We start from the raw sequence: 111,635 nt of genomic DNA on the forward strand, positions 1-111,635 counted from the left end.
GTCCGGATTTTCCAGATCGCGGACGGCGCTCCCTTCCGCCAGAAATTCCGGGTTGGAGAGCACCGTAAACCGGTTTTGGTGGTTTCCGGCATCAAAAATCCGTTTCATGGCCTGGGCTGTCTTTACGGGCAGCGTGCTTTTTTCGACGATGATCTTGGGCGCGTCGGCGCACTCCCGGATCTGGCGGGCGGTTTTTTCCCAGTATTGCAGGTCCGCGGCCATTCCGGCCCCCGTCCCGAACATTTTGGTCGGGGTGTTCACGCTCACGAAAATGATGTCGGCATCGTGAATCCCCGCTTCAATATCCGTGCTGAAAAAGAGGTTGCGGCCCCTGGCCGCGCGGACGACCTCGTCCAGGCCGGGCTCGTAGATGGGCAGATGATCCGAATTCCAGCGGGAGATTCGATCCGGATTGATATCGACCACCGTGACCTGGATGTCCGGGCATTTGGCTGCGATGACCGCCATTGTCGGCCCGCCGACATATCCGGCGCCGATACAGAGAATGTTCATATTCCGGCGCACGCTATTCATCCTCCGCCTCCTTATCCATCGCCTCGCCATCCTCCGCTCCGCTATCCATCGCCTCGTCATCTTCTTCCCCGGTGCTCACCGTCTCCCCCGGTCGCGGATCTTTTTCCAGTTTCACGATCACTTCGTTTTCCTTGATGAGGCCCAGATCCTTTCGGGCAACGTTCTCGATGAAAGCAAGGTCGTCCTTCAGCCTGACGACGGTTTGATGAAGGGACAGATTGCTTTGAACCAGGGCTTCGTTCTTTTCCACGAGCTGCCTTTTCTTCGTTTCCATGGTTTTCAGGTCCAGCAGCCCCTTGTCGCCGAAAAAGATCAGCAAAAAGATGACGATGACAACCGACAGCGGCAGATAGATCGTTAAGGTCTTTTTCAGCACCCGATGGGTCTCCTTTCCCTAAAAACGGCGTATTGCAGGTCGTTCAGAATTACCCCCAAAATTCACGATGGGCAAGGAAAAAATGTTCAACGGGCATGCCTGCAGGCTTTTGAAGCGCATCTGAATGACCGCAGCGCCTGGTGATCCCCGGGTTATCGAAAGTCTATGGCGGCGGATTAAATTTTAGCTTGACAGCATCCCACAAACTTGTGTAGTTAGAAGAGTTTATTACCAATACGTTAGGAAGAAAGGAGTTTTTCCCTTGGCAAACCACAAATCAGCTTTGAAACGGGTGCGTCAGAGCGCCATGAGACGGGAACGGAACCGGATAGTGAAAACGCAGGTCAAGAATGCGGTCAAGCAGGTTCGCAGTGCCGTGAGCGAAAAGGCCGCGGACGGGCTTTCGGGCCAGTTGAGCCGGGCCAAGTCGGTGATCGCGAAGGCAGCCAAAAAAGGCGTCATTCACAAGAAAACCGCCGCACGAAAGATTTCCCGCCTGGCCAGACTGGTCAATACCCTGTCCGCGTGATCGGGTCATCTCCTCGGTTTTTTCATCCAGTCTCGAAAAGCACGAAAGGAACGGTGATATCCATCGATATGCGCCGTCTTTCGTGCTTTTTCAAAAACTCTCGGTAATACGACTGTAGGCATCCTCGGCCAGCCGCTTCGACAGAATCCGGATGGCCTCGCGCTTGTTGTAATCCGTGGCGACCTTCTCCTGAAGGATGCCATAGGCTTCGCTTTGGGACAGGGCGGCTGCGGACCAGATCACCTGCCCTTTCCGGTCTATCAGCTTCAGGGTGACGAAGGCCGTGATCCGTCTTTCAATGGAAGTGATCTGGCCTTGATAGGCAACGGTTTCGATCGGCATGGCATCGATGCTTCCGCTCAGGACGGCGTCGGCCGCCTCGCGCTCCACGATGGTGTTTCCGTTTTTTGTGAATTCAAAGATCAGATCGTTGGTGAAGATATTTTCAACGCCGGTTTCTGCAGTTCGGTTTTCGAGCATGGCCACCGAGACCGTTGTGATGTTGTTCCCAATCTGGCCGCTTGTCGAAAACCGATAACCGCATCCGGCTGCCGTCGAGAGAACGGCGAGGCACACGGCGATGGCAAGGCGGGACGGGTGATGCCGGACTGTGTCTTTGAACATGGCTTTCCTCACGGATTGCGATGCGCGGCGGACAGGGCGCGGGGCGGATCGCTCTCCGGCGTCCCTCGCACACCGTCTTGACAATCGCCATCATTCACGCGACGATATTGATCAGCTTGTTGCGAACCACGATGACCTTGCGGACCGGGCGATCGCCGATGAATTTCCGGATCTTTTCATCGTCCAGGGCCATTTTCCGGATTGTATCCTCGTCGGCGTCCGGATCCACGCTGAATTTTCCTCTCAGCTTCCCGTTGACCTGAACAACGATCAGGATCTCGTCCTTCACCAGGGCGCTTTCATGGTAGGTCGGCCACGGCGCCAGGAGAACGCTCGGATGATTGCCCAGGCTTTCCCATATCTCCTCGGCAACATGAGGCACCAGAGGCGACAGGAGCAAAACGACGGATTCGATGCCGAATTTCATGACTGAAGCCTTCTGGTCGGATGCACCGTCCCGTTCGACACCGTACATGAAATTCACCAGTTCCATGACCGCGCTGACGGCGGTGTTGAAATGGAAGCGGTCGTCGATGTCGCCGGTCACCTTCTTGATGGTCTCATGGATTTTTCGGTGGAGTTCCCGGATATCTTTTTCAAGGTTCTCCGCCGCGCCGGCAAAGGCCTGCCGCCCCTGGATGAGATCCATCCAGTCAAAGGCCAGGCGCCACACGCGATTCAGGAAGCGAAGGCCGCCCTCGACGCCCTGATCGCTCCATTCCAGATCCCTTTCGGGCGGCGCGGCAAACAGGCAGAACAGCCGGGTGGTGTCGGCGCCATACTGATCCAGAAGAGTTCCCGGGTCGATGACGTTTTTTTTGGATTTGGACATCTTCTCCACGCGGCCGACGGTGACAGGGCCGCTGCAGATGGCGCACGTGGGTCCTTCCGCGGCCCAGACGACCTGGTCGGGGAACAGGTATCCATGCCGGCTGCATGAGGTGCCTTCCTTGCAGACCATGCCCTGGGTCAGGAGCCGGGTAAAGGGCTCCTTGCAGTCGATCAGCCCCAGGTCCTTGAGGACCCGGGTGAAATATCGCGAATATAATAGGTGAAGGATGGCGTGCTCCACGCCGCCGATATACTGGTCGACCGGCATCCAGTAGTCGACGGCCTTTCGATCGAACATGCCGTCTTCATGGCGCGGGCTGCAGTAGCGGTCGAAATACCAGGAGGACTCCACGAAGGTGTCCATGGTATCGGTCTCCCTCCGGGCCTTCGGGCTGCCGCATTTGGGGCAGGATGTCCCGGCAAAATAGGGCAGGGTCGGCAGGGGCGATCTCCCGCCTTCCAGAAGATCCGCATCTTCGGGCAGAATGATCGGGAGGTCCGCTTCGGGCACGGGCAGGATGCCGCAGGCTTCGCAATGGATCATTGGAATGGGCGCACCCCAGAATCGCTGCCGGGATATTCCCCAGTCCCGGAGCCGGAAGCTCACGGTTTTTTTGCCAAGGCCCTGCTCCTCAAGGCAGGCGGCGATGTCGTCCAGTGCCCGGCGGTTGGGGATGCCGTTGAATCGGCCCGAGTTGACCATTCTCCCCTCCCCTGCGTAGGCTTCGGTCATGGCGGCTGGGTCCAGCTCACGATCTTCGGGGCTGACGACGATGATGATATCAAGACCGTATTTCCGGGCAAACTCGAAATCCCGCTGGTCATGCGCCGGAACGGACATAACGGCGCCGGTGCCGTATTCCATCAGGGCAAAATTGGCGGCGAAGACGGGCATCTTCCGCCCGCTCATGGGGTTTGCGCAGTACGCCCCCGTGAAAACCCCTTCCTTTTCGTACGTCTCCACCGCCTTGGCCGAACGGTCCTGAAGGGACATCCTGTCGATGAATGCATCGATGGCCCCCTCCTGCTGCGTCCCCCGCGACAATTCAACGACGAGGGGGTGTTCGGGCGCAAGGCACATGAAGGTCGCGCCGAAAACCGTGTCCTGACGGGTGGTGAACACCGAGATGGTTTTTCTTGAATTTTCAACGGGAAAACGGATTTCGGCCCCGACGCTTTTCCCGATCCAGTTTTTCTGCATGGTGGTGACCTTGTCGGGCCACCCGGGAAGCCGGTCGCAGTGAACCAGCAGGTCTTCGGCATAATCGGTGATTTTGAAAAACCACTGCCACAGCTTTTTCTGACGGACCGGTTTTCCGCAGCGCCAGCACATTCCGGCCTCGACCTGTTCGTTGGCCAAAACGGTCTGGCACGGTTCGCACCAGTTGACAAAGGACTCCTTGCGGTAGGCCATCCCCTTCTCATACATTTTGAGGAAGAGCCACTGCTCCCATCGATAATATTCCGGCCGGCACGTGGCAACCTCGCGCTCCCAATCGTAGGAAAAGCCCAGTTGCTTCAGTTGGCTCCGCATGGCGTCGATGTTGTCATAGGTCCACTTGGCCGGATGGGTGTTGTTGGCGATAGCGGCATTCTCCGCGGGCATGCCGAAGGCGTCCCACCCCATGGGGTGAAGGACGTTAAACCCCCGCATGCGCTTGTAGCGCGCCACGACATCCCCGATGGTATAGTTGCGCACATGCCCCATGTGGATCTTTCCCGAGGGATAGGGAAACATCTCCAGCAGGTAGTATTTTTTCTTTTCGGGTGCCTCGCTGACCTTGAAGAGTCCTGAGGTCTCCCAAAATTTCTGCCATTTTGCTTCAATGGCCTTGGGGCTGTATCTCTCTTCCATGATGACTTTTTTTCCCTCCTGTGGCATCAGGGCCGGGCCGATCGGGCACGGCACCCGGCGGTCCTGTTTCAGGCAAAAACGGCTTTCATCCTTCCTGTCGATCGGGCTTTATGGCGGACGGTCCAGGCCCCCAAAAAGTTGCCGACAGGCCATCCTTCATGGCATAATATGATTCAAATATCAATATGATTCAATTATCGAGGCCGACGGATCCCGGTCCGCGCAACGGCATGCAAAGCGACGGCGGGGTCAGCGGGCTGCGGGGGAACCGCGTCAGGTCGGAGGATCGTCTTCGGTCGCACCGGAAGAACCGGGCGTGCGTTCTGCCGGTCTGCTGCCGTCAAACCCTTTGTGCAACGCGGAAGGTCTTGAAAAAAATTGCGATCAATTGAAAATCAAACAGCAGGAAACCAATCGGGATGACCGCCTGGAGAATGAACAGGCATGCGCCGGTCGTGAAATCCGCGCCGATGCTCATGCGATAGGTTCTGTGAAGCATGATTACGGACTGGTAGAAAGCCGAGGAGCACACCGCGATGGCGGCCGCGGTGATCGCCATGCAGAAGAGCCTGCCGGATTTTGAGTTCAGCGGTGAAAAAAGGGAGGTCCGCCGGATCCGGCTGCCGTCTTTGAGAATTTGGGCCGCCCCCATCATGATCACCGCCGTAAGAAAATAGATGAGGGGTTTTTCGCTGATGAAGGTTGAGAACTGAAAAACGGTTCGAATGAATATTTCCACTGAAATCAAGGTGACGATCATCACCAGGAACAACATGGACACGCAGTGGCCTGCCGAGGTGCAGGCGTATAGCCACCGTGAATCCTTTGTATTTCTTTTGCTTACAGCCATTTTTTAACTCCTGTGGGAAATCAGACCGGATGCTCTGGCAACGGCCGCCGGGGTCGCATGGCCATGAATGCGCCATGAATGCATCGATCGGATCGACGGAGAGTATAGTGTCGGTTTTTAAAAAATCAAGGTTTTTTTATGTCCACCCGGGCGGAGGAATGGAGGGGCATCTGATGTTCAGGAAAAAATCCGGCGGCCTCGGACGCGACTCGCAAAACGTGGCTGTGCGGCTTCGGGATGGTCGGATGAAAGATGACGGATGAGGGAAGGGGCGCTGTCACGGCGGGGGATTTGTCCGGACGCACAATCATTCAAAACATATTGCGGATGAAAGCATTATATGATAACCGTCACAACTTACGCGCGGGTCAGGAGATCCGGCTGGGCTGGGGATATTCTTTAACGATGTTGGTTTTCTCTGGAGGGAATTATGTATGATTTTCTGATAGGACCCATGTTGGCTGTTACGCTCGTCATCTTCATCGGAGGGGTCGCGTACCGTGTTCGTCAGTTCTTCTCCCTGACCCGGGAAGTGCGGATCGACCCGTCGACCCTGCCGAAGGTGATTTCCGATGCCGTTGAAACGCGGGAGAAGGACGAATTCCTTCGCATCAATTCGGCAACGGATATGCTGATGAAATGGCGCATCCGCCTCAATCGGACGATGCTGGGGAAAGCCCCCCTGTTTTCAGCCGCGACAATCGTCTTCCACACCCTTCTGATCGTTCTGCCCTTCGTCATCATGGGCCACAATATCCTCCTGGACGACTATTTCGGTTTCAATTTTCCGAGTCTGTCCGAATCCACCGCCGACAACCTGACCCTGCTTTTCATCCTGCTGGGCGGGTTTTTCTTCCTGCGACGGATCCTGGTCGCCAAGGTGAGGTCCGTGACCACCTATCGGGACTGGATTGCCTGGCTGGCGACGGTCTCCCCCTTCATCACCGGTTATCTGGCCTATCATCAGACCTTCGATTACGATACCCTCCTGCTGATTCATATCATCTGCGGAGAACTGATGCTCATCGCGATCCCTTTTACCAAATTGGTTCATATGCCATTCTTCCTTTTTGCCCGGTTTCTGATCAGAAACGAGCTGACGTTGGGAAGCGGAACCAGAAAATGGGTGGAAACCACATAAAATACAGGATGGAGGAAAATTATGGATCCAGTGAAACCGGTAAATCAGGACGGCATCCGGGAAATGTTGAAGCAGAAGAAGAATATGGAGATCTTGCTGTCGGTCTGCGCCAGTTGCGGCATGTGCGCGGAGAGCTGTTTCCTTTATGTCAACAATGACAAGGATCCGAGCTACATGCCTTCCTACAAGGCCATTCATTCCCTGGGGAAGCTGTACCGGAAGAAGGGCAAGGTCAGCCCCGCGGAATTGGAAGAAATGAAGGATCTGATCTGGAACAAATGCGTTCTCTGCATGCGCTGCTATTGTCCGGTCGGCATCAGCATCCCCAGCATGATCTCCTGGGCAAGAAGCATCTGCCGGTCCCAGGGAGTCTACAGAGAATATGATCAACCCAAGGTAGCCTAATCAGGTTTGAAGGAAGGGTATTATGGACAGAATGTTGCTCAGCGCTCTTGCACTTTGGTTGATAGCGATATCCCTGCTGGGGATCGGGAAAGTCATCGGGACGTCCGAAGCGTCTCCGGACGACAGCCGGGCGGCTGCGTTCTTCCCCCATGACCGGCACATGGAGGTCGTCGATGACTGCAAGAGCTGTCATCACAGGTATGCGGACGGCGTCAACGTGCTGGAGGAGGACGAACTGGACGGCGGCGACGCCATGCGCTGCCGGGCGTGCCACAACGACGCCGCATCCATCGACGGGAGGGAGGCCTTTCACCGTCAATGTATCCAGTGCCACAGATCGCTCGAAAAGAACGGCAACCCCAGCGGACCGAGAACCTGCGGCACATGTCACCCCAAGACTGTTTCAGGGGACCTGGCGGCTTTGATCATCCAACGATAAAAAAAACACATCATATATTGGAGGCGAATCATGGTTAAAGGAAAGAGAAAACCTTTTGATGAAATCAAGGGAATGATCATAGGCCACAAAAAGGTACTGAATGTCGGATGCGCCGGCTGCGTGTCGGTCTGCTATGCCGGCGGGATGAAAGAGGTCGGCATTCTCAACGATCAGCTCAATGCCTCGTTCAAACAGGCCGGGGTCGAGATCCAGATCGACGGATACACGGTCGAGCGCCAGTGCAATCAAGACCTCCTGGCCGAATTGGACAAGATCGCACCCCAATACGACGCGATGATGTCCATGGCCTGCGGCGCCGGCTGCCAATATCTGGCGGAGCGCTTTCCCAAAATGCCGGTATATCCCGCCATCAACACCCTGTTCATCGGCGTGGACAAGGAGATCGGCATCTTCGAAGAACGCTGCCGGGCCTGCGGAAGCTGCGTTCTGGGATATACGGGCGGCATCTGCCCCGTCACCCGCTGCGCCAAAAGCCTCTTCAACGGACCCTGCGGCGGCACCAACATCACGAGCTGCGAGGTCAGCAAGGACATTCCCTGCGCCTGGTACGACATCTATATGCGCCTAAAGGAGATCGGCCAGCTCGAAAACATCATGAAGATCCGGGAGCCGATGGAATGGCAGAACACCACCCGGGGCACCTTTGTTCAAATCGGCTGTGAAGACCGCTTCGCGGAAAAAGAGAAGAAGACCGGTTTTTTCAGCCGTATCCACTGATGCGCCCGGGGTGTGATGAAATTTCTTGACACCTTCCGAGGAAGTGTATTACCGTACTGACCACTATGAAAACAATAATGATGATCGACAGCAGAAACTGGTGGTGGTGGCACATCATGAACGGTGTGCCCGGGATACCCCTGTGAACTGACGAATCAGAAGAAACCATCCCGACCGTGGGCACGCTGAACGCCTGCGGTCTTTTTATCTTTAGGGCCGTGGGAAAACGCCACGGCCCTTTTTTTGTCTTGTGCGCCAGAAAGGACGGATCCCATGCTGATCAACCGATTCCCCGACAAGGCCGCGTTTCTTGAACTTGCGGGTCGCCACAATGTCATCCCCGTTTGCGCCGAGATCCTTGCCGATACGGAAACCCCCGTTTCCCTTCTGAAAAAGATATACCCCGGAAAAGGCCCCGCCTTTCTGTTCGAAAGCGTTGAGGGCGGGGAGCGGTGGGGTCGGTACAGTTTTCTCAGCGCCTCTGCCCGGGCCCAGATTCGGGTCTACGCCGACAGGGTTACGGTAGAGACGGACGGCGGTACTGAAGCGATTGTCCATGGGGGCGACCCGCTGGCGGTTCTGCGGGCGTTCATGAAAAAATATCGGCCCGCATATATCCCGGAGCTTCCCCGGTTCTGGGGCGGCATGGTCGGGTACCTGGGATACGAGATGGTCTCGTTTTTCGAAAAGATACCCAACCTCCTTGCCGACCGTCAACCTCTCGCCCACTTCATCATCCCGGAGAGGCTCATCATCTTCGACAATATCCGCCACACCCTCCTCGGGGTCGTGGTTGCGTTCACTGAAGACGCCGAGATGCCGGAAGACGTTTACCTCGCGGCGGCCGGGCGCCTGGCACTGCTGCTGTCCGAAACCGCGGCGTGCCTTACGGAAGCGCCGGCGGGCCGCGGCGGCGATTTCAACCTGACCCCCCGCCTGGACCACGACGCCTTCCGCGACATGGTGGGGAAGACCAAGGCCTATATCCGCGAGGGCGACATTATTCAGGCCGTCATCAGCCAGTCGTTTACATGCGACGCCTCCCCGGACCTGTGGACCCTCTATCGGGCCCAGCGGTTCATCAACCCCTCCCCCTACCTTTATTTCCTCCATCTGGATGACACGGCCCTGGTCGGATCCTCTCCGGAGACCATGGTCCGTCTGGAGAACGGCGTGGCCTCCTTAAGGCCCATTGCCGGAACGCGCCCCAGGGGCGAAACCGAGCAGGAGGACCGATTCCTGGCGGACGACCTTCTCCGGGATGAAAAGGAGCGGGCCGAGCACCTCATGCTCGTGGATCTGGGGCGGAACGATCTGGGCCGCGTGGCGGAGGTCGGCTCGGTCCAGGTGACCGACCTGATGGTGGTGGAGCGCTATTCCCATGTCATGCATCTCGTTTCCAATATCTGCTGCGATCTCAAACCGGAATTCGACGCATGGGACCTCCTGCGCGCGACCTTTCCGGCCGGCACCCTCTCGGGCGCCCCCAAGGTCCGCGCCATGGAGATCATTTCCGAACTGGAAAAAGAGGCCAGAGGCCCTTACGGCGGCGCCGTCGGTTACGTCTCCTTCAGCGGAAACATGGACATGGCCATCACGATCCGGACGGCCTGCGTCCAGAACGGCCGGCTGACGGTGAGGGCCGGCGCGGGGATCGTGGCGGATTCCGATCCTGAAAAAGAGCGGATGGAAACCGTGAACAAGGCCAAGGCGATTCAGCGGGCGCTGGAACTGGTGCACGGCGCGGGCCTGCAGGCCGTTAACGATTAGGAGGGACGATTCATGCTCATTATGATCGACAATTACGATTCGTTTACCTACAACCTGGTTCAGTATCTGGAAGGGCTGGGGACGACGGTCAGGGTGTTCCGGAACGATCAGGTGACGCTGGATGAAATCCGGCGGCTTGCTCCCGACGGCATCGTCATCTCCCCGGGGCCGGGCCGCCCCAGCGCCGCGGGCGTATCCATGGCCGTCATCCGCGCCCTGTCGGGGATCGTCCCGATCCTCGGGGTATGCCTGGGGCATCAGGCCATCGCCGAAGCGATGGGCGGCGATGTCGTATCGGCCAAACGGCTGATGCACGGGAAAACCTCGACCGTCACGGCCGACGGCAAAATGCTCTACCAGGGGATCACCCAGCCGTTTCAGGCCATGCGCTATCACTCCCTGGCCGTGCGCCGGGAGACGCTTCCCGATTGCCTGATCGTCACCTCCGAATCCGAAGACGGGGAAATCATGGGGATCCGGCATCGCGAGCATCCCACCGAAGGCATCCAGTTTCATCCGGAATCGATCATGACGCCCGTCGGCAAACGGCTGCTCAGGAATTTCCTTCAATTTGCGGTCAGCAGCATGACAGACACAGCGAAGAGAGAACCCAAAAACAAGAAATGACTTCCATCAGGAGGAGACCATGTTTCGAGAACGCCTCAAGAAAATCATCCATAGAGAGAACCTGAGCGAGTCGGAGATGTCCTCCATGATCACCGAGATCCTCTCGGGAAACGCAACCAATGCCCAGATCGGGGCCTTCATGGCGGCCCTGGCCACCAAGGGGGAAACCTTCGAGGAGGTGGCCGGCGCGGCCGGCGCCATGCGGCGGAAAGCCCACCGGATTCAGACCGCGGGAGGCATGGTGGTGGATACGGTCGGCACCGGCGGCGACGGCATGAACACCTTCAACATCTCGACGACCGCGGCCTTTGTGGTGGCGGGATGCGGCGTGACCGTCGCCAAGCACGGGAACCGCGCCGTGTCCAGCAAGTGCGGGAGTGCCGATGTCCTGGAGTCGCTCGGGGTCAAGCTGGACACCGATCCCGAGATCGTCGAGGAGGCGGTGCGGGAGATCGGCATCGGCTTTCTGTTCGCGCCGCTCTATCACAGCGCCATGCGACACGCCGCCCCCGCGCGCAAGGAGGTGGGCATCCGGAGCATCTTCAACATGCTGGGGCCGCTCACCAACCCGGCCGGGGCCAACTGCCAGCTCATCGGTGTTTATGCCCCCGAGCTGACGGAGATGTTCGCCCATGTCCTGAAACTGCTCGGGGCGAAACAGGCGATGGTGGTCCACGGCCATGACGGGCTCGACGAGATTTCCGTGTGCGCGCCCACCCGCGTTTCGGAGCTCCGGGACGGCCTCATCCGGACCTATGACATCACCCCAGAGCAGGTCTTTGGACGTGCCTACGCCCCGGAAGAGCTGATAGGGGGAGGTCCGGAGGAGAACGCCGCGATCCTCCGGAGGGTCCTCGCGGGGGAGCGGGGGGCGAAACGGGACGTGGTGGTGCTCAACGCCGGCGCAGCCCTCACCATCGCCCGGAAGGCCGCGGATCTCCGGGAAGGCGCCGCCAGGGCCGAGGCCGCCATCGACAGCGGGCGGGCCGCCCAGAAGCTGGATGCCCTTGTCCGCTACACGCAGGAGAACGGCTGATGGCTCCCGACATCCTCGAGGCCATCGTCCGGCAAAAGAAGACGGAGGTCGCCATGGCCCGGGAAAGCGTATCCGAAGCCCTGCTTCGCCGGCGGGCCGAAGCGCCCCGGGACCGGCGCCCTTTTGCCGCGGCCCTCGCCTCGCCGGGGCCTTCCGGCGTCAACATCATCGCGGAAATCAAGCGGGCCTCCCCTTCAAAGGGCTCCATCCGTCCCGATCTGGACCCGGCCGTTTATGCGCGCCTTTACGAGGAAGGCGGCGCAGACGCCCTCTCCGTCCTGACCGACACCGCCTTTTTTCAGGGGAGCGCAGACGATCTGAGCGCCGCACGGTCGGCCGTCCGGTTGCCGGTGTTGAGAAAGGATTTCATCATCAGTCCATACCAGATCCTCGAATCGGCGGCCATGGGCGCCGATGCCATCCTGCTCATCGTCCGCATCCTCGCCCCCTCCCAGCTTCGTGACTACCTCGTCCTGGCCGGGGACGTCGGGCTGGATGTCCTGGTGGAGGTCCATTCGGAGGCCGAGCTGGACGCCGCGGTCCAGGCGGAGGCAGCACTCATCGGCATCAACAACCGGAACCTTCGGACCTTCGACACCGATGTCGGAAGGGCATCGCGGATGGCGGGCCTGTTTCAGCCGCCAAGGGTGGCCGTCGCCGAAAGCGGCATCCAGAGCCGCAGCGACATCGAGGCGCTCGCCGCCGCGGGCATTTTCAATTTCCTGATCGGCGAGAGCATCGTCCGGTCGGAGGATCCGTCGCGGTTCATCCGGTCCCTGAAAGGATATTGATCCCCGTGGCCCACCCGCCCTTCCCCACCCCGCAGGTCAAGGTCTGCGGCCTGACGGACGTGGACCAGGCCGTCGCCGTGGCGCGATTGGGCGTCCATGCCATCGGCTGCGTATTCTTTCCCAAAAGCCCCCGGCACCTGACCCGGGCAAAGGCCCGGGCCATCTGCGCGGCCCTCCCCGCCTCCGTCAGGCGGGTGGGCGTATTTGTCGATGAGGCCTTTGAGAGCATCATGGGCACTGTGCATGCCTGTGGCCTCGATGCGGTTCAGCTCCACGGCCACGAGCCGCCGGAGCTGGTCCTGCGGCTCCGGGGGGAAGGCCTGATCGTGATCAAGGCCCTGTTTCTCCGAAGAGCCCCCGGTCTTGCCGATGCCGATGCCTACCGGCCGTCCGCGTTTCTCGTGGAATGCGGCGCCGGAAAACTGCCCGGCGGAAACGCGGAGGCGTGGGCGTGGGCCGAGGCCAGGTCTCTGGGCGATCGTCGCCCGCTGGTTCTGGCGGGGGGGCTCGGGCCGGAAAACGTGCTTCAAGCCGTCGAGCAGGCCCAGCCGGATGCCGTCGACCTGAGCTCCGGGGTGGAGGCATCCCCGGGCACCAAGGACCTCAAGAAGGTCGCAGCGCTGATGGCGGCGGTGAGGCGATGCCGGATGGAGAGGGCGCCGCGGACGATTTTTTAGGGGTATCCCCGTCCACCACAACAGATTCCAGGTAAAGGAGCCATGCGATGAAAATCAAATCCCCCAGCCACGAAATCCTCTACATGCCGGACGGCGAGGCCATTTTGAAGAATATCGAACTGGCCGGCCGGACCTGCTACAAAAGTGAAGACAAAATCACGCCCGACTCCGCGGCCGCGTTCATCCGGCGCATTACCCGATCCGGCCACCATTCCGTGATCGAGCACATGAACATCACCGTGAGATTCATCTGCGATCGTGGCGTCAGCCATGAGCTGGTGCGTCATCGACTGGCCGCCTACAGCCAGGAATCGACCCGGTATGCCAACTATGCCCATGACAAATTCGGCAATGAGATTACCGTGATCCGGCCGTTTTTCTGGGCCGAGGATTCCCCGGCGTATCAAGACTGGCTGTCGGCCATGGCCCACGCCGAACAGATCTACCTCAAACTCATCCGGGAGGGAGCGAGCCCTCAGGAGGCGCGAAGCGTTCTGCCCAACAGCCTCAAGACCGAAGTGGTCATGACGGCCAATTTAAGGGAATGGAAACATGTGCTCAATCTGAGGTGCTCCAGGGCCGCCCACCCCCAGATTCGAGAAATTATGTTGCCTCTTCTTGCGGATTTGCATAAAAGGGTGCCGGTCGTATTCGAACAGGAATACGAAAAATATGGCAACAACGAAACACCGGCAGGTTGATCCGCCCCCGGGCTGCGACGGAGAATCCCCGCAGGCCCGGCGCAGGCGGCCATCAGCGATCCCTGGAAAGCGAGCTGCTAAATGAAGATTCCCATTGTACTTGCCGCCTTCGGCACCACGACCCGGGCCATGAAAACCTACTCCTTCATCAACGATATCTGTCGAGAACGGTTTGCCGAGCACCCGGTCTTCTGGGCCTTTTCATCCCGGCAGGTCAAGGAATTTTCCAACAAAAACTACAACACGAACATGCAGCATCCCCACCAGGTGCTGTCAAAGCTCAAGGAGATGGGGCACCCCTGGGCCGTGGTGCAGTCCCTCCATTTCACCTGCGGTCACGAGTTCTATCGGTTGATCGAGGAGGTCACCGGGTGCGACATTCGGACCTCCATGGGGCTCCCCCTGTTGAGCCAGCCCGAGGATTACGAAGCCGTCGTGGCTGCACTGATGACCCATTTTCCCGGTAAACCGGATGAAGCCATCGTGATGATCGGCCACGGCACAGACCATCCCAGCTGGAGCAGCTATGTCGCGCTGGACTATATTTTCCGGAAAAAAAAGGCTTCGGGCATCTATGTCGGGCTGGTGGAACACGGGTATCCCACCATGGCATCCGTAATCCAGGAGGTGAAGAAGGACGGCTATGGGCATGTCCGGCTCATTCCCATGATGCTGGTCGCAGGCCTTCATTTCGAGGAGGATATGTCGGGGGAGAACCATTCCTGGAAACTGGCGTTTGAGGCTGCCGGCATATCCGTTTCGCTGGAAAATCAGGGGCTGGGTTTCAACCGGGGGATAGTGGACCTCTATTGCCGGCACATCCGGGATGCCCTCGACGTGATACCCGACAACCGGAGCTGACCCCTCCCGGCATCATTTTGGACGGGGTTCGTCCCGACGGGAGAGGGTCGCGGCATCGTGCCACCAGAAATCGTTTCGATCCACCGGATCATAGTAGCGCCACTCCCCGTGGATTTTCACCCTGGGGGAGTGGCGCGTTTCATCTCGGCCGCATCGCATCAGGCGATCGGTGGCCATCATCCAGCCCACCAGTTCTCCGTGCCTTTCCATCGCCTCGCGCGCATACTCGGAGCAGGACGGAACCATGGGGCATTCCCCATGGCGGACGGCGGAGAGGTGATTCAACGGACCCCGGTAAAAGGCTACCAGCCCGTTCAAGGGCGAGAAAGTCGATCCCTGGCCCCCATTGCCGGCCGTCACGGTGCTGCATGCCACGGCCAGCGAAGCCACAGCGGCCAGCAGCAGGTGACGAGCGCATCGTCGATGGAGGACGGGCTTCAATCCTTTTGGGGCCATTCCACCGCCTTCCGCTCTTCCATGAAATAGCAGAACCGGCTCCAGGCGAACTCCTTGAGGCTGAAGGGGCACCTCAGGGTCACTTTGTGATCGGTCACGCCGATCACCTCCCAGTCTCCTCTTCGCGGGCCTCCCTGGATGTGAATCTTCTGACCGACACGAAACGGATACGGCGTAAACAGTGTGACATCGTGTTGTTCCAATGTATTTTCTCCCTTCAGAGCTTGTGGGCGCTGTCTTTGGCGCGTCAAGCCCTCCTCTGCGACTTGACAACCTTCCATAATCGGCCGCATTATATACCGTAAAGCCGATCTTCGCAAGTTTGGCATTGCGGCCCCGGAAGTGAGCCGCAATATCCGCTCCCCCCGGTGACGCTGAAGACCCGGCATCGCGCCGACCGTCGGCGTTGACACGTCTTGTAGGATGATCTATTAGTGATCATATACGTATCGCTTGCCTCTCAGGCAACCCGGGCCGTTGGGGAGAAAGGGCATGAGCGCTGGTTCTCAAGACTTGAAAGAGGAGGTCATGACGCAATGAAAAAGATTCTCGTTGTTCTACTTGCCACAGCTATGGCGGCCGCGGGATGCGCCGCCCCTCAGACCAAAACCGGCAAGGGGGCGCTCTACGGTACGGCGGGCGGTGCTGCCGCCGGTGCGCTGGCCGGTCAACTCATCGGCGGAAATACCCAGGGCACACTCATCGGCGCGGCGGTGGGGGCTGCCATCGGCGGCCTTGCGGGGGCCGGCGTCGGAAATTATATGGACAAGCAGGAAGTGGAGTTCCGGCAGGCGCTCGGCGAGTCTGAGGCGGCCCAGGTCACTCGTGAGGGGGACCTCCTTGCGATCACCCTGAAGGGGGATGTGACCTTCGACACCAATTCAACCGTCGTGAGGCCAGGGCTTTACAACGAGATCGACCGGATCGCCCAGGTCATGGTCCAGTATCCCGAGACGCAGATCATCGTTCAGGGGCATACGGACAGCGCGGGCAGCGCCGAATACAACCAGAGGCTATCCGAGCGGCGCGCGGAGGCGGTGAAAAACCTGATCCTGCAGCGGGGGGTCTCCCCCGCCCGGATGACCTCCATTGGGTACGGAGAGACCCAGCCCGTTGCCACGAACGACACCCCCGAGGGGCGGCAGATGAACCGCAGGGTGGAGATCCGGATCAAGCCGAACGAACCGGCCGCCGGTTAACCGTTTCAGCCGTTTATCCGGGCAGGAGAACGCGTCTTCTCCTGCCCTCCTCCGTTTAACGGGCTGTTGCAGCCTACCTGATCCTCTCCTTGAACCATGAGGCCGCTTCACGGGCAAATTTTTCCTGGTTCTCCGGCAGGCTCATGGGATGGTCTCCGTTCTTCAGCATGATCAAATGTTTGGGCATTTTGGCCCTGGTGTATATCCGGTGGGCCTCCGAGGGAGGCACGATCGTGTCGGAATCGCCGTGGATGATGAGGATGCCGGTGATGCCCTCGATCTTTCCGGAAATATCGAAATGGAGCATTTCCGGATCGACCTCGGGATGATCCATGGCGTCTTCCCGCTTCTTGAGCATCTGCACAATCCTGGCGCCGGTCAAGGGGGCCGCGTAGGTCACCACCGCACCCGCCCCGGTTTCAAGCGCAACGGACAGCACGACGGCGCCCCCCAGGCTGCTGCCGAAAAGCCCCAGGGTATTTCCGGTCTCGTCCATCTCCCGCAGAACGGCAATGGCGCTCAACAGGTCTTTCCGACGGTTTTCAAGGTTGGTGACATCCTTGAAGACCCCTTCGCTCCCGCCGCATCCCCTGTGGTCGAAACGGAAAAAGGCGATTCCCTGGGTTGCGCACTTATCCGCCAGAACCCGCTGCTTCGGGGAGTTGCGGTCGCTGAAGAGCCCGTGGGAGCCGATGACGACCGGTGGCGAGGAGGCGTGCATGGGCAGGTGGAGGGTCCCTTTGAGTTGAACGTCGCCGCTGGAAAAGGCGATATCCTTGATGATGGCATTGGCTTTTTCCACCTCCGGCATCAGAAAAACCCTCCTTGTATTTACGTTATGGGTGCGATATGAGCTGCTTCCTTATACTGCATTTGCCGAAGACGGGCAAGATTCAAATACCGGAGTAAAGAGATGATCATCAAAAAAGGGCAGGAACTCGATCTGGACGTTACGGACATCGCATTTGGGGGAAAGGGGATTGCCAAAGTCGATGGACTGGCCGTCTTTGTGGACCAGACGGTCCCCCTGGATCGGGTCAGGGTCCGCATCGTCCGAAAAAAGAAGAACTATGCGGAAGGCCGCGTGATCGAATGGATCACCCCCTCCCCCCATCGCCTGGCCGCCCCCTGCCGCTACAGCGGGTTCTGCGGCGGATGCAAGTGGCAGTTCCTGGACTATCCCATGCAGCTCGCCTACAAACGGCGGCATGTGGTGGATTCCCTGGAGCACATCGGCCTCATCAAGGGGGTCCCGGTCCATCCCGCCATTCCTTCCGACGCCATCTATGAATATCGCAACAAGATGGAGTTCTCCTGTTCCGACAGGCGCTGGCTTCTTCCCTCGGAGATGGCGGACGGCAGCCATGATACGGAATTCGCCATCGGTCTGCACGTGCCGGGGACCTTTCACAAGGTGTTGGATATCGAGGCGTGCCTGATCCAGCCCCGCCTGGGCAGCGCCATCCTGAACACGGTCCGCGCCTTCATGAAGGGTTCGGCGATGCCGGTTTACGGGCTGAAATCCCACGAGGGGTTCTGGCGTTTTCTCATGCTCCGGCACTCCGCCGCCCACGATCGCTGGATGGCCAACATCATCACCGCAAGCGACCGCCGGGACGCGGTTTATCCCCTCGCAGAACGCCTCATGGCGGAATTTCCGGCGATCGTCTCCGTGGTCAACAACGTCACGGCCCGGAAGGCGGGCATCGCGGTGGGCGAATTCGAGGTGCCGCTATTGGGAAACACCGCCATCCGGGATTGCATCGGTCCCTATGAATTCGAGATTTCTGCCAACTCCTTTTTCCAGACCAACACCCGCGGGGCGGAAAAGCTCTATGATGTCGTCAAGGCGTATGCGGCATTGACCGGCTGCGAGACCGTCCTCGATCTCTACTGCGGCACCGGGACCATCGGCATCTATCTGTCGGATGCCGCAAGGTCGGTCACGGGCATCGAGATTGTCGAGAGCGCGGTGATGGACGCCCGGAAAAACTGCCGGATCAACGGCATCGGGAACTGCCGCTTTCTGTCCGGGGACATCCGCGGGGTGCTGTCGGGGATTGCGGAAAAACCGGAGGTGATGATCATCGACCCTCCCCGGGTGGGCATGCACCAGGACGTTGTCCGTCAGGTCGTCGAGATGGCCCCCCCGAAAATCGTCTATGTCTCCTGCAACCCCGCGACCCTGGCCCGGGACCTGGCCTTGATGGTCGGCCATTACCATGTTGCGGAGATCCAGCCGGTGGACATGTTCCCCCATACCTTCCATATCGAATCCGTTGCAAGGCTGATTCGAAAATAGCGGGGCCCGTCCGCCCTTCACCTCACGAGCCGCTCTTCACCGCACAGGATCAGGAGATCGCCGTTCTTGGCGATGCAGGCCAGGGTCAGGTTCATTCTTCGGCTGAGGTCAACGGCCAGGGCCGTGGGCCGTGACATGCTGACGATGATGGGGATCCCCGCCCGTGCGGCCTTCTGAACCAGTTCATAGCTGATCCTGGAGGAAAGCGCGGCAATGGAGACCGAAGAGAGGGTGTTTTCCAGAAGGGCCCGGCCGATGGCCTTATCCAGCGCGTTGTGTCGGCCCACATCCTCGCCCAGCGCCGTCATTTCCAGGTCGCTGCTGAACAATATCGCGCCGTGGGCGCTGCTGGTCTTGCGATAGAGGCTCTGGTGGTCCAGGAGACGGTCATCGTTGATCCGATCCAGGAGTTCTTTGAGGTCAATCCTGGTGTTGTCCTTGCTGGGGGCCATCTTCTGGGTGAGGTCCCGGAGCATCTCCTTTCCGCAGATGCCGCAGCTCGTCTGGCTGATGTAGCCGCGCCGTTCCAGGAGGTCGGCGACCATTTGACGGCGCCGGGGCGTGAGGGCGACGGCGATCACGTTGGGGTCCATCTGTTCGCAGTACCCGAGGGTGGCGAAATCGTCGACTCCGTCCACCAGACCCTCGGCGAGGCTGAATCCCGCGGCAAGAAATCTTTCGTCCCCCGGGGTCCGCATGACCACGGCGTAAGGGGCATTCTCCACGCGGATCGACAGCGGCTCCTCGCCGATGAGCATCAGCTCTTCCGTCAGAAGCGTATTTCCAGGTTGATAGCGTATGATTCTGTGCAGTGATGCGCTTTCCAAGGCCGGTTTCTCCCGTCTGTCGATTTTGATTCGTTCGCAAAAAGTCGATTTTCAGACGGTTTCGCAAAAAGCCCGAGATCAAGGCTTGAGAATCCCGAGGAATGAGGCATACATCCCGTACGCCGCAGTGACGAGGGATACGCGTAACGCAGATATCGGGCTTTTTGCGGAACCGTCAATTTTCGGAATCGCTCTGTTCCGTTGTTTACTCGACGGCCACATCGGTAAACCACACCCTGAATCCAGCGGGGCCTTCCCGAAGCAGCGAGAGCGAAACGCCGTCGAAATCCGTGTAATCTTCCCAGGTCGTCATCCGCGCCGGCGGCTCCCTGCCTTCCTTCAGATAGCCCCACTCCCGGATCATCAGGTTGTCATCCACATAGAGCCGGTAGGCATCGTTGGGGGTGAACCCTTTCCCGTCCACATAGCGGACGACGACCTCCGTGAGCTCCCGGCCCGCCAGGGGGGGTGTTCGGCGACGGTTCACGGTGACCGCTGTTTTACCGCGGTCTTCCCAGGCCTTGAGGGGGAAGAGGAGCCAGTAGATGTCATTGACGAACATGGCCGACTGAGAGTGGGCCTCCCCGTTCAGGAAGACTTCGCCGGATCGGATATGCCATTCCCAGGATCGCTTCACCGTCTTGTCCGGCAGGCGGACGTTGAAGGTGAACCGGAGCCTCTCCTTCTGATAGAGGTCAAAAAGATGATTCGCCCGGCAGATATCGTGCAGGACATCCTCGCTTTTCACGGGGTGCCCCGCGCACCCGCAGACCAGAAAGGCCGCCAGAATCAGGAGCCGAACCTGTCGCATGGTTTTCCTTTTTTCTTGTATGTGCTCATGTGAACCGGGCGCCTGCGGAACCGGTTTCCGCGGCAGGTCAATTCAGCTGCGTCAATTACAAACTTAGGTCGCCCGGCTGCTGAAATCAAGGTCTATATCCCGGCCAGCTCACGGAAGGCGGCGAGCTGCTCCTTTCGTCCGATGATTCCGACAATATCGCCGTCCGCAAAGGAAAAATCGGGTGTGGGATTCGCATGGAGCACGCCGTTTCGCAGGATCCCCGCCACGGTTGCGCCGGTGACGGTGCGAATCATGGAATCCTGGATGCTTCTGCCGTGGATCCGACTTTCCACCCCCAGGTTGATCCAGGTCAGATCGAAGAGGCGCGAGGCGTGCTGGAGCTGGATAATGGTTTTGTATTCCGTTTGGGAATCGTAAAGGGGTTTGTAGAGGTCTTCCCGCACCTCGTCCGTAAATGCCTGGATGCGCTCGGCGGGAATGTCGAGATGGAGAAGGGCCTGCCGGGTGAATTCGAGGCCCGCCTCAAATTCCGGCTGGACGATATGATAGACCCCCTGGTCGTGAAGGGATTGGATCTGCTCGGGGGTCTCGGCGCTGGCCACGATATGGATGCCTGAGGTGATTTTTTGGCTCTGAGCCACAATGCATTCGCAGACGGCGGCCACCGGTGTGGTGATCAGGAGCAGTTCGGCCTTGTGCACCTCCGCCGCCTCCAGGATGACCGGCTGGGCAGCGTCTCCGTAAATGAGCGGAAAGCCCTGGGCCTTGATCGGCGCAAGGCGCCGATGGTCGAATTCGATGATGACGAAGCTTTTGCCGATGCGATGGAGGACATCCGCAACGTATTTCCCGACCCTGCCCCCGCCGGCGATCACGATGTGATGGTTGAATCCGTTCTCGGGCAGGTTGACGGTCTCCAACTGAAAGCCTTTCATATAGCGGTTTTTGAGCGAATACAGCGGCGTGGTAAGCCCGGAGATGAAGGGGGTCAGGAACATGGTGATGATGGTGACGGTCAGGACCAGGGAATAGAATTCCATGGAAAAGCTATGATTGCTGATTCCGACCCTTGCCAGAACAAAGGAAAACTCGCCGATCTGCGACAGGCCAAGCCCCATGGCCAGGGGAATGACGTTCCCGTAGCCGAAAAGCCGGCTTATCATCGCAAATATCAGGCCCTTCCCGGTCATCACGATAACCACGAGGAAGAGGACGGTCTTGAAATGGGCGACCAGAAACTGCGGATTGAAGAGCATGCCCACGGAGGTGAAAAAGAGGATGCTGAAGATGTCCCTCAGGGGGATGATGTCGCTCAGGGCCTGGTATCCATAATCGGACTCGCTCAGGAGCATGCCGGAGACAAAGGCGCCGAAGGCGAACGAGAGGCCGAAAAGGTAGGTGCCGTAGCCGACACCCAGCCCCATGGCCGTGGCGGCAAGGAGAAACAGCTCCCGGGAGTTTAATTTGGCCACCTGCTTCATGATGCCGGGAATGATGCGGGTGCCGACGACGATCATCAGGATGAGAAAAACAAGGGCCTTGAGCGCGGCCATTCCCAGAAGGGGCAGCCCGGCTTCGGGATTGCTGAGCTGGGGCAGGATGATCATGAGGGGCACGATGGCCAGGTCCTGGACGATCAGGATGCCGATCATGACGCGGCTCGACAGGGTGCCTTTGTGGCCCTGGTTTTCGAGGGTCTTCAGCAGCACCATGGTGCTGGACAGGGAGATCAGCGCCCCGAACCAGATCGAAACGGTCCACTCCCAGCCCATCGCCCTGCCGATGCCGATGCCGAAGGCCGCCGTCAGGAGCATCTGCAGCGGCGTTCCGAAAAGGGCGATATTCCGGACCGGCTTCAGGTGGCCGAACGAGAACTCCAGGCCCAGACCGAAAAGCAGCAGGGCGATCCCGATCTCCGCCAGCATTTCGATGTCGTGGATGTCACTGATGGTGACGCCGCCGGTGTGAGGCCCCAGCGCAATGCCCGCGAGGATGTAGCCCAGGATGAGCGGCTGTTTGAACCTCTGGGCGATGATGCCCCCGATCAGGGCGGCCACGACGATGAGGACGATATCCGCGGCGATTCCCATGTGGTCAATGACCTTTTCAGGCTCCGGTCAGTTGCCGAGCATCCCCTCTTTGAGGCCTTTATCCGCGGGTTTTTCGCCCAGCCAGATGGCGAAGAGGGATTTCTTGAACGCATTCCCCTGAATGGCCCCGCGAAGCTGATTTTTGTTGTAGACGCGAACCCCCTGCCCGGGGGTGTAGATGATGTCGTAAATGTCGCCCGACCTGGCATCCTCCGAAAAGCAGGCATTGAATTTTTCGATCTGCGGCGCTATAGGGGCGATGTTGCCGCCGGTGCTCTGCTGGAAACCCTCATTCCAGGTTTCGATCAGCTTCCGGCTGGATACCCCGTCATGGATGAAATGCATGCGGATGGCCATGGGCTCCTCCGCTTCGATGATCTTCCGGGAGTCCGCGCTTCTTTCCTGAAGATACAGCGCCCCGGCGTAGACCTTGACGAAAAACTTCTCCCTCAGACCGGCCCCGTTCAGGACCAGGGGCACGTTGCCCGCCGTAAGGGAATCCGGGAGGGTGACACCGCCGATGTCCACGGCAAAGGACAGGGTGGGAAACACCACCAGCGCAATCCATCCGATGATGGCAAGCCGTTTCAACATGAAGCTACTCCTTTCAGGACCTTTCAAACCCGTTTTCGCAACAAAAATCCCCCTGCCTTTCAAGGTATGGGGGATCGTGGCACCACATGACGGCATCCGGATCAACAGGAGACTAATCTCCCATTTCGGCCATGTGATCGTCATACATGGTTTCCAGGCCGAGTTTGTGTTTGGCCTCTTCCTGACAGAGAATCTTGAAAACCTTCTTGGCGTTCTCCGATTCCGCCTCCGCCAGCAGCTTGTTGTAAAGCTTCAGGGCATTCTCTTCCCGTTTGATGGCGATCGCCAGAATGTCACGATAGCCCATCCCGGGATTGTAGACCATGTCGTCCATGTAGTCGCTGCGCTTGATATCCTTGATCCATTTGAATTTGTAGTCCTCGACGCCTTCGGCGTATCCTTTTGACTTCAGTTCTTCAAGGATGTTGCGATGCTTTTTTTCCTCGGCCGAGAACTCGATAAGCATCTGCTTGGATCCGGACATGGATTCCTCCTTGCTGGCCGTCAGATAAAAATCCACGGCTTCCTGCTCTCTTTGGATGGCAAAGTCAATGATGTCGTTTATGCTTTCAAATTTCATTTCGTCTCCTTTCCAGACTGGATTGTATACACTAAGTTTCAAGGCTTCCGATCAGCTCTGTCAAGCGGGAAATTCCATGATCCGCCATATAGCGTTCGATGCCCTCGACAATCTGCAATGTCGCCGTCGGATCGATGAAATTGGCGGTGCCGACCTGCACCGCGGATGCGCCGGCGATGATGAACTCCAGGGCATCCTCCGCGGTAAAAATGCCCCCGATGCCGACCACCGGTACGCTGCTCATCCGCGCAACCTGCCAGACCATCCTGAGGGCGATGGGTTTGATGGCCGGCCCGGACAGGCCGCCCGTGATGTTGGCGATCCTGGAGCGGCGCCTGTGGACATCGATGGCCATGCCGGTGATCGTGTTGATCAGGGAGAGGGCATCCGCGCCGCCGTCGATGGCGCTCCGGGCGATCTTCGTGATGTCCGTCACATTGGGCGAGAGCTTCACCATCAGGGGCCGCGAGGTCCTGGACCGGACCGCCCGGACCACGTCTCGGGCCATCTGTTCATCGACGCCGAAGGCGATGCCGCCGGTCTTGACGTTGGGGCACGAGATATTGAGTTCGATGCCCGCGATCCCGTCAACCGCTTCGACTCTCTCCGCCAGTGCAGCGTATTCCTCGATGGTTTTTCCGTAAATGTTGACCCACGTCGGCGTCTCCAGTGTTTTCAGGAAAGGCAGCTTTCTCTCGACAAAGGCCTCGAATCCGACATTTTCAAGGCCGATGGCATTGAGCATCCCGCACGGGGTTTCGGCGATCCGGGGGGGCGGGTTGCCTTTGGAGGGAAAAAGGGAGAGCCCCTTGACGATGATCGCCCCCAGCCGGTTGAGGTCGACGAGGAGTGAATACTCCCGCCCATATCCGAAGGTGCCCGAAGCGGTCATGACAGGGTTTTTGAGGGCGACCCCCCCAATGTGGGTCGTCAGATCAGGCTTCAAACCGGGATTCCCTTCCGATGCTGTCGGCAAAGCATGGCTCTTTTGCGCATTCTCCAAAAAAATTCGTGAGGAACATAAGCTCCGGTACATCGTCTCAAATCAATTTAACGACTCCCAAGATAAATCGCAAGACTATTTTTCGAAGGGCCGCGGCAGGGGCATCGGGAGGGTCGCTGACGGAGCTGCCCGGAGCCTGGCCCGGCATCCGGGGAAAATAGATTTTTTTCTTGAAAACCGCTTTACAATTCAAAAATCGGACTATATTTTGAGATATTATTATAGTACATATTCCAGAAGGTGTTTGGATATCATGCATTGACGCAGGCGTTTTATCTCTTTAAAAAGGAGACGATATATGGTGAGACCGAAAAAAAATCGGCTGGTGGCGTTCAATCCGGAAATCAGTTATTTCAAGCCGAGGGGCATCCCCATGGTGGACCTCGAGGAGGTCTCCCTGACGGTGGATGAGCGGGAGTCGATTCGACTGTCCGACCTTTTGGGCCTGTCCTACGAAGAAGCCGGACAACGCATGGGGGTTTCCCGGGCGACCTTCGGGAGAATCATCCAGCGGGCCAGAAAGGTGATTGCCGACGCGCTGATCAACGGAAAGGCCATCAACGTGGACGGCGGCAATTACACGATTATGGAAGACAACCGAATTTTCATCTGCGATGAGTGCAAATACAAGTGGGATGAACCTTTAGGCACCGGAAAACCCGAAAATTGCCCGGCCTGCAAGAGCCAGTATTTCCACCGCGTTTCCGAATAAGCAAAGGCATGATCCCGCGGGTCGGGGTCAAGGTTGAAAACGGGGGCGCAAGAGATTATATTCCCGCTTGCGATGGCGCTGAAACAGACTGGTCTGCCTCCGGGGGGAAGCCATTTCCCCGGTGCGGCCTGAAATGGTGTGTTGCGTTGTCCGGGCAGTGCGGAGCCCTCCCGGACGGTGACAAGAGGCGGAAAGAGCCATTGACGGGGACCCCTTGCAGTGGATTTCCGTCTCTTTTTCGTTTGGCGCCGGGCAGTTCCCGTAGCCCCGTGCAGAGGCTTTGAGAAGCCTAATTTTTCAATTCAGGGAGATGTAAAATGGAAATGATCACCGGCGGCGGATGTAAATCGTCCGAGCAAAAGCAGAAACAGTCTGAACAGGATGAGGCCCTCCAGGATTCTCTTGACAAAATCAAGAATATATACTTGGTCATGAGCGGCAAAGGCGGCGTGGGAAAGACGAGCGTGTCGGTCAATATCGCCATGGCGCTTGCCAAAAAAGGCTACAAGGTGGGCATCATGGATGTGGACATCCACGGGCCGGACGTGCCCAGAATGCTGGGTATCCAGAAAGAGATGCTGGGCATCAACGCCAACCGGAAGCTCACGCCGCTGGCCTACTCCGATAACCTGTCGGCGGTCTCCATCGAATCGCTCAGCGCCAGCAAAGACGACGCCATCATCTGGCGGGGACCCATGAAGCACTCGGTCATACGCCAGTTCATATCGGACGTGGAGTGGGGCGAGCTGGATTATCTGATCATCGACTCGCCTCCGGGGACCGGCGATGAACCCCTGAGCGTGGCCCAGACGATTTCGGGCGCGAAAGCGGTCATCGTCACCACGCCCCAGGAGGTTTCCCTGGCGGATGTTCGAAAGTCCATCAATTTCTGCAGGACCATCAAGATGGAGATCTTCGGCCTCATCGAAAACATGAGCGGGTTTGCATGCCCTCATTGCGGTGAAGCCATCGATGTGTTCGGCACCGGCGGCGGCGAGAAGACCGCCCGGGACTTCGGCATCCGGTTCCTGGGCAGGATACCCTTCGAACCCAAAATCGTGGCCTGCGGCGATTCCGGCACCTGTTACCAGGAGACCTACAAGGAGTCGCCCGTCACCCGGGCGTTCGCCAGCGTTGCGGAGCAGATGGCGGGGTGAGGCGGCAGGCATCCGCGAGCCGCCTGCGGTGCCTCGCGGACAGCCGGGAACGCACCCGGCAGGAGCAGCATGGAAGAAATCGTTTATTTCAAAAACCTTGAAGGTGAAACCCTGGCCGGAACCCTTCACCTTCCGGCGCAGCCCGCCCCGGAGGGTGTCATTTTCGGCCATTGCTTTACCTGCTCCAGGCATACCTCCATCCTGAGGGATACGGCCACGAAACTGGCGGAGCGGGGGATTGCTTCCCTTCGGTTCGATTTTTCCGGAAACGGGCAGAGCGGCGGCGATTTTATCAACACCGCCTATACCCGCCATATCCGGGAGATGACGCAGGCACAGCGCTTCCTTTCAGACAGGGGGATATCCCGGTTCGGTCTCGCCGGCCACAGCATGGGGGCCGCCGTTTCGATCCTGGCCGGCTCCCGGATGGAAACCGTCGACGGCATCTGCGCGTTTTCCGGGCGCTTGGGCGGTCTGGACCCCGAAGGCGGCTTTACGTCCGAACAGATCTCCGAACTGAGGGAAACCGGTCGGGTGGCCTTTCAGAGCAGGGGCCGCCGCCTGGAACTTCCCGGCGCTTTCTTCGAGGACGCCGCCCGATACGACATCCTCCAGACCATCGCGTCGCTCGCCCCTCCCCTTCTGATCGTCCACGGCGACCGGGACGAAATCATCCCGGTGTGGAACGCCCGCGCGGCGAAAGCCAGGAACGACCGGGCGACGCTCGAGATCATCGCGGGGGCGGACCATATGTATGGCGATGCAGCACTGCGCGACAAGGTCGCAGCCCTTGCGGCGGACTGGTTCCGGAAGTGCTTCGACGGTCCGCGCTGACCGACCGCGTCTGATTCTGTTGACACAACCCCATACAATTCATAACCGTTCCCATCCCAACGGGCAGAGGTGACCAAGATGGATATCCCCGAAACGATGAACCTGGACTATATCGACGCGCAGTACCAGCGATGGAAAGCCGAGCCCCAAGCCCTCAGCCGGGACTGGCAGATCTTCTTCCGCGGATTCGAGATCGCGGGCGTCGAGGACCTGAAACCCGTCCCCGCGGAAGCGCCGGCCGCGCCGGCGGCCGCAACCGAGGCGGGCCTTCCTCTCGACGCCTGCACCCTCGACAAGGCTCTCCTGCAGTCCCGGGTCGAAGCCCTCAAATACCGCTATCGCGACATGGGGCATCTCCTGGCCTGCCTCGATCCGCTGGCGGCCTGCCCCACGGACCATCCCCTTCTCGCGCTCTCATCCCTGGGCCTTACCCCCGAGGATCTGAACACCGAATTTTACACCCGGCGGTTCTCGAAAACCCTGAGCGCGCCCCTGAAGGATATCCTCCGGGAACTCCGCGAAACCTATTGCCGGTCCGTAGGGGTGGAATACATGCATCTCCAGGATCCGGACGAGCGCCGGTGGCTTCAGGACCGCATGGAGCCGACCCGAAACCGGCCCGATCTTTCACCGGACGAGCGGCGCCGCATCCTCAGCAAACTCTATCAGGCCGCTGTTTTTGAGACTTTTCTTCATAAAAAATACATGGGTCAGACCCGGTTTTCCTTGGAAGGGGCCGAATCCCTCATCCCCCTCCTGGATGCCCTGTTCCTTCACGGGTCCGACGCCGGCATGACCGAGATCATCCTGGGCATGGCGCACCGGGGCCGGCTCAACGTCCTCTCGAACGTGCTCCTCAAGAGCTACGAGGAGATCTTCCGGGAGTTTATCAACACCTACAATCCCGAAAGCCTTGTGGGTGCCGGAGACGTCAAATACCACAACGGGTTTCTCGCGGACCTGACCCTGGCGAATCAACGGCGGGTCCGGGCCTTCCTCGTGAACAATCCCAGCCATCTGGAATCGGTCGATCCGGTGGTCGAGGGCATCGCCTTCGCCCGCCAGGACCTTCTCGAAAACGGCCCGCGCAGCCGGGTGCTGCCGCTTCTGATCCACGGGGACTCCGCCTTCGCCGGCCAGGGCATCGTCACCGAAACCCTCAACCTGTCCCAACTGGAAGGGTATAAGACTGAAGGGACCGTCCATATCATCGTCAACAACCAGATCGGCTACACCACCCTTCCGGAGAACGCCCGCTCGACCCGGTATTCCACCGATGTCGCCAAGATGCTGATGGTGCCCATCTTTCACGTCCACGGGGAGAACCCCGAAGCCGTCGTCCATGTGGCCAGGCTGGCCCTGGACTACCGCACGGCCTTCGGCAAGGACGTCATCATCGACATGGTCTGTTACCGGAGGTTCGGCCACAACGAGGGGGACGAGCCCTATTTCACCCAGCCCGCCATGTATGAACGCATCCGGGAGCGTCCCCCGATCCACAGGATATATACCGATCGGTTGATCGAAAACGGCGACATCGATGCGGACGGCGCGGCGGGTATCGAGGACGGCATCACCCAGTGCCTGGAAGAGGCATTCCACGCCGCCCGGGAGAACCCCACGGTTTTTCCCGTTCCCCGGTTTTATGAAAACTGGGGGGAATATCACGGCAATTACGCCTTTGAGCCGGTGGAGACCGTCGTTTCCGCCGAAACCCTGGCGGCCCTGGCAAAAGACCTGACCACCTTTCCATCCGGGTTCACCCCCCATCCCAAGCTCCTGCGGCTCCTGGAAAAGCGGCGGGAAAGCGTTGAAGCCGGTCAGGGCATCGACTGGGCCAACGCTGAATCCCTGGCCTTCGCCTCCCTGCTGTCGGAAGGCCATTTCATCCGCCTGAGCGGCCAGGACAGCGGTCGTGGCACCTTCAGCCAGCGACACAGCGTCATCATGGACGTCAAGACCGGCCTCCCCCATATCCCCTTGAAAGGCGTCTGCCGGGGCAGGGCCGACTTCAGCGTGCTCAACAGTTCCCTGTCCGAAGCCGGGGTCCTGGGGTTCGATTACGGCTATTCCGTCATCCGGCCCGAGGGGCTGACCCTGTGGGAGGCCCAGTTCGGCGATTTCGCCAACAACGCACAGGGCATCATCGATCTTTACATCGTGAGCGGCGAGACCAAGTGGCAGCGGCTTTCAGGGCTGGTCATGCTCCTGCCCCACGGATGGGAGGGGTTGGGGCCGGAGCACTCCAGCGCCCGGCTGGAGCGCTTTCTTCTTCTCTGCGCCCACGACAATATCCAGGTCTGCAACCCGACGACCCCGGCCCAGTATTTCCATCTCCTGCGACGGCAGGTGAAAAGCCCCTGGCGCAAACCCCTGATCCTGATGACCCCCAAAAGCCTGCTGCGCCATCCCCGAGCCGTTTCCGCCATCGGCGATTTCACCCGGGGGACCTTCCGCGAAGTGATCGACGACCCGGCGGCCATTGAAAAGTCCCGCCGGGTGATTCTCTGCAGCGGAAAGATCTATTACCAGCTTCTGGAACGCCGCGATAGCCTCAAGGCCTATGACATCGCCATTGTGCGCGTCGAGCAGTTATACCCCTTCCCCCGGGAAGCGCTGGAGGGGATCGCCCTGAAATACCAGAAAGCCGAGCAGTGGATCTGGGTTCAAGAGGGCCCCAAAAACATGGAGGCTTGGCAGTTCATGAGGCCGAGGCTGGAGGAGATCATCGGCAAGGCCCCCTCCTACGTCGGCAGGAACCCCTCGGCCAGCCCGGCCACCGGCTTCGCCAATATCTACAAACAGGAGCAGGGCCTGCTTCCGGACCAGGCCGTGGGCCAGCTCTCCGGCATTCAAACGGGCTGACCTGAACAGTCTTTCAAAACGAAGGAGCAACCATGGCAGTAGAGATCAAAATCCCCGGCGTCGGGGAGTCGGTTCAGGAAGCGATTCTGGCCCAGTGGTACAAGGCGGATGGAGAGACGGTGAAAAGAGAGGATCCGCTTTTCGTGATCGAGACGGACAAGGTCACCCTGGAGGTGGTGGCAGAGGCTGACGGGGTATTGAAAATCCTGGTGCGGGAAGGGGAAACCGTGGCCATCGGGACGGTGGTTGGCACCATCTTGACCGGCGGCGAGGCTGCCGCAGAAACGCCTGCGCCTCCGAAAGAGGCAGCCCCTGAGGCAATCAAAGATCGACCGGATCGCAGGGCTGAAGCGGCACCGCCCGGCAAAAAGCTTCCGGAAAAAGCAGCGCCCGTGAAGGCGCCGGGGGAAAAAACCGAAAAACCGCCCCGGGAAGCGGAAACCCCACGGGAAGCGCCTCAGGCGGCTCCGGAGGCCGGGGGAGACGAGGCGGATCTGTCGCCCTCGGTCCGGCGGCTTGCGGCCCTTCACCGCATCGATCCCGGCCGGATCAAGGGGAGCGGGCCCGGCGGGCGCATCACCAAGGGGGATGTCCTCCTTTACCTGGAGGCCCGGGCTGCGGCGCCGGACAAGGCCCCGTCCGCTCCCGCCGCCCCCGCCGGGGCATCCCCGGCCGTCGAACGGAAGCCCATGAGCCCCATCCGCAAGCGGATCGCCGCCCGCCTTCTTGAGGCCAAACAGAATACGGCCATGCTGACCACCTTCAACGACATCGACATGAGCCGGACCATGGAGATCCGGTCCCGGTACAAGGATGAATTCAAGAAAAAGCACGACGTGGCCCTGGGATTCATGTCCTTCTTCATCCAGGCCTCGGTCCGGGCGCTCATGGAGTTTCCCCAGATCAACGCCTTCATCGACGGCGACGACATCGTGTTTCACCATTATTACCATATCGGCATCGCCGTGGGGTCGCCCCGGGGCCTGGTCGTACCGGTCATCCGGGACGCCGACCGCATGGGCTTCGCGGACATCGAGCGGGCGATCATCGATTACGTGGCCAAGATCCAGGAGAACCGCCTGGAGCTTTCCGATCTCGAAGGGGCGACCTTCACCATCACCAACGGCGGCGTTTTCGGGTCGCTCCTGAGCACGCCGATTTTGAACCCGCCCCAGAGCGGCATCCTGGGGATGCACCGGATCGAGAAGCGCCCGGTCGTCATCGATAACGAGATCGTCATCCGCCCCATGATGTACGTGGCCCTGAGCTACGACCACCGGATCGTCGACGGCCGGGAGGCGGTGACATTCCTGAAACGCATCAAGGAGATGGTCGAAAACCCGGAACGCATGCTGATGGAGGTCTGATATGGCGGAGGCAAAAGAATACGATCTGATCGTGGTGGGCACAGGGCCCGGCGGATATGTGGCGGCGGTACGGGCGGTTCAGCTCGGGTTTACGGTGGCGTGCGTCGAAAAGGAGGCGCGCCCGGGCGGGGTCTGTCTCAATGTCGGGTGCATTCCCAGCAAGGCCCTGCTCGATTCCAGCGAGCACTTCATCCAGGCCAAGGAAAAATTCCAGGATCACGGGATCCGTTTCGAAGGCATCTCCTTCGATCTGACCGCAATGATGAAGCGTAAGGACAAGGTCGTGGCCGATCTGACCGACCAGGTGAGAAAACTCCTGGAAAGAAACGCCATCGACATTGTTAGCGGCACGGCAAGCCTTGCAGGCCCCCATGAGGTTGCGGTGATCACCGAAGGCGGCGGTGAAAGGATCCTCAAGGCCAAAAACATTCTTCTGGCCACCGGCAGTGCGCCCATCGAGGTGCCGGGGCAGGCCTTCGACGGCAAGGTGATCGTCGATTCCACGGGGGCGCTCTCCTTTGATGCGGTGCCGGACCACCTGGTGGTGGTGGGGGGCGGTTACATCGGGCTGGAGCTGGGGTCGGTCTGGCGGCGGCTGGGGGCAGCAGTCACGGTGGTGGAGATGCTGCCCAGGATCGCGGCGACCCTGGACGGCCACGTGAATCGGGCGCTGGAAAGGGTATTGAAGAAACAGGGGATGACCTTCCACCTGAATACCCGGGTCTCCGGGGCCGAGGTGAAGGACGGGAAGGCCGCGGTCACGATCGAGGGAAAGGACGGATCATCGACCCTGGCATGCGACCGGGTTCTGGTGGCAGTGGGCCGCAGGCCCCTGACCCGGGGGCTCAACCTCGAACCGGTGGGCGTCGAAACGGACGAACGCACCGGACACGTCCGGGTCAACAGCCGGTATCAGACCCGCGTCGATTCCATCTATGCCGTCGGCGACCTCATCCCCGGGCCGGCCCTGGCCCACAAGGCATCGGCCGAAGGCGTCGCCGCCGTTGAAAATATGGCCGGAATTCCCGGCGAGGTCAATTACGACGCCCTGCCGGCCGTGGTCTATACCTGGCCCGAGGCGGCCAGCGTGGGCATCACGGAGGAGACGGCCAAGGAAAGAAAGATCCCCTACTGCACCGGGACCTACCCCTTCTCCGGGGCGGCCCGTGCCCGCTGCATGGGAGAGACCGAGGGTTTCGTCAAGCTGATCTGTCATTCCCGGACGGACCGCATCCTGGGGGTCCACATCCTGGGTCCCCATGCCGCCGAGATGATCGCCGAATGCGTGCTGGCCATGGAATTCGGCGCGGGTTCGGAAGACATCGCCCGGGCGGTCCACGGCCATCCGACCCTTTCCGAGGCCCTCATGGAGGCGGCCCAGGCCGCCCGGAAATGCTCCATCTATACCTCGTGATTCCCGGGCGTCGGCGGCGTACTCCCACAAAAAAGCCTTCCGGAAGGCATTCCCCGGAAGGCTTTTTTCGACATCACATCAGATTGTCAACCATTATGAATTGAGGATCTTCTTTGCGCTTTCGTCATTGACATCGCAGACGTGGGGAACCCCGGTCTCGTAGGCCGTTTCCCGGTTGCCCGAGAAGATTTCCTGCCGCGTGATCTGGGACATGGAGAATTTCCGCGCCCCGGCCATGAGCTGCTGCAGGCCGCCGGCCAGCTTGTCCGCCAGGGTGTAGAAGGCGATGGCGCCGTAGGGGATGTGCTTCATCTCGTCCTTGCCCACCTTCTTTTCCACGTCGAAGTAGCAGGCGAAGATCTCCTTGGCGCTGTTTCCCACCCGCTGCACGGTTTTCGGCAGTTCGGCCCAGTTACCGTTGACGGCCGCTCTCCTGTCGGGGAAAAGCGCGCCCTCGATGTTGGCGCCCACAAAGCCCGGGATCATGACGGCCCGTCCCATGCAGACCAGTTTGGTGAACGGGGCGCCCAGCGCCAGGGCCTTGAAGATGTGGTCTTCCGTGGCAAACCCGCCGGCAAAGGACATGTCCACGACGCTGTGGCCCTTCGCCGCCAGGATGCTGGCGTATTGGTAGGCCTTGGCGTGGAGATGGATGGACGGAACCCCCCAGCTCTGCATCATGTTCCAGGGGCTCATGCCGGTGCCGCCGCCGGAGCCGTCGATGGTGAGAAGATCCAGCTTGGCGTCGGTGGCGAACTTGATGGCCATGGCCAGCTCCTCCATGCCGTAGGAGCCGGTCTTCAGGGTGATCCTGGTGAATCCGATGCTCCGCAGGTACTCGACATTGTTCATGAAGTCCCGGCGGACCTGGTCCACGGTGTTCAGATTGGTCGCTCCCAGCCGGCTGTGGCGGGCGAAGGATTTGATGGAGCCGTTCTCGAAAGCCTCCTGGACCTCGGGTATGGTGGGATCCGGATCCACGATATAGCCCCGGTCTTTCAGGAAAAGCGCGTAATCAAGGCTTCTGACCTGGATTTCTCCGCCGATGTTTTTGGCGCCCTGCCCCCATTTGAGCTCGATGATGCATTTGTCGCCGTACTTGTCGGCAACGAACTCCGCAACGCCGTTTCGGGTGTCTTCCACGTTGAGCTGGACGATAATGGCGCCGTTGCCGTCGAAATACCGGAGGTAGCCGTCGATGCGGCGCTCGAGCTCCGGAGCGCTCTTGATCTTGCCCTTGCGGGCGTCCCCGGGGGAGATCTCGGATTTCCGGTCCACGCCCACGACGTTTTCACCGATGACCACGGGGATGCCCACCAGTGCCCCGCCGATGGCAAATGCGTCCCAGTATTTTTCCGCAACGAAGGTCGATCCCATGGCCCCGGTCATGAGGGGCATGCTGATCCTGGTTTTGACGGCTTTTCCAAATTCGGTGGCCAGGCTGACATTCGGGAAGATGCAGTCGTCGGGATCCGAACTCATCCCCTCGGACAGTCCGCTTGCCCCATAGGCGTATCCCTGGATTCTCAATGAATTGTAAGACACCCCCACATGGGTGGTGTTGTTGGCCCCCGCGGTTACGATGCCGAAGCTTCTCGGATAGAGAAGCTTTCGCCCGACCAGGCTGGAAAGCCACGTTTCACATTTGCCCTCGCAATCCGCCCGGCACAGGGTACAGAGCCCCGACTCCGCCGGATTGCCGCGGTTCAACGTCCCCAGAACGTCATTTGCTTTAGAAAAGCGCACGGTTCCTTCTCCTTTTTTTCATCTGTCGCAGATGAGTTGATGTTTGACGATACAACGCCGACGATTCCTCAAAAACAAAAAAGGCGCCTGTCTTCGTAAGCGAAGATATCAGACACCTTTGTCTATACGTTCTTTTTTGATCCCCGCACGCCGTTGTGCGCGGATCAAAAAGCATTTTGTTGAATTTGCGGGGATATTAGTGCTACTGAAATTATCTGTCAAGCATAAATAATAAAAATGGCGGCATCGTTAATTTTTACTAAAAAGCCGCCGGGGGTCCGCAGTGTCGCTACTGGTGGTAAACCTCTTCGGAGAGCAGAATGGCTTCGGCGACCTGGCGCATGGATTTCCGGTTGTCCATGCTCTTTTTCTGGATCCAGCGATAGGCTTCGTCGCCTTTCATGCCGCGCCGGTGCATAATGATCTCCTTGGCCCGCTCGATGACCTTCCGGGTCTCGAGTTCCTCCTGGATGACCTTGGTCTTGACCATCAATTCGGCGTTGAGAATGGCCAGGGCCGCCTGGTTCGAGACCGCCGTGATGAGGTTGACCTCGGTTTCCGAAAAATCGTGGGGCGCCGACGTAAAGCAGTTCAGCACGCCGATCACCTTTTCCCCCTTGACCTGGAGCGGGACGCTCAGCATGGAGACGAGGCCGAGCTTCCGGGCCATCTCCTTTTCCTTGAACCGCTTGCTTTTCAGAACGTTCTTGACGATCAGCGGGCGGTTGTGGGTCGCCACATACCCCACAACCCCCTCGCTCAGGTCGAGGGACCGGTCTTTGACATACTCCGGGGCGATGGCCTGGGTGGCCTTCAGCCGGATCTTCAGCGCACCGTCCATCTCCTCGATCAGCCACAGGGAGCAGATGTCCACGCCGGTGACCTTGGCCGTGACCATGACGATGAGCTTCAGGAGGTCTTCCAGGAAGAGATCCGATGTAATGGCCCGGCTGATATCGGTGAGGGCCTTCACATACGCGTCGTGGGACTGGCGGGTGTCTGTTTTCATGGGGCAAGTATATCTGAAAAAGAAAAGCGTGACAAGGCTGCTGCCGACAGGCTGCTGCCGACAATGGCGCGCCATCGCGGCAGCATGGCTGAACACGGCCGGTTTCTTTGGGCCGGGACGGTTCCAGGGCGGTTTCCCCATCGGAACGGGGCGCCTGCCGTCATGCCGGGGAGCGGGTTATTTGATCTTGAGCCAGAGCAGACGCGCCGGACCCGGCCCGGGATTTTTCCACTGGGTGGGAATTTCGGAGGTGAGATAGACGATGTCGCCGGCCGCAAGATCATGGAGGACATGCTTGATTTCCGCCTGAAGCCGGCCTTCGATAAGGTAGCCCAACTCCTCCCCCTTGTGCATGTAGAAGTGGGCGGCGAGGGCCGCTCCGCCCGGGATCTCGATGACGGAGGGCTCGACCTTGTAATCCGCCCCCGGGGGGGTCAGGACTTTCCCGGAGATGGCGTCCCTGGGAAGGTTGGGAAAGTAAATGTTCACCCCCTGGGTCACGGAGAAAACCACCGGATCGCTTTGATCGTTCTCTTCCTGGAAAAAAGCCGAGACCTTGATGGAGAGGGTTTCGGCGATCTTGAACAGTGCCGAAAGCGACGGGTGGATCAGGTTGCTTTCGATCTGCGAGATGGTGCTGGGCGTGACTCCCACCGACCGGGCGAGTTCGGTCTGGGAAAGCCCCTGCCGGGTGCGCAGCTCCCTGAGCCGCTGGCCGATGTCGATGGGGCCCGAAGCCCGTTTCTGGTCCTCAAACCGTAGATCCGTCCCGTCGCTCCAGTACTGGATGGGGGTGTTGAGGGTATTGGGATGACGCTTTTCGGCCTTGAGGATGGTCAGGGCGGATTTTCCCCGCCGCATGGAGAGATCCATGGCCACCTGGGCGATCTGGTTGATGTGGGCCTTGAGCTTGACCGAGTGGGCCGCCTTTTCCGCGATCCAGTAGGCGATGGTGTTGAGTTCGTAGAGCTGGGGGCAGGTGTGGGTGTAGAACTTGAGGATCTGGTCCTCTCCGCCCCAGAGGTCCTGCATGCCCGTCAGGCTTTCGAATACAAACCGGACATCCTCCCGGAGGGGCTTGTGGATGCCGTAGATCGCCTCCATGACCTGTTTGGGGTCCCAGGGTTCGTTCACCTTGATGATCCGGTAGGGCCACCGGGCGCCGTTTTTTTCATAGAACTTGTTGAAGATGTCGGAGCCGTCCCCCTTGCCGCAGGTAAAGCAGTCCACGATGGTCATGTGCTGATTTTCCGCAAGGGCGCCCAGCTTTTCGAGGAGGTTTTTGGGCGACCGGTCGAAGCTCACGTAGACGATCGCCTTGTCCGCGGCCTGGCTGGCCTGGATGAAATTCATGCAGAACACCCCGGCCAGGCTGCCCGCGTCATCGTACCAGACCACATTGTCGCCGATGAACAGCCCGCCCAGCAGCCGATCCAGTTCAGCCACCCCCGAAGAAATCCGAATGTGTTTCGATCCCATGATGACAGGCCTTTTCCGGCATTCAGGAATAGTGACGGCGGTTTTCCGCCGGAACGAAAATAGAGGAATTATCCGCCCCTGTCAACGATTCCGACCCCCCGCCGTACAGCCGGCTTGACATTTCTCCTGAATCCATGTGAAATTTCAACAAAACAAACGATTCACCAGAAGGAGGTTCCGATGAAGAGATGGCTGGCATGCGCCGCGGGGCTGATCCTGATCTCCACCGCCGTCTGCTCCCGGGCGGAGATCCCCGGGGACACCCTGGTCATGGCCTGGCAATTCGACGACATCATCACCCTGGACCCGGCCGAGATCTTCGAGTTCTCCGGCGCTGAATACGCGGCCAACACCTACGACCGCCTGATCGGATACGATATCGGCGACGTAAGCCGGATCCGCGGCGAGGCGGCTGAAAGCTGGACGGTCTCGGATGACGGAAAAACTTACACCTTCAGGATCCGGGACGGCATCTCCTTCACCTCCGGCAACCCCCTGACGGCCCGCGATGCGGCCTTTTCCCTTCACCGCCTGATCCTGTTGAACAAATCGCCCGCCTTCATCCTGTCCCAGTTCGGGTACACCCCCGAAAACGTCAGAGAGAAGATCCGGGCATCGGACGACAGGACCCTGGTCATGGAGACCGACAAGGTCTACGCGCCGACTTTCCTGCTTTACTGCCTGACGGCGACCGTGGGGTCCGTGGTGGACATGAATACGGTGATGACCCACGAGCAGGACGGCGACATGGGGCATGCGTGGCTCCGGACCCGCCATGCCGGCTCCGGGCCGTTTCACCTCAAAAGCTGGAAGGCCGGAGAGTCGATTTTTCTGGACCGGAACGACCGGTACTGGAAAGGCCCCTCCAGGATGCGCCGGGTGATCCTCCGCCATATCGCCGAACCGGCCACCCAGCGCCTCCTCCTGGAAAAAGGGGACGTTGACATCGCCCGGAACCTGGGGCCGGACCAGATCGCCGGCATCACGGCGAACCGGGATATCGTCATCCAGACGGCGCCCAAGGGCGGCCTCTTCTACCTGGGCCTCAACCAGAAGCACGAAGTCCTCAAACACCCCGGGGTCCGTCAAGCCCTTAAATACCTGGTCGACTACGAGGGCATCGCCGGGACGATCCTCAAGGGCGCCATGGTGGTCCATCAGGCGTTTCTGCCCCGGGGATTCCTCGGCGCCCTCGAGGAAAAGCCCTTCTCCCTCGACGTGAAACAGGCCAGGGCGCTGCTGGCCGAAGCGGGCTATCCCGAAGGTTTTGCCGTCAGCATGGACGTCCGGAACGCCTTCCCCACCATCGACATGGCCCAGTCCATCCAGTCCACCTTCGCCCTGGCGGGGGTCAAGGTGGAGATCCTCCCCATGGACGCCAAGCAGGCCATCACCAAGTACCGGGCGAGAAACCACGAGATCCACATCGGCCGCTGGGGGCCCGATTATCAGGACCCCCACACCAACGCCGGCACCTTCGCCGCCAATCCCGACAACGCCGATGATGCCGATGCCAAAACCCTGGCCTGGCGGAATGCCTGGGACATTCCCGACATGACGCGGAAAACGGCTGCGGCGGTCGTTGAGAGGGATCCGGTCAAGCGGGCCCGGATGTATCTCGATCTTCAGAAGGAGCATCAGGCCGTTTCGCCTTTTGTCATCCTGTTTCAGGACATCGAGACGGCGGCGTGCCGGGCAAATGTGAAACAGTTCGTTCTGGGCCCCAGCTTCGACAGCAATGTTTACCGGCTCACCGAGAAGGAGTGACCCGTGACCGAGGACGACGTTCCCGAAGGCCGAAACAGGGCGCAGGCTCTCCGGCACCGGCGTTTGGCCGGGGCGATGCGGGCCGCGGCAGGCCTCCTCGTCTCCGTGGCCCTGACCTTCGCCGGCCTGCTTTTCATCACCTTCCTGATCGGACGGGTCGTCCCCATCGATCCGGTTCTGGCGGCCGTGGGAGACCGGGCGCCCGCGGACGTGTATGAGCGGGTGCGCGTCGAGTTGGGGCTCCACCTCCCGCTCCACCGGCAGTTCGCCCGCTATCTCGCCCAGGTGTTGCGGGGGGACCTGGGGATGTCCGTGCTGACGGCGAATCCGGTGGCGCAGGATATCCTGAGGGTTTTCCCCGCGACCCTGGAACTGGCGACCTCGGCCACCTTCATCGGCGTGTTCCTGGGCGTGCCCATGGGGGTTTCGGCCGCCGTCAACCGGGGCCGCTGGCCGGACCATGTCCTTCGCGTCGTCGGCCTCTTCGGCTATTCGGTCCCGGTCTTCTGGCTGGGGCTCGTGGGACTCCTGCTCTTTTACGGCCGCCTCTCCTGGCTTCCCGGCCCCGGGCGGCTGGATGTGGTCTACGAGGGGTGGATCGACGGGGGGACCGGCGTGCTGCTCATCGATGCGGCCATGGCCGGGGAATGGGCGGTCTTCCGGAACGCGGCGGCCCACCTGGTGCTCCCGGCCGCCATCCTGGGGTATTTCAGCCTGGCCTACATCAGTCGAATGACCCGGTCGTTCATGATTGAACAGCTCGGCCGCGAATACATCGTGACCGCCCGCGTCAAGGGCATGCGCGAATTCCGGGTTGTGTGGGTCCATGCTCTGGGAAACGCGTGGGTGCCCCTGGCGACGGTGATCGGGCTCAGCTATGCGACCCTCCTCGAGGGGTCGGTGCTGACGGAGACCGTCTTCGCATGGCCCGGACTCGGGTTCTATCTGACCCGCTCGCTTCTGAGCGCCGATATGAACGCCGTCCTGGGGTGCACCGTGGTGGTGGGCGCGATCTTCATCGGGATCAATCTCTGCTGCGACGCCGCCTACAGAATGCTCGATCCCAGGGCGAGGTAGGCCGATGCGCGCACGCCTCTTCCCGCGCCTCCGCGCCTGGCTCACGAGCGACGATCCGACCTCCCGGGCACAGGCCCGGTGCGGCCGCGCCTGCCATGCCTGGCTTCGGTTCATGGAGAACCGTCCGGCCGTGGCCGGGCTCATGATCATCCTTACCCTGCTCACGGTCGCCGCGGCCGCGCCGGCCCTGGCGCCCTTTGCGCCCAACACCCCGGATCTGCAGAACCGCCTGCTGCCCATGGGCGGCGCGCACTGGCTCGGCACGGACGAACTGGGCCGGGACATTCTGAGCCGAATCATCCACGGGGCACGGCTGACGCTCTATGTGGTCTTCCTGGTGGCGTCCATCGCGGCGCCCATCGGGCTCATCGTCGGCACGGTCTCGGGCTATGCGGGCGGGTGGGCGGACAGGGTCCTGATGCGGGTGACCGATGTCTTCCTGGCTTTCCCCAAGCTGATCCTGGCCCTGGCCCTGGTCTCCGCGCTGGGGCCCGGCATCGAGAACGCCGTCATCGCCATCGCCGTCACCTCCTGGCCGGCCTACGCCCGGATCGCCCGGGCCGAAACCCTCACCTGCCGCCGGGCCGGCTTTATCCAGGCCGTCCGGCTCCAGGGCGCTACGCCCTTCCGGATCATCCGGGGTCATATCATCCCCCTCTGCGCCCCGTCCCTCATCGTCCGGGTCACCCTCGACATGGCCGGCATCATCCTCACCGCCGCGGGCCTGGGGTTTCTGGGCCTGGGGGCCCAGCCCCCGCTCCCGGAATGGGGGGCCATGATCTCGAGCGGGCGGAAATTCCTTCTCGACCAGTGGTGGGTGGCCACCATGCCCGGCGTCGCCATCTTCCTGGTCAGCCTGGGGTTCAATCTCCTGGGGGACGGATTGCGGGACCTCCTGGACCCCGCAGAAGGAGGGCGCTGATGCCCGAGGCGCCCCTCCTGGTGGTGAAGGACCTCACGGTCGCCTTTCCCGGCCGGAGGGAGATGGTCCGGGCGGTCCGGGGGGTCAGTTTTTCGATGGGGCGGGAAAAACTGGGGATCGTCGGAGAGTCCGGTTCGGGCAAGTCGGTGACCGGCAGGACCCTCCTCGGCCTGACGCGGAAGGCCGCGGAGGTTCGGGCCGAAACCCTCTCCTTCGACGGCATCGACCTTCTCCGGGCTGATGAGAAAACCTGGCGCCGGATCCGCGGCAGACGGATTTCCATGGTCATGCAGGACCCGATCTTTTCCCTCAACCCGGTCATGTCCGTGGGCAGCCAGATCGCCGAGGCCTGCCGCCTCCATTCCCGCCTCTCCCGGGGGGCCGCCCGCCACCGCGCCCTCGGGCTGCTCGAAGCCGTCCGGATCCGTGACCCGCGGCGGGTATTTCACCTCTACCCCCACGAGGTCTCCGGCGGCATGGGACAGCGGATCATGATCGCCATGATGATCGCCGCCGGACCGGACCTGCTCATCGCCGACGAACCGACCTCCGCCCTGGACGTGACGGTGCGGATACAGATCCTGGCTATCCTGGACGACCTGGTGACAAGGCGGGGGATGGGGCTCATCTTCATCAGCCACGACCTCAACCTGGTGGCCGCCTTCTGCGACCGGGTCCTCATCATGTACGGCGGCAGGATCCTGGAGACCTGTCCGGCGGACAGGCTGCACGAAGCCAGGCATCCCTATACCCGGGGCCTCCTGAGCTGCATGCCGGAAATCGGGGGCCCGGGCGGAAGGCTGCCGACCCTGGAGCGGGATCCCGCGTGGCTTGCGGGGGACGAAAGATCATGATAGACGTGGTCGGGCTCCATGTGGTATTGGGGCATGGTTCCGGCCGGGTCCACGCCGTGCGCGGGGCCACGTTTCACGTGGACGAAGGGGCGACCTTCGGCCTGGTGGGGGAATCGGGCTCGGGAAAGACGACGGTCCTGAGGGCGATCTGCGGCCTCGACCCGCCGGCCCGGGGCGGGATCGCCATCGCCGGGAAGCCATTGCCCGCGAGGCGCGGCATGGCTTTCTGCAGGCAGGTCCAGATGGTGTTCCAGGACCCCTATGGTTCCCTGCACCCGAGGCACACCGTCGACCGGATTCTGGAGGAGCCGCTTGCCATCCACCGGATCGACGGGGTGGACCGGCGCATCGCGTCGATCCTGGATGAGGTGGGGCTGGGGCGGCGCTGCCGGTTCCGGTTTCCCCACCAGCTCTCGGGTGGGCAGCGGCAGCGCGTCGCCATCGCCCGGGCGCTGGTCCTCGAGCCGCACGTCCTGCTCCTGGACGAGCCGACCTCCGCTTTGGATGTATCGGTTCAGGCCGAGATCCTGAACCTCCTGGCCGATATCCGGACGCACCGCCGAATGACAGCGGTTCTTGTGAGCCACGATCTTTCGGTTGTGAGCCACATGTGCGACCGCCTGGCCGTCATGAAGCAGGGCGCCGTCGTCGAGCATCTGGCCGTGGAAGCGCTCCGGCGCGGGGAGCCGCAGCACCCGTACACCCGGCAGCTCCTTGCGGCGAGCTTGGGGTATGACCGGGCGGCAGTGGACGGTTTCAGGGAAACCACCAGCGCGGAAGACGCATAGGAAGCATGGCGACGATCTGACGGGGTCTCGGTCCGGAGGCGTCGACATCAGGAGGAGATCATGAAGATTCCGGGGACCCCCTGTCCGGGCGTCCGAAGAACCGCGCCTGGAGAAAGCAGCGATGGCATGCTGAAACACTGTCTTTCGGTGATGGTCGTGATGCTCCAATGCTTTTTCCCTTGTTTTTCAGCGGCGGAAGACAGCGGGTGGAGAAACCGGCGCGCGGGCTGGTATATCGGCGGCTATCTGGGGCAGTTGACCGATTCCGCGGTTACGGATATGGCGAGCCTCCGGGTGGATGCCGTACCGTCTTACATGGGGGCGCTGGTCGTCGGCAAGGAGATCTACCGGTACAAAGATCTGCTGGATATCGAGGTCGAAGTCCAGATCGCCAAATACTTCAACGCGTATGTCTTCGCGTGCGACACGGAAGACTGCCTTGCCTGCTGCCCGGATGATCTGCCCAGCGCCACGCAGGATCACGCGGAATTCAATGCGCTCTTCGCCCTGCGCTGGCTCCGGTTTCCGTGGGACCGGTACGTCGATACCAGTTTTGCCGTGGGAGAGGGCTTTTCCTATGCGACCCGCGTCCCGGCGGTGGAAAGGGATTTGCACGGCGAGTTGACGGGGCTGGATCCCGCCACGTCAAAGCTGCTGAACTACCTGATGTTCGAAGCGGCCTTCGGGCTGCCGTCCTATCCGAAGTGGGACCTGATCGTGAGGCTTCACCATCGTTCCGGGGTTTTCGGCCTTTTCAACGACGTCCATGGCGGATCGAACGCGATCGGCGTGGGACTGCGGTACAAACTCTAGCGGAGGAAAGCATGTTTCTGGCGAATGAGGTTTTTGACATGGCCGTTCAATTCGAAAAAAACGGAGAGGCGGTCTACCGCAGCGCCGTTTCGAATGTTCCGGATCCGGCACTGGCCGCTCTTCTGGAATGGATGGCCGACGAGGAATCCCGGCACGCGGCGTTCTTTTCCCGCCTCAAGGCGAAAAAGGCGGCCGGCCGACACCCCTTCTCCCGGGAGCTGACCCGGGAGCTGCTGGACGAGATGATCGGGGAGCAGACTTTTTCTCTCGGGGACGCCGATTTCTCCGCGATCGAACATCAGGAGGAGCTGATCCGGATCTTCCTGGAATTCGAGAAGGATACCATCATTTTCTACGAAATGCTGACCCCTTTTATCGAGGATGCCGAGACACGGGCGTCCGTCGAGACGATCATCGATGAAGAAAACACCCATATCGAACGTCTGAAGGTTTTTCTGGACCGTGAGGAAACCCACCCCGCCTTCACCGACTGCTGAGATCGAAATGCCGACGGCATGCCGCGGGCCGGCCGCCCGAAGCCCCCGGAAGGGCGGATGCGCCGTTTTCGGGAGGGTCCGGCTCTTGCTGATCCTCTGCTGCTTCGGGTTCTGTTTCGGGGACGCGAGTGACCTCCCGGCAGACACCATCCTCCTCAAAAACGGGTCGCGGATCGAGAACGTGGAAACCTGGGAGGAGGACGGCCTGGTCAAATGCTCACGCTTCGGGTCCGTCATCGGCTATCCCCGGGAAGAGATCCTGTCGGTATTGGCCGGGCCGGTAACACCGGTGCCCGCCGAAGCGCGGCCTCCTGCGGTTTCTTCCCCGGGCGGTGCGGCGCCCCTGGCGGCGGCCTCTGCGGATCCGTCGTCCCCGGATTTCCGGATGAACCACCTCTTCGACGGCGACAGCTTCAAGGCCTCGGACGGCAACCTCACCGTTCATATCCGGATCGTCGGCATCGACGCTCCCGAGCGGGGCAACGGGAAGAAAGGAACGCCCGGTCAGCCATACAGCAGCGCCGCCGCCGATCACCTGAGGGGCTTGATCTCGAACCGGCCCATCCACATCAGGGGGTACGGGATGGACGGCTACAACCGGCAGCTTGCGGAGGTGTCCGCGGACGGCCGGAACGTCGGTCTCGACATGGTCGAGGCCGGTTATGCCGAGGTCTATTCGGGGCGGCCTCCGGAGGGGTTTGATCCGAAGCCTTATGTTGAGGCGGAGGCACGCGCGCGGAAATACGGCCGAGGCATGTGGGCACAGGGCGGGATGTACGTCTCCCCCGGGAAATGGCGTTCCCGCAGGCCCCGGTAGACCTTGGTTTATGCGGTTCGGCTCGGACGCCTCTGGAGATGCCTTGCCGGGGTTAATCGAGGCGTCGCGGACCCGTGTTTAAATGAATCCCGTTTTAAAAATGAAGTAAACTTTTTTACTTGATTTTTCTTAAATCACTGCATACCATAATAGCAGTCCCGGCTTTCGATCCGTGAAGTGACCCCTGATGCTTCAACTGCCTGCGCACCCGGTCTGCAGCCCGTTCTACCGGCGCATCTCTTCTTCCTCCGGCGATCGCCCCCGTCGAAACCGGTTTCCGGTACCCCTGCTCTCGCCCCGTCATCGGACGGCGCACACACCTTGCATTTTGATTTTTCGCAGTCCATCCGAAACGGAGTCCACAAGGAGGCGCCTGTGAAACTGAAATGCTGCTTTCAATGCTTCCGGCGGAGTCCGTGAGGGATCCCCGGAAGCCGAAATATCCTGATCCATCCCCAGCACCGATGCATCGAACACCCAAGGACAAAGGAGGGCAGAATGAACCGGAAAGTCATCAATTACGAGTCGTTTGTGAGGATTACCAAGGCCATCTCCCACTCCAGGGACCCGGAGGAAGTGGTGCTCATGACCGTGGAGGGCATCAAGACCGCCTTGAACGTCAAGGGCTGCACCCTCTTTCTTTTCAACCGGAAAACCCATGAACTGGAAATCGCGGCATCTTTCGGACTCAGCAAGGAATACCTCAGCAAGGGGCCTATCAGCGCAATGGCGTCCATCGCCCAGTCGCTGGAAGACGGGCCGGTCGCCATCTCCGACGTGGAAGACGATCCCAGGCTTCAATACCCCGAAGCCGCCATAAAGGAAGGCATCAAATCGATTCTTGCGGTGCCCATCATCGTCGGGGGGAGGCTCTTGGGCGCGCTCAGGGTCTACACCGCCGAACCCTGGGAATTCACCCTCGATGACGTCAATTTCGTGCAGGGTCTGGCCCAGATCGCCGGCATGGCCATTGACATGTCCCGCCTCTACCAGGGTCAGAAGGAAGCCATCGAGGTCCTCAAGCAGATGCGGGAAGCCCAGACCACCGCTACAAAACGGCGGACGCCCTACGAGGGGGTCCCGGTCAGCGTTCCCGCCTCGGAGGCATCAAGGAAGGCATCCTGACCCAAGGCATCAGGGATGAACGAGCCCTTGATGCCGAATCTCGGGGACGACGCCAGTCGAAGCGCCTCCATTCCGGAATGGAGGCGCTGCTGGAATGACGGCAGATGATCCGCTTATGCCCGGCGTCGTTTTTGAGGGGTGCCGGCCGGTTTGCCTACCCCTGCCCCATCAGTTCCCGCCTCAGGAGATCCATTGCCTTCATGGCGAACATGGATTTGTTCATGTCCCGCGAGGCGAAATTGAGGCGGACCTGCGTGCCGTTCGTCGCGACCGGCCCGGCCAGTGCGATGCAGACGGTACCGACGGGCTTTTCGGCGGTGCCGCCTCCGGGGCCGGCGATGCCGGAGACGGAAAGGCCGTAGGTCGCGCCGGCGATCCGTCTCACCCCCGTTGCCATGGCCGTGGCCGTCTCCACGCTCACGGCGCCGTGACGGATGATCGTGCCGGGGGAAACGCCCAAAACCGCGGACTTGGCGTCATTGGCATAGGTGACGGCTGAAAGGAGGAAATAGTCCGAACTGCCGGGAACATCCGTCATCCAGTTGGCGATGAGGCCCCCGGTGCAGCTCTCGGCCAGGGCCAGGGTCGCCTTCCGATGGCGGAGCAAGCGCCCCACGACGGCGGCCATGGATTCCCCATCCATGGAAAAAATCCGGTCGCCCAGCCGGTGGGCGATCCACGCCTCCACGGCCCGCATCTGATTCGACAGGGCTTCCCGATCCGATCCCGCGCCGTAGAGTTTGACCTGGATTTCCGGGAATTTTGCCCGCAAGCCGAGCTTGATGCCCGGAAAGGCCTGTTCCAGGCCCCTGAGCCGATCCTCGGTGGCCGATTCGGTGAGTCCGAAGACGGAGAGGGTCCGGTTCAGGTGAGCCCGTCGATTAGGTCCCATCATCCCGTCGATGATCGGTCGGACCTGGTCCCTGAACATCCGTTTCATCTCGAAGGGTACGCCGGGCATGAACCAGAATCGGCATCTGCCGATGGTGAGGGAAAATCCCGGCGCCGTGCCCACGGGATTTTCCAGGACGGCGGCCCCCCTGGGCAGGAGGGCTTGCTTGCGGTTGGAATCCGGCATGGGGAGTTTGCGGCCCGCAAAGTAATTCCGGATCATGTCGAGGACGCCCGCGTTCAGCTCAAGGGAGACGCCTGCGGCCCTGGCCGCTGCTTCACAGGTCAGGTCGTCCCCGGTCGGGCCCAGCCCGCCCGTCACCACTGCGATATCGGCGCGATCGCCGATCTCCGTCAGGACACCGGTGATGGCCGCCGGATCATCCCCCACGCACGCATGTCGCGACACCGTGATGCCCATGGCCTCGATCTTGCGGGAGAGCCAGGCGGAATTGGTGTCGACCAGGGCGCCGGTCCGGATTTCATCCCCGGTGGCGACAACCTCTGCAATCATTCGTGACACTCCTCTCTGGTTATCCGTTCTTGGGCGCCGGCAACCGGGACTCCGGATGGAGGATGATCCGGGCGTCGACGATGCTGATGCCGTTTTCGTGGACGATCACCGGATTCAGATCCATCTCCAGGATGTCGGTATAGGCTTCGATGAGGTCGGAGCAGACCAGGAGGATCGACCTCAGCGCCCCCTTGTCATACGGCCTCGTCCCCCTGACGCCGTTCAGGATGGGCGCCGATTTGGTCTTTTCGATCATTTTTTTCGCGGAGTTGGGGGAGATGGGGAGCACGCGGAAGGAGACGCCCTTCAGGATCTCCACCAGGATGCCGCCCAGGCCGCACATGATGACGGGGCCGAACTTGGTCGTCGGCTTTCGTGCCGATGATGACCTCTTTGCCGCTTCGGGCCATGGGCGACACGAGTACCCCCCGAACGCGGGCATCCGGTCGGAATTCCCCGGCCCTTTTCATCATGTCGTCGAAAGCCCCGCGAACGTCGTCTTCGCTCTTCAGGCCCAGTCTCACCCCGCCGGCGTCGCTTTTGTGGAGAATGTCCGGGAAGACGAGCCTGAGGGCCACGTCGCCGCGGATTTCTCCGGCGAAGCTGACCGCTGCATCGGCCGTCTCGGCCAGCATCTCCCGGGGTACCTGGACGCCGTGCAGGTGCAGCAGGCGCTTGGCCTCATGCTCCAGAAGAACGCTGCGGCCCTCCCGCCGGGCGTTTTTAATAAGCCTTTTTCCTTCCGGCTTCGCTTTCTGACCCCAGTTGAGTATGAAATTGGTTTTGGCGTGATAGCTCGCGAGATAATTGCCGCGTTCGGCCAGAACCGAGATGCGCTTGCAGGCGATATCCAGGGAATCGTAGACGGTGATGCCGTAATATCGAAGCAGGTGCAGGGAATGTGGCTTCTCGGAATTGTACAGGCTGTGGAGAACCATAGGCTTCTTGCGTTTCTTGACCATTTTACCCATCTGGTGGACCGCGCCTTCTTCCATGAGGGAGAGGGATTCGGTGAACCGGATGCCGTACCCCCCGAAAAGGCCTACGATCAACAGACCGCCGACGCTTGCGGTCCCGCAGGCTGATATCGGCGCATCGGGCAAAGATCGTTGGATCCGCGTCCGTGCCGCCGGCGTCGTGATCAGTGCCAGATCCACCGGCCCATCGATGTCCATAATGCTTCCATATCATTTCAGGCCCAGAATTCGACGCTCGTTGGGATTGACCGGGTAGATCGTTCCCTCATATTTCTCATCGATCAGCGTCCGGATGGCCTGGCAGCCCCGTTCCGACCAGGCCTTGAATCAGCCGGAAGGCGCCTCCGGTCACCGAGGAGGCCACCTTGGCCTCCGGCAGCCCCATCCGGGCGTCCTCGGCGGCGATGCGGATATCGCAGGCCAGCGCCAGTTCGAACCCTGACCCGACGGCATATCCCTTGATGGCGGCAAGGATAGGCTTGTCGAACCGGATGAGACGCCGGGAGGCCTGCTGAAGTTCTTCGAGGTAGGCGCGGTACTCCGAGAGGCTTCGATCCCGGCTGTCCTTGAGATCGGCTCCCGATGAAAAGGCCCTGCCCTCTCCGGTGAGGATCACGACATGGATTTCGGGGTCCGTTCCGGCATCCGTGAGGGAAGCCTGAAAATCGATCCATAACCTGCGGTTCATGGCGTTCAGGACATGGGGGCGGTTCAGCGTGATGACCCCGATCCGCTGCCTTTTTTCGTATGCGATACATTCGAGATTCATGGTCGAGTCTCCTCCTGATTATAGAGACGTTCAGATAATGATTTTGACAAGGCAGAGGGAGGAAGGCGTATAGGTCATACGTCGACGAGCGATAACGAAGCCAAAATCTTTATCTGAAGGTCCATCAACAGGGTCGCATTCGTCTTTGTTTATGCATAACCGCCACGGATGTCAAAAGGATTTGGCCGCCTTGCCGGCAAAACGGTATGGATGAATGAAGCTCTTTTTTAGCGATAAAAAAATTGACTTTGTCCGGATTGTGTTTGAATAGTATGAGCATAAGACATAACTGCCCATGATTCTATACAATCTTTTATTGTACAGATGGCCCTAAAAGGAAAAACCATGATCATCAACTCGCTTCTGGATACCGATCTGTACAAACTCACCATGATGCAGGGGGTCCTCCACCAGTTCCCGTGGGCGGAGGTGGAATACGAGTTCAAGTGCCGGGACGAGGGGATCGATCTGACCCCCGTCGTTGATCAGGTGGCGGCTGAAATCGATCATCTTTGCACCCTGCGGTTCACCCGGGAAGAGCTCGACTATCTGGGCGCCATGCGTTTCATGAAAAAGGATTTCATTCAGTTTCTGAGGCTGTTCCATCTTCAGCGGGACTATGTCCACGTCAGGAATGAAAACGGCCTCTTCCGGATCAATATCACGGGCCCATGGCTCCATACCATCCTGTTTGAGGTGCCGGTGCTCGCCATCGTGAACGAGGTCTATTTCCGCGATATTCAGCCCCACCCGGATTTCGAGGCGGGCCGGGAAAAACTCATGGAGAAGATCTCTCTCGTCAGGGCCTCCAACGAGGAGAACCTGGGGTTCGGCTTTTCGGATTTCGGAACAAGGCGGCGGTTTTCCAGGACCTGGCAGGATCGCATCATCAGCACCCTCAAAAAAGAGCTGCCCCGGAATTTCATCGGCACCAGCAACGTCTATTTCGCCGGGAAATACGACCTCACCCCCATCGGCACCATGGCCCATGAATGGATCATGGCGCCGCAGGCCCTGGGGCCGCGGCTGGTGGACAGCCAGAAGTTCGCCCTGGAGCACTGGGCCCAGGAATACCGGGGGGATCTGGGAATCGCTCTCTCCGACACGGTGGGGTTCGAGTCCTTCCTGAGTGATTTCGACATGTATTTCGCCAAGCTCTTCGACGGGTGCCGCCACGACAGCGGCGATCCCTTCCAGTGGGGGGACCGGCTCATTGCCCACTACCGGAAATTGAAGGTGGACCCCCGATCCAAGCGGGCCATATTCAGCGACGGCCTCTCGTTCAAGCGGGCCATCGAGATCGCAAGGTATTTCAAGGGCCGGATGCAGACGGCCTTCGGCATCGGCACCAACCTCACCAACGACATCACGGAGAAGGCGGTCCAGATCGTCATCAAGATGATCCGCTGCCAGGGCGCGCCCGTCGCCAAGATTTCGGACAGCCCCGGCAAGCAGATGTGCAAGGACGTCGAATACCTCACCTACCTCAAAAGTGTCTTCAAAAGAAAGGTACAGGCAGGGGGCGAACCATGAAAACGCTTTTGCTGATCATCGACCCGCAGAACTCGTTCTGCGACCCTTCGGGGGAGCTTTACGTCGCCGGGGCGGAGAAGGACATGGCGCGGACCGCCGATCTGATCCGCCGTCGGGGCCCCGATATCCAGCGGATCATCGTGACCCTCGACGCCCACAACAAGATCCATATTGCCCATCCGGTCTGGTGGATCGACGCCGACGGCAATCCGCCGGAGCCGTTTACCCGGATCTCCATCGAAGATATCGACGCAGGGCGGTATCGGGCGGCGGACCCTGCCCACCGGGCGTGGACCCGGGCCTACCTGGCGGCGATCGGGTCCCATGTCATCTGGCCCTGCCATTGCCTGATCGGCACGCGGGGTCATGAGGTGTTCGGGCCGCTTCTTGCGGAGTTGAACGCTTGGCGGGAGGCCTTCCACGACCTCGATTTCGTGATGAAGGGGTCGAACCGGTTCACGGAGAATTTCTCCGCCGTGCGGCCGTCCATGGAGGTCCCGGGCGATCCCGCCACGCAGGTCAACCGCGGCCTCCTCCGGAGCCTGGGCGAGGCCGGCCGCATCTGGGTGGCCGGAGAGGCGTCGTCCCACTGCGTGGCCGACACCGTGACGGACATCCTCCGCTTCAGCGAAACCCCCGCCATTGCCCAAAAAATCGTCCTTCTCGCCGACGCCATGTCGCCAGTACCCGGGTTCGAAGCGGCGGCGGACGATTTTTTTCAGCGGATGCGGGCGGAAGGGGTCGGGGTCTCCGACACCGTCCGGGTGGCCTGACCCCCTGCGCCGAACGCCATGGGAGCAGAAATCGACAAAAAGAAGATCGCCGTCATCGGCGGTTCGTTCAACCCGGTGACCAACGCCCATGTCTGGATGGCCGAGGCGGTTTTATCCGCTTTTCCCGGGATGCACCAGGTCTGGATGATGCCGGCCCACCGCCACCCCTTCGAGAAGCACCGGGGGTATTCCTCCCATCGGAGCCGGATGATCCGGCTCGTGGAGACGGCGCGCATCCGCTATTTCGGCTACGAGATCGACCACGAACTCTCCGGGGTAACCTACATGACCTTCTGCCGGTTGCTGAATGATCCGGACTACCGGGACCCGTTCGTGTTTTACATGGTCATCGGCGGCGATTGCGTGGTCGATTTCGACACGAAATGGCAGCATGCCGAGGAATTGGCGGCAATGGTGCCCTTCATTATCGTGCCGCGACAGGGGTACGACCTGTCCGGGTATCGCGGTCTTCTGTCCCGGCCGCCGCACGTTCTCCTGAGACATGCCCATATCCCGAATATCAGCGCCACCGAGGTTCGGGCCAGGATCGCCTCGGGCGCATCCATCCGGGAGATGGTGCCTGCGGAGGTTGCATCCTATATTCGCCGCCATCGGCTCTACGAAGAAAGAAACGGCGGCACGGCCGGTAACCCGCCCGACAGGTTTCCCCCGCCGGCCGCCTGAGGTTTGCGGGGGTCAGGAAGATCCATCTCCGGGGATGGCGGGAAGCCGGGTCTGTCAACGCATGATGACGAGCTGCTGCCCCGGGTGGATGGCGCTGTTGTATTTCAGGTTGTTCCACTGGAGGAGATCCCGGAGGGGAATGGTGAGCCTTTCTGCAATCATTGTCAGGCTGTCGCCCTGTTTCACGACATAGACATCCTTCTTCATGTTCGCCCGTTGCGCCTGCTGGCGGGCGACCAGGGCGCTGAACCGCTGGGAAAACCCCTGGGACGCCCCTTTGGGAACCAGGATGACATGGCTTCCCCTCACAAGACGATTTCCGAGGATTTCGGGGTTGAGGTCCTTGATTTTCTTGAAATAGGTGCCGGACGCGTCGGCGATGGTCCGTACCGGGACATCGGATGACAGCGTCAGTTGCACCCGGTCGAATTCCACCGGGCCGTAAAGATCCTCCCGGGTGAGGTTGAATCCGTATTTGGGAAGGTCCGAAAGAATCATCTTGATGGCCAGGATCCGGTAGACATAGCGCATCGTCTCCGCGGGCAGGTAGAGGTGGTAGTAGTTGCGGGTGCCCTGTTCGGCGATGCGCCGGCCCATGCCCGCCTCCCCCATGTTGTAGGACGCGGCGGCCAGGGTCCAGGAGCCGAAGTCCCCGTGGAGCTTTCTGAAATACTGGATGGCGGCCCGGGTCGATGCAAACAGGTTCCGGCGCTCGTCGATGTCCTCGTCGATCCGCAGCCCGTAGCGACGGCCCGTATCCTTGATGAACTGCCAATAGCCCACGGCCCCGGCGGATGACCCGATGGTCGGCAGGAGCGCGCTTTCGGCGATGGCCACGTACTTGAGGTCCAGGGGCATGTTGTTTTCCCGGAGCATCCTTTCGATGTAGGGCATGACCCGGCCGGTCCGCTTGGCATACAGGATGAACTGGGGCCGGTTCCAGATGGTCAGGATCAGTTCCTTTTCCAACTCTTCCCGGATGTCCGGGTCGTCCAGGGGCACGGGTTCGCCGCAGAAGTCCAGGGGCGGCGAGATCCGGATGGCGGGAAGGTTTGAGGGAAACAGGGCGGCGTCGGGAATCTCCAGGGGGGCGCCTGAAGCGAATCCCGAAACCGCCGCGAAAAGGGATGCGATCCACAGGAGCAGCGTTCGGTGAAGGGTTCGGTTCATGATAAATCCATTTCTCATGGTTTTGGAGAGACTATGGTTTTTCAGAGTTCTTTCGCCTTGGCGGAGAGATAGGATGCCACGCCGTCCGCCGTCGGTGTCATCCCCGTGTCGCCTTTCTGCCAGCCGGCGGGGCAGACCTCGCCGTATTCCTCCGCGAACTGGAGGGCGTCTATGGTCCGGAGCATTTCATCGACGTTCCGCCCCAGGGGCAGGTTGTTCACCACCTGGTGCTGGACGATGCCGTTTCGATCGATGAGGAAAGAGGCGCGAAGCGCAACCCCCGCCTCGGGATGCTCAATCCCGTATTTGCGGGTGATTTCATGCTTGACGTCGGCGACGATAGGAAACTGGACCGGCCCGATGCCGCCGTCGCCCACGGACGTATTCCGCCAGGCAAAGTGGGTGAACTGGCTGTCGATGGAGACGCCGATCACCTCGACGCCGCGCTCCTTGAACTGCCCCATGCGATGGTCGTGGGCGATGATCTCCGTCGGGCATACAAAGGTGAAGTCCAGGGGCCAGAAAAAAAGGACGACGTATTTACCCTGGTAGTCCGACAGGTGGAAATCTTCCACGATCGTCCCGTCGGGCATGACCGCGGGGGCCGTGAAGTCCGGCGCCGGTGAGGCTACGAGTATGCTCATGGGGTCCTCCTTGTCATCATTTGTTGCGGTTGGGTCTTCGAATGGGTCTCGTAAGTTAAGACCGCTCCCGGGATTTTCAAGTCATCCCGGGAAACCGCCGTTTATGTGCGGACCCTCGGGTCAGCCGCCCTTGACGCCCATCAGGACGTCTGAATCGTTGGGGGTCTTGACATGGAGGCGGCGAATGCTCCCGACGCCGACATTCTCCAGCATGGCCGTGATCTCCGTTTCGGTGTAGGACTGTCCGCCCTCGGTCCCCAGGAGCATGTTGAGGGAGAAGAGCGCGGGAAACAGGGGGCGATCGCGGGTGTCGTCCAGGATGAAGTCGTGGACCAGGATCAGTCCCCCGGGTGCAAGGGCCGCGACTGCCTTGGCGATGAGCGCTTCGCACTCCCCGGGGCCTTCGCCGTGGAGGATGTGGGAAAGCCAGACCACGTCGTGACCCTGCGGGATCTCGTCGGTCAGGTAATCCCCTGAAACGAAATCGATGCGGCCGCCCAGGCCGAAGCGCTCGATGGTTTCCAGGGCGAACGGACGCGTGGTGGGCAGATCGAAGACCGCGGCCCGCAGTCCCGGGTTGTGCTTGCAGAAATGGATGGCATAGGTGCCGGGGCCGCCGCCCAGGTCGAGGAGATTTTTTCTGCCGGCCAGATCCGCCATGGGAACGACCCGGGGGGCCGTGCTCATGGCGAGGTTGAACATGCCCAGGAGGAAATTCCTACGGATTTCGGGGTCCTGAAAATTGGCCCGCTGCCGCACGGGCCGGCCGCTCCTGACAGCCTCGTCCAGCTTCGACCAGGAGGCCACCAGGTTGTGGTGGTGGAGGATGATGTATCCGATATAGTCGGCGGAGTCTCTGGAGAGCCAGGTCAGGCCTTCATGGGTGTTGGCGAAGGCATCTGCCGTCTTTTCCAGAAGCCCCATGGCCGCGAGGGCGTCCAGAAGCATGGCGGTCGCCCTGGGATCCGCCTGCAACCGTGCGGCGATCTCCGTTGCCGTTATCCGGCTGTTTCCGATGGTGGTGAAGATGTCGAGCTTGACCCCCGCGTGGAGCGTGCAGGTCTGCCAATAGAAGCCCGAGGTCGTCAGCAGCGCCCCCGGGTGCCATGTTCCCTTTTCCATGATCGCGTCTCCTTGTTCCTGACGGGGTGCCTGATGCCTCTCTCTTTTCGTTATCGCTTGGCCGGCCTGGAAAAGGTTCGTATCCGTTCGGAAAAGAGCTTGGCGCAGGTCGGGCAGTAGCGGTGCTCTTCCTTGACGTGGGGATGGGGGGCGGTCCGCCGCTCGATGTAGGCCAGGAACTTTGGCGTGGCGAACCTTTTGCCGCAGCCCTCACAGACCGCGAGGGGATGCTGGCCGATGATCTCGTCCCGTATGGTGATGAGGCGGACATTTTCGCGGTCCTCCAGGGTGATGGCGTCCGTCGGGCAGATGTTGGCGCAGGTCCCGCAGCCGATGCAGCGGCCCTCGATGGGCACGACGAAATGAACCCCGTCCCGTTTTTCCATTTTGAGGGCCTCGGCCCCGACGATCTCCTTGCATACCCGGATGCAGAGGCGGCAGCGGATGCAGCCGTCCGGCGGCGGCCCCAGGGGGATGCCGTGGGCCTCGGCCATCTGCCGGATCTTTTTGGATTGCGGCGCCATCTGGAGAAGGTTCTTGAACGCCTTGAGGCGTGCTTTTTTGACGAGGTCGCTTTCAGTTTTGACGACGAGGCCCTCCCGGACCTTCAGGATGCATGAGAGCATGGTCGTCGGCTCGCCCGTGTGGCCGATGATCTCGACGGCGCAGAGCCTGCAGGAGCCAGAGGGCTTCACGGCCGGATGATGGCACAGCGTGGGGATCGCCGTGCCGCCGGCCCTGGCGGCATCGAGCACCGACATCTCCTTTTCCACGGACACACGCTGATCGTTGAGGGTGAAGGTTATCATTTTCCGCTCCATGTGGGTGTGGGGTCCTGTTGGCAATGATGTCCGCCGGCGGGCGCCATCCGGAAAGGATCAGTCAAAGGATGCCTCGTGAAGGTCCGTGATATATTCCTGCAGATACCGCAGTTCGGCTGCTGCAGCCTCCATTTTTTTCTGAAACAACTCGGCCGCGGAGAGAATCCCCAGGACCCGGTTTCCCTCGATCACCGGAAGATGCCGGATGCCGGCGCCCGTGACCATCTCAAGGGCCGCGTCCGTCCTGTCGTCCGGTCCGACCGCCATCAGGGTGGGGGTCATGGCCTCCCTGACCGGACTGTCCAGGGCCGCCTGAACCGGCCCTTTCATCATGGCCGCCAGGATGTCGCCCCGGGAGAGGGCGCCCACCGGGACGTCATCGCGGGTGACGACGAGCAGGGGAACCTTTTCCCCGCACATCAGGGCGGCAGCGTCCCCGAGGGGGCGGCCGCTTTCCATTGTGTGGACGGCAGCGGCATGCCGCGCTTCGAGAAGTGTTCGGACGAGCATCGCTCCTCTTTCGTCTCTGGGATTCCTGTTTTTTCCGGCCTCCGGATCAGGGGGCGAGCTGCCGGAGGCAATCCTGGGGAAGCCGATGCGTCCCCTTTCCGTCCAGGCTGACCTCGATCAGGGCGTCCGGATCGTTCACCGAGGTATCCGGGTCGACCACGATGCCGTGACATCCGATGTATTCGTTCATGTACTCTTCCCAGCTTTCATCCTCGGAGCGCTGAAAGACCTCGATCCGTTGACCCTTTCGATACGTCATCGTATACCCCCTTTGGTGGCGGAAAAAATATCCACGTTGGCGGCCGCCATGTTTTTTCTCAGGCAGGCATCGCAGATGAGCCGTTCATCGACGATCCTGCCGACGGGATTGATCCGGCGGCGGATATATTCGATATATTTTCGGGTGCCCATGACGGCGCCGCACTGCTCGCAGGCAAGGATTTTTTTCCGGTTCAGCACCGTTCCGCACAGGGAAAGCACCCGTTCGCCGTTCACGTCTTTCATCTGCATGGCCTGGTTGGGACAGTTGTTGGCGCAGGCCCCGCAGAGGATGCACCGTTCCTGGGTGAGTCTGAAGTCGGTTTCCACCGGATGATCAAAGTCGAAATAGCCCATCTGAAGGGCATCGACCTTCATCTTGTCGCGGCAGATCTCCACGCACTCGCCGCACCTGCGGCAGATGTCGCACCGGAGGCAGCGCCGGGCTTCCTCCCGGACCGCGTTTTCAGGATATCCCAGTTCGACCTGCTGAAAGGTCGTTCGACGGCGATCCAGGGCGATCAGCGGCATCTCGGGCCGTTTCAGGATCATCTTCGTCGTGGACGGCACCTCCAGGTAGTCGACCCGGGAGCGCCTCACCGGCACCGGCGGCATTTTGGGCTGGGGGATCCCCGACAGGTAGCGGTCGATGGCCACCGCGGCCCGCTTGCCGCCGCCGATGGCCTCGATCACGGTGGCGGGGCCGGTGACGGCGTCGCCTGCCGCGAACACGCCGGGGATCGATGTCTCCATGCTGACCATGTTCACGTCGATGGTGCTGCGGCGGGTCCATTTCATGTCCGGAAGATCTTTCATGCACGCCTGGTCCACCCGCTGGCCGATGGCGCCGATGACGACGTCCGCGGGCATGACAAAATCACTTCCCTCCACCGGCACGGGGGACATCCGCGTGCTGCCGTCCCGGGCCACGAGCTTGGCCCGGAGGCACCTGAGGCCCGTCGGCTTGCCGGCTCTTCCCTCCACGGCAATGGGCACGGTCAGGAAGGAGAAGAGGATGCCCTCCTCCTCGGCCTGCTCCACCTCCTCCACGTCGGCCGGCATCTCGTTCCGGGTCCGCCGGTAGGCGATGGTCACCTCCTCGCACCCCAGGCGCAGGCAGGTCCGGGCCGCATCGATGGCCACGTTTCCGCCGCCGATGACAATGACCCGCCTGCCGGGCTTGCGGCGCTCGCCCAGGGCAACCCGTTGCAGCAGATCAATGGCATCGGTCACCTGGTAATCCGTCTCACCGGGGATGTTGAGCTTATAAGCCGCGTGCGCGCCGATGGCGAAGAAGAAGGCCTCGAATCCCTCGGCCTGGAGGGTTGTGAAGGTCACGTCCCGCCCGAACCGGGCATTGAACTGAAATTCGACCCCCAGCTCTTCGATCATGGCGACCTCCCGGTCGATGACCTCACGGGGGAGGCGGTAGCGCGGAATGCCGACGAAGATCATGCCGCCTGCCGACGGAAGGGCTTCGATCACCCTGACGGAATACCCTTTTAGGGCCAGGTAGTAGGCGCAGCTCATGCCGCCGGGCCCAGCGCCGATGACGCAGACCTTCTTTTCTTTGTCGGATTCTTTGGGCGGGTTGAGGTAATTGCCTTCGGACATGGCCCGTTCGGCGGCGAAGGCCTTGAGAAATTTGATGGAAACCGGGGTGTCGATCCGGCCGCGGACGCACATGTACTCACAGGGCCGGGTGCAGATGAGACCGCAGACCCAGGGGAACGGGTTGTCCCGCCGGATGACTTCGATGGCCTCGGCGTCTTTTCCCATGCCGATGAGGGTCACGTAGGTGGGGACGTCGATGCCCGCGGGGCAGGCCATCTGGCAGGGCGCCGGCGCCAGCTTTACGCAGGTGCCTGCTGCGCAGTTGTGGGTATCCACATGGCTTGCGAACACCTCGCGGTGCTGTGCGAGGTCCGTCTGGATCCGGCGGCCTGCCTCCGTGGCCTGGACGTCGTCGTTTTGGCTCAGTGTTTCGGCCAGGGTTTCGATGGCGGGAATATGGTCCGGCCCTCCGCGACCCCAGGCAATGTCGTTCAAAAGCTCCAATATTTCTTCGGCGATGCGGCGGCTTCGGGGATGGGCGATACGACCGGATGCAAGGATTCCGTCCAGTCGGGTGACGGCATCGTTTACCGGGCAGGCCGCCACGGCACAGCTGCTATTGGCCATTACGGTCCTCTCCTTCTATTCCTGCTCCAGTGCGGCGACCTGTCGGGCATGGCGCTCCCTCCGGATCTGCGTCGTCTCCTCGGCCTTCCCGAAATGCAGGCAGCCGGTGGTGCAGATGGTGACGCATGCCGGCTTGAGGCCTCTGTCGACCCGGTCCATGCAGTAGTCGCACTTGACGACCTTCCCCTGTTCGGGATTCCATTGGGGCGCCCCCCACGGGCAGGCCGAGATGCAGGTTTTGCATCCCACGCAAAGATTCTGATCCACGAAGACGATGCCGTCTTTTTCGCGTTTCTGCATGGCGCCGGTCGGGCAGGCGGCCACGCACCAGGGATTTTCGCAGTGAAAACAGGGCATGAAAATATATGAAGCCTTGGGCAGGCTGCCGATGAATTTCGGTCCCACGGTGATCACCTGACAGAGCCTCGGCCCGACGGGAAGGGATTTATGGGTCTTGCACTGGACCTCACAGGCATGACAGGCGATGCATTTTTTCGTGTCTTGAAAGAGAAAGTATTTGCTCATGAATATCTCCGTTAATTGCACTGATTCCTATTGGTTCCACTGAATCCGCATGGCGCGCGGCTTAGTTGAGAAGGATGTCCCCATGCCTATACCATCTTTGCTCCCTTCTCACAAGCAATAGCGGTGCCAGCGATCCTGCCCATGGGCCGGAGCGGTAAAAAGTTGCGGTCCGTTCATTAAGTGGGTGTAAATCGAAGCGGTAATTGAAGAAGCGACGCCGGCGGGTTTTTCCGGGGCGGGAACGGGAACACCCCGGAACGGACCAAAAGTGCAATATAAGTATTGCATCTGCCGCAATTTTATGCAAGTTTACTATCTATTTGTTAATATGTGATAATTAAACCTGCTGCAAAAAAAGATTGCATCATAATTCTTGCGGTCGTCTGCCATCGCCGTCAGGGGATATCCCTGCCCGGATGGAGAGCGGCATTGTTTCGCCCGCAGGAACCTCCCGCCCGCGGCCCTCGGCCGGCGGACGGTATCGGATGACCGAAAATGTGGCATGCGGTTTGCTGTGTGTACGATCCGTAACAGACGGAGAGGTGGCGTGGTCTATCATAACTGGAAGATCCGAACCGGAGTTTGTCTTGAAAGTGCTGACGGTTTGATGTTGAGATGAAACCCTTTAAGAAATGACCGAGGAGAAAAAACAATGCAAAAAAGAACGATTTCGCTGTTGGTAATGTTGATGATGGGCCTGGCGCTGGTTTTGCCGCTGGTGACGGCCACCACGGCCCACGCCGATAAGCTGGCCGATGCCATTGCGGCCACCCCCCAGGGCACGGAAAAAGGACAGATCGATCCCGCCGCCAAACCAGGCTTCCTGGGCATTCCCGGGGCGCCCGATCCCGGCATGCTGATGCCGTTTCTGTGGGCAATCTGGGTGGGCTGGATCTTTTCCACCGTGGGCGCCTTCGGCGGCGTCATGGCCGGCGTAGGGCACATCACCGTTTTTGGTCTGGGTGCCTACGCCAAAAGCTTCGCGGATACCAACAACACTCTGAACAAAATGATCACCGACTCCATCCGGGTGTCCAACCAGTGGCTCGTGGGCCTTTCGTCCCTGGTCTCCTCCATCACCTACGCCCGGCAAAAACGCCTGGTGACGTCGCTGGGCCTTTTTTTGGGCGGCGGCGCGCTCCTCGCTACCTACCTGATTTCCCAGACCGCCGGCAAGGTCAGCTTTTCCCAGTACCAGGGGTGGTTCGGCCTCTGCGTGTTCCTGATCGGCGCATTCATGATCTATGACATGAGCCCCAAGGGCCAGGCCAAAAAGCAGGCCGCCAAAGCCGCCGTGAAGGCCTTCGAGGAGACCGTCAAATGCAAGGGCGACATCTGCGAGCAGGGCGTCAAAACCCTCAAGTGGAGCATTACCAAAACGGAAATCTCCTTTTTCGGGCAGACCTTTTCCTTCAACCCCCTGTGGGCCTTGTTCGGCGGCTTTATTATCTCCGCCATTGCCTCCTTCATCGGCGTGGGCGGCGGCTTTCTCTACGTGCCCTTCCTGACCAGCGTCGCGGGCCTGCCCATGTTCGTGGTGGCCGGCACATCGGCCCTGGCGGTCCTCATCAGCATGGTCACCTCCATCTTCCAGTTCATGACGATGAAAGGGGTTCCCATCTTCTGGCCCATGATCGGTGTCGAGCTGATCGGGGTGTTCGTCGGGTCGATCCTGGGTCCCAAGACCGGCAAGTACATCCCCGAGAAAGTGCTCAAGTGGATCTTCCTCATTCTCGCGTTCTACATCGGGCTGCGGTATACCCTGAGAGGCTTTTTCGCGATTAACATATAGAAATATCGCGACCCATGCCGTCGTCCGGCCTCCGGGGAATGCCCCGAAGGCCGGGCTGTCCGAAGTTTGGATTACCCTCAACCGACCATCTGGGACATAACCCAATGCTATCCTTTTTCAACGGTTTTTACGAAGCCGTAGACCCTTTTCTGATATGGTTTTACCGGATAACCGGGGTGCCCATCATCGATTATTTCATCGGCACCTTCATTCTGTCGTTCCTGACGGTGGTGATCGGCGAGGTCTGCGTCTCCCTTGCCGTCAAGTTCAACCGGTCCCACATCGACGGCATGAAGGTTGAGGTAACCCGGAAGGAAAAGCTGTCCATCTCCGCCTACGAGTCGGGCGACCAGCAGAGCTACCAGGCCCTCAACAAGGAGGCCACCGACACGTGGGGGAAACATTTCTTTATGATGGCGGCCTATTCCTGCGGGATTCTCTGCCCCATCCCCTTTGCCCTGGGCTGGATGCAGACCCGGTTTCAGGACGTTGAATTCACCGTCGGCTTTCCCCTCTCCCTTCTGGGTATGGAGACGGTCGGATTCCAGTTCTCCTTCTTTCCCATCTATATCGCCTGCCGGATCCTGTTCAAATACCTGCGGCCGTGGCTGCCCTACTTCAGGGGCGTCCATAAAATGCTCACGGCGGGGCCGGAGGCGCCTTGAGACGGGGCGTTCACACCGCAGGATCATGGAGCCTCGCGGCCGCCGTGATCCTATTGGCCCTGCCGGCGGAGGCCCTGGCCACCCAGGCCCACGGAGACCCGGAGGGGCTGTATGTCCACCAGATGTCCCATCTCTTTCTGGCTTTTTCCATGGGGCTCCTGATCTACTGGCTGCGGCGCCGGACCCTGGTGCGCTCGGAGGGATGGCGTTTCATTCAGTATTCGGCCGCCTTTTTCATCCTCTGGACCCTGGACGCCTTCACCGTCCATTTCCTGGATGAACAGTACTCCCTCGTCCGGGTGACCCGGATTGACGACTGGTTCATGCGCATCGACTCGGTGCCGGACGCCTCGTGGGTACGGATTTTGTATTACGTGGTGAAACTGGACCATCTCTTCTGCGTGCCGGCCCTCTTTCTGCTTTACCTCGGCCTGAAGCGGCTCCTCAAAGAGCCTCCGGCGGCGGAGGCGGCCGCTGGCCCATGATCGTATCGGCTTTGCCCATCGTCCTGGTGGATTTTGCCGGGTCCGTCGCGATGATCATCCTGAGCTTCCAGTGCACGCGCATGGCCCGGGAGCTGAACCGAAGGACGCCCAACCACCTGATGTGGACCTACCTGCTGTGGGTCAGCTATTTCCTGGCGGGGTTCGCCGTTTCCCGCTCCGCGGGGCATATCCTGAAGCAGATCCTCCTGTTCACGGGGCATCTCGATGCGTGGGAGATCATCCGCCCCTTCAGCGGGGGGATCAACACCTTCCTCCTCATCATCGTCGCCTCCATCACCCTCTTTTTCGGGCGGGCATGGCAGGTCTACCGGGAGATCATGAACGACAGAATCGCCATCCAGAACGCCCACCGGGAACTCCTCGACCTGAACGAAAATCTGGAGAGGCGCGTCCAGGAGCGGACCGAGGCCCTGGCCCTGTCCGAAAAACAGATCGCCCAGGCAGACAAGCTCGCCTCCATCGGACAGCTCGCCTCGGGGATCGCCCACGAGATCAACAACCCTTTAGGCATCATCCTGGGGTACACCCAGCTCCTGCTCCGGTCCGAGCCCCCCGATACCCAGAAGGCCGAGGACCTCAGGATCATCGAAAAGCACGTCAAGAGCTGCAAGGCCATCGTGGCGGACCTGCTCAATTTTGCCCGGAGTTCGAAACCCAAAAACGAGAACGTCGACATCCATGACATCATCGAGGACGTGCTGGTCTTCGTGACCCATCAGGCCGGGGCCAGCAGCGTCGAATTCGTGAGGGAATACGACAGGAGTGCCCCGCCGCTCTTCATCGAGGAAAAGAAGATCAAGCAGGTTCTGATCAACCTCGTCATGAACGCCCAGCATGCCAGCGGCAACAAGGGCGTCATCCGCATCGCCACCCTCCACGATGCCGCCGCAGCTCAGCTTCTCATCCGGGTGAGGGACACGGGCTACGGGATCGAGAAGAAGCACCTGTCGCGCATCTTCGACCCCTTTTTCACGACCAAGCCCACCGGCGAGGGCACGGGGCTGGGGCTTGCCGTCAGCTACGGCATCGTGAAAAGCCACGGCGGGACCATCTCCGTGGAGAGCGAACCCGGAAGGGGGACGGAGTTTACCGTGATGCTCCCCACGATGACCCGGCAGAAAGACCTGGCGCCATGACGGACCGATCCATACTGATCGTTGACGATGAGCGGGACATGCTGGTCCTGCTGAAGCGAAGCCTGGAGCCGGACCTGAACTGCCGCGTGACCGTCGTCTCCTCCGGCGCCGAGGCCCTTCAGCACGTCTCGCGGGAGGATTTCGACCTGATTCTGGCGGACATCAAGATGCCGGGGATGGATGGACTGGCGCTCCTGGAACTGGTGAAGCAGGATCACCCCGAGCAGACCGTGGTGATGATGACCGGCCACGGCTCCATCGAGACGGCCGTGGAAGCCATGAAGAACGGCGCCTACGATTTCATCACCAAGCCCTTCGACCATGACGCCCTGCTCCTGCGGCTCGAAAAAGCCCTGGAGCGGAGCACGCTCAAAAAAGAGAACCGCCGCCTGAAAAAGGAGAGCCGGGCCACCCATGTCTTTCAGGAGCTGGTGGGCAAGAGCGCCGTCATGCTGCGGGTTTTCGAGACGATCCGCATGGTGGCCGACACGGAGTTCACCGTGCTGATCACCGGAGAGTCGGGCACCGGCAAGGACCTGACCGCCCGGGCCATCCACGCCCTGAGCCCCCGCAGCGGCGGGCCCTACGTGCCGGTCAACTGCCCTACCGTTCCGGAGCAGATCCTGGAAAGCGAGCTTTTCGGATACAAGAAAGGCGCCTTTACCCACGCCACCCAGAACAAGATCGGCCTGTTTCAGGAAGCCAACCGGGGGACCATTTTTCTGGACGAGATCGGCGACGTGAGCCCGGCCATCCAGACCAAGCTGCTCCGGGTCATCCAGGAAAAGGAGATCAAGCCGCTGGGCGATACCCGAACCATCTCCGTGGATGTCCGGATCGTGTCGTCGACCAACCAGAACCTTCGGGAGAAGATCCGCCAGGGCACCTTCCGGGAGGACCTTTTTTACCGGCTGAACGTGCTGCCCATTCACCTCCCGGCGCTCAGGGAGCGTCGGGAGGATATCCCCCTCATCGCGAGCCATCTGCTGGAGAAGCATTGCGCAAGCCTCTCAAAGCCCTTGAAAGGCTTCTCCCCGGAATTGATGGGCATGTTTGTGGAGCGGCCGTGGGAGGGCAACGTGCGCGAACTCGAAAACGTCATCATCCAGGGGATCCTTTTCTCCGGGGGAGAGGAGATCCAACCCCAAGACGTCCGGCTGGAGCGGCTGACGTATGCGGCCGCATGCCTTCCGGAGGACGTTTTCCAGGGGATGGTCTACAAGGACGCCAAGGAAAAAACTCTCCAGCAGTTCAACAGCGCCTACCTCGGCCGGATCCTGGCCGAGACCGGCGGCAACATCACCCAGGCGGCCCGCATCTGCGGACTGGAGCGGCAGTCCCTTCAGCAGATCATGCGGCGGTACGGCCTTACGGCGGAGGGCTTCCGCTAGGCCCGTGTCGGCCGCCCCCTCGCCCGGCCTTCCCCCCAGCACTCCCCGCGGCGCATTCCTCCTCTTTTCTCATCGTCGCATAGGCAAGGCCCCGGCTGCCGGCGATCCATGCGTTTCCGATCCGGATGGGGATCCCTCATCCACCCGCGGCTGCATTTTTCAGTTAATTTATTTGAAAATGTGTGCTACACATTTATAACTTTAATTATAAATGAACTGGTTTTCGGGAATGACAACATGACAAAAATCAGAAAAATCCTGGTCATGGACGATGATGAGACGGTCAGGTACATCCTGTCTCAGATGCTGAAATACCTGGGATACGCGTCGTGCTTCGCAAGTGAGGGAAACGAGGCGGTGGAAATCTATTCGGCGGCACTCGATGCGGGGGAGCCCTTTGATGCGGTCATTCTGGACCTGTCCGTCAAGAACGGCATGGGCGGCATGGAGACGATGTTCGCCCTCAAGGCGGTCTCCCCGGAGGTGAAGGCCCTCATCTCCAGCGGCTTCTCGACGGACCCGGTCATGATCGATTTCGAGGCCTACGGGTTCTGCGGCGTTCTTGAAAAGCCCTATCATATGGCCGCCCTGGGCAGGGTTTTGGGGGAGGCGATCGAGGTATGAACGTCGTTGCGGTCATCATCCTGGTCACGCTCGCGGCGAACTGGGCACTGGATCTCGCGGCGGGCATCCTGAACGTCCGGAACCTCCGGAGCGAACTGCCCGCCGGGTTTGAGGATGTCTACGACCCCGATCGGTATCGGCGGTCCCAGGCCTATCTGAGGGCCAATACCCGGCTGGGGTGGGTCTCCGGGACGGTTACCCTCGCGGCCCTCCTGGCCTTCTGGTTCGGCGGCGGCTTCTCCCGGGTTGACGTCTGGGTGCGGTCCTTCGGCTGGGGAACCGTCCCGACGGGCCTCGCCTTCGTGGCCGTTCTGGTCATGATCCGGTTCCTTCTGGGGCTGCCCTTCAGCATTTACGCGGTTTTTGTCATCGAGGAGCGGTTCGGCTTCAACCGCACCGGCTGGAAGACCTTCGCGGCGGACCGCGTCAAGGCGGGGCTTCTGGGCGCCGCCGTCGGGGGGCCGCTCCTGGCCGGGATCCTGATCTTTTTCGAGCGTGCGGCGGGCGATGCCTGGTGGATCTGCTGGATCGCCGTCACCCTCTTTTCCCTGGCACTCCAGTATGTCGCCCCGGCGTATATCATGCCGCTCTTCAACAAATTCACCCCCCTGGAGGACGGTCCCCTGAAAACCGCCATCCTGGACTACACGCGCGCGGTGGATTACCCCGTCGCCAACTTGGCTGTGATGGACGGCTCGAAACGCTCCGGAAAGGGGAATGCCTTCTTCGCCGGGTTTGGACGGCACAAGCGGATTGCCCTTTTCGATACCCTGATCCGGCAGCATACCGTGGAGGAACTCGTGGCGGTTCTGGCACATGAGATCGGTCATTACAAGAAAAGGCACGTTCTTCAGGGCATGCTGATCGGCATCGGCCATGCCGGGGTCATGTTCTACCTGCTGTCCCGCTTCATTTCCTACCCGGGGCTGTTCGAGGCCTTTTACATGTCCGAGGTCTCGGTCTACGGCGGCATGATCTTTTTTGCGATGCTGTTTTCACCCGTCGATTTTTTCCTGGGCCTGCTCCTCCAGATGCGGTCCAGGCGAAACGAGTTCGCGGCAGACCGGTTTGCCGCGGAAACCACCGGCCGCCCGGAGGCCATGATCAGCGCTCTCAAGAAGCTTTCGGCCAACAATCTCGGAAATCTTCTCCCCCACCCATTCCACGTCTTCCTCCACTATTCCCACCCGCCGGTCACGGTCCGGGTGGCGGCGCTCAAAGGCCTTCCACCCGGGGTCTAGGCGGTATTTCCGGGTTCAGGCCGAAGCGGTCGGCAGCCGGATGAGGAAGGTGCTGCCCCTGCCGACGGTGCTGTCGACATCGATTTTGCCGCCGTGGGCCTGGATGATGTGCTTGACGATGGCCAGGCCCAGGCCCGTGCCCCCCTCTTTTCGGCTGCGGGACTTGTCGACCCGGTAGAACCGCTCGAACAGGCGCGGCAGGTGAGACCCCGGGATGCCGATGCCCTCGTCCTCGATGCGGATTTCGACTTCCTGCCCCGCCTGCCCGGCCCGTACGCGGATGGTGCTGCCCTGGCCGCTGTATTTGACGGCGTTCTCCACGAGGTTGACCACGGCCTGCTCCAGAAAATGGGCGTTGATCTCGGCCTGGAGGGCCTCGTCGCATTCCAGCCGGATGGCGATGTTTTTCTCGTCGGCATGGCCCCGCAGGACCTCGATGGCGCCGCTGATCACCGGTTTGAGCGCTTCACGCCGCAGACCGATGCTCCGGTTCTGCCCCTTCTGCTCGATCTCGGCCAGCTTCATCAGGTCCTCGATGATGGCGGCCAGGCGGTTGGCATGGTTTTCGATGATCATAAGAAATCGCCGGGCCTCCTCCGGCTTCTCCAGCGCCCCGCCAAGAAGGGTTTCGACGAACCCCTTGATGGCCGTGAGCGGCGTCTTGATCTCGTGAGAGACGTTGGCGGCGAATTCCCGGCGCATGGTTTCGAGGCGGCGGAGGCGGGTGATGTCGTGAAAGACGATGAGGGTGCCGATCCGCCGGCCGTTGGGCTCCCGGAGGGGGGAGGAATGGGTGCCCAGGATCCGCTCCTCCTCCTGGTAGAGGTGGATCTCCCCCTCGGCATCCCCCTCGCCGGTCAGGGCCTCCTGGACGAAGCGATGGAGCTGCGGGTTCCGGATGACCTCCTGGATGGTGCGGCCGATGGCGGCGCCCGGCTTGAATTTGAACATGTCGGCGGCGGCCTGGTTGACCTTGATCAGGTGCTCGTCCATGTTGAGGGCGATGACGCCCTCCTGCATGCTCGTCAGGACCGCTTCGAGTTCATCGCGCTGGCGGTCCACGGTATGGATGCGCTCGTTGAGGTCCGACGCCATCTGGGTCAGGGCGCCGACCAGCAGGACCATCTCCCTCGATTTCGGGGGCGGAATGGCGTAGGTCAGGTCCCCTGTTGCGAATCGCTCGGCGCCCTTGCGGACCTCTTCAATGGGGCGGGCGATCCGGCGCGCGACAACATAGCTCACCAGGGCCGCCATCAGTGCCACCACGAGGCCCGCCCCGACGATCTGCTTCTGGATGGCCCCGAGCTTCCGGTCGATTTCATCCAGGGGGATGGCGGTGCGGATCGCCGCCAGGGTCCTTCCCCGCTCCTGGACCGGCACCGCGACGTACATCATGGATCTGGACAGGGTGCTGCTGTATCGCATCGACTGGCCGGGTTCGCCGAACAGGGCCTTGTGAATCTCGGGCCTGCCGGAATGCGTCTCCATCTGGCCCGGGGATTCCTGGGAGTCCGCCACCACGCGTCCCGTGGGGAGCACGATGGTGATCCGGGTCCCGACGCGCCGGCCGGCGGCTTTGCAGAGTGCGTCGAGGGCGGCCTCATTCAGCGGCGACAGATGTTGCAGCACCGATTCCTGAAGCAGGTTCGCCTGGGCCTGAAGCCCCAGGGTCATCTGTTCGTGGTAGTATCCCTTCATGGCGACCGAGGCGGAGAGGCTGACCACCATGAGCGAGGCCAGGATGACGATGAGGTAGGAGGGATAAATATGCCAGAAGAGGGGCTTGGGTTTTTTCATGAGAGTTCCTTAAACCGGTAGCCGACGCCCCGGACCGTCTGGATATAGCTTCCGCAGGCGCCCAGCTTCTTGCGGAGCCCGACGATCTGGACGTCCACGCTCCGGTCGGTGACCGGGTAATTGTCCCCGCGAACGGCGTCGACGATCTGGGAGCGGGTGAAAACCCATCCGGGCCGCCGGCTCAGGAAGAGGAGAATCTGGAATTCCGTGAAGGAGAGGTCGACCTCCTCGCCCCGCACGGTCGTCTTGCGCCTGCCGGGGTCGATGGAGAGTTCCTGGATGCGGAGGACGGAAGACTCGTCCGTCGGCTCCGCCGCGGCCCGGCGGATGACCGCCCGTACCCGGGCATTCAGAATCCGGGGGCTGAAGGGTTTGGTGACATAGTCGTCGGCGCCGACCTCGAGGCCCAGAACGACGTCGGCCTCTTCCCCCCGGGCCGTCAGCATGATGATGGGAACATGGCGGGTCTTGTCGGCGTTTTTCAGGATCTTCGCCACTTCGATGCCGTTGATCCCGGGAAGCATCAGGTCGAGCACGATCAGATCAGGAACGGCATCGGACGCGAGCTTGAGGGCCTTTTCGCCCGTGTCGGCGCAGATCACTTCAAAGCCCTCCCGGGCCAGATTGTATCGAACCAGTTCGAGGATGTCCTCCTCGTCATCCACGACGAGAATCCGTTCCATGGGTGTCATGTGTCGCGTTTCCCCCCGGCCCGACGGTTTCAGGCCCCGGCTTCGGGCCGCCGGCTTCCGGAAGCCCCTGCATTAAAAGATTGCGCATTTGATCCGCTTACCATATCATATAAGATTATGGAACAATATTAGAATTTTGTTAAATTCAGGAGTGCCCATGGACTGGCATGAAGTTTACGGCCGTTTCCCCATCAACCGGGAGATGGTATGGCTCAACAACTGCGGCATCACCCCCGCCGGCGCCCACGTTCTCGAAGCGGTCAACCGGTTCATGACCGATTATGCGAAAAACGGCGCCCGGGCCGAAAGCGCCGACTACGGCCGGGTCAGGCACCGGATCAAGGAGATCCTGTCGCCGCTCCTGGGGTGCGCCCCGGGCGAACTCTGCCTGATTCACAACACGGCCGAAGGGATGAATGTCGTCTCCCGGGGCCTGCGGTTCGAACGGGGCAGCGAGATCATCCTGCTCGAAAATGAATACCCCAGCAATGTCTACCCCTGGCGCCACTGGGCGGAAAAGGGGGTAAAACTCCTGACGGCGCCTGCGGCCACGACCCCCGACGGCTTCTTTGAAGGGCTGAGCGCCCTGGTGACGGATCGGACCCGGCTTGTCGCCCTCTCCGCCGTCCACTGGTGCACGGGGATGCCCCTGCCCCTGGCGCGGATCGGGGAGCTCTGCCGCGAGCGGGATATCCTCTTTGCGGTGGACGGGGCCCAGGGCGTCGGCATGCAGCCCATGGACGTCAAGGGGATGAAGATCGATTTCATGGCCTTTTCCGCATGGAAATGGCTCATGGGGCCGCTGGGGATGGGGGTCCTCTATGTTGCCGAGAACCGCTTGAAAACCCTCGATCCCGTCTTTGTCGGAACGGAGTCGGTGGTCATGGACGAGGTGTACCTGCCCTACAGGAGCGAACTCAAGCCGACGGCGGACCGGTTCACCTTCTCCACCCCCAGCATCGGCGACTGGGTCTATCTCCTGGCCTCCCTCGAATACCTGACCCGGATCGGCTTCGACAGGGTGCGGGAACGGATCTTCGAGCTGGCCGAATACCTGAAGCAGCGGCTGCGGAACATCGGTTTTTCGGTGCTCTCGGATCGGTTTCCGGATCACCCCACCGGCATCGTGGTCTGCGAAAAACCGGGGGTGGACTCCGGGTCAATGGTCAAGCGGCTTGAATCCCACAAGGTGATCGCGGCCGAACGCCTGGGCCGGATCCGCTTCTCGCCCCACATTTACCTGTCGGAGTACCAGTTGGACGCCGCGGCCCGGGCCCTTTCCCAGGCGTGCATGGCCCAGATGTACGCCCAGTCCGTGAAGCGATAAGAGGAGATCCGCATGAAAGAAAAAGGTACCGCGGCATCCAGGGAGAACGACGCCCCGAAAAGCTGGATCAGCAGGCTGCTCGACTGGCTCGCCAGAGGCCATCGGAAGGCTGTCGAAAGCGGAAAGCATTGCCCCACATGACGAATCAAGTAAACCGAAAGGCCGCGGTCCGTGGCCGGTGACATCGATCCAAGGCGGTATCGCAGGGTCCGGCGGTTCTTTTTCAAGGTTCTGCTCAAGACCCTCTGGTGGGATATCCTGTTCAACCGCCCCGTGCTTGCGCGGTTCCGCCCGGATCCCTCAGAAAGGTGGAAGGAGGTCGCCCGGCAGTTCCGCGTCCTGGCGGTGGAGATGGGGGGCGTGATGATCAAGCTCGGCCAGTTCCTGAGCATCCGCGTGGACATCCTGCCCATGGACATCACCGCCCTGCTCTCGGATCTCCAGGATGAGGTGCCGCCCGAGCCCTTTGAACGGATCCTGGCCCGGATCGCGGCCGATTTCGGCAGGCCGGCCCATGAGGTTTTCGAATGGATCGATCCGACCGCGGCCGGTTCGGCCTCCCTTGCCCAGGTCCACCCGGTCCGCCTGAAAACCGGGGAGGCGGCCGTGATCAAGGTGCTGCGGCCCGGCATCGAGCAGCGGGTGGAGACCGACCTTGCGGCCGTCAGGACGGCCCTCGCCTGGCTTGCATGGTACGAACCCATCCGGAGGCGGGTCGATCCGGACTGGCTCTACCGGGAATTCAGCACCATCACCCGGAGGGAGCTCGATTTTTCCGCCGAGGGGAGGAACGCCGAGCGTCTGGCCCGGGATTTCGCGGAGGATGCGGGGGTCTGTATTCCACGGATATTCTGGGCGTATTCCGCCCGCGGGACCCTGACGATGGAGGATGTCGGCTTCCTGAAGATCGGCGACGCCGGGGCGTTGAAGCGGGCCGGGATCGCGCCGGAGCGGGTGGCCGACCGGCTTTACGCCCTCTACATGCGGCAGGTGTTCGAAACCCATTTCGTCCATGTGGACCCCCACCCCGGCAACCTCTTTGTCCGCCCCCTGCCCCTGCCGGAAGAATCCGGCAGGGGCGTCACGGCGTTTGCGCCCGGCGATCCGGTGCCCTTTGGGCCGGACCGTCCGTTCCAGATCGTCTTTGTGGATTTCGGGATGATGACCGCCATCCCGGACCGGCTCCAGTCCGCCCTTCGGGAGTATGCCGTGGGCCTCGGGACCCGGGATGCCCACCGGATTGTCGCCGCCTGCCTGAAGGCCGGAACACTGCTGCCCGATGCCGACCTGACGCGGCTGGAGGAGGTCCATGAGGCCCTGCTGGAGCGCTTCTGGGGCATTCAGGCCGGCCGGCTGCGGGAAACCGCCCTGGCGGAAGCCCGTCATTTCCTTCGGGAATACGGGGACGTGATCCGGAATGCGCCGTTCCAGTTCCAGGCGGACATGCTTTTCGTCGTGCGGGCCGTCGGCATCCTGTCGGGCATGGCCGCCCATCTCGACCCCGACTTCGACGTATGGTCCAAGACGATCCCCTACGCCCGTCGCTATGCCGCATCGGCGTTCGCAGGAGACCTCTTTTCCGTCCCGGAAACCCTTGCCTCCCTGGCCCGGCTGCCCGGGCGGGCGGACGAATTGATGGGCCGGCTCCGGCGCGGGCAGACAACCATCCGCGTGGCGCCTTCGGCGGAAGCCCGAAACATGGCGGACGGGGTAAGGCGATCGGTGGATCGCCTGGGCGGCCGGGTGCTGGCAGCGGGTCTCCTGATCTCGGGCGCCATCCTTTTCGGGACCGACGGCGGCGGACCTGCCGGAAAAATTTTCATGATCACGGGCGGTTTGGCTCTTCTGTTGACTCTGCGAAACCGGTAAGATTCTCTTGAAAATGGCGGATGCCTTTGATACGGTGAGCCCCGAATCACTGACGTTCCATGACCGTCGCAGGCCCGAGCGGGCCGCGGCGTCGATGCTCCATGTGGATACAGGAGGAAAAGATGCAGAAGTGGGTGCGGTGGCTGATCTTAGGGATTGCCGCGATCATCGTGCTTTCGGTGATCTATGTCATATTTACGTTCGTTTTCCTCGATTTCTTTGTCAACCTCTGGTGGTTCGACTCCCAGAGCCTCAAGGGATACTATCTCCTGCGGCTCTTCTATCGGTATCTGATTTTCGCGGCCGTTACGCTGGTCTTCTTCTCCATCTTCTTCTTTAATTTCTGGATCGCCTCGCGATACCTGGGCCTTTCCCCGGATTCCTGCGTGTTGCCCGAAACCGCCGAAAACGAACGGAAGACCCGGCGCTTGATGAAGCTGATCCAGAGCGGGTCCATGAAGGTCTATACGCCCATCTCCATGCTTCTGGCCTTTCCCGTCTCCATTCCCTTCTACGAGCGCTGGGAGCAGGGACTCCTCTTTTTCTTGGGCTCCTCGGCCGGCTTTCGCGACGTCGACCTCGGCCTTGACGCCAGTTTTTTCCTGTTTGGGTATCCGATCTACCAGTTTATCCAGTCCCAGCTCATGCTGGTCTTCATCCTGCTGTTCGCGTTTATTCTTCTCCTCTATTTTGTCGAAAACCGCCTTCTCTGCCGGGTGGAGGAGACCATCCCCATGGGGGCCAGGGTTCACCTGACCATCATCGCCCTCATCGTCGTGCTGCTTCAGACCTGGGGGTTTCTGCTGGGCATCATCGAGCTGCAGTATATCGAGAACCACGAGCCGCTCTTTTACGGGCCTGGATTTATCGAAAGCCGGATCGACATTCCGCTGATATTGCTCACGGCCTTCACCTTTCTCGGAACGGCCCTTTTTTCGGTCATGGTTTTTTTCAAGCGGAAGTTCATCAAGACGACCGTGGTTTTCGGCGCATTCTTCCTCATCTTTCTGGGTCTTTACAACACGGAATCCATGCATGAAACGGTGGACAAGTATATCGTCAAGCCCAACGAGGTGACCCGGGAAAAACCGTTCATTGAATCCAGCATCGCCTCGACCTTGAAAGGCTATAATCTGCATAAGGTCAAGACGGATTATCTGCCCATCGGCCAAAGCCACGACCTGGGCGAGGATCCGACCGCGCAGAAGGGGTTCTCCAACATTCCGGTCTGGGACCGGGAACTCCTGGAGGACGTCTACCGTCAGCTCCAGAGCTTCCGGACCTACTATGCCTTTCCCAACGTGGACGAGGACCGGTACACCGTGGCGGGGGTCTACCAGCAGGTCAACATCGGCGCCCGCGAGATCAACCTGGACGACCTTCCGGATGCAGCCCAGAACTGGATCAACCGCCACCTCCAGTACACCCACGGGTACGGCGTGGTCATGACCCCGGCGGCACAGGGCGGAGAGGAACCCATGACATGGTTCGTGCGCGACATTCCCATGCAGTCCGTCTTCGGGGTTACCGTCCGGGAGCCGAGAATATACTACGGCGAAAGCCGTCCGGGCTATGCCGTCGCCCCCAACGGAATCGGTGAAATCGATCACCCCAGGGGCGGGGAGGATGTCATCGTCAACTATGCGGGGCGCGGAGGCGTCCCCATCAGCTCCCTGCTCCGAAAGCTCCTGTTTTCCGTCTACTTCAAAGACAGGAACCTCTTTTTCAGCACCAAGACGACATCCAAGAGCCGCATCCTTTTCCGCAGGAACATCGTGGAGGCGGCGGAGCTGATTACGCCCTATTTCACGCTGGACAAAGACCCATACATCGTGGCCACGCCCGACGGGCTGTTCTGGATCATGGACGCCTACACGACATCCCCCTATTTCCCCAATTCCCACGCCTACCGGGCCAGCGATCCCAATGCGGCCTTCTACGGCACGGAGTTCAACTACATCCGAAATTCCGTGAAGATCGTCATCGACGCCTACAACGGCACCGTCCAGTATTACCTGGCCGATCCCGGGGACCCCATCGTCAACGCCTACAGACGGATCTACCCCGGCCTTCTGAAACCCATGGAGGAGATGCCGGAGCTCCTGCGCCGGCACCTGCGCTATCCCAAGGATCTTTTCTCCGTGCAGATGGCCATCTACGCCAAATACCACCAGCAGAACCCGGAGCAGTTTTATCAGGATGAGGACACGTGGGACTTCGCCAAAGGCAGCACCGGACCGGTGAAACCCTACTACCTGACCACCAGCTTCAAGGAAAAGGATGCCAAGAGCTTCATGCTGGTGAGCCCCATGAGCCCCACCGGACGCGACAATCTCCGGGCCCTCGTGACCGTGGGCTGCGACCCCCACAACTACGGCGAGATGGTCGTCTACAGCTTCCCGAGGGGCCAGCAGGTCAACGGCCCCTCCCAGATCGAGGCCCTGATCAACCAGAACAGCGTCATCGCCCAGCAGATCAGCCTCTGGGACCAGGCCGGGTCCCAGGTGAAGTTTGGCCGCATGGTGCTCCTGCCCGTGAAGGATGTGATCCTCTACATCCAGCCGGTCTACATGTTCTCCGCAAGAGGCCCCAAGATACCGGAGCTTCAACGGATCATCGTCAGCCAGGGCGAACTGGTGGCCATGGAGCGAACCATCGAGGAGAGCATCGCGGCACTGCGGCAGATGCTCGCGATCCGCACCGAGAGAATTCAGCGGCGTCTTCCCATGATCGAAACCGGGAAGCCCGAAACACCGAAGCCGATAGAAGTTGAACCCGGTCCGACCCATTCGGAGGAAAATTCGGGCGATCCAACCCAGTAGCCGCGCCGGCCATGCCCCCGGCAGCACCCTTCGGAGCCGCCGGGGGCAACGGCGGCAGGCATTTTCGTCCATCGGAACGCCGTGAAGCCTGCTTTCACCCTCGTCCGTGATCCGTCACGGGCTTGCATGAGGCGGGGTCTTGGCGGAGATCAACCCCTCGATCCGCCGGACATAGGCGCGGATGTCGCATTTCCGCTCCAAACCCGAGGCGGCCATATACCGGATCTTTCCGAAGATCGGCCGCTCCTTCCAGGCCCGGTCGTGGAGCCCGAAAATCCAGGCGACGCCGGCATAGGAGTTGGGGTCCCGGCCGTCGATGAAGTATCTGTTGTTGAGCCGCAGAAGCCGCCGGAATGCGGCTTCGGGGCTCTCGCTCCATTCCAGCACCTTTTTCCCCCAGTACATCCGCATGTAGTTGTGCATGAAGCCCGTATGCACCATCTCTTTCATGGCCGCGTTCCAGTAGGGGTCGTGGGTTTCGGCCCGCTCCAGTTCCGCGGGGCTGTAAATCTCGGGGCGTTCGTCCCCCCGGTGTTCCAGAAGGGTCTTCCGTGCCCATGGCGGCAGGGCCTCGAACCGGTCGTATCCCTCCGTGTAGAAGACGTAGTTGAACGAAAGCTCCCGCCGGACGACAAGCTCCTCGAGATAGGCCGTGGCACCCTCGGGGCAATCCTTCCGGAGGGCCTGGATCCGGAGGGCGAGCCACAGGGGAGAGATCTGTCCGAAGTGAAGGTAAGGGCCCATGCGGGAGACGTCGTCCAATTGCGGCTGGTTGGAATGGCGGTCGTAGACGGCCAGGTTGTTTTCGAGAAATGTATCGAAGCGCTGCTTGGCCCGGGTGGTGCCGCCGGTGAAAAACGGACTTGGCGCCACCGGTTCGCCGTCGAATTCCAGGGATTTCAGGAGATCCGCCAGGGGATGGAGGGCGATGCCCTCCATGTCCGGCCCTCCCCTGCCCATCCCTGCTGACGGCACCTTCACGGCAACGGGGTCAATCGGGACCATCCCCTCCTCCATGAGGGCCTGGATCCTGGCGCGGAGGATCCGGGCGCTGTAGGCGGCCTTGGGGTAGGCGGTCTCGACCGGCACCACGGCGTCTCCTTCGATCTGGATGACGGGGCAGTCCGCGCCCCGGGCCACCTCCTGCCGCCACTCCCGCTGATGCCGGAGATAGCCCCGGTCGCAGATGATCGCGGCTGCGTTTTTCCCGGCAGCCAGGGCCACCTCGGGCGGATGACCCCGCAAGACCGCCATGTGGATCCCCCGATCGGCCAGAACGGCCCGGGTTTCGGCCAGTCCCTCCAGCATGAAGGCGTAATGGCGGAGATTGGCTTCCGGGTAGCGCGTGGTCAGCCCGAAGACCACCACCGGGGGCAGGCCCAGCCGGTTGGCCTCCTGGACGGCATACTCCAGGGCCGGATTGTATTCGGCGCGCTGGGACTGCTGCATCCAGTAGAGCACGTACCCGCCCCTGACCGCGGGTTTCCGATTCAAATGGGCGATCATCTCTTGGGGGATATTCATGAACCGATACCTTTCTGAGGGATGGCGACGCGGCCCGACCGTCCCTTGGGAGATGAACCGCACCGGACGCTTTCAACCGGTTTCTCCCGGAAACCCGGAGGCCCCTCGCACGGAATTTTCTTGATTTGCCGGGGGAAGAGGGTATAATTTCACAAAACGGCCGGGAAGTGCAACAGCCGCCTTCCACCGTCGCCCGATCGTGTCGTGGGTATCCCGGCATTCATCACAGCGAGTTTAAAAAACTTATGATATCAGAGAAACCGGTTCTTGTCATCGGATCCACCGGATATGTCGGGGGCCGCCTGGTGCCGCTCCTTCTGGAATCCGGGTACCGCGTCCGGGCCATGGGTCGATCCCTGTCGAAACTGGCCTCCCGGTCCTGGGCCCAGCACCCCCTGTTCGAGATGGTTCAGGGGGACATCCAGGATCTTGAATCCATGCAAAACGCCTCCCGGGGATGCCGCGCGGCCTTTTATCTCGTCCATTCCATGGTCGCCGCCGGCAGGGATTTTGCCCGGGCCGACCGTCAGGGCGCGCACAACATGGCTGCTGCCGCGGCCCATGGCGGGATGGACCGCATCATCTACCTGGGCGGCCTGGCGGAGGCGAAACACCACCGCCTGAGCGAGCACCTCCAGTCCCGAAAAGAGGTGGCGGAAATCCTCAACTCCGGCAGCGTCCCCTGCACGGACCTCCGCGCCGGGGCCATCCTGGGCGCCGGGAGCGCCTCCTTCGAGATCCTGAGGTACACGGTCGAGCGCCTTCCCGTCATGCTCGCGCCAAAATGGGTGCAGACCCTCAATCAGCCCATCGCCATCCGAAACGTTCTTCTCTACCTCAAGGGATGCCTCGAAACGGACGCGGTTCTGGGCGAAACCTTCGATATCGGGGGGCCGGACGTCCTTTCCTACCGGCGCCTTGCCGAGATCTACGCCGAGGAGGCCGGTCTTCCCCGGCGGCGGATCATCCCGGTGCCCTTCGTCTCCCCGGGCTTCAGCGCCTTTCTCATCCACCAGGTGACCCCGGTGCCGGCGGCGCTGGCACGGCCCCTCATCGAAGGGCTTCGGAACGAGTCGGTCTGCGGCGACGACCGGATTCATGCCGTCATCCCTCAACATTGCTACACCTGCCGGGAGGCGATCCGCATGGCCATGGAGAGCGTCCGCGCTGAAAAGGTGGAAACCTGCTGGTCCGACGCGGGATGCCTCATCCCGCCCGAATGGACCTACTGCGGGGACGCGGATTACACGGGCGGCACGATCCTGGAGTGCGGGTATCGCATCGGGGTGGCGGCCGATGCGGAAGCGGTCTGGGAGGCCGTCGAAAGGATCGGCGGCGACACGGGATGGTACTTCGGCGATCTTCTCTGGCAGCTCCGGGGGGCGGTCGACGGCTGGGCGGGCGGCGTGGGGCTCCGTCGGGGGCGGCGGCATCCGACGCACCTCCGGGTGGGCGACGCCCTTGATTTCTGGCGGATCCTCGAGCTGGATCCCGGCCGCAGGCTGCTCCTGTCAGCGGAGATGAAACTTCCCGGGGAAGCCTTGTTTGAAATCCGAATCACCCCTCGCGACGGCGAAACGGAGATCGATTTTCTGTCCCGCTTTGTGCCCAAAGGGCTGGGTGGGCTGATGTATTGGTATGCCCTTTACCCCGCTCACCAGTGGGTCTTCGAAGGAATGCTCAAGGGGCTTGCCCGCGCTGTCGGAAAGCCGGTGACCTCAGGCCCCCGGCGCTTCACCCCGGCGATCCCCGACACCTGTCCGCCGCCCTGGCGGATGAACTGAAAACAACCGCAAGGGAGAAGCCATGACCGCGACCATCAAGCTGGGCGTCAGCCGCTGCCTTCTGGGGGATCCGGTCCGCTATGACGGCGGCCACAAGCACGACCGCTTCATCACGAACACCCTGGGGCAGTATGTGACTTTCATCCCGGTCTGTCCGGAGGTGGAATGCGGGATGAGCATCCCGCGGGAATCCCTGAGGCTGGTCGGGACGCCTGAAAACCCGAGGCTCATCACCCGCAAAAGCCAGGTCGACCACACGGACCGGATGGTCGCTTGGGCGCAAGGTCGGATCAGAGATCTGGAAAGCGAAGACCTGTGCGGCTTCATCTTCAAGAGCGACTCCCCCAGCAGCGGCATGGAGCGGGTGAAGGTCTACAACGAAAAAGGGATGCCCCTCAAAAAAGGGGTGGGGATCTTCGCGGCCCTGTTCATGGCCCATTTTCCCCTTCTCCCCGTCGAGGATGAGGGCCGCCTCAACGACCCCAAGCTGCGCGAGCACTTTATCGAGCGCATTTTTGTGTATAAACGCCTCCGGGATCTGCTGGCCGGGGAAAAAAAAACGGGCGCCCTCGTGGAATTCCATACCCGCCACAAGATGCTTTTCATGGCCCACAGCCCCGAGCATTACCGCCGGATGGGCAAGCTCGTGGCCGACGCCTCCCTTTCCGCGGCTGAAAAATTCAGCCGATACGAAACCCTGCTCGGGGAGGCCTTGCGGTTTAAAACAACGGTGAAAAAGAACGCCAATGTCCTCCTGCATATCCTGGGGTATTTCAAAAAGGACCTCTCCCCGGATGAAAAGCAGGAGCTTTTGGAGATTATCGGGCTCTATCGAGACGGCCATCTCCCCATCATCGTGCCGGTCACCCTCCTCAACCACTTCGTGCGCAAATACGATGAACCCTACCTGAAAAAGCAATACTATCTCAACCCCCACCCGATCGAACTTCATCTGCGAAACCACGTCTGAGGCGGGCGCAAATGAAGGTCTCAGCACATCTTCCGCCTGACCGGATTTATCTGGGCGCGGCCCTGCCCGACAAGGATGCCGTGCTTCGGTTTGTTTCGGCGGCGTTCATGAAAAACAACGCGGCCCGGGATCCTGAAAAGGTATATCAGGTGCTGAAGCAGCGGGAAGCGCTGATGAGCACGGGCATCGGCGGAGGCATCGGCATTCCCCACGCCCTGACGGATGAACTGGACGATCTCGTCATCGTCCTGATCCGGCTCAAGGCGGGGATCCCTTTTGACGCCTTCGATCATCGTCCGGTGGACATCGTCGTGGGCCTTGGGGTCCCTGAAAACGAAACCTCGATGCATTTAAGAGCCCTGGCGGGAATATCCGGGCTGCTCAAAAAACCGGGAATGCAAAAAACGATCCGGAGCATCGGGGATCCGCTGGCCCTGTGGAATCAGATCCGGCAGGCGGAAGAAGATGCCTGATCGGAATGAATCCTGACGGTTCCGCAAAAAGCCCGATATCTGCGTTATGCTGCATCCCTCGTCACTGCGGCGTACTTTAAGTACGCCTCATTCCTCGGGATTTGCAAGCCTTGATCTCGAACTTTTTGCGAAACCGTCTGAAAATTGACTTTTTACGAGACCATCAATCCTGCCTTGAAATTCTCAGGTCTCTGCCTTAGCGTATCCACTGTTTAGGTAAACTTTCGACATTAATGGACCAAGGAGCACCCCATGACGGAAACATCGGCCAAAGTGGCCCCCATGACCAAAGTCGCGCTGACCCTGGAGGCCGGGCGTTCACCCGACCGGATGGACCTCACCCCGGCCCCCCGGCCCCTGACCTTTGTCTACGGCATCGGCAAATCAGGCATCACCCCGTTTGAGTACGAACTCTCGGAGACCTCTCCGGGGGCACGCGTTTCCTTTTCCGTGGCGCGGGAGCACTTCGACGCCTTCTTTGAGCATCTTTGCCCTTTCCCGCCGCCTGAGGATCCCGACGGGACGGTCCATTTCAACGTCCGGGTCGACCAGGTCTCCGCGCCCTCGGGCCGGGAGGTGATCCGCGCCATGGCGGACATGGCCGCGGGGTGCTCGTGCGGGTGCGGCTGCGGCGGCCACGGGCCGTCTCCCCATCCGCATCATGAGGGTTGCGACGGGCGCTGCGGGGATATGCACTGAGAACCCCGCGGCCGGGCAATCGCATGAAATCTTCAGTTTGGCGGGATGGGTGGAGACTTGGGGCCGCCGTGCCGATCATCATGGAAGAATGCCCTTGTGGAATTCGGAACAATCTCTTGACACCTTTTGCGTTTCCGTTTAGTTTTTCCAATTCCAGTCGACACACCACTTCCAAACAGAAACCAGGCGAGGATTCAATGGACATTAAAAAAACCCTTAACCTACCCTCCACCCCATTCCCCATGAAGGCGAATCTGGCGCAAAAGGAACCCGAACAACTGGAGAAATGGGAGGCATCGGGGTTGTACCGGAAGATCCGGGCCGCCGCTTCAGGCAGAAAACGCTTCATCCTCCATGACGGCCCGCCCTACGCCAACGGGAATATCCATATCGGCACCGCGCTGAACAAGATCCTGAAGGACATCATCGTCCGATCGCGCCAGATGAGCGGATTTGACGCCCCCTATGTCCCCGGCTGGGACTGTCACGGCCTTCCCATCGAACACAACGTGGACAAGGAGCTGAAAAAAGGCAGGAAAAACAAGGAAGAGATGAGCCAGGTCGAGATCCGCAGGCTCTGCCGGGCCTATGCTGAAAAATATATCGATATCCAGCGGGACGAGTTCAAGCGCCTGGGCGTCATGGGGGAGTGGGAAAACCCCTATCTCACCATGAACTACGAATACGAAGCCATTATCGCCAGGGAATGCGGGCGGTTCGCCCTGGAGGGGAGCCTCTTTCACAGCAAGAAGCCCATCTACTGGTGCAACAGTTGCCAGACGGCCCTGGCCGAGGCCGAGATCGAATACGGCGACGAACCTTCGCCGTCCATCTTCGTGAAGTTTTTGATGAAGGACGACATCGGCGATCTCTATCCGGCCCTCAAAGGCAAACGGGTCTTCGTCGTCATCTGGACCACGACGCCGTGGACCCTCCCCGCCAACCTCGGCATCGCCCTCCATCCGGAGTTCGACTACGTGGCGGTGGATGCGGGGACGGGCGAGGCGTTGATCCTGGCCAGGGCCCTGGTCGAAGACTGCATGAAGCGCTTCGGCATCGAAGATTACAAGGTGATCGCAGATGTCCGCCCGGCGGACCTGGAGCGGAAGCGCTGCCTGCACCCCCTGTACGACCGGGAGTCCCTTGTCGTGCTGGGCGAGCACGTCACCCTCGAGGCCGGCACCGGATGCGTTCACACCGCCCCCGGCCACGGCCGGGAGGACCACGAGGTGGGTCTCAAATACGGCTTGGACGCCTATTCCCCTGTGGATGACCGGGGCTGCTTCACCGACGAGGTGGGCCTGTTCGCGGGGCAGTTCGTCTTCAAGGCCAATCCCGGGATCAACCAGACCCTCAGGCAGAACGGCGCCCTCCTGGCGGAGGAGCAGATCAAGCATTCCTATCCCCACTGCTGGCGGTGCAAGCAGCCGGTCATCTTCCGGGCCACCCCCCAGTGGTTCATCTCCATGGACAAGACGGGGCTCAGAAAACGGTCCCTTGAGGAGATCGACCGGGTTCAGTGGATTCCCAACTGGGGGCGGGAGCGCATCTACGGCATGATCGAAAACCGGCCGGACTGGTGCGTGTCGCGTCAGCGGGCCTGGGGCGTGCCCATCACCGTCTTTTTCTGCGACGGCTGCGGCGAGGTGGTGGTCAATGAAGCAACCGTCGACCATGTTTACAACCTCTTCCGGGAACACGGGGCCGATGTCTGGCTGGAAAGGGACGCGGCGGACCTGATCCCGCCGGGGACCGCCTGCGGCAAATGCGGCGGCGGCGCCTTCACCAAGGAGACCGACATCCTGGACGTCTGGTTCGATTCGGGGGTCAGCCACGCCGCGGTGCTGGAGGCCCGGGACTACCTCGCGTGGCCGGCGGACCTCTACCTGGAGGGCAGCGATCAGCACCGGGGATGGTTTCACAGCTCGCTTCTCACGGCCGTGGGCAACCGGCATGCGGCCCCCTACAAGGCCGTGCTGACCCACGGGTTCGTCGTCGACGAGCAGGGCCGCAAGATGTCCAAGTCCGTGGGGAACGTGGTCGCGCCCAAGGAGGTGATCGGCAAGTATGGCGCCGAGATCCTGCGGCTCTGGGTGTCGGCCTCCGACTACCGGGACGACATCCGGATCTCCGACACCATCCTCAAGCAGTTGAGCGATGCCTACCGGCGCATCCGGAACACCTGCCGGTTCATGCTGGGCAACCTGTCGGATTATCTTCCGGCGCGGGACGCGGTGCCCTACGAGGCCATGCAGGACATCGACAAATACGCCCTGCACACCCTGGAGGCGCTGGTGAAAAAAGGCCGAAAGGCCTATGACGCCTATGAGTTCCATGTCATCTATCACGCCATGCACAACTTCTGCACCGTGGATCTTTCCGCCTTTTACCTCGACATCCTGAAAGACCGCCTCTACACCTCGCCGCCCGCCTCTATCGAACGGCGGAGCGCCCAGACGGCCATGCACCTCATCCTGGACGCCATGGTGCGCCTGATGGCGCCGATCCTCCCCTTTACCGCCGAAGAGATCTGGACCTATATGCCGGACCCGGACGGACGGGAGGAGAGCGCTCACCTGGCGGCCATGCCCGAAGCAGGCGCCGACTGGGAAAACGAGGCCCTGGCCGAAAAATGGCGGCGCCTGATCCTGGTGCGCGGCGAGGTCACCAAGGCCCTCGAGGCGTCGCGGGCCAAAAAGGAGATCGGCCATCCCCTGGATGCCCGGGTCACCCTGAGCGCCCGGGGGGAGACCCTTGAGGTGCTGCAGGCCTGTGAAGCGGACCTCCACTCAATCTTCATCGTTTCGAAGACGGAGATCGCGGCAGACCCGATCCCTTCGGGCTTTATCAGCCAGGAGATCGAGGGGCTCACGATCGGCGTGTCGGCCGCGGCCGGCGAAAAATGCGAACGCTGCTGGGTGCATGACCCTTCGGTGGGCGCCGTTGACCGGCATCCCACCCTCTGCGGCCGCTGCATGTCGCAGATCACGGCATTCTAAAGCAACCCGCGGGGGGGCGCGTTGCTCACCGCCCCCCCCGAGATCACGCCCCAGGGCGAACCCCCCCCTGGCCTCAAAGGAGCGGATCGCCATCGATACGCGCAAATATCTTCGTCTTATTCTGATTGCCGGCGCCGTCATCATCCTCGATCAGATCACCAAGGCCGTCATCCTGAACGCCATGCCGCTGTTCGAGTCGATACCGGTGATCCCGGGATTTTTCAGCATCACCCATATCCAGAACCCCGGGGGCGCGTTCGGCTTTCTGGCCGATCAGGCCCCCTGGGTCCGAAAAGGGGTGTTTCTGGTGATGTCGTCCGTCGCGGTCTTCGCGGTTCTCTATTTTTATCACCAGACGCCCAGGACCCATCCCTGGCTGGCCTCGGGGCTGGCCCTCATCTTCGGCGGCGCCGTCGGCAACCTCATTGACCGTTTCCGATTCGGAAAGGTCGTGGATTTTCTCGATTTCTACATCGGCGCCGCCCACTGGCCGGCCTTCAACGTGGCGGACAGCGCCATCACCACGGGCGTCGGCATCTTCCTCCTCCATATCGTCCTCAACCGGATGCCGGACTGAGATCGGGGAGCATTGGCGACCCATGCCTGAAATACCCTGCAGCCGCTTCAGGTCATATCTTGCGGAAACGCCGCCGGCGGCCCTTCCGCAGGTCTGGCTGATCTTTGGCGAGGAGGCCTTCTGCGGGGCAGCGGCCGCCGACCTGATCGGCCGCCTGCTCCCCGGCCCCGAGAAGGCCTTCGGCTATGACCCGGTGGACAACGACGATGTCTCTGCGGCCATCGAGCGGGTGAGCACCTTTTCCCTCTTCTCCGGGACCCGGGTGATCGCCCTTCCCGATTCCCGGATCTTCTATTCCAGGGAAGACCACCAGGGCCTGCTTAAAAAAGCCCGGGAGGCCTTCGAAGACGACCAGGTGCCGAAGGCCGTCCGCCATTTCACCGCGGCCCTGGGGCTGCTTTCGCTTTCCCTTGCGGACGCGGCCCAACTGGCCCCCGGACAAAAAGGCGTCAAGATCGACCCGGATCTCTGGGGAGACGGGGGCTGGGTGACGGCCCTTCTGGACTGGTGCCGCGACAAGGGGCTGGCTCCTTCGCCCGCGGCCGACCGGTGCGGCGAGCTGCAGCAGGCGGCGGCAAAGGGGTTTCCGGCCGGGAACCATCTCTTGATCACGACGGAGCTGGTCGACAAGCGGCGAGGGCTCTACAAGACCATACTGGAAAAGGGCGCCGTCGTGAACTGTTCGGTGCCCATGGGCGGCGGGCGGCAGGATGTCGTGGCCAGGGAGGCCCTGCTTGCCGATCACACCCGGTCCATCCTCGGACGGAGCGGAAAGGAGATGGCGCAGGACGCCTATCGCTTGATGTCGGAGATGACGGGTTTCGATATCCGGACCCTCACGGCCAACCTGGAAAAACTGATCCAGTTTTCGGGAGAGGCCCCGGTCATCACCGCGGCGGACGTCCGTGAGGTCCTGACGCGAACCCGGCAGGACCCGGTCTACGAGCTGACCGGCGCCCTGTCCGACCGGAATGTCGAAGGCGTCCTCCGCCACCTCGACGCCCTGCTCCAGGAGGGGCTCGTTCCCCTGCAGATCCTGGCCGCCATGATCAACGCCATGCGGCGGATGCTGCTGGCAAAGGGCTTCGGCGTGAGCCCCCCCGGGAGGGCGTGGCACAAGGGCATGGGCTTCAATGATTTCCAGAGATCCGTCATGCCCGCCATTCAGGAGTGGGACCAGGCGCTGCTGTCGTCTCTGGCCGAATGGGACGAGGCTCCGGAGGGCGATCCCGGCGCCGATCCCAAAGCCGATCAGGACGGCGGCAAGAAAAATCGGCGTGGGGCTGCCGGCCCCATGACCGACCTTGTCATCGCCCCCAAGGGAAAGAACGCCTACCCGATCTACCTGCTGCTCAAGAATTCCGAGCGCTTCAAGCTGACGGAGCTGATCGACATCCTGGCCGATCTGCAGCAGACCGACGTAAAGCTCAAGACCTCGGGCGGCCCGCCCCGGCAGCTCCTGGAATCGGTCATCATCCGAATCTGCCGGGGCCATTGAATTGCTTTGTTTGAAACGTTATCCAATTGACGAGAGGGAGAGACCGCAGGGGTGACCATTTTGGAAAATGTTCATTCTTGGCCTTCAACCTTCAGCCTATAGCCTTCGGTCTTCCACCTAAAAAGGAGAAAATCGTGATCCCCAAGACCAAAATCATCTGCACCATCGGGCCCGCAAGCAACTCCCCCGAGATTCTCCGCCGGCTCATCGAGAGCGGCATGAGCGTGGCCCGGCTCAATTTTTCCCACGGCACCCATGAGGAGCACGGCCAGATGATCGGCACCATCCGGGCCCTGTCCAGGGAACTCGACACGCCGGTGGCCATTCTGCAGGACCTCTGCGGCCCCAAGATCCGCGTCGGCGAGGTCCCCGAACCGGGGGTCCGTCTCGAACCGGGGCAGACCTTTTATCTGACCAGCCATGACATCATGGGCACCCCGGACCGGGTCTCGGTCTCCTACCCCGACCTCCACAGGGAGGTCCGCCCGGGGGACGTCATCCTCCTTGCCGACGGCATGATGGAACTCTCGGTGAAGGAGACGCTTTCCCACGAACTCCGCTGCGAGGTGATCACGGGCGGCATCCTGACCTCCCACAAGGGGATCAACCTCCCCACCGGGACGATCAAGGCCAAGGCCCTGACGGACAAGGACCGGGCGGATCTCGTCTTCGGACTCGAAAACGACGTGGACTATGTGGCCCTCTCGTTCGTCCGGCGGGCCGAAGACATCCGGGAGCTGAAGGCGATCATCGCCCACGCCGGAAAGGATACCCCGGTCATCGCCAAGATCGAGAAGCACGAGGCCATCGCCAATATGGACGAGATCATGGCGGTGTGCGACGGCATCATGGTGGCACGGGGCGACCTGGGCGTGGAGATCCCCCTCGAAAACGTCCCGGGCATCCAGAAGCGGCTGGTCAAGGCCGCCAACTCGGGCGGGAAGCCGGTGATCATCGCGACCCAGATGCTCCGCTCCATGGTCAAGGCGCCGCGACCGACCCGGGCCGAAGCCACCGACGTCGCCAACGCCGTCCTGGACGGGGCCGACGCCATCATGCTCTCCGAGGAATCGGCCAGCGGCGACTATCCGGTGGAGGCGGTCCGGTTCATGGTGCGCATCGTGGTGAGCGCCGAAAGCGACTTCCCCCACCAGCGGTTCCTGGACATGATGCCGCGGAAAGACATCTCCGAATCCGTGGCCCACGCCTCGTGCGTGCTGGCCAACCACCTGAGTGCCGCGGCCATCGTGGCCACGACGCGATCGGGCTTCACCGCCATGCAGATCTCCCGGTTCCGGCCGGGCTGCCGCCTTATCGCCCTCTCGCCTGAGCCCCGGACCATCCGGCGCCTCGCCCTTTTCTGGGGGTGCATGCCGAGCTACGTGGAAGAGACCAGCAACACGGACGAGCGGATCGAAAAGGCAGCGGTCTCGGCCATCGGGACCGGTAACGTCTCCCCGGGAGACCTCGTGGTCATCACCACGGGACACCCCGTCTGGGCCGCCGGCACCACCAACATGATGCGGGTGAAGCAGTTGTAGGAGGCTTGACACCCCGGCTCATTCCGGGGGAAATCATGCCATCAATTGACCTCCCTCCCGGAGGACTTTCCGACGCCGATCGTCCCGCCCCAGACCATTGTCCAAGCGGCCCGGGACGGACGGCTCGAACTGGTCCTGGCGGGCCTTCTCCGGAAAGGCGGCGGAACCGGTGCGGCGGGCGTCGCAGGCCTTCTTTCCGCCGCCGGCTTCATGGTGTCGGGTTTGGTTGCATTTGCAGGGGCTTTTGGTGTAAGGGATCAGGAGGCTGGGATATCCCCCCTCGATGGTGCCGGATCTCATCGGCGGATGTCTGGGATCGATGTTGGGCGGGTTGGTATTCGTCCCCCTTTTTGGCATGGACGGGGTCGCCCTTTGGCTGGCGGCTGTTTGTGGTGCCGGGTTGTGGATGTTTGTCCCGATCGGTCGATAATATATATTATATGATTTAAGCGGCGCTTCAGGGTTTTCAGAAACGGGAGGGGGTATGCGGCAGGGGCTGTTCATGACGGCGTTCTTTTTTGCCTTGATCGCCGGAAGCTGGGTCGGGGCGGAATTCTACCAGTATACGGATAAAAACGGGCAGGTCCATTTTGTCGACGACATGTCGAAGATCCCCGAAAGCGCCCAGGGCGGCCTCAAAACCTACCGGGAAAGCACCGACCACCTGCCCGCGGCCGAACAGCAGAGGGTTCGAGAGGCCCGGGAGATGGCGGAAGCGGAAAAGGAGCGGGAGAACCAGTCGCGCCTCCTTCAGGTGATGGAGATCAACCGGAAAGAGCGCGAAGCCTATCTCGCGGGGAAAAAGAACCGGGGCGATGCAACCCCGTTCACCCTCAAAAACAACCAGGTCCTGGTCCCGGTGACGATCGGCTGCGGCCGCACGGAGGTCGAGACCGTGCTGCTCCTGGACACCGGCGCCAGCATCACCGCCCTCCACCGCCGCGTCACCGACGGCATGAACATCCAGGGCATGCGGAAGGCAAAGGCACGGACAGCCGGCGGCAAGGTGATCGACACCCACCTGGCGCGGGTGGACTACATCCAGGTCGGCCCTCACCGGATCGATGATTTCAACACGGTCATTCTGGATTTCGAAGGGGACCCCGCAGACCACAACGGCCTTCTGGGCATGGATTTTCTGGGGCGTTTCCCGCACGGCATCGATATGGCCAACCGGGTCATCCGATGGGCGTCGAGGTGAGTCGGCGCGGAGGGGCGGCCGTCCCCTCATCGCGCCTTATTCCTTCACGGTTCCGCAAAAAGTCCGATATCTGCGTTACGCGTATCCCTTGTCACAACGACGTACTGCAGGTACGACTCATTCCTCGGGATTCGCAATCCTTGATCTCGGACTTTTTACGAAACCGCCTGAGAATCGGTTTGTTACGGGGCGATTATTCCTTCACGCGTTCGACATAGTCGCCGGTTCGGGTATCGATGCGGAGCATCTCTCCCTGGTTGACGAAGGGCGGCACCTGAAGCACGTATCCGGTCTCCAGGGTGGCGGGCTTGGTGCTGCCGGCGGCCGTATCCCCCTTGGCCCAGGGCTCCGCTTCGGTCACCCTCAGGTCAACGAAGTTGGGCAGGGTCAGGCCGATGGGCCGCCCGTCGAACAGGAGGACATTGCAGAGGGTGTTGTCCTTGAGAAAATTCCTGCTGTCGCCGACCTGCTCCTCCGTCATCATGACCTGTTCGTAGTTGGTGGTGTTCATGAAGCAGTAAGTGGTGCCGTCATGGTAGAGGTACTCCATCTCCTGCTCTTCCAGGTTCGCCTCGTTGAATTTGTCTCCCGAACGGTAGGTCCTTTCGAACTGGGCGCCGGTGACCATGTTCTTGAGCTTGCATTTGTAGAGGGCCTGACCCTTGCCGGGCTTGACAAAGGCAAACTGGCTGATGACGTAGGGGTAGCCGTCGATTTCGATCTTGAGACCTTTTCTCAGGTCACTGCTTTCATACATGGTGGGTCGTTCCTCCTGAAGATGATACGGGTTATGGTGAAAAAAATCAGGGCATGGGCATGGACGCTCCGGCCAGGCGGGCCTCCTCGATGAACCGCCGCACGCGCGCCATGTCTTTTTTGAACCGGATGGGGGCGCCGTCCGCATCTTTGGCGTTCGTGCGGGTGCAGCTGTCGACGCCTGCGGGTCGAGTGGCCATGACGGCTTCGCGGACGTTTTCAGGCGACAGTCCGCCGGCCAGGATGACGGGGATGGGGCTCGCGGCCGCCAGGTCCCTTGCGACGCCCCAGTCGCAGGTGCGGCCGGTGATGCCGACAAACCCCCGGACGGGCTGCTCTTCGTCAAACGAGGCGGCCGGTCCTGCAAGCATCAGGGTGTCGGTCAGGAAATAGTCGCTGATCGGCGCGAACATCTCCGCCAGCGCCAGGCTGGGCACCTCTTTCCCCCTGCCGGGCGGGGCCACGGGGATGGCCCGCATGATGGCGACATCCGGATAGCGGTCCCGGATTCGGACCTGGAGCCGGAGGAGCGCTTCACATTCCGGGGAGATTCCCCGGGCGTCGGCCAGGGCTTCACAGAAGTGGACGATGTCCGGCTGGTAGTAGTCGATCACCCGGAATACCGTATCCGGGGTGTTGAACAGGGGGATGATGCTGCGCCTGGCATGTCCGCGGGAGGCGTCGACGGCCGCCTTGATGCCGGCGTCGCGCCACCCGGCCTCCGTCGTGAGCACGCTGCCGATGTGGTCGCAGCCCATGGTGACGAGGGCTTCCGCCTCTTCGGGCGTTTGAATTTCGTAGATCTGGATAATCATTCGTAAGGAGTGGAAGATTGAGGGCCTCGTAAAGGGTCCGATATCTGCGTTATGCTTCATCCCTCGTCTGCCCGTTAGACTGCGAAGGCGGCCCGGGCGGTGACGATTTAAGTTGACTTTTAGGGCGGTGTTTACCATATTCGGCATGTTTCCGCAAACCGTTTCCTGCGGAAAACTCGTGATTCAATGGGGTTGGCAGGCCATGCCCCGATACCCGGAAAAAGCCAGGAGCGACGGTTCATGATCATCATCATCGATTTCGGTTCACAATACAATCAGCTCATCGCCAGAAGGGTCCGGGAGTGCCGGGTATACTGCCGGATCGTTCCCCCCACCCTCACCCTGGACGAGATCCGGGCGCTCCGCCCGGAGGGGATGATCCTTTCCGGCGGACCGTCCAGCATCTACGCTGAAAACAGCCCCAAGGCGGACCCGGGGATCCTGGATCTGGGCGTCCCCGTGCTGGGGATCTGCTACGGCATGCAGTTCATGATCGACGCCCTCGGGGGCGCGGTGCGCGGTGCGGGAAAGCGGGAATACGGCTTTGCCGAATTCACCATCCGGGAGGCCGCGGGGCTTTTCAAGGGGCTCACGGAGAAGACCATGCCCTGCTGGATGAGCCACGGGGATTCCGCCGAGGCCCTGCCGCCGGGGTTCGATATCATCGGGTCCACCGAAAACACGGCCATCGGGGCCATTGCCTGCCCCGATAAAAAGCTCTACGGACTTCAGTTTCACCCCGAGGTCGAACACACCCCCAAAGGGCGGCAGATCCTCGAAAATTTCCTATTCGACATCTGCGGATGCACGCCGGACTGGACCATGGCCTCCTTTGCCGAGGAGGCCGTAGAAGCCGTCCGCAGCCAGGTGGGCGCCAAGAAGGTGATTTTGGGCCTGAGCGGCGGCGTCGACTCATCGGTCACCGGGCTCCTGATCCATAAAGCCATCGGATCAAACCTCACCTGCATCTTCGTGGACAACGGCCTGCTCCGGAAGAACGAGGCGGAAAAACTGAAGGTGTCTTTTCGGCAGCACCTCCACATGAACATCCTCTTCGTCGACGCCGGGGATCAGTTCCTCGACGCCCTTGCCGGCGTCTCCGACCCGGAACAGAAGCGGAAGATCATCGGGAAGATCTTCATGGACGTTTTCGAGGCCGAGGCCAAAAAGATTGCGGATGCCGATTTCCTGGCCCAGGGCACCCTCTATCCCGACATCATCGAGTCCGTTTCCGCCTTCGGCGGCCCCACGGCCGTGATCAAGTCCCATCATAACGTGGGCGGCCTGCCCGAAAAGATGAAGCTCAAGCTCGTCGAACCCCTCAAATACCTTTTCAAGGACGAGGTCCGGCAGCTCGGGGAGGCCCTCGGGCTGGACGAGGAGCTTGTCTGGCGGCAGCCGTTTCCCGGCCCGGGGCTGGCCATCCGGGTCCTGGGCGAGGTCACCCGGGAGCGCCTCGACATCCTTCGGGAGGCCGATGCCGTCCTGCTGGAGGAGATCCGCCGGAGTGGTTATTACCGAAAGATCTGGCAGTCGTTTGCAGTCCTCCTGCCCATCAAGAGCGTCGGCGTCATGGGGGACCAGCGGACATACGAAAATATCCTGGCCATCCGGGCCGTGACCAGCAAAGACGCCATGACCGCCGACTGGGCGAAGCTGCCCCATGAGCTCCTGGGCATCATCTCCAATCGCATCATCAACGAGGTGAAAGGCGTCAACCGGGTTGTCTACGACATCAGCTCCAAACCGCCTTCAACCATCGAATGGGAATAGCGCACCATGAACCAGCGGTCGTCGTCATCCGGCTTCAGGATCGGCCCCGACGATGAAGACATAGATCCGGATCCCTACGGCCGGCCGGGCGCCCCCAGGCGCGCGCGCTCGGGAGAAGACCCCCGGATCGCCAGGCTCCGCCGGCGGCTGACCCTCATCAGCATTCTGATGCCCCTTCTCGTCGTCCTCATGGTCGCCCTGGCTTACGGCATCCTGGAAAAACGCATACTGAAAGTGCAGCACGCCGACTCGGCGGAACTTCAGGTTCTGCTGAAGTCGCTGGGAGAGCTTACGGCCGGTGCAAAAAGCACGAAGGAGAGCTTGGCCGAGGCGGTCCGCCGGCAGGACCTCCTGAAGAAGAGCGTGGATGACAGGGATGCGTCCATGGACGAGGCCTTCATGGTTTTTGAGAAGACATCCAGGACCCTCCGCCAGGACATGAAAGCGGTCGAAGGAAAAATCGTGCCCATCCATGAAAAGCTGAAGGCGGTGGAGGTGCATCTGCGCCGGATCGATGCCGAAAAGGCCGACACCGCGCGGATTGCCGCTGCGGAAAAGGCCCTTGCGGACGCCCTCGCCGATCTCAGGAACAGCGACCTTGCGAAACTGGGCGAGCGCATTGACGCCGTCGGCGCATCTGTTGCCCCGGTCAGAACCGATCTCGATGCCTCCCGGAAAGCCCTGTCGGCCCTGGAAGAGGCCCACGCCCGGGACCATGCCGCCGTCCGGCAGGCCGTCGAGGGCGCCAAAGGCGAGCTGGCGGGGCTCTCGGCCGACTACAAGCAGCTCAAGAAGGACCTGGTCGACGTTCTGTCGGTGACCATCGACCAGAAAGGGCTCAGCCGGGCCATTGAGACCCAGGAGAAAAATGTTCGGGCCGAGATCCAGGGAATCAAGCGAAGCCTCGAGTCCAAGGATCGGACCCTCTCCCAACTGCAGGCGGAGTTGGGCAGCCTGGAAAAACGCGTCACCGCCCTTGGCAGGAACCGTGCCCCCCTTGGGGCGCCCAAGCCGGGCTCCTTCATCGAACAAAACATCGAATAGCGGATCCGGTGCCTGCTTCCCTCGGAACCGGCGGCCTTATTCGAGAATCCTTTCAATCCTGACGATGTCCTCCGGCAGATCGACCTCGGGCGAGTCATAGGGGGTGACGACGACCTGGATCCGGTAACCGTGCTCCAGGGCGCGGAGCTGCTCCAGCTTTTCAATCGCCTCCAGCCGGCCTTCGGGCAGCCGCCGGAAGGTCTCCAGAAACCTCCGGGTATAGGCGTACACGCCGAGGTGCTTGTAGGTGTCGAAGACGGTCCCCGGGTCCCGTCCGAAGGGGATGGGCGACCGGGAAAAGTAGAGGGCATATCCCCGGATGTCGAAGGTGACCTTCACGTCCTTGGGGTTGGTGATTTCATCGGGATTGACGATCCTGAAGGCCAGGGTGGTCATGCCGATCTCGTCTCCGCCGGTTTTTCGGGCCGAAAACAACGGCGCCGCGACCTGCTCGATGCACCTGGGGTCCAACAGCGGCTGATCCCCCTGCACGTTGATCACGATGTCGTCCGGGGAGAGCCCCATCCGGGCCGCGGCATCGGCGACCCGGTCCGTCCCCGACCGGTTGTCCGCGGCGGTCATGATCGCCCGGCCGCCGAACCCCGCGACCGCATCGGCAATCCTTGGGTCGTCTGTCGCGACCACCACATCCGTGACCTGCTTTGCGCCGAGGGCGGCTTCGTACACCCGCTGGATCATGGGTCTTCCGCAGATCAGGGCCAGGGGTTTGCCCTCAAACCGGCTTGAACTGAACCTCGACGGTATAATGACCGCGGTCTTCATCACGCTGATTCTCCATTTCGCGCCGGATGCGCTCCGGGGCGGCTTTGCCGAGCCGGCCCCATGGCGCCCGGATCAGAAGGGCCAGAGGAGGCACCCGCCGCTTCGACCCGATCCCTTTTCGCAGGCCGGCATCTGCCGCCCGTAGCTCATGGCCCGGGTTTGAACCCCCTGCGCAACCCGCCTCAGCCAGGCTTTGCTCCGCCAGGTGCCGCGGTTGTAGCCCGCATGTCCCTCGTGGTAAGCCAGGTAAAGACGGTAGGCGTCATCCTTGGGGATGCCGCACCGGATATGGCTGAGGTGGCAGTACCATCCCACGAAGTCGACGGCGTCCCCGAAATTGTCCCGGTCCGCAAAGGCGCCGCCGGCCGCATCCCGGTAGTCGTCCCAGGTGGCGTCGAGGGCCTGGGGGTAGCCGTAGGCCGACGACGGTCGGGGGCCGGGAAAGATGAACAGGCAGGTGGTCCGGGGCGGTTTGGCATCGGAATAAAACCCCGATTCCTGGCGGATGATGGCCATCATCACGGGGATGGGCACCTGCCAGCGGTCCCGGGCAGCCGCCGCATCGTCATACCATTGGGGCCGCTCCCGGAAGATGCCACAGACATTTTCGGCGTTCCGGGGCGGCTGGGTCGCGCAGCCTCCCGCCGCCAGGAGGAACATGGCGATGATCCAGAGGATCAGGGGATGCGCTGGGGGCCGTTTCATAAGTCGAGGATTATCGCCCGCATACGCGGGCGATGTCAAATCCTGTTTTTATGGCGTCAGGCCCCGGGCTTCATGTTCTCGGGCATCTTTACCGCGACGACCTCGCCCCTGGCGCAGACCTTGCCGCCCGCCGACAGGGTCGATTCTACGACCACCTTTTTCCCCTTGATCTCCTTGACCCTGCCGCGGATTTCCAGGGGGCCGTCGATGGGCGTCGGTGCGAGATAGTTCACGTGGAGGGAGGCGGTCACGAACCGCAGCGGCGGGTCGGTGTCCATCCCGCGTCCCTCGGCCCGATAGGCGGCGGCTGCGGCCGTTCCGGTGGAATGGCAGTCGATCAGCGACGCGATCAGCCCGCCATAGACGTATCCGGGAACGGCGGTGTGGTAGGGGCGCGGGGTATAGACGGCGACGCTCTCTTCGCCGTCCCAGCGGCTCTTGATCTGGTGCCCGTGTTCGTTCAGCCGGCCGCATCCATAGCAGTGGCTCACGTCATCGGGGTAATAGTCTTGAAATGCCAACTCACTCATCGGTCTCTCCTTTCGAAATTCCGGGTTCCGGGTGTTTAGGGTGCCAGGGTCAAACATCTCCGTCACAGGGAGACGGCGCTCTATAAGAGAAGCATCTCGATAGCACATTCGAATCCTGGACACAAGAGGGATATGGCAGGGAAATTTGGAAAATCAAAAGCCTGAAAACCGGCAGGCAACGTGCGATCTATTCCATCCGCATCAGCATGTCTCTCCGGGCGACACTCACCATGGACGGGAATTATTTGCGGTTTATCTCCCTTCATCCGGACCACGATTCCGCCTGTTCTTAGCGGCTTTAATACAGCAAGGCGAAATTATCGGTCGTACGCCTCCCCAAAATCAGCTATACTCAGCCTTCTTTATGAATCCCCGTTTTGGAGTACATCAGGCGAAGGGAGGGCACGGGTGTTTCTGAAATCGCCGGTTAGCCGAAAGGACTGGAAGGAATTCCTCAAGAAAACGCCCGTGGTGATTCTATTGCTGATTGTCATCATGCTGGGGATTCGTTTTATCATCACCGCATACTTCATGATTTCTGAAGCGTTGCGCGCCGGCGGGGGCGGATGACCATGATTTTCTGGGTGATCAAACAGGTCCTGCTGATTCTGGCGGGGTGCTTCTTCCTGGCCTTCGGGGTGTCGGTGTTGATCCAGTCTTACGGTCTTAAGGATCCTTTTTCCTTTGTGCTCACCTTTTTTGCGTCCAACCTGATGATCCTCATCAGCGCCGCCATCCTTCTGGGACTGGTGCTCCGGCTGGTATCTTTTTACCGGCGGCGGGGCGTAAAGCCGGACAGCACGCCTGAGCGCGTCGCGCCTGACGACGAGGGCGAATAACGGCCCGTGAATTCTGCGAAGGTCAGAATTTCAGACCCAGCTCGATGACGTGGAAGTTGAGGCCCGGGTTGTTGTCATAAAGGTTTGCGTTGGAGATGTGTTCCCAGGCATACCCGACCATAATCCGGCTGCCCAGGTCGATCCGGGCGCCGACATCGGTGGCCAGGGTGAACCATCCCCCCAAGTCCTCCCGCCCATACTCGTGTTCGGTCAGGCCGCTGGGACGGACGGTCGCAAAGGCCGTGAGACGATCCCATGGAAACGTGAGTTCAAGCTGCGGGCCGAAGCCCGCCATGATCCCCGTATCGTCAGCGGCGTGCAGGAGGCTCACGGCGCAGACCAGCGCCGGCGTGAGGGTCCAGCCGTCGCCCCATGTGATATAGGGAGAAAAAACCATCCTGCCGTTGACCTCATAGAGATCGAAATCTTCCACCTCCGAGAACGCATCAAAGCCCACCCTCGCCGTAACGTCCATGGAAGAGGACGCAGCGGCCGCAGGCGACGGCATGACGGCGCAGAGCAGCGCCAGCGCCGCCGCGCAGATCCAGCGCTCAAAAAATTTCGCTCTTTTCAACGCTTCACCTTTCGTGTGTCATGGTTATTTTCCGATGTTCCGTTCCGTTGATTCGCACCGCTTCTGCGCCTCAGAAGGGATCGGTTGAAGAGGCTGATGTTTACTTATTACAGGCAGGCGAAAAATGCAAAACAAATCAGGAGAATGCACCTGCGGATGTCCCTGTCTCGATCTTTTTCCGGCGCCGCGCGGGGATCGCCGGACGGCACCCGGCGGCATGCCGTCTGACGCGGCTGAATCGCTGCTCCGAAACAGGCGTGAATTCCCAAAACTTTCTTGACAGGAGCATGTTTTAGTCCTATCAAAGGCTTTTCAATATCATTGTAAGGAGCCGCAGAATGAAGATCGCATTTCCCAGCCAGGAAAATCTCGGGCTGAACAGCCCTGTTTACGAACATTTCGGGTCGGCACGGTATTTTGTGATCGTGGATTCGACAACCGGTGATGCGGAGACGGTGGAAAATAAAGACCTCCATCATCTTCACGGCAATTGCCAGCCGCTTCAGGCCCTTGGGGGTAAGACCGTGGATGCGGTGGTCGTAGGGGGGATCGGCAGGGGAGCGCTGATGAAGCTGCATCATGCGGGGATTTCGACCTATCGTGCCGTCCAGGGCCTGGTTTCCGAAAACCTGGCATTGATCCAGAGCGACAAGCTGCCCCATTTCAGCCTCGACCATACCTGCTCCGGTCACGGTGAAAAGGGCGAATGCATACACTAGAGGAATGAGACCATGAATCAGCACCAATCCTCGGACTCGGCCAGCGCGGCCGCGGTTCACAAAATGCTCTCGGAATCGGGGTATTCGGAAAAGGCCATCTCCTATTTCATCGAAAAACCATACATGGGGGCCATCGCCGATGCCGATCAGACCTCCCAGATGACCGGAACCTGCGGGGATACCATGGGGGTGTACCTGAAATTCGAGAATGGCGTCATCCAGGACGCGCGATATGAGGTGATGGGCTGCGCCGGGGCCATCTCCGCAGCCATGGCCGCCGTCGACCTGATCAAGGGCAAAACCATCGAGGAGGCCAGAAAACTCAACGACGGCGACATCTTTCGGGTCCTTCAGGAAATCCCGGCCCAGAAGCATCACTGCATCCAGCTTGCCGTCAAGACCCTTCAAAAAGCCTTGGATGAATACACGTCGACCAAGTAGCCCCCGGGGGTGAATGGAGCGACGTCCGAAGGAGAGTCATGCCCCTTTACGAGTATCTATGCCAGGATTGCGGGCAGTTGAGTGAACTGCTGGTAACCTCGTCCACTGAAGAATCGCGGTGCCCCGCCTGCGGCGGCATCCATTTGAGGAAGCTTCTCTCGGCCCCCTCCTCCGCTTCAGGCGTCGCCAGACAGGGGATGCCGGGTCCGGGGGATACGGGCTGCTGCGGTTCGTCCCCGGGCCATTCGGGGTGCGCCGGACCGGGGAGCTGCTGCGGGCGAACCCCCAGATAGCACCGGACAGACAGCACCAGACAGATCATATCGGACAGATAGCTTCGGAGCGCCGCCCGGCTCAGCAGAGCGCCAGGAACTTGGCCCGGATGCGCTCCAGGTGGCTGATCAGGGATGCGCGCCGGAGTTCCGCCATCCCCGGCGCGTCCCCCCGGCCGAGGACCTCCTGTGAGCTGGTGATTTCGTTCAGAATGGCGTGGACCTCCTCATCCCAGCTTTTCCTGTCGAGCGTGACGTACCAGAGCCGCACGGTCAGGCGGTAGAGTTCCCCGGACATGCCGGTCAGGACCTCGTTTTCGGCCGCGTCGTAAATAATCTCCCTGAAATCAAAATCGATGTTTACCAGCGCATTCTTGTCCACGATCCCCTGAAGCGCGGCGCATCTCTCTCCGACGGCCGCCAGCCGGACCAGGTGGCCGGGCGCGATGTGTTCCGCGGCCAGCCGCCCCGCCATGGCCTCGAGTTCGAGGCGGATCGGGTAGACGTTCATCATCTTCTGATAGTCGATCTCGGCCACCATCGTCCCGGTCCGGGGCAGGATGCGGACAAGCTGGGCCCATTCCAACCGGTTCAGCACCTCGCGGAGCGGCGTCCGGCTGATCCCGAACTCCGCGGCAAGCACCTTTTCATTCAAAATCCGGCCGGGTTCGTATTCAAGGAACAGGATCCTGTCCTGGAGGATCCGGTAGATCTCTTCATTCATGGGAATTCACCCCTTCTCTGCCTGCCCGACGGCTACACCAGCCCCCCTTCACTCAGCGGCTTTTTTTCGATGATCCGTTCCGGCTGGAAAATGGAGAGGTCCAGGGCGTGGGGCTTTCCCGTGATCAGCTCCATCAGGTAGCGTCCCACGGCGGGCGCCTGCTGGAGGCCGTGCCCCGAGAAGCCGTTGGCCAGGTAGAGGCCCTTCATTCCCGGCCATTCCCCCAGAATGGCATTCCCGTCCAGGGTGTTGACGGCATAGAGGCCGCCCCACCCGCGGACCAGCTTGAGACGGTCGAAGCCGGGAACAAATTCCGCCAGTTCCAGCCAGAGGGTCTCCATGAAGCGCTTGTCGTCCCAGCCGAAGTCATAGCCGACGGGATCGTCGGGCATGGATTTTCCCAAGAGGATCAGGCCGCCCGTTTCACTTCGGAAGTAGAGGCCCGACGGCAGAATCGTGAGGGGCAGCGGCGTGTCGGGCTTGACGGCGGTGTCCAGCGCAAAGACCTGGCGGTTCGTCGGCTGAACCGGCAGCGACACGCCCGCGGTCCTGGCGATGTCGGCGCACCAGGCGCCCGCGCAGTTGATGACGATGCCCGCGTTGAGGGTGTCGCCGCTCTTCAGCCGAACCCCCTGGACGGCGCCTTCCCCGGAAAGGATCTCCACCGCCTCGTCTTTCAGGTAGACGACCCCCTGGGAGCGGGCCTTGGCCTTGTACCCCATGAGAAACGCATAGGCGTCGAAATGGCCATCGCGGCGGCCGAAGGTCCCGCCGACATAGCCTTCGGTGTCGTATAGCGGGTATCGATCCCGAATCTGTTCCGGCTCCCACCATTCCACCCGGCAGCCAAGCTCCTGCTGCATGGCCAGTGCGGCCAGCGCGGCCTCGCGGCCCCGGCCGTCGACCATGAAAAGGTTGCCCTCACGCCGATAGGAAATGCCGGGCTTGAAGCCCTCCACCGCCATCTCCTCCTCGAAGGTTTCGAGAATTTCCAAGGCATACATCGATATCTCGACGTTCTGCCTAAGACTGAACTGAATCCGGGCGTTGGCCATGGAAAGGGTGGTGGAGGATTTGGCGTAGGTCGGGTCCCTTTCCACCACGGCTACCTTGAGAGCCCTGTCGGCAAGGGTGAGATAATAGGCTGCGGCGGAGCCCATGACGCCGCCGCCGATGATGACGATATCGTAAGAACGACTTTCCATTGTGGGCACTCCTCTTCATGCCTTCCGCGGATGGCTACCGTATCCCGGCGTCCTCCATACGGGGTTCGGGACGATGCCGCCCCGGGGATGCGGGGCCGACGGCAGGGTTCAGTCCGGCGGAGGGCTGAAAAAAAGATGATTAAAGAAATACTGCTGTATGATGCAGATTATGTCTGTGGTATACCTCTGGTAAAATCAGGTGTCAAGAATTATGGGCCGGGTCTATTTTCTTTCCCGCCCGGATATGGTATGGCGTCCCCGGCAGGCGCGATCCCCGTCCCAGGACACCCGGGGGCATCCGCCGGAATGGGGGCGATCCCGCTGGTGCCCGTGAAAAGAACAGAGATCTGAATCAGAAAAGGAGCGAACAATGAAAAACATCCTCGTCCTGGGCGCCGGCTTCGTTACGCGCCCGTTGGTCGCCTATCTGCTGGAACAGCCGGAGACCCGGCTGACCATGGCCACCCGGACCGTGGAGAAGGCAAGGAACATCATCTGCGGCCACCCCAATGGGTCGGCCGTGGAGGTGAATGTCGAAAACGGCGAGGCCCTCGAAAAGGTCATCAAGCCCGCGGACATCGTCATCAGCCTCCTGCCGTGGACCTTTCACCTGGATGTGGCGAAGCTCTGCCTGGCCCATAAAAAGCACCTGGTGACCACCTCCTACGTGAAGCCGGAAATGGCGGCCCTGGATGCGGAGGCCAAAGCCTCCGGTCTGCTTTTTCTGAATGAAATCGGGGTGGACCCCGGCATCGACCACATGGCGGCCATGAAGGTCATCAACGAAGTCAAGGGCGCGGGAGGTGAGATCGAAAGCTTTTACTCCTACTGCGGGGGGCTGCCGTCCCTTCCCTGCAACGACAACCCCTTCGGCTACAAGTTTTCCTGGAGCCCGAAAGGCGTGCTCCTGGCGGCCCTGAACGACGGCCGGTACCTCAAGGACGGCGAGATCGTGAAGATTGACAGCGAGCACCTCTTCGAACACTACTGGCTGATCGACGTCCCCGGGGCGGGCGCCTTCGAGGCCTATGTCAACCGCGACGCCCTGCCCTACATGGAGATCTACGGCATTCAATCGGCCCGTTCCATGTACCGGGGGACCCTCCGGAACATCGGCCACTGCGAATCATGGAACTATTTCAAAAAGATCGGACTCTTGAACCACGAGCGCACCTTTGATTTCACCACGACCTCCCCCCGGGAGATCATGGCGGCCCTGGCGGGCGGCGGCGGCAGGGACGTGGCCCTTGATATCGCCGGGTTCCTGGGCATCCCGCCCTATGCCGTGGCCATCAAGAAGCTCGCATGGCTGGGGCTGCTGGATGACCGGAAGCTGCCGCTGAAAGCGGCAACGCCCTTCGACATGTTCGCCCATGTGCTCGAGAAGAAACTGGTCTACCGGCCGGGAGAGACGGACCTTCTGATCCAGTATCACGAGTTTGTCGCCGCCTACCCGGACGGCGTGAGGAAGAAGATCACCGCCGCCATGATCGACACGGGCATTCCCGGCGGGGACAGCGCCATGTCCCGGACGGTCGGGCTGCCGGCCGCCATCGGCACCCGGATGCTCATGGAGGGGAAGCTCCGCTTGACGGGCGTCCACAGGCCGGTGCTTCCGGAGATCTACCGGCCGGTGCTGGACGAACTGTCGGACCTCGGGATCCGGCTGAATGAGAGGTGCGAGGTGCTGGGATAGTCCGAATCCGGCGGAGGCGGCCGGTCTCTCACGATAATCTCATTGACAAACCCGGGCGGCTTCATTAGAATTGCCGCCAAAAACGACGCGCCGACAGGATCGATCACCGCCAAAGCAGATCTACACCCATGAAAAAAACACCGCTATGGCTTGCAGCGGCCGCCGCGACCGAAACAGTCCCGGCGACATTCGGCTGCGGGTAATTCGATAACCGGAATTTTTCGCACCCCAGACGCCACGGACTGACAGGCTCCCGTGGCGTTTTTTTGTCTAAAGCCCCGGGCGAGAATGGGTCCGAGGCTTTTTTTGGGTCCCAAAGGAGGATTTGATGAACGTGAAGAACGACATTCAATTTGCCAAGCGGATGGAGCAGCTCCCGCCCTACCTCTTCGGCATGATCAATCACATGAAGACCGAAAAGCGCCTGAACGGAGACGACGTGATCGATCTCGGCATGGGAAATCCCATCGACCCCACCCCCGAGCCCATCGTTCAGAAACTCTGCGAAGTCGCCCGGGACCCCAAAACCCATCGCTATCCCATCGCCTCCGGAATGCGGAACCTGAAGCGTGAAATTGCAAAGAATTATGCCAGGGATTACGGCGTGACCCTGGACGACGAGCGGGAGGTGATCTGCACCATCGGTTCGAAGGAGGGGATTTCCCACATGTGCCTGGCGGTGGTGGGCCCCGGAGACACCGTTCTGGTCCCGGCGCCGGCCTTTCCCATCCATATCTACGCGGTGACCATCGCCGGCGGCAATGTGATCCGCATCCCCCTGTCGTCGGAGGAGACCTTTCTGCGGCGGATCTCCGAAATGTGCGAGTCCCTCTATCCCCCGCCCAAGGTCCTGATGCTCAACTATCCCCACAATCCCACGGCAGAAGTGGCTTCCCGAAGCCTCTACACGGAAATCGTCGCCATGGCCAAAAAATACCATTTTCTGGTGCTCCATGATTTCGCATACGCCAGGATCACCTTCGACGGATACACCGCGCCCAGTTTTATGGAGGTTCCGGGGGCGAGGGATGTGGGCGTTGAATTCGGGTCTTTTTCCAAATCCTACAACATGGCCGGGTGGCGTTTGGGCTATTGCGTGGGCAATGACCGCCTGATTGCAGGGCTGGCCAAGATCAAGGGGTATTACGACTACGGGATCTTCTCACCGATTCAGGTCGCGGGTATCGTGGCCCTCCGGGAATGCGAGGATGAAGTGGTGCAGCAGGTCGCCATTTACCAGAACCGGCGGGACGTCCTCTGCCGGGGGCTCGAGGCCATGGGGTGGGAGGTCACGGCCCCCAAGGCGGGGATGTTCGTCTGGGTGAAAATCCCCGAGCCCTACAGCGAGCTGGGGTCCATGGAATTTTCCGTCCAGATGATGGACCACGCCAACGTGGCCATGGCGCCGGGAATCGGCTTCGGCCAGGAGGGCGAGGGATACCTGAGGCTGGCCCTGGTGGAAAACGAGCACCGGATCCGGCAGGCCCTCCGCCAGATGAAGCGGGCCCTGCCGGACATCCTGGCATCCCACCGGAAAAGCGCGTAGCGGCGCGTTATTGCAGCGCCGGCGCCCCGGCTCCGGCGGTCCAGCCTCCGCCGATGGATTTCACCAGCGCCACGGCACTGAGATACCGCTGCCCGCGAAGCTGGCTGCTCAGGCGGCGGTTGTCCAGAAAGGTCCGTTCGGAGTCCAGCACCGAGAGATAATTGACCCATCCGCCATCGAACTGCGCCTTTGACAGGCGGTAGGCTTCTTCGGCGAACCGGACGGCTTCGAGGTTCGCCGCCTGCTGCCTTTCCAGAAGCGCCACGCTGACCAGCGCGTTTTCGACGTCGCCGAAGGCCGCCACGATGGTTTGGCGATACAGGGCGTATGCCTCGGCGTAGCGCGCCTTTGCGCGATCAAGTTCGGCAGCGTTCCGGCCGCCTTCGAAGACTGGAATGTGAATGCTGGGCAGGATGCCCCACGTAAAGCTCCCGGCGTCGAACAGGTCCCCGGCCCGGGCGCTGCCGAATCCGGCGTTCGCGCTGATGGACACCTGGGGATAAAAGGCGGCGGCGGCCACCCCGACCCGGGAATTTTCAGCGGCCATGAGGCGCTCCGCCCGCCGGATGTCCGGCCGGGATTCCAGCAGCACGGAAGGCACGACCGAAGGCATCTCGGGAGGGGCTTCCTCCAGGGGGTCGACGTTTAGGGAGAGTTCGGCCGGGGGTTTACCCAGAAGGACGGCGATGGCGTTTTCGAGACGGGTCCGGTCCCGCGACAAAGCGAGCAGGAGCGCCTCGGTGGCGCTCAGTTCCGCTTCGGCCTGGGCGACGGGCAGGCGCGAAATCACCCCGAGGGTGAACCGGTTTTTAATGATCTTGAGGGTCTCGCGCCGGACCTCGATGGCCCGGGACACGATGCGGATGTCGTCGTCGAACGCCCGCATGGCGAAGTAATTGACGGCGATGTCGGTCTGGAGGATGAGCCTGAGGCCGAGATCGTCCTCGACGGCGGCTTCTGCATCCGCCAGGCTCGCCTCGACACCCCTTCGGACGCGCCCGAAGAGATCGAGTTCGTAGGCGACATCGAGGGGAAGTGCCCAGGTGGTGAAGGTGCCGCCCTGGCCGGTTTCAAGGGTTTTGGATACCCCGGTCTTGGCATAGGCGGGGTCGACGGAAACAAGGGGAAAGAGGCCCGAACGGGAGATCCGGGCGACGGCCCTGGCCTGCTCGATCCTCTGCGCGGACGCGGTCAGGTCGAAATTGCCGGCCATGGCATCTTCAATCAGACGGCTCAGTACGGGGTCCTGGAAATGCCGCCACCATTTTTCCGCCATCGGCTCGGGCGGGGTCTGGCCTCTGGCCTGGGCATGCTTGAATGCGCCGGGGGTTTCGACCTTAGGCTTCACATAGTCGGGCCCCACCATGCAGGCGGTAAGCATGGATGCCAGAAAAACAGACGCGAACAGCCGCGTCAAGCCTCTATCGAAGAATCGCATCATGGGAATGACTCCGGGGTGTGTTTTGGGAATTTGATCGCAGGCGCGTCGGACGAGGCATCGACGCCCCCGGTGTTATGGCAGATTTTGACAGGTGGATCAATACTGAAATCCCGGGGCGGCGGCCGGTTGAAAATGACCATATCCCAACCCCGTTGAATTTGATATACCGCATTCATACATTGGTTTGGAGCCGTTTGGATTTGTGGAACCATTCAAGATGAACAGGAGAGACCCATGACAATGCTTGCACGAGACATCATGGTGACCGAGTTTGACAAGGTCCATGAGCATGCGCCGGCCGGGGAGGCCATCCACAAGATATTGCACGGAAGGGTCCGGGAATCGGGATACAAGAGCGCCAGCCTTCTGGTGGTGAACGCAAGTCACCGCCTGGCGGGTGTCGTGACGATATTTGATATCCTCTACCACCTGCGTCCGGATTTTCTGAACTACGGCATCAGCGGGGAAGAGATCTCCTGGAGAGGTCACCTGAAGGCTTTTGTGAAAAAGCTCGAGGAAAAAAAGGTCGAGCACATCATGAGCAGAAACATCGTATTCGCCTCGCCCGACGAACACATCATGGTGCTGCTGGACCGCATGGTCAAAAACCGGTACCGCAGGCTGCCCATCGCCAAAGACGGGTTGCCGATCGGGATTGTTTATCTGGAGGACATCTATTATTACCTCTTCAAGGATGATGGCAGGTAGGCCGCGCTCCGGACCCGTCCCGGCATATAAAGGGACACCCCGGATCGATCCTGAAAAGAGGAGAAGGGCGCCCGCCGCGGTGCGCCGGGAGGTGGATTTATGCCATTGAAAAAGACTTCAGCAGACAGGCGCAGCGCGTCCGATGCGTTTGCCGAGGCCCGAAGGGAGCAGGAGCGGCGCGAAAAAACCTACCGGGAGCGGGCGCTCAAGATCCACCCCTGGGTCTGCGCGCGCTGCGGGCGGGAGTTTTCGGGCAAAAAGCTCCGGGAGCTGACGGTCCATCACCGGGACCACAACCACGACAACAACCCGCCCGATGGGAGCAACTGGGAGTTGCTGTGCCTATACTGCCACGAGAACGAGCATTCCCGGGGTCTTGAGGCCGATTGGCACGACGGCCCCACCCCGGGCGAGGGCCAGGAGACCTTTTCCACCCACCGGCCCTTCGCCGATCTGGAAAAACTTCTCAAGGCTGACAAATAGCCCACTGGCGACGTCGATCGGCGGGGAGAATCAGCGGTTGTCCCCGTCGATCAGGCCGCCCAGGCCCCCCAGGATGGATCCTTCTCCCCTGCTGCCGCCGCGCTGGGGGGCCGCCTGCAGCATCCGGCCGGCCAGGCGGGAGAACGGCAGGGACTGCAGCCAGATCCTGCCGGGTCCCTGAAGGCTTGCGAAGAAGAGCCCCTCCCCCCCGAAAAGGGCGGTCTTGATCCCCCCCGCCTGCTCAATGTCAAACTGAACACCCGATTCAAACGCCACCACGCATCCCGTGTCCACGTGAAGGGCTTCTCCGGCGTTCAGGCGGCGCTCGACCACGGTGCCGCCGGCGTGGATGAAGACCATGCCGTCCCCCTCGAGCTTCTGCATGATGAACCCCTCTCCGCCGAAAAGGCCGGTTAGGATCTTCCGCTGGAAATAGACCCCGATGGACACCCCCTTGGCGGCGCACAAAAAGCTGTCTTTCTGGCAGATGAGCATGCCGCCGACCCCGGCAAGGGAGATGGGAAGGATATTGCCGGGAAAGGGAGCGCCGAAGGCCACGTGGGCCTTGCCCCGTCCGGTGTGGGTGAAGACGGTCATGAAGAGGCTTTCACCCGTGAGGAGCCGCTTTCCCGCGCCAAGGAGCTTCCCCATGAATCCGCCTCCGGACGCACCGGATGCGTCGCCGAAAACGGTCTGCATCTCAACCTGGATATCCTTGTACATCATGGCGCCGGCCTCGGCCACCGCGCTTTCGCCGGGGTCCAGCTCGATCTCGACAAACTGCATTTCAGCGCCCACGATCCGGTAGTCGACCTCGTCGGCGCCGGTCGGCGACGGCGCGGCGCGGCGCGTATGGTGTTCGGGCGCTCCAGTCTGGGCCGGGGGCGGGGCTGCTCCGGCGGGAAGGGCCGGCGAGGGGTTGCCGCCGAACTCGGGGATTCCGCCGATGGGCAGCCATTCTGAAAACCCCTCCCGCCATGCGTATCCGTTCCTGCCGCGCATCTCGATCTGGAATCGTGCCTGGGATTCGTCGAAGGGGCCGGATTGCTCCCCGGTATAGCTCAGATACCACTCTGTCATGCGTCAACCTCCTCGGCGCGCCAAGGTCCGTGCGTCAAAAGGGGACCGTTTAGGCCATTGCGATTTCATGCGATTGATTGTATAACCATCGAATCTTACATTTATTTTGTCATGCGGGGATCACGACGTGTGCTCCCTGGACGATATTGATTTTTCCGCGAGGGCGTGTCAAGGACAAAAATCTTCCACCGGCAATATCAGGAGAAGGAAATGGCGTCTGCAGGCAACCAATTCGCCAGCGAGTTTTACGCCCGGTTCAAGGTGTTCCATGAACTCATGGCCTTCAAGATACGGGAGGTCATGCTGGTTTCCTCCCCGTACGACGCGTTCATCCTCGAGGAAGACGGCAGTCTTGCATCAAGAATCATAAATGAATACAGTGGGCTGAACTTGAGCATGCCGCCGCGGGTGACCCGGGTGTCCTCCCCCCGCGACGCCCTCGATCTACTGAAGCAAAAGCGTTTCGACCTGATCATTACCATGCCTCACCTGGAAGAGATGGACCCCTGTTCGCTGGGGGCGGCCGTCAAGGAGATCCATCCCCGCCTTCCCGTCATCCTCCTGGCCCACAATGCCCGGGACGTTCTTCAGTACGAGCGGAACCTGCTCTGCTCCGGCATTGACCGGGTCTTTGTCTGGTGCGGCAATTCAGACCTGCTCCTGGCTATCGTCAAGAATGTGGAAGACGATATCAATGTGGATGCCGACACCCGGCGGGCCATGGTCCGGGTCCTCATCCTGGTGGAGGACTCGCCGCTCTATCGTTCATCGTTTCTGCCCCTGATCTACAAGGAGATCGTCAAGCAGACCCAGAACATCATGGAGGCCGGGCTCAATGAAGAGCACCGCCTCCTGCTCATGCGGGCCCGCCCTAAAATTCTTTTGGCTGAAAACTATGAGCAGGCGATGGCGTTGTACCGAAAATATCGCTCCTACCTCTTCGCCATCATCTCCGATGCCCGGTTTCCGAGAGACGGAAGGCTCAACAACCAGGCGGGTTTCCGTTTCCTGTCCCGGATTCGAGAAGAGATTCCCGACCTCCCGCTTCTGATGCTCAGTTCCGATTCGGAAAACCGGACATCGGCGGCTGAAATCCAATCTGTCTTCATCGACAAGAACACGGCCAACCTGCACGGGGAGCTGCGGGATTTTTTCCTCCATCACCTGGGGTTCGGGGATTTTGTGTTCCGAATGCCCGACGGCACCGAGATCGACAGGGCCCATAACCTGAGGACCCTGAAGGAGAAGCTGCCTCATATCCCCGATGCCTCGATCACCTACCACGCCGACCGCAATCATTTTTCCAAATGGATCATGAGCCGGTCCGAGATCCTTCTGGCCTCCAAATTCCGGGAAGTCCAGACCCGGGATTTCAAAGACGCCAACGAGATTCGAAGCTATATCATCAAAAATGTCCAGGCCCTCCTGATCTGGCAGCAGAAAGGGGTCGTGGCCCAGTTCAACCGTCATCAGTTCGATGCGGAGATCATGGATTTCGTGAAAGTCGGCAGCGGATCCCTGGGCGGCAAGGCGAGGGGGCTGGCCTTCATGTCCACCCTGCTCCAGGAAAGCCCCGATATCCACGAAAAATATCCGGACATCAACATCCGCATCCCCAAAAGCCTCGTGATCAGCACCGACGGGTTCGAGGATTTCGTGTCGCGGAATCGATTGCGTCATCTTGTGGACGACGGCTGCAGGGACCATGCGGTCAAGGCGGCATTCTTGGGGGGAGTGATGCCGGAATGGCTTACGGAGGATCTCCGGTCCTTCCTGGCTCAGGTGGAAAAACCGCTCTGCGTCCGGTCTTCCAGCCGGCTGGAAGACGCGCATTTTCAGCCGTATGCCGGTCTCTACGAAACCTGTATGCTCCCCAACAACCACCCCGATTTTGCGGTCCGGTTCGACCAGCTCCTCACCGCCGTAAAACGGGTGTATGCCTCGACCTACTATGAGGGGCCCAAGGCGTTTTCAAAGAGCACCGCCAATCCGCACAGCGAGGAGGCCATGGCCGTCATCGTTCAGGAGGTCTCCGGGTCGCCTTATGATGACTTTTTTTACCCCGCCGTCTCCGGGGTGCTGCAATCCCATAATTTCTATCCGGTCTCCCACATGAAGCCCGAGGACGGCATTGCCCATATCGCGCTGGGGATGGGCAAGACCGTGGTGGAAGGGGAAAAATCCCTTCGGTTTTCCCCGAAATTTCCAGGCATTCAGCCCCAGTTTTCCTCCATTGACGAGATCCTTGCCAATTCGCAGCGCTATTTTTATGCGCTGAAAATCAGGCCGGCCTGTCAGCACATCGATTTCGAGAGGAATTCCAACCTCGTCCGGCGGGAGATCGACGATGCCGAGACCGAGGCCCCGGTGAGGATGCTGGCCAGCACCTATCTCCCCGAGGAGCACCGAATCCGGGATTCGGGCGTCTTCTCCGGCCCCAAGATCCTGACCTTTGCGTCCATTTTGAAGCACAGGATCTTCCCCCTGCCCGAGATATTGACGGATTTCCTTGAACTCGGCCGGAAAGCCCTGGGCTGCCCCGTCGAAATCGAGTTCGCCGTCAATCTCTCCTCCGACCGGGGGGAAAAGGAGCGGAAGGACGATTTCTATTTCCTTCAGATGCGGCCCATGGTGTCCGCCCAGGGCCGCATGGATGTCCAGATCACCGAGGAGGAGGTCGACCGGGCCTTCCTGGTCTCCTGGCAATCCCTGGGAAACGGAAAGGAGGAGGATATCCGGGACATCGTCTATGTCAAGCCCGAAGCCTTCGATCCCGGCATGACGCCCCGGGTGGCAGAGGAGGTCGGCATCCTCAATGCGGCCCTCCTGAAGGAAAAGCGCGGCTATCTCCTGGCGGGGCCGGGGCGGTGGGGCTCCTCCGACCGCTGGCTCGGGGTGCCGGTCCAGTGGCGCCACATCTCTGGCGTTCGGGCCATCGTGGAGCTCCGGAACGAGAACCTTCGGGCGGACCCCTCCCAGGGATCCCATTTCTTCCAGAACATCACGTCGCTGGGGATCTATTACATCACCATCACCGAGGGGACCCGGGACCGTTTTGACTGGGAGCTGCTGAACGGCCTTCCGTCGGTTCATGAAACCCCCTATCTGCGCCATGTACGCCTCTCCGAGCCCATCTGTCTGAAGGCGGACGGGAGAAGCGGCCGATGCATCATGATGCGCCAGGGCGGCCGCGGCATCTCCCGCGGTTGATCGACCGCGGATTTCGGTCCGGCGCCGTGAAACGGCTTGACAAATCAGATGGATGTTGCGATATGGCTTTTTTTCCTGAAAAATTGCACAAATCCACCATCAGCCAGAAATGGGAGGAAGGGATGACCGACATATTGACGTTGATCAAGGAAAAGGACCCGGGCCAGAAAGAGTTTCATCAGGCCGTTCAGGAGGTCGTGGAAACCATTCGGCCGGTCCTGGACCGCAACCCGGAATACCGCCAGGCCGCGGTCCTGGAAAGGATCGTCGAGCCGGAGCGGGTCATCCTGTTCCGGGTGCCGTGGATGGATGATCAGGGCCAGGTCCGGATCAACCGGGGGTTTCGAATTCAAATGAACAGCGCCATCGGGCCCTACAAGGGCGGCCTCCGGTTCCACCCCTCGGTCAACCTCAGCATCCTCAAGTTCCTGGCCTTCGAGCAGGTCTTCAAGAACGCCCTCACGACCCTGCCCATGGGCGGCGGCAAGGGCGGATCGGATTTCGACCCCAAAGGAAAATCCGATATCGAGGTGATGCGCTTCTGCCAGAGCTTCATGGTCGAACTATTCCGGCACATCGGCCCCAATACCGACGTGCCGGCCGGGGATATCGGCGTCGGGGCCCGGGAGATCGGCTATCTCTTCGGGATGTACAAGCGGCTCTCCAATGAGTTCACGGGGGTTCTGACCGGCAAGAGCCTCAACTGGGGGGGGAGCCTCATCCGACCCGAGGCCACCGGCTACGGGACCGTCTATTTCGCCGCTGAGATGCTGGCGACCCGGGGAGACAGACTGGAGGGAAAAACCGCCCTGGTCTCCGGCTCCGGCAACGTGGCCCAGTTCACCGTGGAGAAGCTGATCGAGATGGGAGCCAGGGCCGTCACCCTCTCCGACTCGTCGGGCGGCATCTACGACGAGGAAGGGATCGACGCGGAGAAGTTAGCCTTTGTGAAGCGCCTCAAGAATGTCCGGCGCGGAAGGATCAAGGAGTACGCTGAAAAATATCCCGGCGCGGTCTACACGGAAACCGATCCCACCCTGGGGTACAACCCCCTCTGGGACCACCCGGCCGACTGCGCCCTGCCCTGCGCCACCGAAAACGAGATCAACGGCAAGGACGCGGAAAATCTGGTGAAAAACGGTGTATTTCTGGTGAGCGAAGGCGCCAACATGCCTTCCACGCCTGAGGCCATCAGCATCTTTCTCGACAGGAAGATCCTTTACGCGCCGGGAAAGGCATCCAATGCCGGCGGCGTGGCCGTGTCCGGCCTCGAGATGTCCCAGAACAGCATGCGGCTCAACTGGCCCCGGGAAGAGGTGGACAACCGGCTCAAGCTGATCATGAAGTCCATCCACAAAACCTGCATGGACGCGGCGGCGGAATACAACGAACCCGGAAACTACATGGCCGGCGCCAACATCGCGGGCTTCGTCAAGGTCGTCAACGCCATGCTGGACCAGGGCGTGGTGTAACGCCGGATGCGGATTCATGCCGGCTGGCTCATCGACGGCAGCGGAAACCCCGCATTGCCGGACCGGCTCGTCACGGTCGAGAAGGGCGTCATCCGGTCGGTTGAAGACGCCCGGACGGCGCCTCCGGAAGACCGGCCCGGACCGCGGCTCGATCTGGCCGGGTGCACCCTCCTTCCCGGGCTCGTCGACGCCCATCTCCACCTCTTCATGTCCGGAACCGACGATTTGGCGGTCCGGCAAAGCCAGCTCGCGGCCGAATTCGGGGAGATCCGGGCGGCCATCGCCCTGCACCTGGCGCAGTCCCACGCCCACGGCGTCGTTGCCGTGCGGGACGGCGGGGATTACGGGAACCACGCCCTCCGGTACAAAACCGAGTGCGCGGCGGACCTGCCTCCCGGCATGACCGTCCGGGCGGCTGGCCGGGCCTTTCGCGCGCCG

The 111,635-nt window shown here is 61.1% G+C and carries 108 protein-coding genes and 1 pseudogene (1 of these 109 only partly in view); 66 read left to right on the forward strand and 43 right to left on the reverse strand.

What is annotated here, in order from left to right; genetic code table 11:
* Positions 1 to 534, reverse strand: the 5' portion of a protein-coding gene (locus ACEW8N_RS17390; protein WP_373501121.1) for a nucleotide sugar dehydrogenase. The gene continues 876 nt to the left of window position 1, outside the view; 534 of the gene's 1,410 nt are visible here — the first part of the coding sequence; it begins with the start codon at positions 532 to 534; the stop codon falls past the left edge of the window.
* Positions 527 to 910 carry a septum formation initiator family protein gene (locus tag ACEW8N_RS17395; RefSeq protein ID WP_373501122.1) on the reverse strand — a complete coding sequence of 128 codons (384 nt, stop codon included), beginning with the start codon at positions 908 to 910 and terminating at the stop codon, positions 527 to 529. The genes ACEW8N_RS17390 and ACEW8N_RS17395 overlap by 8 nt, the downstream gene beginning before the upstream one ends.
* A 262-nt stretch (positions 911 to 1,172) precedes the next feature.
* Here ACEW8N_RS17395 and rpsT point away from each other — a divergent pair, with 262 nt between their 5' ends.
* Positions 1,173 to 1,439 carry a 30S ribosomal protein S20 gene (gene rpsT, locus ACEW8N_RS17400; RefSeq protein ID WP_373501123.1) on the forward strand — a complete coding sequence of 89 codons (267 nt, stop codon included), beginning with the start codon at positions 1,173 to 1,175 and terminating at the stop codon, positions 1,437 to 1,439.
* Between the two features lie 90 nt (positions 1,440 to 1,529).
* On the opposite strand, the gene ACEW8N_RS17405 is transcribed toward rpsT, so the two are convergent.
* From ACEW8N_RS17405 to ACEW8N_RS17415, 3 genes are all read right to left on the reverse strand, one after another.
* Entirely contained in the window at positions 1,530 to 2,063 is a 534-nt protein-coding gene (locus ACEW8N_RS17405; RefSeq protein ID WP_373501124.1) for an LptE family protein, read from the reverse strand.
* A 94-nt stretch (positions 2,064 to 2,157) separates the two neighbouring features.
* The gene (leuS, locus tag ACEW8N_RS17410; RefSeq protein WP_373501125.1) at positions 2,158 to 4,749 is read right to left on the reverse strand and encodes a leucine--tRNA ligase; all 2,592 of its coding nucleotides are present in this window, start codon (positions 4,747 to 4,749) and stop codon (positions 2,158 to 2,160) included.
* 340 nt (positions 4,750 to 5,089) lie between these two features.
* On the reverse strand, positions 5,090 to 5,599 hold the full coding sequence (locus tag ACEW8N_RS17415; RefSeq protein ID WP_373501126.1) for a TRAP transporter small permease subunit: 510 nt from the start codon (positions 5,597 to 5,599) through the stop codon (positions 5,090 to 5,092).
* A gap of 430 nt (positions 5,600 to 6,029) precedes the next feature.
* Between ACEW8N_RS17415 and ACEW8N_RS17420 the strand changes: the two genes are divergently transcribed.
* From ACEW8N_RS17420 to ACEW8N_RS17470, 11 genes are all read left to right on the forward strand, one after another.
* On the forward strand, positions 6,030 to 6,740 hold the full coding sequence (locus ACEW8N_RS17420; protein WP_373501127.1) for a hypothetical protein: 711 nt from the start codon (positions 6,030 to 6,032) through the stop codon (positions 6,738 to 6,740).
* 21 nt (positions 6,741 to 6,761) lie between these two features.
* A complete protein-coding gene (locus ACEW8N_RS17425; protein WP_373501128.1) occupies positions 6,762 to 7,145 on the forward strand; it encodes a 4Fe-4S dicluster domain-containing protein in 384 nt (127 codons plus the stop codon).
* A 22-nt stretch (positions 7,146 to 7,167) separates the two neighbouring features.
* Positions 7,168 to 7,584, forward strand: coding sequence for a cytochrome c3 family protein (locus ACEW8N_RS17430; protein ID WP_373501129.1), 417 nt, complete (start codon positions 7,168 to 7,170; stop codon positions 7,582 to 7,584).
* 30 nt (positions 7,585 to 7,614) lie between these two features.
* Positions 7,615 to 8,322, forward strand: coding sequence for a methylenetetrahydrofolate reductase C-terminal domain-containing protein (locus tag ACEW8N_RS17435; RefSeq protein WP_373501130.1), 708 nt, complete (start codon positions 7,615 to 7,617; stop codon positions 8,320 to 8,322).
* 273 nt (positions 8,323 to 8,595) lie between these two features.
* The gene (locus ACEW8N_RS17440) at positions 8,596 to 10,092 is read left to right on the forward strand and encodes an anthranilate synthase component I family protein (RefSeq protein ID WP_373501131.1); all 1,497 of its coding nucleotides are present in this window, start codon (positions 8,596 to 8,598) and stop codon (positions 10,090 to 10,092) included.
* A gap of 12 nt (positions 10,093 to 10,104) precedes the next feature.
* Entirely contained in the window at positions 10,105 to 10,719 is a 615-nt protein-coding gene (locus ACEW8N_RS17445) for an aminodeoxychorismate/anthranilate synthase component II (RefSeq protein WP_373501132.1), read from the forward strand.
* A gap of 19 nt (positions 10,720 to 10,738) precedes the next feature.
* Positions 10,739 to 11,755 (forward strand): anthranilate phosphoribosyltransferase, encoded by a 1,017-nt coding sequence (gene trpD / locus ACEW8N_RS17450; protein ID WP_373501133.1) that lies wholly within the window; start codon positions 10,739 to 10,741, stop codon positions 11,753 to 11,755.
* Positions 11,755 to 12,546: an indole-3-glycerol phosphate synthase TrpC gene (gene trpC / locus ACEW8N_RS17455; protein WP_373501134.1), complete on the forward strand. Its 792-nt coding sequence runs from the start codon at positions 11,755 to 11,757 to the stop codon at positions 12,544 to 12,546. Before trpD ends, trpC begins: the two co-directional genes overlap by 1 nt.
* 5 nt (positions 12,547 to 12,551) lie before the next feature.
* On the forward strand, positions 12,552 to 13,223 hold the full coding sequence (locus tag ACEW8N_RS17460) for a phosphoribosylanthranilate isomerase (RefSeq protein ID WP_373501135.1): 672 nt from the start codon (positions 12,552 to 12,554) through the stop codon (positions 13,221 to 13,223).
* 47 nt (positions 13,224 to 13,270) lie between these two features.
* Entirely contained in the window at positions 13,271 to 13,924 is a 654-nt protein-coding gene (thyX, locus tag ACEW8N_RS17465) for an FAD-dependent thymidylate synthase (RefSeq protein WP_373501136.1), read from the forward strand.
* Between the two features lie 81 nt (positions 13,925 to 14,005).
* Positions 14,006 to 14,785: a sirohydrochlorin cobaltochelatase gene (locus ACEW8N_RS17470; protein ID WP_373501137.1), complete on the forward strand. Its 780-nt coding sequence runs from the start codon at positions 14,006 to 14,008 to the stop codon at positions 14,783 to 14,785.
* A 12-nt stretch (positions 14,786 to 14,797) separates the two neighbouring features.
* Here ACEW8N_RS17470 and yidD read toward each other — a convergent pair whose 3' ends face one another.
* Positions 14,798 to 15,241 (reverse strand): membrane protein insertion efficiency factor YidD, encoded by a 444-nt coding sequence (yidD, locus tag ACEW8N_RS17475; RefSeq protein ID WP_373501138.1) that lies wholly within the window; start codon positions 15,239 to 15,241, stop codon positions 14,798 to 14,800.
* Positions 15,223 to 15,444, reverse strand: coding sequence for a hypothetical protein (locus tag ACEW8N_RS17480; RefSeq protein WP_373501139.1), 222 nt, complete (start codon positions 15,442 to 15,444; stop codon positions 15,223 to 15,225). Before ACEW8N_RS17480 ends, yidD begins: the two co-directional genes overlap by 19 nt.
* Before the next feature lie 333 nt (positions 15,445 to 15,777).
* Between ACEW8N_RS17480 and ACEW8N_RS17485 the strand changes: the two genes are divergently transcribed.
* Positions 15,778 to 16,440 (forward strand): OmpA family protein, encoded by a 663-nt coding sequence (locus ACEW8N_RS17485; RefSeq protein ID WP_373501140.1) that lies wholly within the window; start codon positions 15,778 to 15,780, stop codon positions 16,438 to 16,440.
* Positions 16,441 to 16,513: 73 nt separating this feature from the next.
* Here ACEW8N_RS17485 and ACEW8N_RS17490 read toward each other — a convergent pair whose 3' ends face one another.
* Positions 16,514 to 17,251 carry an alpha/beta hydrolase gene (locus tag ACEW8N_RS17490; protein WP_373501141.1) on the reverse strand — a complete coding sequence of 246 codons (738 nt, stop codon included), beginning with the start codon at positions 17,249 to 17,251 and terminating at the stop codon, positions 16,514 to 16,516.
* Between the two features lie 102 nt (positions 17,252 to 17,353).
* On the opposite strand from ACEW8N_RS17490, the gene rlmD reads away from it, so the two are divergent.
* Complete coding sequence (gene rlmD / locus ACEW8N_RS17495; RefSeq protein ID WP_373501142.1) at positions 17,354 to 18,742, forward strand: 23S rRNA (uracil(1939)-C(5))-methyltransferase RlmD; 1,389 nt, start codon at positions 17,354 to 17,356, stop codon at positions 18,740 to 18,742.
* Positions 18,743 to 18,759: 17 nt separating this feature from the next.
* On the opposite strand, the gene fdhD is transcribed toward rlmD, so the two are convergent.
* The 6 genes from fdhD to ACEW8N_RS17525 all read right to left on the reverse strand — a co-directional run bounded on the left by fdhD (position 18,760) and on the right by ACEW8N_RS17525 (position 24,581).
* Complete coding sequence (fdhD, locus tag ACEW8N_RS17500; protein ID WP_373501143.1) at positions 18,760 to 19,569, reverse strand: formate dehydrogenase accessory sulfurtransferase FdhD; 810 nt, start codon at positions 19,567 to 19,569, stop codon at positions 18,760 to 18,762.
* Between the two features lie 205 nt (positions 19,570 to 19,774).
* Positions 19,775 to 20,380 carry a hypothetical protein gene (locus ACEW8N_RS17505; RefSeq protein WP_373501144.1) on the reverse strand — a complete coding sequence of 202 codons (606 nt, stop codon included), beginning with the start codon at positions 20,378 to 20,380 and terminating at the stop codon, positions 19,775 to 19,777.
* Between the two features lie 122 nt (positions 20,381 to 20,502).
* Entirely contained in the window at positions 20,503 to 22,461 is a 1,959-nt protein-coding gene (locus ACEW8N_RS17510; protein WP_373501145.1) for a cation:proton antiporter, read from the reverse strand.
* Between the two features lie 27 nt (positions 22,462 to 22,488).
* Positions 22,489 to 23,055: a chalcone isomerase family protein gene (locus ACEW8N_RS17515; RefSeq protein WP_373501146.1), complete on the reverse strand. Its 567-nt coding sequence runs from the start codon at positions 23,053 to 23,055 to the stop codon at positions 22,489 to 22,491.
* A gap of 112 nt (positions 23,056 to 23,167) precedes the next feature.
* Complete coding sequence (locus ACEW8N_RS17520; protein ID WP_373501147.1) at positions 23,168 to 23,635, reverse strand: ferritin family protein; 468 nt, start codon at positions 23,633 to 23,635, stop codon at positions 23,168 to 23,170.
* 31 nt (positions 23,636 to 23,666) lie between these two features.
* Complete coding sequence (locus ACEW8N_RS17525; RefSeq protein ID WP_373501148.1) at positions 23,667 to 24,581, reverse strand: dihydroorotate dehydrogenase; 915 nt, start codon at positions 24,579 to 24,581, stop codon at positions 23,667 to 23,669.
* A 355-nt stretch (positions 24,582 to 24,936) separates the two neighbouring features.
* Here ACEW8N_RS17525 and ACEW8N_RS17530 point away from each other — a divergent pair, with 355 nt between their 5' ends.
* The 6 genes from ACEW8N_RS17530 to lpdA all read left to right on the forward strand — a co-directional run bounded on the left by ACEW8N_RS17530 (position 24,937) and on the right by lpdA (position 32,987).
* Entirely contained in the window at positions 24,937 to 25,350 is a 414-nt protein-coding gene (locus tag ACEW8N_RS17530) for a DUF134 domain-containing protein (protein WP_373501149.1), read from the forward strand.
* Between the two features lie 317 nt (positions 25,351 to 25,667).
* Positions 25,668 to 26,507 (forward strand): P-loop NTPase, encoded by an 840-nt coding sequence (locus tag ACEW8N_RS17535; protein WP_373501150.1) that lies wholly within the window; start codon positions 25,668 to 25,670, stop codon positions 26,505 to 26,507.
* 69 nt (positions 26,508 to 26,576) lie between these two features.
* Positions 26,577 to 27,341: an alpha/beta hydrolase gene (locus ACEW8N_RS17540; RefSeq protein WP_373501151.1), complete on the forward strand. Its 765-nt coding sequence runs from the start codon at positions 26,577 to 26,579 to the stop codon at positions 27,339 to 27,341.
* A gap of 78 nt (positions 27,342 to 27,419) precedes the next feature.
* Positions 27,420 to 30,206, forward strand: a complete 2,787-nt coding sequence (locus ACEW8N_RS17545; RefSeq protein ID WP_373501152.1) for a 2-oxoglutarate dehydrogenase E1 component — start codon at positions 27,420 to 27,422, stop codon at positions 30,204 to 30,206.
* Between the two features lie 32 nt (positions 30,207 to 30,238).
* Positions 30,239 to 31,573 carry a 2-oxoglutarate dehydrogenase complex dihydrolipoyllysine-residue succinyltransferase gene (odhB, locus tag ACEW8N_RS17550; protein ID WP_373501153.1) on the forward strand — a complete coding sequence of 445 codons (1,335 nt, stop codon included), beginning with the start codon at positions 30,239 to 30,241 and terminating at the stop codon, positions 31,571 to 31,573.
* 1 nt (position 31,574) lies between these two features.
* Positions 31,575 to 32,987: a dihydrolipoyl dehydrogenase gene (lpdA, locus tag ACEW8N_RS17555; RefSeq protein ID WP_373501154.1), complete on the forward strand. Its 1,413-nt coding sequence runs from the start codon at positions 31,575 to 31,577 to the stop codon at positions 32,985 to 32,987.
* A 93-nt stretch (positions 32,988 to 33,080) separates the two neighbouring features.
* On the opposite strand, the gene ACEW8N_RS17560 is transcribed toward lpdA, so the two are convergent.
* The 3 genes from ACEW8N_RS17560 to ACEW8N_RS17570 all read right to left on the reverse strand — a co-directional run bounded on the left by ACEW8N_RS17560 (position 33,081) and on the right by ACEW8N_RS17570 (position 37,221).
* On the reverse strand, positions 33,081 to 34,733 hold the full coding sequence (locus ACEW8N_RS17560; protein ID WP_373501155.1) for a glutamate synthase-related protein: 1,653 nt from the start codon (positions 34,731 to 34,733) through the stop codon (positions 33,081 to 33,083).
* Positions 34,734 to 35,022: 289 nt separating this feature from the next.
* Positions 35,023 to 35,742 (reverse strand): GAF domain-containing protein, encoded by a 720-nt coding sequence (locus ACEW8N_RS17565; RefSeq protein WP_373501156.1) that lies wholly within the window; start codon positions 35,740 to 35,742, stop codon positions 35,023 to 35,025.
* A 177-nt stretch (positions 35,743 to 35,919) separates the two neighbouring features.
* The gene (locus ACEW8N_RS17570; protein ID WP_373501157.1) at positions 35,920 to 37,221 is read right to left on the reverse strand and encodes a helix-turn-helix domain-containing protein; all 1,302 of its coding nucleotides are present in this window, start codon (positions 37,219 to 37,221) and stop codon (positions 35,920 to 35,922) included.
* A gap of 180 nt (positions 37,222 to 37,401) precedes the next feature.
* Here ACEW8N_RS17570 and ACEW8N_RS17575 point away from each other — a divergent pair, with 180 nt between their 5' ends.
* From ACEW8N_RS17575 to ACEW8N_RS17615, 9 genes are all read left to right on the forward strand, one after another.
* Complete coding sequence (locus tag ACEW8N_RS17575; protein WP_373501158.1) at positions 37,402 to 38,988, forward strand: ABC transporter substrate-binding protein; 1,587 nt, start codon at positions 37,402 to 37,404, stop codon at positions 38,986 to 38,988.
* 3 nt (positions 38,989 to 38,991) lie between these two features.
* Positions 38,992 to 40,065 (forward strand): ABC transporter permease, encoded by a 1,074-nt coding sequence (locus ACEW8N_RS17580; protein WP_373501159.1) that lies wholly within the window; start codon positions 38,992 to 38,994, stop codon positions 40,063 to 40,065.
* Positions 40,066 to 40,069: 4 nt separating this feature from the next.
* The gene (nikC, locus tag ACEW8N_RS17585; protein ID WP_373501160.1) at positions 40,070 to 40,987 is read left to right on the forward strand and encodes a nickel transporter permease; all 918 of its coding nucleotides are present in this window, start codon (positions 40,070 to 40,072) and stop codon (positions 40,985 to 40,987) included.
* On the forward strand, positions 40,987 to 41,841 hold the full coding sequence (locus ACEW8N_RS17590; RefSeq protein WP_373501161.1) for an ABC transporter ATP-binding protein: 855 nt from the start codon (positions 40,987 to 40,989) through the stop codon (positions 41,839 to 41,841). Before nikC ends, ACEW8N_RS17590 begins: the two co-directional genes overlap by 1 nt.
* A complete protein-coding gene (locus ACEW8N_RS17595) occupies positions 41,838 to 42,629 on the forward strand; it encodes an ABC transporter ATP-binding protein (protein ID WP_373501162.1) in 792 nt (263 codons plus the stop codon). The genes ACEW8N_RS17590 and ACEW8N_RS17595 overlap by 4 nt, the downstream gene beginning before the upstream one ends.
* A 60-nt stretch (positions 42,630 to 42,689) precedes the next feature.
* Entirely contained in the window at positions 42,690 to 43,442 is a 753-nt protein-coding gene (locus ACEW8N_RS17600) for a hypothetical protein (protein ID WP_373501163.1), read from the forward strand.
* An 11-nt stretch (positions 43,443 to 43,453) separates the two neighbouring features.
* The gene (locus ACEW8N_RS17605) at positions 43,454 to 43,939 is read left to right on the forward strand and encodes a ferritin family protein (RefSeq protein ID WP_373501164.1); all 486 of its coding nucleotides are present in this window, start codon (positions 43,454 to 43,456) and stop codon (positions 43,937 to 43,939) included.
* 7 nt (positions 43,940 to 43,946) lie between these two features.
* Positions 43,947 to 44,756 (forward strand): thermonuclease family protein, encoded by an 810-nt coding sequence (locus tag ACEW8N_RS17610; protein WP_373501165.1) that lies wholly within the window; start codon positions 43,947 to 43,949, stop codon positions 44,754 to 44,756.
* A gap of 498 nt (positions 44,757 to 45,254) precedes the next feature.
* Positions 45,255 to 45,881: a GAF domain-containing protein gene (locus ACEW8N_RS17615; protein ID WP_373501166.1), complete on the forward strand. Its 627-nt coding sequence runs from the start codon at positions 45,255 to 45,257 to the stop codon at positions 45,879 to 45,881.
* Between the two features lie 154 nt (positions 45,882 to 46,035).
* Here the strand turns inward: ACEW8N_RS17615 and ACEW8N_RS17620 are convergent, their stop codons facing one another.
* The 4 genes from ACEW8N_RS17620 to ACEW8N_RS17635 all read right to left on the reverse strand — a co-directional run bounded on the left by ACEW8N_RS17620 (position 46,036) and on the right by ACEW8N_RS17635 (position 49,032).
* A complete protein-coding gene (locus ACEW8N_RS17620; protein ID WP_373501167.1) occupies positions 46,036 to 47,286 on the reverse strand; it encodes a competence/damage-inducible protein A in 1,251 nt (416 codons plus the stop codon).
* A gap of 19 nt (positions 47,287 to 47,305) precedes the next feature.
* A complete protein-coding gene (locus ACEW8N_RS17625) occupies positions 47,306 to 47,599 on the reverse strand; it encodes an acetate--CoA ligase family protein (RefSeq protein ID WP_373501226.1) in 294 nt (97 codons plus the stop codon).
* Positions 47,481 to 48,461 (reverse strand): acetate--CoA ligase family protein, encoded by a 981-nt coding sequence (locus tag ACEW8N_RS17630; RefSeq protein ID WP_373501168.1) that lies wholly within the window; start codon positions 48,459 to 48,461, stop codon positions 47,481 to 47,483. Before ACEW8N_RS17630 ends, ACEW8N_RS17625 begins: the two co-directional genes overlap by 119 nt.
* A gap of 76 nt (positions 48,462 to 48,537) precedes the next feature.
* The gene (locus ACEW8N_RS17635) at positions 48,538 to 49,032 is read right to left on the reverse strand and encodes an enoyl-CoA hydratase/isomerase family protein (RefSeq protein WP_373501169.1); all 495 of its coding nucleotides are present in this window, start codon (positions 49,030 to 49,032) and stop codon (positions 48,538 to 48,540) included.
* A gap of 345 nt (positions 49,033 to 49,377) precedes the next feature.
* Between ACEW8N_RS17635 and pncB the strand changes: the two genes are divergently transcribed.
* The 3 genes from pncB to nadD are packed head-to-tail and all read left to right on the forward strand — an operon-like array spanning position 49,378 to position 52,022.
* The gene (pncB, locus tag ACEW8N_RS17640) at positions 49,378 to 50,565 is read left to right on the forward strand and encodes a nicotinate phosphoribosyltransferase (RefSeq protein ID WP_373501170.1); all 1,188 of its coding nucleotides are present in this window, start codon (positions 49,378 to 49,380) and stop codon (positions 50,563 to 50,565) included.
* Entirely contained in the window at positions 50,562 to 51,338 is a 777-nt protein-coding gene (locus ACEW8N_RS17645) for a hypothetical protein (protein WP_373501171.1), read from the forward strand. The genes pncB and ACEW8N_RS17645 overlap by 4 nt, the downstream gene beginning before the upstream one ends.
* An 18-nt stretch (positions 51,339 to 51,356) precedes the next feature.
* Positions 51,357 to 52,022 (forward strand): nicotinate (nicotinamide) nucleotide adenylyltransferase, encoded by a 666-nt coding sequence (nadD, locus tag ACEW8N_RS17650; RefSeq protein ID WP_373501172.1) that lies wholly within the window; start codon positions 51,357 to 51,359, stop codon positions 52,020 to 52,022.
* Between the two features lie 54 nt (positions 52,023 to 52,076).
* Here nadD and ACEW8N_RS17655 read toward each other — a convergent pair whose 3' ends face one another.
* The 8 genes from ACEW8N_RS17655 to ACEW8N_RS17690 form a co-directional block, all read right to left on the reverse strand.
* The gene (locus ACEW8N_RS17655) at positions 52,077 to 53,192 is read right to left on the reverse strand and encodes a transglycosylase SLT domain-containing protein (RefSeq protein WP_373501173.1); all 1,116 of its coding nucleotides are present in this window, start codon (positions 53,190 to 53,192) and stop codon (positions 52,077 to 52,079) included.
* Positions 53,193 to 53,233: 41 nt separating this feature from the next.
* Positions 53,234 to 53,836 (reverse strand): peroxiredoxin, encoded by a 603-nt coding sequence (locus ACEW8N_RS17660; protein ID WP_373501174.1) that lies wholly within the window; start codon positions 53,834 to 53,836, stop codon positions 53,234 to 53,236.
* A gap of 120 nt (positions 53,837 to 53,956) precedes the next feature.
* The gene (locus tag ACEW8N_RS17665; protein WP_373501175.1) at positions 53,957 to 54,958 is read right to left on the reverse strand and encodes a methyltransferase; all 1,002 of its coding nucleotides are present in this window, start codon (positions 54,956 to 54,958) and stop codon (positions 53,957 to 53,959) included.
* Positions 54,959 to 55,008: 50 nt separating this feature from the next.
* Complete coding sequence (locus ACEW8N_RS17670; protein WP_373501176.1) at positions 55,009 to 55,767, reverse strand: 2Fe-2S iron-sulfur cluster-binding protein; 759 nt, start codon at positions 55,765 to 55,767, stop codon at positions 55,009 to 55,011.
* A gap of 69 nt (positions 55,768 to 55,836) precedes the next feature.
* Positions 55,837 to 56,289, reverse strand: a complete 453-nt coding sequence (locus ACEW8N_RS17675; protein WP_373501177.1) for a CBS domain-containing protein — start codon at positions 56,287 to 56,289, stop codon at positions 55,837 to 55,839.
* Positions 56,290 to 56,335: 46 nt separating this feature from the next.
* Positions 56,336 to 56,548, reverse strand: coding sequence for a hypothetical protein (locus ACEW8N_RS17680; protein ID WP_373501178.1), 213 nt, complete (start codon positions 56,546 to 56,548; stop codon positions 56,336 to 56,338).
* The gene (locus ACEW8N_RS17685; RefSeq protein WP_373501179.1) at positions 56,545 to 58,728 is read right to left on the reverse strand and encodes an FAD-dependent oxidoreductase; all 2,184 of its coding nucleotides are present in this window, start codon (positions 58,726 to 58,728) and stop codon (positions 56,545 to 56,547) included. The genes ACEW8N_RS17680 and ACEW8N_RS17685 overlap by 4 nt, the downstream gene beginning before the upstream one ends.
* Positions 58,729 to 58,743: 15 nt before the next feature.
* Positions 58,744 to 59,253, reverse strand: a complete 510-nt coding sequence (locus ACEW8N_RS17690) for a 4Fe-4S dicluster domain-containing protein (protein ID WP_373501180.1) — start codon at positions 59,251 to 59,253, stop codon at positions 58,744 to 58,746.
* A 652-nt stretch (positions 59,254 to 59,905) separates the two neighbouring features.
* Between ACEW8N_RS17690 and ACEW8N_RS17695 the strand changes: the two genes are divergently transcribed.
* The 7 genes from ACEW8N_RS17695 to ACEW8N_RS17725 all read left to right on the forward strand — a co-directional run bounded on the left by ACEW8N_RS17695 (position 59,906) and on the right by ACEW8N_RS17725 (position 66,608).
* Positions 59,906 to 61,045 (forward strand): sulfite exporter TauE/SafE family protein, encoded by a 1,140-nt coding sequence (locus ACEW8N_RS17695; protein WP_373501181.1) that lies wholly within the window; start codon positions 59,906 to 59,908, stop codon positions 61,043 to 61,045.
* 104 nt (positions 61,046 to 61,149) lie between these two features.
* Positions 61,150 to 61,710 (forward strand): hypothetical protein, encoded by a 561-nt coding sequence (locus ACEW8N_RS17700; protein WP_373501182.1) that lies wholly within the window; start codon positions 61,150 to 61,152, stop codon positions 61,708 to 61,710.
* The gene (locus ACEW8N_RS17705; protein WP_373501183.1) at positions 61,707 to 62,195 is read left to right on the forward strand and encodes a hypothetical protein; all 489 of its coding nucleotides are present in this window, start codon (positions 61,707 to 61,709) and stop codon (positions 62,193 to 62,195) included. Before ACEW8N_RS17700 ends, ACEW8N_RS17705 begins: the two co-directional genes overlap by 4 nt.
* Positions 62,192 to 63,352 carry a sensor histidine kinase gene (locus ACEW8N_RS17710; RefSeq protein WP_373501184.1) on the forward strand — a complete coding sequence of 387 codons (1,161 nt, stop codon included), beginning with the start codon at positions 62,192 to 62,194 and terminating at the stop codon, positions 63,350 to 63,352. Before ACEW8N_RS17705 ends, ACEW8N_RS17710 begins: the two co-directional genes overlap by 4 nt.
* Positions 63,349 to 64,743 (forward strand): sigma-54-dependent transcriptional regulator, encoded by a 1,395-nt coding sequence (locus ACEW8N_RS17715; RefSeq protein WP_373501185.1) that lies wholly within the window; start codon positions 63,349 to 63,351, stop codon positions 64,741 to 64,743. The genes ACEW8N_RS17710 and ACEW8N_RS17715 overlap by 4 nt, the downstream gene beginning before the upstream one ends.
* Positions 64,744 to 64,980: 237 nt before the next feature.
* Positions 64,981 to 65,367, forward strand: coding sequence for a response regulator (locus ACEW8N_RS17720; protein WP_373501186.1), 387 nt, complete (start codon positions 64,981 to 64,983; stop codon positions 65,365 to 65,367).
* Entirely contained in the window at positions 65,364 to 66,608 is a 1,245-nt protein-coding gene (locus ACEW8N_RS17725; protein WP_373501187.1) for a M48 family metallopeptidase, read from the forward strand. The genes ACEW8N_RS17720 and ACEW8N_RS17725 overlap by 4 nt, the downstream gene beginning before the upstream one ends.
* 15 nt (positions 66,609 to 66,623) lie before the next feature.
* Here the strand turns inward: ACEW8N_RS17725 and ACEW8N_RS17730 are convergent, their stop codons facing one another.
* The gene (locus ACEW8N_RS17730; RefSeq protein ID WP_373501188.1) at positions 66,624 to 68,405 is read right to left on the reverse strand and encodes an ATP-binding protein; all 1,782 of its coding nucleotides are present in this window, start codon (positions 68,403 to 68,405) and stop codon (positions 66,624 to 66,626) included.
* Entirely contained in the window at positions 68,402 to 69,097 is a 696-nt protein-coding gene (locus ACEW8N_RS17735; protein WP_373501189.1) for a response regulator, read from the reverse strand. The genes ACEW8N_RS17730 and ACEW8N_RS17735 overlap by 4 nt, the downstream gene beginning before the upstream one ends.
* Positions 69,098 to 69,254: 157 nt before the next feature.
* On the opposite strand from ACEW8N_RS17735, the gene ACEW8N_RS17740 reads away from it, so the two are divergent.
* The 4 genes from ACEW8N_RS17740 to ACEW8N_RS17755 all read left to right on the forward strand — a co-directional run bounded on the left by ACEW8N_RS17740 (position 69,255) and on the right by ACEW8N_RS17755 (position 75,115).
* Positions 69,255 to 70,424 (forward strand): aminotransferase class V-fold PLP-dependent enzyme, encoded by a 1,170-nt coding sequence (locus tag ACEW8N_RS17740; RefSeq protein WP_373501190.1) that lies wholly within the window; start codon positions 69,255 to 69,257, stop codon positions 70,422 to 70,424.
* A 12-nt stretch (positions 70,425 to 70,436) separates the two neighbouring features.
* Entirely contained in the window at positions 70,437 to 70,565 is a 129-nt protein-coding gene (locus ACEW8N_RS17745; protein ID WP_373501191.1) for a hypothetical protein, read from the forward strand.
* 30 nt (positions 70,566 to 70,595) lie between these two features.
* Positions 70,596 to 72,293: an ABC1 kinase family protein gene (locus ACEW8N_RS17750; protein WP_373501192.1), complete on the forward strand. Its 1,698-nt coding sequence runs from the start codon at positions 70,596 to 70,598 to the stop codon at positions 72,291 to 72,293.
* A 122-nt stretch (positions 72,294 to 72,415) separates the two neighbouring features.
* Positions 72,416 to 75,115: a UPF0182 family protein gene (locus ACEW8N_RS17755; RefSeq protein WP_373501193.1), complete on the forward strand. Its 2,700-nt coding sequence runs from the start codon at positions 72,416 to 72,418 to the stop codon at positions 75,113 to 75,115.
* Between the two features lie 114 nt (positions 75,116 to 75,229).
* On the opposite strand, the gene ACEW8N_RS17760 is transcribed toward ACEW8N_RS17755, so the two are convergent.
* On the reverse strand, positions 75,230 to 76,639 hold the full coding sequence (locus ACEW8N_RS17760) for a deoxyribodipyrimidine photo-lyase (RefSeq protein WP_373501194.1): 1,410 nt from the start codon (positions 76,637 to 76,639) through the stop codon (positions 75,230 to 75,232).
* A gap of 245 nt (positions 76,640 to 76,884) precedes the next feature.
* Here ACEW8N_RS17760 and ACEW8N_RS17765 point away from each other — a divergent pair, with 245 nt between their 5' ends.
* The 8 genes from ACEW8N_RS17765 to pyk all read left to right on the forward strand — a co-directional run bounded on the left by ACEW8N_RS17765 (position 76,885) and on the right by pyk (position 87,180).
* Positions 76,885 to 78,423 carry a DUF2867 domain-containing protein gene (locus ACEW8N_RS17765; RefSeq protein ID WP_373501195.1) on the forward strand — a complete coding sequence of 513 codons (1,539 nt, stop codon included), beginning with the start codon at positions 76,885 to 76,887 and terminating at the stop codon, positions 78,421 to 78,423.
* A gap of 22 nt (positions 78,424 to 78,445) precedes the next feature.
* Complete coding sequence (locus ACEW8N_RS17770; RefSeq protein ID WP_373501196.1) at positions 78,446 to 79,393, forward strand: YbgA family protein; 948 nt, start codon at positions 78,446 to 78,448, stop codon at positions 79,391 to 79,393.
* 11 nt (positions 79,394 to 79,404) lie between these two features.
* Positions 79,405 to 79,866, forward strand: coding sequence for a PTS sugar transporter subunit IIA (locus ACEW8N_RS17775; protein WP_373501197.1), 462 nt, complete (start codon positions 79,405 to 79,407; stop codon positions 79,864 to 79,866).
* Between the two features lie 252 nt (positions 79,867 to 80,118).
* Positions 80,119 to 80,565 (forward strand): hypothetical protein, encoded by a 447-nt coding sequence (locus ACEW8N_RS17780; protein WP_373501198.1) that lies wholly within the window; start codon positions 80,119 to 80,121, stop codon positions 80,563 to 80,565.
* Positions 80,566 to 80,762: 197 nt separating this feature from the next.
* A complete protein-coding gene (gene ileS, locus ACEW8N_RS17785) occupies positions 80,763 to 83,564 on the forward strand; it encodes an isoleucine--tRNA ligase (protein ID WP_373501199.1) in 2,802 nt (933 codons plus the stop codon).
* 91 nt (positions 83,565 to 83,655) lie between these two features.
* Positions 83,656 to 84,141 carry a signal peptidase II gene (lspA, locus tag ACEW8N_RS17790; protein ID WP_373501227.1) on the forward strand — a complete coding sequence of 162 codons (486 nt, stop codon included), beginning with the start codon at positions 83,656 to 83,658 and terminating at the stop codon, positions 84,139 to 84,141.
* Between the two features lie 22 nt (positions 84,142 to 84,163).
* Positions 84,164 to 85,639 (forward strand): DNA polymerase III subunit delta, encoded by a 1,476-nt coding sequence (gene holA, locus ACEW8N_RS17795; RefSeq protein WP_373501200.1) that lies wholly within the window; start codon positions 84,164 to 84,166, stop codon positions 85,637 to 85,639.
* 134 nt (positions 85,640 to 85,773) lie between these two features.
* Entirely contained in the window at positions 85,774 to 87,180 is a 1,407-nt protein-coding gene (pyk, locus tag ACEW8N_RS17800) for a pyruvate kinase (RefSeq protein WP_373501201.1), read from the forward strand.
* A 33-nt stretch (positions 87,181 to 87,213) separates the two neighbouring features.
* Here pyk and ACEW8N_RS17805 read toward each other — a convergent pair whose 3' ends face one another.
* On the reverse strand, positions 87,214 to 87,537 hold the full coding sequence (locus ACEW8N_RS17805) for a hypothetical protein (protein ID WP_373501202.1): 324 nt from the start codon (positions 87,535 to 87,537) through the stop codon (positions 87,214 to 87,216).
* Positions 87,538 to 87,664: 127 nt separating this feature from the next.
* On the opposite strand from ACEW8N_RS17805, the gene ACEW8N_RS17810 reads away from it, so the two are divergent.
* The gene (locus ACEW8N_RS17810) at positions 87,665 to 88,381 is read left to right on the forward strand and encodes an aspartyl protease family protein (RefSeq protein ID WP_373501203.1); all 717 of its coding nucleotides are present in this window, start codon (positions 87,665 to 87,667) and stop codon (positions 88,379 to 88,381) included.
* Positions 88,382 to 88,574: 193 nt separating this feature from the next.
* Here the strand turns inward: ACEW8N_RS17810 and efp are convergent, their stop codons facing one another.
* Positions 88,575 to 89,138 (reverse strand): elongation factor P, encoded by a 564-nt coding sequence (efp, locus tag ACEW8N_RS17815; RefSeq protein ID WP_373501204.1) that lies wholly within the window; start codon positions 89,136 to 89,138, stop codon positions 88,575 to 88,577.
* A 46-nt stretch (positions 89,139 to 89,184) separates the two neighbouring features.
* On the reverse strand, positions 89,185 to 90,012 hold the full coding sequence (locus ACEW8N_RS17820) for a hypothetical protein (RefSeq protein ID WP_373501205.1): 828 nt from the start codon (positions 90,010 to 90,012) through the stop codon (positions 89,185 to 89,187).
* Between the two features lie 180 nt (positions 90,013 to 90,192).
* Here ACEW8N_RS17820 and guaA point away from each other — a divergent pair, with 180 nt between their 5' ends.
* Both guaA and ACEW8N_RS17830 read left to right on the forward strand, forming a co-directional pair.
* Entirely contained in the window at positions 90,193 to 91,725 is a 1,533-nt protein-coding gene (guaA, locus tag ACEW8N_RS17825) for a glutamine-hydrolyzing GMP synthase (RefSeq protein ID WP_373501206.1), read from the forward strand.
* A gap of 6 nt (positions 91,726 to 91,731) precedes the next feature.
* On the forward strand, positions 91,732 to 92,769 hold the full coding sequence (locus ACEW8N_RS17830) for a hypothetical protein (RefSeq protein WP_373501207.1): 1,038 nt from the start codon (positions 91,732 to 91,734) through the stop codon (positions 92,767 to 92,769).
* Between the two features lie 36 nt (positions 92,770 to 92,805).
* On the opposite strand, the gene kdsB is transcribed toward ACEW8N_RS17830, so the two are convergent.
* The 3 genes from kdsB to ACEW8N_RS17845 form a co-directional block, all read right to left on the reverse strand.
* A complete protein-coding gene (gene kdsB / locus ACEW8N_RS17835) occupies positions 92,806 to 93,552 on the reverse strand; it encodes a 3-deoxy-manno-octulosonate cytidylyltransferase (protein ID WP_373501228.1) in 747 nt (248 codons plus the stop codon).
* A gap of 72 nt (positions 93,553 to 93,624) precedes the next feature.
* Complete coding sequence (locus ACEW8N_RS17840; RefSeq protein WP_373501208.1) at positions 93,625 to 94,257, reverse strand: hypothetical protein; 633 nt, start codon at positions 94,255 to 94,257, stop codon at positions 93,625 to 93,627.
* A gap of 56 nt (positions 94,258 to 94,313) precedes the next feature.
* Positions 94,314 to 94,787: a PaaI family thioesterase gene (locus ACEW8N_RS17845; protein ID WP_373501209.1), complete on the reverse strand. Its 474-nt coding sequence runs from the start codon at positions 94,785 to 94,787 to the stop codon at positions 94,314 to 94,316.
* Between the two features lie 408 nt (positions 94,788 to 95,195).
* Here ACEW8N_RS17845 and ACEW8N_RS17850 point away from each other — a divergent pair, with 408 nt between their 5' ends.
* Together ACEW8N_RS17850 and ACEW8N_RS17855 are read left to right on the forward strand one after the other, a co-directional pair.
* The gene (locus tag ACEW8N_RS17850) at positions 95,196 to 95,357 is read left to right on the forward strand and encodes a hypothetical protein (RefSeq protein WP_373501210.1); all 162 of its coding nucleotides are present in this window, start codon (positions 95,196 to 95,198) and stop codon (positions 95,355 to 95,357) included.
* Positions 95,354 to 95,626 carry a hypothetical protein gene (locus tag ACEW8N_RS17855; RefSeq protein ID WP_373501211.1) on the forward strand — a complete coding sequence of 91 codons (273 nt, stop codon included), beginning with the start codon at positions 95,354 to 95,356 and terminating at the stop codon, positions 95,624 to 95,626. Before ACEW8N_RS17850 ends, ACEW8N_RS17855 begins: the two co-directional genes overlap by 4 nt.
* A 22-nt stretch (positions 95,627 to 95,648) precedes the next feature.
* Here the strand turns inward: ACEW8N_RS17855 and ACEW8N_RS17860 are convergent, their stop codons facing one another.
* Positions 95,649 to 96,200, reverse strand: coding sequence for an acyloxyacyl hydrolase (locus tag ACEW8N_RS17860; RefSeq protein WP_373501212.1), 552 nt, complete (start codon positions 96,198 to 96,200; stop codon positions 95,649 to 95,651).
* Positions 96,201 to 96,538: 338 nt separating this feature from the next.
* Here ACEW8N_RS17860 and ACEW8N_RS17865 point away from each other — a divergent pair, with 338 nt between their 5' ends.
* From ACEW8N_RS17865 to ACEW8N_RS17875, 3 genes are read left to right on the forward strand one after another with little or no spacing between them, the layout of a single operon-like run.
* Entirely contained in the window at positions 96,539 to 96,919 is a 381-nt protein-coding gene (locus tag ACEW8N_RS17865) for a NifB/NifX family molybdenum-iron cluster-binding protein (protein WP_373501213.1), read from the forward strand.
* A gap of 12 nt (positions 96,920 to 96,931) precedes the next feature.
* Positions 96,932 to 97,360: an iron-sulfur cluster assembly scaffold protein gene (locus tag ACEW8N_RS17870; RefSeq protein ID WP_373501214.1), complete on the forward strand. Its 429-nt coding sequence runs from the start codon at positions 96,932 to 96,934 to the stop codon at positions 97,358 to 97,360.
* A 38-nt stretch (positions 97,361 to 97,398) separates the two neighbouring features.
* Positions 97,399 to 97,653, forward strand: a complete 255-nt coding sequence (locus tag ACEW8N_RS17875; protein ID WP_373501215.1) for a zinc ribbon domain-containing protein — start codon at positions 97,399 to 97,401, stop codon at positions 97,651 to 97,653.
* 61 nt (positions 97,654 to 97,714) lie between these two features.
* On the opposite strand, the gene ACEW8N_RS17880 is transcribed toward ACEW8N_RS17875, so the two are convergent.
* Together ACEW8N_RS17880 and ACEW8N_RS17885 are read right to left on the reverse strand one after the other, a co-directional pair.
* A complete protein-coding gene (locus ACEW8N_RS17880; RefSeq protein ID WP_373501216.1) occupies positions 97,715 to 98,356 on the reverse strand; it encodes a GntR family transcriptional regulator in 642 nt (213 codons plus the stop codon).
* A gap of 32 nt (positions 98,357 to 98,388) precedes the next feature.
* Positions 98,389 to 99,561 (reverse strand): NAD(P)/FAD-dependent oxidoreductase, encoded by a 1,173-nt coding sequence (locus ACEW8N_RS17885; RefSeq protein WP_373501217.1) that lies wholly within the window; start codon positions 99,559 to 99,561, stop codon positions 98,389 to 98,391.
* Between the two features lie 370 nt (positions 99,562 to 99,931).
* On the opposite strand from ACEW8N_RS17885, the gene ACEW8N_RS17890 reads away from it, so the two are divergent.
* Positions 99,932 to 101,257, forward strand: coding sequence for a saccharopine dehydrogenase C-terminal domain-containing protein (locus ACEW8N_RS17890; protein ID WP_373501218.1), 1,326 nt, complete (start codon positions 99,932 to 99,934; stop codon positions 101,255 to 101,257).
* 328 nt (positions 101,258 to 101,585) lie between these two features.
* The gene (locus ACEW8N_RS17895) at positions 101,586 to 102,803 is read left to right on the forward strand and encodes an aminotransferase class I/II-fold pyridoxal phosphate-dependent enzyme (protein ID WP_373501219.1); all 1,218 of its coding nucleotides are present in this window, start codon (positions 101,586 to 101,588) and stop codon (positions 102,801 to 102,803) included.
* A gap of 7 nt (positions 102,804 to 102,810) precedes the next feature.
* On the opposite strand, the gene ACEW8N_RS17900 is transcribed toward ACEW8N_RS17895, so the two are convergent.
* A complete protein-coding gene (locus ACEW8N_RS17900; RefSeq protein WP_373501220.1) occupies positions 102,811 to 104,244 on the reverse strand; it encodes an efflux transporter outer membrane subunit in 1,434 nt (477 codons plus the stop codon).
* A gap of 234 nt (positions 104,245 to 104,478) precedes the next feature.
* On the opposite strand from ACEW8N_RS17900, the gene ACEW8N_RS17905 reads away from it, so the two are divergent.
* Both ACEW8N_RS17905 and ACEW8N_RS17910 read left to right on the forward strand, forming a co-directional pair.
* Positions 104,479 to 104,952: an HPP family protein gene (locus ACEW8N_RS17905; RefSeq protein ID WP_373501221.1), complete on the forward strand. Its 474-nt coding sequence runs from the start codon at positions 104,479 to 104,481 to the stop codon at positions 104,950 to 104,952.
* Between the two features lie 99 nt (positions 104,953 to 105,051).
* On the forward strand, positions 105,052 to 105,435 hold the full coding sequence (locus ACEW8N_RS17910; protein WP_373501222.1) for a YajD family HNH nuclease: 384 nt from the start codon (positions 105,052 to 105,054) through the stop codon (positions 105,433 to 105,435).
* Between the two features lie 30 nt (positions 105,436 to 105,465).
* On the opposite strand, the gene ACEW8N_RS17915 is transcribed toward ACEW8N_RS17910, so the two are convergent.
* Positions 105,466 to 106,515, reverse strand: coding sequence for a TIGR00266 family protein (locus ACEW8N_RS17915; protein ID WP_373501223.1), 1,050 nt, complete (start codon positions 106,513 to 106,515; stop codon positions 105,466 to 105,468).
* A gap of 210 nt (positions 106,516 to 106,725) precedes the next feature.
* On the opposite strand from ACEW8N_RS17915, the gene ACEW8N_RS17920 reads away from it, so the two are divergent.
* The 3 genes and pseudogenes from ACEW8N_RS17920 to ACEW8N_RS17930 form a co-directional block, all read left to right on the forward strand.
* A complete protein-coding gene (locus ACEW8N_RS17920) occupies positions 106,726 to 109,725 on the forward strand; it encodes a PEP/pyruvate-binding domain-containing protein (RefSeq protein ID WP_373501224.1) in 3,000 nt (999 codons plus the stop codon).
* 122 nt (positions 109,726 to 109,847) lie between these two features.
* The gene (gene gdhA, locus ACEW8N_RS17925) at positions 109,848 to 111,197 is read left to right on the forward strand and encodes an NADP-specific glutamate dehydrogenase (RefSeq protein WP_373501225.1); all 1,350 of its coding nucleotides are present in this window, start codon (positions 109,848 to 109,850) and stop codon (positions 111,195 to 111,197) included.
* Positions 111,198 to 111,203: 6 nt separating this feature from the next.
* Positions 111,204 to 111,635 (forward strand): annotated as a pseudogene (locus ACEW8N_RS17930) (hypothetical protein); the annotation flags it as partial.

The organism is Desulfococcus sp., from assembly GCF_041737845.1.
Classification (GTDB): Bacteria; Desulfobacterota; Desulfobacteria; order Desulfobacterales; family Desulfococcaceae; genus Desulfococcus.

Coding starts and splice junctions, on each gene's coding strand:
- ACEW8N_RS17530 (WP_373501149.1), top strand. CDS start 24,937: ATGGTGAGACCGAAAAAAAATCGGCTGGTGGCGTTCAATCCGGAAATC.
- ACEW8N_RS17610 (WP_373501165.1), top strand. CDS start 43,947: ATGCCGACGGCATGCCGCGGGCCGGCCGCCCGAAGCCCCCGGAAGGGC.
- efp (WP_373501204.1), bottom strand. CDS start 89,138: ATGTATGAAAGCAGTGACCTGAGAAAAGGTCTCAAGATCGAAATCGAC.
- ACEW8N_RS17910 (WP_373501222.1), top strand. CDS start 105,052: ATGCCATTGAAAAAGACTTCAGCAGACAGGCGCAGCGCGTCCGATGCG.
- ACEW8N_RS17870 (WP_373501214.1), top strand. CDS start 96,932: ATGAATCAGCACCAATCCTCGGACTCGGCCAGCGCGGCCGCGGTTCAC.
- ACEW8N_RS17620 (WP_373501167.1), bottom strand. CDS start 47,286: ATGATTGCAGAGGTTGTCGCCACCGGGGATGAAATCCGGACCGGCGCC.
- ACEW8N_RS17485 (WP_373501140.1), top strand. CDS start 15,778: ATGAAAAAGATTCTCGTTGTTCTACTTGCCACAGCTATGGCGGCCGCG.
- ACEW8N_RS17755 (WP_373501193.1), top strand. CDS start 72,416: ATGCAGAAGTGGGTGCGGTGGCTGATCTTAGGGATTGCCGCGATCATC.
- leuS (WP_373501125.1), bottom strand. CDS start 4,749: ATGGAAGAGAGATACAGCCCCAAGGCCATTGAAGCAAAATGGCAGAAA.
- yidD (WP_373501138.1), bottom strand. CDS start 15,241: ATGGCCCCAAAAGGATTGAAGCCCGTCCTCCATCGACGATGCGCTCGT.
- ACEW8N_RS17440 (WP_373501131.1), top strand. CDS start 8,596: ATGCTGATCAACCGATTCCCCGACAAGGCCGCGTTTCTTGAACTTGCG.
- ACEW8N_RS17430 (WP_373501129.1), top strand. CDS start 7,168: ATGGACAGAATGTTGCTCAGCGCTCTTGCACTTTGGTTGATAGCGATA.
- ACEW8N_RS17660 (WP_373501174.1), bottom strand. CDS start 53,836: ATGAGCATACTCGTAGCCTCACCGGCGCCGGACTTCACGGCCCCCGCG.
- ACEW8N_RS17830 (WP_373501207.1), top strand. CDS start 91,732: ATGAACCAGCGGTCGTCGTCATCCGGCTTCAGGATCGGCCCCGACGAT.
- ACEW8N_RS17730 (WP_373501188.1), bottom strand. CDS start 68,405: ATGAAAAAACCCAAGCCCCTCTTCTGGCATATTTATCCCTCCTACCTC.
- ACEW8N_RS17725 (WP_373501187.1), top strand. CDS start 65,364: ATGAACGTCGTTGCGGTCATCATCCTGGTCACGCTCGCGGCGAACTGG.
- ACEW8N_RS17510 (WP_373501145.1), bottom strand. CDS start 22,461: ATGGGAATCGCCGCGGATATCGTCCTCATCGTCGTGGCCGCCCTGATC.
- ACEW8N_RS17740 (WP_373501190.1), top strand. CDS start 69,255: ATGGACTGGCATGAAGTTTACGGCCGTTTCCCCATCAACCGGGAGATG.
- ACEW8N_RS17880 (WP_373501216.1), bottom strand. CDS start 98,356: ATGAATGAAGAGATCTACCGGATCCTCCAGGACAGGATCCTGTTCCTT.
- ACEW8N_RS17420 (WP_373501127.1), top strand. CDS start 6,030: ATGTATGATTTTCTGATAGGACCCATGTTGGCTGTTACGCTCGTCATC.
- lpdA (WP_373501154.1), top strand. CDS start 31,575: ATGGCGGAGGCAAAAGAATACGATCTGATCGTGGTGGGCACAGGGCCC.
- ACEW8N_RS17855 (WP_373501211.1), top strand. CDS start 95,354: ATGACCATGATTTTCTGGGTGATCAAACAGGTCCTGCTGATTCTGGCG.
- ACEW8N_RS17770 (WP_373501196.1), top strand. CDS start 78,446: ATGACCGCGACCATCAAGCTGGGCGTCAGCCGCTGCCTTCTGGGGGAT.
- ACEW8N_RS17895 (WP_373501219.1), top strand. CDS start 101,586: ATGAACGTGAAGAACGACATTCAATTTGCCAAGCGGATGGAGCAGCTC.
- ACEW8N_RS17645 (WP_373501171.1), top strand. CDS start 50,562: ATGAAAACGCTTTTGCTGATCATCGACCCGCAGAACTCGTTCTGCGAC.
- ACEW8N_RS17675 (WP_373501177.1), bottom strand. CDS start 56,289: ATGCTCGTCCGAACACTTCTCGAAGCGCGGCATGCCGCTGCCGTCCAC.
- ACEW8N_RS17545 (WP_373501152.1), top strand. CDS start 27,420: ATGGATATCCCCGAAACGATGAACCTGGACTATATCGACGCGCAGTAC.
- ACEW8N_RS17405 (WP_373501124.1), bottom strand. CDS start 2,063: ATGTTCAAAGACACAGTCCGGCATCACCCGTCCCGCCTTGCCATCGCC.
- ACEW8N_RS17900 (WP_373501220.1), bottom strand. CDS start 104,244: ATGATGCGATTCTTCGATAGAGGCTTGACGCGGCTGTTCGCGTCTGTT.
- ACEW8N_RS17470 (WP_373501137.1), top strand. CDS start 14,006: ATGAAGATTCCCATTGTACTTGCCGCCTTCGGCACCACGACCCGGGCC.
- ACEW8N_RS17710 (WP_373501184.1), top strand. CDS start 62,192: ATGATCGTATCGGCTTTGCCCATCGTCCTGGTGGATTTTGCCGGGTCC.
- ACEW8N_RS17920 (WP_373501224.1), top strand. CDS start 106,726: ATGGCGTCTGCAGGCAACCAATTCGCCAGCGAGTTTTACGCCCGGTTC.
- ACEW8N_RS17595 (WP_373501162.1), top strand. CDS start 41,838: ATGATAGACGTGGTCGGGCTCCATGTGGTATTGGGGCATGGTTCCGGC.
- ACEW8N_RS17600 (WP_373501163.1), top strand. CDS start 42,690: ATGAAGATTCCGGGGACCCCCTGTCCGGGCGTCCGAAGAACCGCGCCT.
- ACEW8N_RS17760 (WP_373501194.1), bottom strand. CDS start 76,639: ATGAATATCCCCCAAGAGATGATCGCCCATTTGAATCGGAAACCCGCG.
- ACEW8N_RS17435 (WP_373501130.1), top strand. CDS start 7,615: ATGGTTAAAGGAAAGAGAAAACCTTTTGATGAAATCAAGGGAATGATC.
- ACEW8N_RS17890 (WP_373501218.1), top strand. CDS start 99,932: ATGAAAAACATCCTCGTCCTGGGCGCCGGCTTCGTTACGCGCCCGTTG.
- ACEW8N_RS17670 (WP_373501176.1), bottom strand. CDS start 55,767: ATGATAACCTTCACCCTCAACGATCAGCGTGTGTCCGTGGAAAAGGAG.
- ACEW8N_RS17905 (WP_373501221.1), top strand. CDS start 104,479: ATGACAATGCTTGCACGAGACATCATGGTGACCGAGTTTGACAAGGTC.
- ACEW8N_RS17490 (WP_373501141.1), bottom strand. CDS start 17,251: ATGCCGGAGGTGGAAAAAGCCAATGCCATCATCAAGGATATCGCCTTT.
- ileS (WP_373501199.1), top strand. CDS start 80,763: ATGGACATTAAAAAAACCCTTAACCTACCCTCCACCCCATTCCCCATG.
- ACEW8N_RS17425 (WP_373501128.1), top strand. CDS start 6,762: ATGGATCCAGTGAAACCGGTAAATCAGGACGGCATCCGGGAAATGTTG.
- kdsB (WP_373501228.1), bottom strand. CDS start 93,552: ATGAAGACCGCGGTCATTATACCGTCGAGGTTCAGTTCAAGCCGGTTT.
- ACEW8N_RS17780 (WP_373501198.1), top strand. CDS start 80,119: ATGACGGAAACATCGGCCAAAGTGGCCCCCATGACCAAAGTCGCGCTG.
- ACEW8N_RS17565 (WP_373501156.1), bottom strand. CDS start 35,742: ATGAAAACAGACACCCGCCAGTCCCACGACGCGTATGTGAAGGCCCTC.
- rlmD (WP_373501142.1), top strand. CDS start 17,354: ATGATCATCAAAAAAGGGCAGGAACTCGATCTGGACGTTACGGACATC.
- thyX (WP_373501136.1), top strand. CDS start 13,271: ATGAAAATCAAATCCCCCAGCCACGAAATCCTCTACATGCCGGACGGC.
- gdhA (WP_373501225.1), top strand. CDS start 109,848: ATGACCGACATATTGACGTTGATCAAGGAAAAGGACCCGGGCCAGAAA.
- ACEW8N_RS17840 (WP_373501208.1), bottom strand. CDS start 94,257: ATGAAACGGCCCCCAGCGCATCCCCTGATCCTCTGGATCATCGCCATG.
- ACEW8N_RS17535 (WP_373501150.1), top strand. CDS start 25,668: ATGGAAATGATCACCGGCGGCGGATGTAAATCGTCCGAGCAAAAGCAG.
- ACEW8N_RS17720 (WP_373501186.1), top strand. CDS start 64,981: ATGACAAAAATCAGAAAAATCCTGGTCATGGACGATGATGAGACGGTC.
- trpC (WP_373501134.1), top strand. CDS start 11,755: ATGGCTCCCGACATCCTCGAGGCCATCGTCCGGCAAAAGAAGACGGAG.
- ACEW8N_RS17865 (WP_373501213.1), top strand. CDS start 96,539: ATGAAGATCGCATTTCCCAGCCAGGAAAATCTCGGGCTGAACAGCCCT.
- ACEW8N_RS17665 (WP_373501175.1), bottom strand. CDS start 54,958: ATGGAAAAGGGAACATGGCACCCGGGGGCGCTGCTGACGACCTCGGGC.
- ACEW8N_RS17515 (WP_373501146.1), bottom strand. CDS start 23,055: ATGTTGAAACGGCTTGCCATCATCGGATGGATTGCGCTGGTGGTGTTT.
- ACEW8N_RS17505 (WP_373501144.1), bottom strand. CDS start 20,380: ATGCGACAGGTTCGGCTCCTGATTCTGGCGGCCTTTCTGGTCTGCGGG.
- ACEW8N_RS17875 (WP_373501215.1), top strand. CDS start 97,399: ATGCCCCTTTACGAGTATCTATGCCAGGATTGCGGGCAGTTGAGTGAA.
- ACEW8N_RS17820 (WP_373501205.1), bottom strand. CDS start 90,012: ATGAAGCATAACGCAGATATCGGACCCTTTACGAGGCCCTCAATCTTC.
- ACEW8N_RS17630 (WP_373501168.1), bottom strand. CDS start 48,461: ATGGACATCGATGGGCCGGTGGATCTGGCACTGATCACGACGCCGGCG.
- ACEW8N_RS17765 (WP_373501195.1), top strand. CDS start 76,885: ATGATATCAGAGAAACCGGTTCTTGTCATCGGATCCACCGGATATGTC.
- ACEW8N_RS17685 (WP_373501179.1), bottom strand. CDS start 58,728: ATGGCCAATAGCAGCTGTGCCGTGGCGGCCTGCCCGGTAAACGATGCC.
- ACEW8N_RS17715 (WP_373501185.1), top strand. CDS start 63,349: ATGACGGACCGATCCATACTGATCGTTGACGATGAGCGGGACATGCTG.
- ACEW8N_RS17570 (WP_373501157.1), bottom strand. CDS start 37,221: ATGGGATCGAAACACATTCGGATTTCTTCGGGGGTGGCTGAACTGGAT.
- ACEW8N_RS17735 (WP_373501189.1), bottom strand. CDS start 69,097: ATGACACCCATGGAACGGATTCTCGTCGTGGATGACGAGGAGGACATC.
- nikC (WP_373501160.1), top strand. CDS start 40,070: ATGCGCGCACGCCTCTTCCCGCGCCTCCGCGCCTGGCTCACGAGCGAC.
- trpD (WP_373501133.1), top strand. CDS start 10,739: ATGTTTCGAGAACGCCTCAAGAAAATCATCCATAGAGAGAACCTGAGC.
- odhB (WP_373501153.1), top strand. CDS start 30,239: ATGGCAGTAGAGATCAAAATCCCCGGCGTCGGGGAGTCGGTTCAGGAA.
- ACEW8N_RS17810 (WP_373501203.1), top strand. CDS start 87,665: ATGCGGCAGGGGCTGTTCATGACGGCGTTCTTTTTTGCCTTGATCGCC.
- ACEW8N_RS17540 (WP_373501151.1), top strand. CDS start 26,577: ATGGAAGAAATCGTTTATTTCAAAAACCTTGAAGGTGAAACCCTGGCC.
- nadD (WP_373501172.1), top strand. CDS start 51,357: ATGGGAGCAGAAATCGACAAAAAGAAGATCGCCGTCATCGGCGGTTCG.
- ACEW8N_RS17775 (WP_373501197.1), top strand. CDS start 79,405: ATGAAGGTCTCAGCACATCTTCCGCCTGACCGGATTTATCTGGGCGCG.
- ACEW8N_RS17885 (WP_373501217.1), bottom strand. CDS start 99,561: ATGGAAAGTCGTTCTTACGATATCGTCATCATCGGCGGCGGCGTCATG.
- holA (WP_373501200.1), top strand. CDS start 84,164: ATGCCTGAAATACCCTGCAGCCGCTTCAGGTCATATCTTGCGGAAACG.
- ACEW8N_RS17745 (WP_373501191.1), top strand. CDS start 70,437: ATGAAAGAAAAAGGTACCGCGGCATCCAGGGAGAACGACGCCCCGAAA.
- pncB (WP_373501170.1), top strand. CDS start 49,378: ATGATCATCAACTCGCTTCTGGATACCGATCTGTACAAACTCACCATG.
- ACEW8N_RS17575 (WP_373501158.1), top strand. CDS start 37,402: ATGAAGAGATGGCTGGCATGCGCCGCGGGGCTGATCCTGATCTCCACC.
- guaA (WP_373501206.1), top strand. CDS start 90,193: ATGATCATCATCATCGATTTCGGTTCACAATACAATCAGCTCATCGCC.
- ACEW8N_RS17680 (WP_373501178.1), bottom strand. CDS start 56,548: ATGACGTATCGAAAGGGTCAACGGATCGAGGTCTTTCAGCGCTCCGAG.
- ACEW8N_RS17415 (WP_373501126.1), bottom strand. CDS start 5,599: ATGGCTGTAAGCAAAAGAAATACAAAGGATTCACGGTGGCTATACGCC.
- ACEW8N_RS17605 (WP_373501164.1), top strand. CDS start 43,454: ATGTTTCTGGCGAATGAGGTTTTTGACATGGCCGTTCAATTCGAAAAA.
- ACEW8N_RS17615 (WP_373501166.1), top strand. CDS start 45,255: ATGAACCGGAAAGTCATCAATTACGAGTCGTTTGTGAGGATTACCAAG.
- ACEW8N_RS17520 (WP_373501147.1), bottom strand. CDS start 23,635: ATGAAATTTGAAAGCATAAACGACATCATTGACTTTGCCATCCAAAGA.
- ACEW8N_RS17655 (WP_373501173.1), bottom strand. CDS start 53,192: ATGAACCGAACCCTTCACCGAACGCTGCTCCTGTGGATCGCATCCCTT.
- ACEW8N_RS17690 (WP_373501180.1), bottom strand. CDS start 59,253: ATGAGCAAATACTTTCTCTTTCAAGACACGAAAAAATGCATCGCCTGT.
- ACEW8N_RS17845 (WP_373501209.1), bottom strand. CDS start 94,787: ATGAGTGAGTTGGCATTTCAAGACTATTACCCCGATGACGTGAGCCAC.
- ACEW8N_RS17700 (WP_373501182.1), top strand. CDS start 61,150: ATGCTATCCTTTTTCAACGGTTTTTACGAAGCCGTAGACCCTTTTCTG.
- ACEW8N_RS17445 (WP_373501132.1), top strand. CDS start 10,105: ATGCTCATTATGATCGACAATTACGATTCGTTTACCTACAACCTGGTT.
- ACEW8N_RS17590 (WP_373501161.1), top strand. CDS start 40,987: ATGCCCGAGGCGCCCCTCCTGGTGGTGAAGGACCTCACGGTCGCCTTT.
- ACEW8N_RS17805 (WP_373501202.1), bottom strand. CDS start 87,537: ATGCCAAAAAGGGGGACGAATACCAACCCGCCCAACATCGATCCCAGA.
- ACEW8N_RS17915 (WP_373501223.1), bottom strand. CDS start 106,515: ATGACAGAGTGGTATCTGAGCTATACCGGGGAGCAATCCGGCCCCTTC.
- ACEW8N_RS17695 (WP_373501181.1), top strand. CDS start 59,906: ATGCAAAAAAGAACGATTTCGCTGTTGGTAATGTTGATGATGGGCCTG.
- ACEW8N_RS17635 (WP_373501169.1), bottom strand. CDS start 49,032: ATGAATCTCGAATGTATCGCATACGAAAAAAGGCAGCGGATCGGGGTC.